Source organism: Sphingomonas sp. S-NIH.Pt3_0716, assembly GCF_003950715.1.
Taxonomy (GTDB): domain Bacteria; phylum Pseudomonadota; class Alphaproteobacteria; order Sphingomonadales; family Sphingomonadaceae; genus Sphingobium; species Sphingobium yanoikuyae_A.
Map to the genome: position 1 here is coordinate 112644 of NZ_QLJK01000003.1, position 115343 is coordinate 227986.

Genomic DNA, 115343 nt, shown 5'->3' on the forward strand with positions numbered 1-115343 from the left:
GCAGTGGCGGCCGCGAGCCGATCAGCCTGCCATCGGGCGAGACGCGCTGCTTCCTGGAGGATGGCGACGAGGTGACATTACGCGCCACCGCGTCCGCCCCCGGCCATGTGTCGATCGGCTTTGGCGAATGCCGCGCGATGATCGTGCCGGCGCGATGAGCGACCTTATCCTTCATGGCTATTGGCGGTCGAGCGCGAGCTATCGCGTGCGGATCGCCCTTGGCCTGAAGGGCATCGACTATACACAGGTCACCCATGATCTGCGCAGCGGCGCGCAGCGCGCGCCCGATTATCGGGCGCTGGCGCCGCAGGGGCTGGTGCCCGCGCTGGTCGATGGCGACAGCGTGCTGACGCAGAGCGGCGCGATCCTGGAATGGATCGAGGCGCGCTGGCCGCAGCCGCCCTTGCTGCCCGCCGATCCCGGCGATGCCGCGATCGTCCGTGCCATGGCCGGCATCATTGCCTGCGACATTCATCCACTCGGCAATCTGCGCGTGTTGCAGGCGCTGCGGCAGGATTTTGGTGCCAGCGAGGATCAGGTCCGCGCCTGGATCGCCCGCTGGACCGGCGAGGGGCTGGCCGCGCTCGAAACATTGGTCGCGCGCCATGGTGGCACCCATGCCTTCGGCGACGCGCCCAGCTTCGCCGACTGCCATATCGTGCCCCAACTCTACAATGCCCGGCGCTTCGGCGTCGACCTGACGCCCTTTCCGCGGCTGTGCGCCGTGGACGCGGCGGCATGCGCGCTCCCCGCCTTTGCCGCCGCGCACCCCGATCGCCAGCCCGACGCGGACGCATGAGCGACGCCGACACGCGCCTGTTCGCGACGCCGGCGGGCGTGCGCCTGTGCCCGATCGACCAGATTGCCGACGGCAAGGCACGCAATTTCGTGCTGCAGATGCGCGCCGGCCGCTTCCATGGCTTTGCCGTGCGGGATGGTGACCAGGTCAGCGGCTTTGTCGATCAATGCCCCCATGCCTGCCTGCCGTTGGCGCAGCAGCTGGACGATTATCTGACCCCGGATGGCAGCCATATAAGATGCAGCTGGCACGGGGCCCTGTTTCGCCGCGACGATGGCGTCTGCGTCGGTGGGCCATGCGTCGGCCAGCGCATCGCGCCCTGGCCGCTCAGCATCGCCGATGGCTGGATTGTCACCGCTGCCCAAAGCGACTAGGAACCGGCCCAGGGACGGCGCTTCGCATCGTCCCGACATGATCGCGCCGGTGCCCCCACGGGGGCTTAAAATGGGAAGGCGGTGCGGATGCCATGGCATCCAAGTCCGCAGCTGTCCCTGCAACTGTGAGCGGCGAGCGTGATGAACAGCGCCCTCCCCAGCCGGGAGGGCAGCCACTGGGCCGGACGCTAAATCTTGCGAGGCCTGGGAAGGCCGTTCCTCCCGCTATGACCCGCAAGCCAGGAGACCTGCCGGCGTTTAGGTCGCTCTTGCTTTGGTCCAGGGGATGGCCGGGGCACGGTGTTCCGTCTGAGCGACAGGTTGGCGGCTGGAGCCGCGCGGTCACGCATCTGCGGGCGAACAAGCGCCCGTCCGCGATGCCGGCCGGCCGTGCGTGCGCGCCCGGTTCGCTCCCGCCCCGGTTGCTCCGGCGCGCGAGTATTTGTCATGGCCAACACTGCATCTGCCAAGATTCCGACCACCGTCATCACCGGCTTCCTGGGCGCGGGCAAGACCACGCTGATCCGCCATCTGCTGGAAAATGCGAAGGGGCGCCGCCTCGCCCTCATCATCAACGAATTTGGCGATGTCGGCGTCGACGGCGAACTGGTGAAGGGCTGCAACGACGCCGCCTGCCCCGAAGAGGATATTGTCGAACTGGCCAATGGCTGCATCTGCTGCACCGTGGCCGACGATTTCCTGCCGACCATGACCGCGCTGCTCGACCGGCCGAGCCCGCCCGACCATATCATCATCGAAACCTCGGGGCTGGCCCTGCCCAAGCCGCTGGTCAAGGCGTTCCAGTGGCCCGACATCCGCACCCGCGCCACGGTGGACGGCGTCGTCGCGCTGATCGACGCCGATGCGGTCGCCGCCGGCCGTTTTGCCACGGACGAGGCCGCTCTGGCCGCAGCGCGCGCCGCCGACCCCAATCTGGACCATGACAGCCCGTTGGAGGAATTGTTCGAGGATCAGCTCGCCTGCGCCGACATGGTGGTGCTGAACAAGAGCGACCTGGTCGATGCCGACACGCTGGCCGCGGTCGAGGCGCAGGTCGATGCCGAAACGCGGCCCGGCGTGAAGATCGTCCGCGCTGCCCATGGTGCGGTCGATATCGGCGCGCTGCTGGGCATCGTCGCGGCGGCGGAGGATGATCTCGACGCCCGGCCCTCGCACCATGAGGCGGAGGGCGAGGATCATGACCATGATGATTTCGACAGCTTCGTCGTCGGCGGCGATGCCGTTGTCGATCCCGACACGCTGGTGGAGGCGCTGTCCGCGCTGATCGCCACCCATGACGTGCTGCGCGTCAAGGGCATGGTCGCGGTCGCGGGCAAGCCGATGCGCCTCGTCGTGCAGGCGGTCGGCCCGCGCATCCAGCATTTCTTCGACCGCCCCTGGCAGCCGCAGGAAGCGCGCCGCACCCAGTTGGTGGTGATCGGCCAGAAGGGGCTGGACCGCGCCGCTATCGAGGCCGACATCCAGGCCGTGCTCGGCTGATGCATCTCCTGTCCGCCACGCCGGGAACGATCAGCGACGGCGAGGAGGCGATCGACCTCGACCAGCCGCCCGGCGACATCGTCATCCTGACCGTGGCGGACAGCGACCTGGCCTGTTTCGCCGCCGCCGCCGCGCGCCTGCCCGATGATGCGCCGAGCGTGCGGCTGGCCAATCTGCTACAGCTCAAACATCCCTATTCGGTTGATCTCTATGTCGAGAAGGTGATCGCCAAGGCGCGCTTCGTCTGCGTCATCCTGCTCGGCGGCAAGAGCTACTGGCCCTATGGCGTGGACGAGATTGCGCAGGTCGCGCGCGAACGCGGCATCGCCTTCGCCGCGATCGCCGACGGGCGCGAGGGCGATCCCGCGCTGGATCTGGCTTCCACCGTGCCGGCGGCGATGCGCGAGCAGCTGCGCGACTATCTGCGCCAGGGCGGCACCGCCAATGCGCTCTCCTTCCTGCGCTGCGCCGCGCGGCTGACCGGCGCGGATGCGGGCGAGCCCGACCATCCGCTGCCGATCGCCGACGCAGGCCTGTACCTGCCCGGCCATGACCGGCCGGGCGTGGCCGAATTGCGCGCAACCTGGGTCGAGGGGCGGCCGGTGGCGCTGCTGATCTTCTATCGCGCGCTGGTGGTGGCCGGCACGCTGAGCGCGGTCGATGCGATGGTCGCGGCGCTTGGCGCGCGCGGCTTCAATGTCGCCGCCGTGCATGTCCGCGCGCTACGCGAGCCGTTCGTGCGCGACTGGCTCGGCGGGCTGCTGGCCGACATCGCGCCCGACATCATCGTCAATGCGACCAGCTTCGCCGCCTCCTCTTCGTCCGAGCCGCGCGTGCCGGGCATATTGGAACAGGCCGACTGCCCGATCCTGCAGACCGCCTTTGCCGGGGTCGAGGAAGGCAGCTGGCGCGGGTCCGCCCGTGGCCTTGGCCCGCGCGACCTGGCGATGAATGTCGCCCTGCCCGAAGTGGACGGGCGCCTGTTCACTCGCGCCGTCGCCTTCAAGGCGGCCGAGCGGTTCGACGCGCGGACCCAGTGCGGCATCGTCGTGCCGCGCGTGGCACCCGACCGGGTCGCCTTCGTCGCCGATTTGGCGCGCAACTGGGCAGCGCTGCGCCGCACGCCGCCTGCCGAGCGCCGGATCGCATTGGTGCTGGCCAATTATCCCAATCGCGACGGGCGGATCGGCAATGGCGTCGGCCTCGACACGCCGGCCAGCGCCGCCGCGATCCTGCGCCGGCTGGGCGAGGCCGGCTATGCAATCGGCGACGCCCCACGCGACGGCGCTGCGCTGATGCGGCTGATGACCGGCGGCGTCACCAATGACCGGGCGTCGATCGATCGGCTGGGCGAGGTCAGCCTGTCGCTCGATATCTATCGCGCTGCCTTGGCCGCTCTGCCCGACAGCGCGCGTGACGCCATGGTCGATCGCTGGGGGGCGCCGGAGGCCGATCCCTTCGTGCGGGACGGCGCCTTTCGCCTCGCCGTCCATCGTTTCGGCCATGTCGCGATCGCGGTGCAGCCGGCGCGCGGCTATAATATCGATCCCAAGAGCAGCTATCATGATCCCGCGCTGCCGCCGCCGCATGCCTATCTCGCCTTCCATGTCTGGCTGGAGCAGGATTTCGGCGCGCAGGCGCTGGTCCATGTCGGCAAGCATGGCAATCTGGAATGGCTGCCGGGCAAGGCGGTTTCGCTTTCGGCCGATTGCTTCCCCGAAATCTGCGCCGGGCCGGTGCCGCAACTCTATCCCTTCATCGTCAATGATCCGGGCGAGGGGACGCAGGCCAAGCGCCGCATCGGCGCGGTCATCCTCGACCATCTGACCCCGCCGTTGACCCGCGCGGAAAGCTATGGGCCGCTCAAGCAGCTCGAAGCGCTGGTGGACGAATATTATCTCGCCGCCGGCATGGACCCGCGCCGGCTCGACCGGCTGCGCCGCGATATCATCGACCTCGCCCGCAGCCAGGGGCTGGACAAGGATGCGGGCGCCGCCGGTGATGATGACGACGCGCTTGCCGCGATCGACAATTATCTGTGCGAGCTCAAGGAATTGCAGATCCGCGATGGGCTGCATGTCTTCACCGCCTCGCCGCAGGGGCGGCTGCGCCGCGATCTGCTGATCGCGCTGGCGCGCACGCCGCGCGGGCTCGATCATCCGGGGCAGGCGTCCTTGCTGCGCGCGCTGGCCGATGATCTGAGGCTCGGCTTCGATCCGCTCGATTGCGTGCTGGGGGCGCCGTGGCAGGGGGCGCGTCCGGCGGCATTGGCGGACTTATCCACAGATGCCTGGCGCACCCATGGCGACATGGTCGAGCGACTGGAACTGCTGGCGGCGGCGCTGGTCGATGGCGCGGCGTCGGTCGGCCCGGCCAGCGCCGCGGTACTGGCGGCGATCGCCGATGATCTGGCGCCCCGCGTCGATGCCTGTGGCCCGCGCGAGGCGGCGGCCCTGCTGGCCGGGCTCGACGGGCGCTTCGTGCTGCCAGGGCCATCGGGTGCGCCGACGCGCGGCCGGCCCGACGTGTTGCCGACCGGGCGCAATTTCTTCTCGGTCGATACCCGCGCCGTGCCGACGGCCGTCGCCTGGGACCTGGGCCAGCGATCGGCGCAATTGCTGGTCGACGATTATCTCCAGCGCGAAGGCGACTATCCCCGCGCCATCGCCTTGTCCGCCTGGGGCACGGCGAACATGCGCACCGGCGGCGACGATATTGCGCAGGCACTGGCGCTGATGGGCGTGCGGCCGCGCTGGGAATGGAGTTCGGGGCGGGTCGTCGGCTTCGAGATGATGACCCTGGCCGAGCTGGGCCGGCCGCGCGTCGACGTGACATTGCGCGTCTCCGGCTTCTTCCGCGACGCCTTTCCCGAACAGATCGACCTTATCGACAGCGCCGCCCGCGCGATGATGGCGCTCGATGAGCCGGACGAGGATAACCCCGCCGCCGCCCGGCATCGCGCCGAACAGGCGGCGCTGGTGGCGGACGGTGCCGATGCGGCGGAGGCCGCGCGCCGCGCCGGTGCCCGCGTGTTCGGATCGAAACCCGGCGCCTATGGCGCGGGACTGCAGGCGATGATCGACGAGAAGATCTGGCACAGCCGCGCCGATCTGGCGGACGTCTATCTCGACTGGGGCGGCTATGCCTATGGCGCAGGGGTGGAGGGCGACCGCGAACGCAGCCTGTTCGCCACCCGCCTGGCCCAGGCCGACGCGGTCGTCCAGAATCAGGATAATCGCGAGCATGACCTGCTCGACAGCGACGATTATTATCAGTTCGAGGGAGGCATCGCCGCCGCCATCGAACATCTGAAAGGTGCCAAGCCGCTCAGCTATCATAACGACCATAGCCGCCCGGAGCGGCCGGTGATCCGCACGCTGGAGGACGAGATCGGCCGCATCGTCCGCGCCCGCGTCACCAACCCCAAATGGATCGCCGGTGTCATGCGCCATGGCTATAAGGGTGCGTTCGAGATCGCCGCCTCGGTCGACTATCTCTTCGCCTTCGCCGCTACCACCCATGCGGTGCGCGACCATCATTTCGACGCCGTCCACGCCGCCTTCATCGAGGATGAGGCCGTGCGCGCCTTCATGGCCGATGCCAATCCCGCGGCCCTGCGCGAGACCGCTGCCCGGCTGAGCGAGGCGCTGGCGCGCGGCCTGTGGAAACCCAAGTCCAACAGCGCGGGCATGCTGCTCGCCCAGCTTGCAGGAGAGTGACGATGGTCGAACGCACCGACGAACAGCATGCGGAAAAGATGAAGAAGAAGCAGGCCGCCCATGACAAGATCATGGCGACCAAGACCCAGGAAAAGGGCCTGCTGATCGTCCATACCGGCAAGGGCAAGGGCAAGACCACGGCGGCGCTGGGCATGGTCGTCCGCATGATCGGCCATGGCCGCAAGGTCGGCGTGGTTCAGTTCGTCAAGGGCGCGATGACCACCGGCGAGAAGGCGGTGTTCGATGCTTTCCCCGAGCAGGTCGAGTTCAAGCCGATGGGCGAGGGCTTCACCTGGAACACCCAGGATCGCAGCCGCGACATCGCGCTGGCCCGCGAAGCGTGGGACGAGGTGAAGCGCATGGTCGCCGACCCCGACTATGCGATGGTGCTGGCCGATGAACTCAACATCGTGCTGCGCTACGACTATCTGCCGCTGGACGAGGTGCTGGCGGTGCTGACCGCCAAGGATGACATGAAGCATGTCGTCGTCACCGGCCGCAACGCGCCCGAGGCGCTGATCGAGGCGGCCGATCTGGTCACCGAGATGACCATGATCAAGCATCCCTTCCGCAGCGGGGTGAAGGCGCAGGCCGGCATCGAATATTGATGCAGGCCTTTAATCCCGATTTCTGTGCGACGCTGACCGACCTGCTGACCTGGCGCCGCGACGTGCGCCATTTCCGCACCGATCCGCTGGACGAGGCACTGGTGCTGGAGCTGCTGACGCTGGCGCAACTGGCGCCGTCGGTCGGCAACAGCCAGCCCTGGCGCTTCGTCCGGGTAAGGACGCCGGCGCTGCGCGCGACACTGGCCGATCATGTCGATGCCGAGCGGGAGCGGGCCACCAGCCAGATCACCGACGCGACCCGGCATGACGCCTATCGCGCGCTGAAGCTGCACGGGCTGGGCGAGGCGCCGGAGATCATCGCGGTCTTCTGCGATGATGCGACGCAGGCCGGCGCGGGGCTGGGCGCGGCGACCATGCCGCAGACCCGGCTCCATTCGGTGGTGCTGGCGATCCATACGCTGTGGCTGGCAGCGCGAGCACGCGGGCTGGCGCTCGGCTGGGTGTCGATCCTCGATCCGGCCTTTGTCGCGCGGACGCTGGCGGTGCCCGACGGCTGGACCTTCGCCGCCCTGCTATGCCTGGGCCATCCCGAAGCGGTCGCCGACACGCCCGAGCTGGACCGGCTGGGCTGGCAGGCCCGGCTCGATCCGCTGGCGCAGATCAGCGAGCGCTGACCATTTATTGCGGGGCGACCTCGAACATGTCCTCGATCCCCGGCTCCTCGGGCATGTCGTCGCGTTCGCTCGCCTGGCGCGCCCACATGGTGGCATAGAGGCCATCGGCGCGGACCAGATCGGCATGGCGGCCGCGCTCGACGATGCGGCCGGCGTCCAGCACGATGATCTCGTCGGCATCGACCACGGTCGACAGGCGATGGGCCACCACCAATGTCGTGCGCTTGCGGCTGATGTCGCGCAGCACGGTCTGGATTTCGGTCTCGGTGCGACTGTCGAGCGCGCTGGTCGCTTCGTCCAGCACCAGTAGCGGTGGGTCTTTCAGCAGGGTGCGGGCGATGGCGACGCGCTGTTTCTCGCCGCCCGACAGCTTGAGGCCACGCTCGCCGACGCGGGTGTCATAGCCCTGGGGCAGGCTCATGATGAAATCATGGATCGACGCCGCCCTGGCCGCCGCCTCGATCTCCTCCTGGCGCGCGCCCTCACGGCCATAGCCGATATTATAGCCGACCGTGTCGTTGAACAGGACCATGTCCTGCGGCACGATGCCGATCGCGGCGCGCAGCGATTGCTGCGTCACGGCGGCGATATCCTGCCCGTCGATCGACACGGTGCCGCCCTGGATATCGTAGAAGCGGAACAGGATGCGGGCGATGGTCGACTTGCCCGCGCCCGAGGGACCGACGATGGCGAGGGTCCTGCCCGCCGGCACCGCGAAGCTGACGCCATGGAGGATCTCGCGTTCGGGATCATAGCCGAAGCGGACGCTGTCGAAACGGACGCCGCCGCCCGCCACCTGCAGCGCCGGGGCACCAGGCACGTCGGCCACCTCCGTCTCCGTATCGATCAGCTTGTACATCGCCTCCATGTCGATCAGGCCCTGGCGGATGGTGCGATAGACCATGCCGAGCAGGTCGAGCGGGCGGAACAGCTGCGACAACAGCGTGTTCACCAGCACCACGTCGCCGGTGGAAAATTGCCCCCGGCTCCAGCCCCAGACGGTATAGGCCATCGCCCCGCCCATCATCAGGTTGGTGATCAGCGACTGGCCGATATTGAGCCAGGCGAGGCTGTTTTCCGACTTCACCGCCGCCTTGGCATAGCGGCGCATGGCGGTGCCGTAGCGCCGCGCCTCGCGCTCCTCCGCGCCGAAATATTTGACCGTCTCGAAATTCAGCAGGCTGTCGACGGCATGGGCGACGGCGCTGGTGTCCATGTCCACCATGTCGCGGCGCAACTGGTTGCGCCATTCGGTGACGAGCCGGGTGAACCAGATATAGAGGGCGACCATGGCCAGCGTCGCGGCGACCAGGCCGGGGCCGAACTTCACCAGGAAGATGGCGCAGACGGCGAGCAGCTCCAGCACCGTCGGCGCGATGTTGAACAGCAGGAAATAGAGCATCGTGTCGATGCTTTTCGTGCCGCGCTCGACGATCTTGGTGACGGCGCCGGTGCGCCGGTCGAGATGGAAGCGCAGCGACAGGCGGTGGAGATGGACGAAGACATCGTCGGCCAGGCGCCGGCCGGCTTCCTGCCCGACCTTCTCGAAAATGGCGTTGCGCAGATTGTCGAACAGCACGCCGCCAAAGCGCGCGCCAGCATAGGCGACGACCAGCGCCATGGCGAGGCCGGCGGCCGGCTCCAGCCCCGGCGCCATCCGGTCGATCGCGCCCTTATAGGCGAAGGGCATGGCGAGGGTGACGACCTTGGCCAGCGCGACCAGCGCCAGCGCCACCGCGACACGGCGGCGCAGCGCCGGCGCATCGGCCGGCCAGAGATAGGGGATGAAGCACCGCAGCGTGGCCCAGGCGGGCGGAAGGGGCGTGGAATCGGGCGTGGCTGGGGGCATTTGTCGCTATTTAGGGCATGACGGGCGGCAATCCAGTGGCGCGACCATCCGGCCGGCCACGCAAAAGCGTCCCTTGTTGGAGATGATCCGCTTAACTTCGCACATTTCCCGCACATTCTGACATTTTCTTGCGCCCCGCCGATCCTATCGAAAAGTCGGGAACCGGGTGGCAAGAATAGCAAAGCGGGCTGCTGTAGGACAGCATCTTGCCCCGATGCGGCGGCCATGGCAGGCTTCGCCTCCGTCATCCTTCCCCGACAAGGAGCACGGCATGGAACCCTTTAGTGTGGCGCTGGCCCCCGAAAGATTGTGGCAGGCGATCAATCCCCTGACCTGGACGCAGAGCGGCGGCCAGGTCGGCCTCATCAATATCGCGCTCGGCCAGACGGCACGCCCGGACATAGAGCGCACGGTACTGAACGAGGTCGGCAGCTATGGCCGGCAGATCGGCCGGATCGGCGATGCGCTCGAAGTGCTGATCCGCCATTTCGAGACCAGGGATCTGCCACAGGCGGAACGCGATGCGCTGACGATTTTGATGGGCCAACTGGCCGAGGTCCGCAAGGTTAAGGCGCGCGAACGGGACGGGTGATAGGGGTGGGAACAAGGCATAGCCCCTCCCTTCCAGGGAGGGGTTGGGGTGGGTTGCGAGCGTAGCGAGCTTCTGCCCTATCGATCGTAGACCGCCGCTGCGCGGCGCACCCACCCCCGGCCCCTCCCTGGAAGGGAGGGGAGTAGGGAACAGCCGCATCTGGTCGAAGCCTGCCAATCCCCACAGGCGTCATCCTGACGACAGTCAGGATCCATTCTGCACTGCGCCAGATAGGGATTGCTGAATGGATTCCGGATCAAAGTCTGGGATGACGACGAGGAGAAGGCAGCATTGGGCCGTCAGCCATCAATGACGGGATATAGTCGCTTCCGCTCATCCCCAGCAATGTCACGCCGGACGCGATCCGGTCGTGCGCGCGGACCCGCCCCCTGTTGGAGGTGACGCGTTTCCCGCGCGTGGCCGGCGCGTCTCGGGGGCAAAACCGGCGCAAAAGGCCCCGAAAGCCCGTTTACACTGTGAACTTCGGGAGAGGCGTCTTCTATCGGCCCTGGCGCAGGATTGCCGGCGCCTCCCGCCATGTGCCCGGCGCAATGTCGTCGATCGTCCAGTCGCCGATGCGCCAGCGGACCAGGCGCAGGGTCGGCAGGCCGACCGCCGCGGTCATGCGGCGGACCTGGCGATTGCGCCCTTCGCGAATGGTGAGGCGCAGCCAGCAATCGGGCACGCTCTTGCGAAAGCGCACCGGCGGGTCGCGCGGCCACAGCGCGGGATCGTCGATCCGCTCGACCTCCGCCGGCAGGGTCATGCCGTCCTTCAGCTGCACGCCGCGCCGCAGCGCCGCCAGCGGCGCATCGTCGGGGTCGCCCTCCACCTGGACCAGATAGGTTTTGGGCATCTTGAAGCGCGGGTCGGCGATGCGCGCCTGCAACCGGCCATCATCGGTCAGCAGCAGCAGCCCCTCGCTGTCGAGGTCGAGCCGACCGGCGGGATAGACGCCGGGCTGGTCGACATAGTCGGCCAGGGTCGGGCGCGGCGGGCCGGTGCGCTCGTCGCTGAACTGGCAGAGCACGCCATAGGGCTTGTTGAGGAGGATCAGTCGTCCCATGCGTCGTCCTCCTCTTCTTCAAACGCGATGCTGCCCTGATTGTGGAGCAGCACCAGCAGTGCGATCGCGGCGGCATCGCCCGCCAGCGCCGGATCAAGCTCCAGCGCGTCGTCCGCGCACAATTGCTGCGCCAGCGCCGCACAGGCGCCGGTGCAGTCATGTGACGCGCCATCGACGAACAGCATGATGGCGTCTTCCGCCCGGACGAAGGCGAAGCGGCTGGCCGGATTGCGGCGCAGGGGTGCACCTTCCGCCACCAGCGCCTGCATGGATGCGGCGTCGATCGCCTCCTCGGGCGCCCAGTCAATCTCGGGATATTTGCGGGTGCTGCTATATTCGCCGAACCAGCGGGCAAAGCCGGCCGGGTCGCCCAGTTGCTCCAGCACCATCGCCTGCAACCGGGCCAGCGCGGCCGGCGCGATCTCGCCGGGATTGGCCTGACGCGCCAAGGCGGGGTCGGCATAGCGATCATCCTCGCCCAGCCCTTCGAGCAGCCGGTCGGTCCAGCCCTCGATCAGTTCGCTGCGCGCCGGCGCACGGAAGCCGACCGAATAGGTCATGCAATCATCGCCCACCGCGACGCCATCATGGGCAATGCCGGGCGGGACATAGAGGATGTCGCCGGGCTCCAGCACCCATTCGTCGGTCGCGTCGAACGTGGCGAGCAGGCGCAGATCGGCATGGGGGCGCAGCGGGCTGCTATCGTCGCACACCTGGCCGATGCGCCAGCGGCGGCGGCCCGCGCCCTGGATCAGGAAGACGTCATATTGATCGAAATGCGGGCCGACGCCGCCGCCGTCGCTGGCATAGCTGACCATGACATCGTCGATCCGCCAGTCGGGGATGAAGCGGAACGGGGCGATCAGCGCCGCGACCTCGGGCACCTGATGATCGACCGCCTGCACCAGCAAGGTCCAGGGCCTGGCGCCGAGCGCGGCGAAGCGATCCTCCGCCAGCGGCCCCTGTTCCATTTTCCAGTCGCCGTCCGCCTGCACCACCAGCCGCGACTCGACGCCCTCCTCGCAGGCCAGGCCCGCCAGCTCCTCGGGCGCCAGTGGATTGCTCCATTGCGCCCAGGGATTGCGGATCAGCAGCGGCTTTTGCTGCCAATAGTCGCGCAGGAACAGGTCGATATCGAAATCATGCAATTGCATCGGGGTCTCGCCGGGAAGGGGCGGCGCGCGGGGCGCGCCTGCCATCGGCGCGAACCCTTGCCCCTGTGCCCTGTCAATGTCAAAGCGGATGGACCGGATCGGCAGGAGGGGCGGGCATGGCCAGGCTGTTGGGGGCGATAATGGCGGGCGGACGCGCGACCCGCTTCGGCAGCGACAAGGCGGCGGCGCTGCTCGACGGCCGGCGGCTGATCGACCATGCGATTGACGCGCTCTCTCCCCATGTCGCCGCGATCGCGATCTGCGGCCGGACCGAGGAAGCCTATCTCAGCCTGCCCGACCGGCCAGGGCCGGACATGGGGCCGCTTGGCGGCCTCAACGCCGCGCTGCATCATGCGCAGGCCCATGGCTTTGACGGCGTGCTGACCAGCGGCTGCGACATGCCCTTCTATCCGGCCGACCTGCCCGCGCTGCTGATCGGCGAGCGGGCCGCGATCCTCGATGGGCAGCAACTGCTCGGCTGGTGGCCGGCCGCGCTGGCGCCCGAACTGGACGCGCATCTGGCGGAGGATAATAACCGGTCGATCCGGGGCTGGCTGGCGCGGATTGGTGCGCGCACCGTGACGCTGCCGGGGCTGGTCCTGCCCAATATCAACCGGCCCGATGATCTGGCCGCGATCCGGCGCGATCGGGGGTAGCGCTCCCATTTTTTGCGGCGGGATGCGAAAACCACTTGTCCCCCCGCGCCATCCTGCCATTGTCCGGCGCGTCGGATGCGGGGAACGGGGATTCCCATGCACCGGACAGGGGCAAGGAGGGGTGCATGGATCTGGTCCATGTCGGCGTGGCGTTGGCGGTGCAGATGGTCGTCATTCTTGGCGCCTGTCGCCTGTCCGGCTGGCTGGTCGGCCGGTTCCTGCACCAGCCACGGGTGATCGGCGACATGATCGCGGGCATCCTGCTTGGTCCTTCTCTGCTTGGCTGGCTGGCGCCGCAGGCCCAGGCGCTGCTCTTCCCGATCGAGACCCGGCCGCTGCTGCAATTTGTCGCGCAGGCCGGCATCGGCCTCTACATGTTCCTGGTCGGCCTCGGCTTTCGCCGCGCGCATTTCCATCTTCAGGCGGGCAGCGCCGTTGCGGTTTCGCTGTGCGGCATCATCGTGCCCTTCCTGGGCGCGGTGGCGCTGACGCCCTGGCTGTCGGCCATGGGGCTGTTCGGGCCGACGGTCACGCCGTTCGAGGCGACCCTGTTCATCGGCGTCGCCATTTCCATCACCGCCTTTCCCGTGCTGGCGCGGATCATCCGCGAACGGGGGCTGGGTGACACGCCGCTGGCCGCGCTGGCGCTGTCGGCCGGGGCGATCGACGATGCGATCGCCTGGTCGATCCTGGCGATCCTGCTCGCCTGCATCGGCGCGGACGGAATGATCGCGGTCCGGGCGCTGGGCGGCGGCGGGCTGTTCGCGATCGTCATGCTGTTCCTGGGCAGCCGGCTGCTGGCGCCGCTGGCTCGCTGGGCAGAGCGGGAAGGGCGGGTCACGCCGGCCATGCTGCTGGTCGTGCTGCTGCTGTTCGGCGGTTGCGCCTGGGCGATGGACATGGCCGGGCTGCATGCCGTGTTCGGCGGCTTCCTGCTGGGGGTGGCGATGCCGCGCGGCATCCTGTCGCAGGGGCTGGCCCGCAGGCTGGAGCCGACGACCATCGGCCTGCTGGTGCCGATCTTCTTCACCGTTTCCGGCCTCAATACGCAGGTGACGATGGTCAGCAGCCTGTCGCTGGCGCTGGTTGCGCTGGCGATCCTGGCGGCATCGATCCTGGCCAAGGGGGGCGCCTGCTGGGCGGCGGCGCGGCTGACCGGGCAGGACAATGTCACCGCGCTCGCCGTCGGCGCACTGATGAATGCGCGCGGACTGATGGAATTGCTGGTCATCAATATCGGCCTGCAGCGCGGCATCATCGGGCCGGAACTGTTCGCGATGCTGGCGCTGATGACGATCGTGACGACGATGATGACGGTTCCGGCGATCGACCGGCTGGCGCGCCGGAAGGGGCTGGGCGGCCCGATTGCCGACGGGCCGGACGATGACCCCACCGCGCGCGCCGTCGCCACGCCCGGTGCTGCCTGACCGATGCGGCGCCCCACCCTGTTTTCCCTTTCGCTGGAATGACCGACATGCATGTAGATTTTCCGACGTCCGACCGGGTGGTGAAGCGGGTTGTCGTCGCCGGCGGCGGCACCGCGGGCTGGGTGACGGCGACCGCGCTGGTCCGCCATCTGGGGCCGCTGATCGACATCACGCTCGTCGAATCCGACGCGATCGGCACCATCGGCGTGGGCGAATCCACCGTGCCGACCTTCCGCGGCTTCCACCAACTGATGAAGATTCGCGAAGACCGCTTCATGGCCGAGGCGCAGGCGACGGTGAAGCTGGGCATCGAGTTCAAAAATTGGGGGCAGGTCGGCGACCGCTATATCCACCCGTTCGGCACGATCGGGCTGCAATGGAGCTGGATGGCCGATTTCCACCATTTCTGGTTGCATGCCAGGGCGCAGGGCTTTGGCGGCGAACTGGGCGAATATTGCCTGGAATGGGTGGCGGGCGAGGCCAATCGCATGTCGCTCAGCAGCTCGGTCGCGCCCAGCTATGCCTATCATATCGACGCGGCGCGCTATGCCCGCTTCCTGCGCAGCCTGGCCGAGCCGGCGGGGGTGAAGCGGGTCGAAGGCAAGATCCGCAATGTCGAACTGGCGCCCGAGAGCGGCCATATCGCGGCGTTGGTGCTGGAATCGGGCACGCGGATCGAGGGTGACCTGTTCATCGACTGCACCGGTTTTCGATCGCTGTTGCTGGGCGAGGCGCTGGGCGTCGGCTTCGAGGATTGGGGCCAGTGGATCCGCACCGACCGCGCGGTCGCGGTCCAGTCCACCTCCGACGGTCCGGCCCAGCCCTATACTTCGGCGATCGCGCATGAGGCGGGCTGGCGCTGGCGCATCCCGCTGCAGCATCGCGACGGCAACGGCTTCGTCTTCGCCAGCGATTTCATGTCCGACGATGAGGCGCATGCCCGGCTGCTGGCGGAAATCGAGGGGGAGCCGATCGTCGACCCGTGGCTGGTGCGGTTCAAGACCGGCACGCGGACCAAGGCGTGGCACAAGAACTGCGTTGGCCTGGGACTGGCCGGCGGCTTCATCGAGCCGCTCGAATCGACCAGCATCCACCTGATGATGGCGGCGGTGACGCGGCTGATCGAGGATTTCCCCTTCCACGGCTTCGACGACGCGCTGCTCGACCATTTCAACCGCAAGTCACGGCTGGAGTTCGAGAATATCCGCGACTTCATCATCCTTCACTATCATGTGACCCAGCGCGATGATTCCCCCTTCTGGGATCATTGCCGGACGATGGAGATACCCGACAGCCTGAAGGAAAGGCTGGCGCTGTGGCAGGAAAATGGCCGCGCCTATCAACTGGGGCATGAGCTGTTCCGCGTCGACAGCTGGTCATCGGTGCTGCTGGGACAGGGCATGCACCCGCGCGGCTATCATCATGTCGCGGCGATGATGCCCGAACCGCAGTTGCGCGAGGAGCTGGCGCGGATGCGCAAGGAGATTGCCGGGGTCGTCGCGGAGATGCCCAGCCATCGCGAATTCCTGCGCCGCTATTGTCCTGCAGAATTGGTCTAGTCAAAAAATGCGCATCGGTAGAATATTTTTTGCAATGCACAATAAAACATAAAAAACCATTATTTTCAGTCAAATATAAATCTGTAAATCAAACCCTTAGGGACTTTAACCGATCATAGCATCGTAATTGACAACGCTGGCCATTAAGCTAGCATGAACGTCCAATAAGGCTCGATGTGGGCGAGCTGTTATAAAAGGGAGGATTCTGAAATGGGTTTACCATATTCCAGATTCATGCGTTGCGCGTCTCTGATAGCGCTAACGTATAGCGTTACACCAACGGTGGCGCAGGCGCAGGATGCCGCCGTCCAGAATGCCGAAGCCGACATCATCGTCACCGGCGTGCGTGCCAGCCTTGATCGCGCGATCGACATCAAGCGCAATTCGAGCGGTGTGGTCGATGCCATTTCGGCCGAAGATATCGGCAAGTTCCCCGACACCAATCTGGCGGAATCGCTGCAGCGTATCACCGGCGTGTCGATCGACCGCGTCAATGGCGAAGGGTCGCAAGTCACGGTCCGCGGCTTTGGCGGCGGCTTCAACCTGGTGACGCTGAACGGGCGCGCGCTGCCATCGGCTAATGTCACCTCCGTCGGTGGCGACCAGAATGCCGACTATTCGTCGGGCACCAGCCGCTCCTTCGACTTCGGCAATCTGGCGTCGGAAGGCGTCAGCACGCTGGAAGTCTACAAGACCGGTCGCGCGGCGATCCCGTCGGGCGGCATCGGCGCGTCGATCAACGTCGTCACCCGCAAGCCGCTCGACGCGCGCGAGGCGGGCTTCAGCGGCACGATCGGCGTCAAGGCGCTCTATGACACCAGCGTTGAGAAGAGCCTGAGCGACCCGGCCAAGATCACGCCAGAAGCATCGGGCCTGCTGAGCTGGCGCGACGAGAATGAAGTGTTCGGCGTTTCGATCTTCGGCAGCTATCAGAAGCGCAATTTCTCGACCCGCGGCGCGACCGTCAACAACTGGAACATCCGCCGTTACAGCCAGTTCGCCGATCCGGCCAACGGCTTCGTCAACGCCAATACCCAGATCAGCAACGCGCCGACCGACCCCAACACCCTGGTGTCGGTGCCCAATGACAGCAGCTATTATTATTCGCAGGGTTCGCGCGAGCGCATCAACGGATCGGCGGTCATGCAATTCCGTCCGACCGAGACGCTGACCTTCACCGCCGACGCTTTGTTCGCCCAGAACAAGCAGCGGGAACAGCGTGCCAGCCAGGGCAACTGGTTCAACCGGCCCTTCGCCCAGGTGGAGTTTGACGGCAATCCGGTGGTCGCCACGACCAGCTATCTGCAGGAGAATATCGCCGGCGTGAAGGACGCGGCGTTTGAACAGGCCGAACGCGGCGTGCGCAACCGGCTGCAGGATTATGGCCTGAACGCCAAATGGGAGATCAACGACCGCGTCACCCTGTCGATCGACGGCCATACCGGCCTGGCGCAAAGCTCGCCGGACAATCCCAATGGCGTGAGTTCGACGCTGGTGGGCCTGGGCGCGCCGATCGTGGCATCGCAGTCGGCCGATTTCAGCGGCGTTATCCCGGTTCAGTCGATCATCATCAACGATGCCCTGCGCGGCAACGGTAATGGCGTGCTGGACCTGGGTGACCTGGGTTCGCAGATGGGCCGCACCGTGTCCTCGGCGCAGCGCCAGCGGCTCAACGAGATCCGCGCCGACCTGGGCTGGGAACTGGATGATGGCGGCAGCCGGTTCGACGTCGGCGCCAATTACCGCACGTCCAAGATGCGCCAGACCCGCACCCAGACGCAGCAGACGCTGGGTGACTGGGGCATTACTCATGTCGGCGATATCGCATCGGTCGCGCCGGGCGTGCTGCAGGAATATTGCCTGGTCTGCAAGTTCGACAATTTCGATGCCAAGGGCCAGGGGGCGACGCTGACCGCCTTCCAGGGCAGCGCCGTCGATCTCTACAACGCGCTGTCGCCTCATTATGCCTCGCTCGGCAACGCGGTCAAAGTCACCCAGCAGGAGGATAACCGGGTCAAGGAGGATATCTGGTCCGCCTATGGCCAGTTGACCTGGAAGGGTGAACTGGCGGGCCGTCCGGCATCGCTGGTGGTTGGTGCGCGCTATGAACGGACCAAGGTGCGGTCGACCTCACTGGTTGCCGTGCCGCAGACGATCAACTGGGTGTCGGACAATGACTTCACCCCGATCGTGTCGGACGAAGTTCAGCCGCTCTCAGATAGCAGCAATTACAATAACTTCCTGCCCGCGATGGACTTCCAGATCGAGCTGGCGAAGAATTTCATCGGACGCTTCTCGTTCAGCAAGACGATCGCCCGGCCCGATTATGGCAATCTGTTCGTGGCCACGTCGGTTGGCACGCCGCCGCGCCCGATCGCGCTCGGCGGCTTTGCCACTGGCTCGACCGGCAATGCCCGCCTGTCTCCGCTGATTTCCGACAATCTCGATCTGTCGTTCGAATGGTATTACAAGCCGTCGAGCTACATCTCGGCGGGCGTGTTCGAAAAGCGGGTGCAGAATTTCGTCGGCACCGGCCAGACGACACGCAACCTGTTCGGGCTGCGCGACGTCAGTTCGGGCGTGGAGGGATCGCGATCGGGCACGGCTTTGGCCGAACTCAGGCGGTTGAATGCGGACCCGAGCGACGTCAATCTATTCACGATGACGGCATTGCTGCAGCAGCAGGGCAGTATCGAGGCGGCGTCGCAGCAGTTCCAGGCGAACTATTCGAACGGTGCGCTCAGTCAGACGTTCATCGACGAAGTGGCAGGGGCGGTCGATCTGATCCCTGACGCCAATGACCCGCTCTACGATTTCGAGGTCACGCAGCCGATCAACAACCGGCAGGGCAAGATCTGGGGCTTCGAACTCGCGGCCCAGCATTTCTTCGGCAATACCGGTTTCGGTGTGTCGGCGGCCTATACGCTGGTCCGGGGTGACGTGGGCATCGATGTCGGCGCCGATCCGAGCGAGGACCAGTTCGCGCTGGTCGGCCTGTCGGATACCGCCAACGCCACGCTGATCTATGACAAGAACGGCCTGTCGGCGCGTCTCGCCTATAACTGGCGTGACAAGTTCCTGCAGTCGGCGAACCGTGGCGGCGGCGATCGCAACCCGGTGTTCGTGCGCCCGTTCGGCCAGCTCGATCTCAACATCAGCTGGGATGTGTCGGAACAGTTTGCCGTCTCGTTCGAGGCGATCAACCTGACCGAGAGCGACATCCGCACCTATGGCCGCGACAAGAGCAACCTGTGGTATGCGCAGGAACTGGACCGTCGCTTCCTGCTGGGTGGGCGCTTCCGCTTCTAAGGGGGTGAGCCGGGGCCGTCCTGCCGGGCGGCCCCGACTTTCACAATTGCGTCGTGCGGACTGCATCGAGGCGGGCCACGCAAAGGGCTTTTCCTGCGCCGCCGACGCCCTACTATGGCCGCCCGTTCATGCGGCACGCCGGATATTCCATGACCAGCACGATGATACTCGATCCCATCACCCATGCCGCGCTTCGGGTCGCACCGGGCAATGGCGCTGCCTTTGGGGATGCCGTCAACCAGACCCTGATCTTCCCGACCGAGATCGACGCGATCCAGCGGGAATATCCGATCCTGATCCAGCGCGATGGCCAGGGCGCCTGGCAGCTCACGGCGCTGCTGGGGTTCGATCGCGACGAAAATCTGTTTCTCGACGCCGGGGGCTGGACCGCACGCTATGTGCCCGCCGTCCATCGGCGCGGCCCTTTCCTGATCGGCATGCAGCAACGCGACGGCGAAGATCATCCGGTGATCCATGTCGACCTCGACGATCCGCGCGTCGGCGCGGCGGGCGAAGCGCTGTTCCTGCCCCATGGCGGCAATGCGCCCTATCTGGACCATGTCGCCGATGCGCTGCGCACCATCCATGAAGGCCATGGCCTGAGCGCGCCGATGTTCACCGCGTTCGAACAGGCCGGGCTGCTGGCGCCGATCGCACTGGACATCGCGATCGATGACGCGCAGCGCTATGACATTGCCGGTCGCTTCACCATCGATGCCGATCGGCTGGAGGCGCTGGATGGTCCGACGCTGCAGGCGCTGCATCAGGCGGGACTGTTGCAACTGGCCTATGCGATCCGTTCCTCGCTCGCCAATATCGAGGATCTGATCCTGCGCAAGCGGGCGCGGCAGGCGGCGTGACGCTGCGCCAGACCCGGCGGATTGCCGCCAGCGACCTGACGCCTGGCTGGCTCGACGATCTGATGGCGGCGCAGAGGCCGGTCGTGATCGGCGGACTGGTCGATGGCTGGCCGCTGGTCGCTGCCGGGCGGCGATCGGCGCAGGCGGCGATGGACCGACTGCTGGCCAATTATGGCGGCGCGCCGGTCACCGGCTATGTCGGGGCACAGGAGGCTGGGGGCCGCTTCTTCTACAATGATGAACTGACCGGCTTCAATTTCGATCGCGGACAGGCGCCGCTGCCCGATTATCTCGATAGGATCCGAGCGGATGCGCACGGCGAGGGCCCGGCCATCTATATCGGATCGACCGATGTCGACCGCTATTTCCCCGGCCTTCGCGCCGACCATGATCTGCCCGGCCTGTTCGGTGCGGCAGTGCCGACCGTCAGCCTGTGGATCGGCAATCGCACGGTCGCCGCGACCCATTATGACAGCTCGCACAACCTGGCCTGTTGCCTGGTCGGGCGGCGGCGCTTCACTTTGTTTCCGCCCGATCAGGTCGGCAATCTCTATCCCGGTCCGCTGTCGCCGACGCCCGGCGGCCAGGTGGTCAGCATGGTCGATCCGGCCGCGCCCGATCTGGCCCGTTATCCGCGCTTTGCGCAGGCATTGGCGGCCGGCGAGGTAGCCGAACTGGAGCCGGGCGACGCGCTCTTCTACCCGGCGCTCTGGTGGCATCAGGTCGAGGCGCGCGACGGCTTCAACATCATGATGAACTATTGGTGGGACGCCGTCCCCGACTTCATCGACACGCCGATGGCGACGCTGCTGCACGGGCTGCTCAGCATCCGCGAGCGGCCGGAGCCCGAGCGCATGGCCTGGCGCGCGCTGTTCGACCATTATCTGTTCGGACCGGCGCAGGACGCGCGCGACCATCTGCCCGACCATGCGCAGGGACCGTTGGCGCCGCTGACGCCGCTGGAGGCGCGACGCCTGCGGGCGATGGTGATGCAGCGCCTCAACCGCTGAAAGGGCGGCGCCAATCGAGCATTGCACGCGATTTATGATAACGCTATCAATTGCGCAAATCGCAAGGAGAGGATGATATGACGATCAAGCGCGGAATGTGCCTATACGCATGGCCGCTGGCTCTGGGACTGGCGCTCGCCGCCTGCCAGCAGGCACCGGAACAGAAGGTCGACCAGAAGACCGAGCAGCCGGCCGACAATGCCGCGAGCGGCAAGCGCGATGCGTCCGAATATCTGTCCCAGCCGCTGGTCAGCGACATCTACACCGCCGATCCGTCCGCCCATGTGTGGAACGGCAAGATCTATGTCTATCCCAGCCACGACATTGACGGGCCGACGCCCGAGGATGACCTGGGCAGCCATTTCGAAATGCGCGACTATCATGTCCTGTCGATGGACAAGATCGGCGGGCCGGTGACGGTCGGGCCGGTGGCGCTGGACGTGAAGGATGTGCCCTGGGCCGACAAGCAGATGTGGGCGCCCGACGCGGCCTACAAGAATGGCACCTATTATCTCTACTTCCCGGCCAAGGACAAGGAAGGCGCCTTCCGCATCGGCGTGGCGACCTCAAAGGATCCGATGGGGCCGTTCAAGGCCCAGCCGCAACCGATCAAGGGCAGCTATTCGATCGATCCGGCCGTCTTCACCGACGCCGACGGGCAGAGCTATATCTATTTCGGCGGCATCTGGGGCGGCCAGTTGCAGCGCAATATCGGCGGGAAATATGATCCGGACGGGTCGAAGACCGACCTGAAGCAGGATGACAAGCCGGCGATCGCGCCGCGCGTCGCCAGGCTGAACGGCGACATGCTGGAATTTGCCGAAACCCCGCGCGAGATCCAGATCCTGGACGACAAGGGCAAGCCGCTGCTGGGTGGCGACCATGATCGCCGCTTCTTCGAGGCGTCATGGATGCACAAGCATGATGGCAAATATTATTTCAGCTATTCGACCGGCGACACCCATTATCTGGTCTATGCCGTCGGCGATTCCCCTTATGGCCCCTTCACCTACAAGGGCCGCATCCTGGAGCCGGTCGAAGGCTGGACCACCCACCATTCGATCGTCGAATGGGGCGGCAAGTCCTGGCTCTTCTATGCCGATAGCCAGTTGTCGGGCCAGACTCGCCTGCGCAACGTCAAGGTGACGGAACTGCGCTACAATGCCGATGGCAGCATCCAGACGATCAATCCGCTGCTGCCCAAGAAGGGCGCGGCGCACTGAGGGCGAAGGGAAGCGCGGCGATCATGTCGCGCTTCCCCTTTCATGTCATGCGCCGGGCAGCGTGGTCCATTTGGCGTCGCCCGCCGCATTGGCGATGACGGTTTCGACAAAGCCCATGGTTTGCAGGCCATCCCCGACCGACGGGAACCAGGCTTCGCCGCCCCGGATGCGCGTGGCGAAGGCGCGGTAGAGATTGGCGAACGCCTCGATATAGCCTTCGGGATGCCCGCTGGGCGTGCGCAGCAGCGGCAGGGTCGAGGGTAGCAGGCCCGGTCCGGCCGCGCGCAGCACTTCGGCCGGCCGATCGAGCCAGCGCAGGGTCAGTGTATTGGGTTCCATCTGCGCCCATTCCAGCCCGCCATGTTCGCCATGGATGCGCAGCTTCAGCCCATTTTCGTCGCCGGCCGCGACCTGCGTCGCCTTGAGGATGCCGCGCGCGCCATTGTCGAGGCGCAGCAGCACATTGACGTCGTCGTCGAGCCGGCGCCCCTCGACATGGATGCTGAGGTCGGCGCAGATTTCGCTGACGCGCAGGCCCGACACATGTTCGGCCAGGTGAAAGGCATGGGTGCCGATGTCGCCCAGGCAGCCGCCCAGGCCCGCACGGGCGGGATCGGTGCGCCATTCGGCCTGCTTGTTGCCGTCGCGGTCGATCGCCTGGCTGAGCCAGCCTTGCGAATATTCGACCTGCACCAGCCTGATCTTGCCGAAATCACCGCGCGCGACGCGCGCCCGCGCCTCCTCCACGAGCGGATAGCCGCTATAGGTGAAGGCGAGGCCGAAATGCCGGCCGGAGCGTTCGGCGGCGGCGGCGATCTGGCGCGCTTCGGCCAGATCGAGCGCCATCGGCTTTTCGCAGAAGACATGAAAACCCGCGTCCAGCGCGGCAATCGCCATCGGCGCATGGAGATGATTGGGTGTCACGATCGACAGGGCATCGATCCGCTCATCCGCCGGCAGCGCCTGTTCGCCCGCCAGCAGCGCATCGAGCGAATCATAGGTGCGCGCCGGATCGATTCCCAGCGCCTCGCCCGAACGCCGGTTGCGATTCGGGTCGCCGCTGAAGGCGCCGGCCACCAGTCGCCAATCACCATCCAGTGCCGCCGCAGCGCGGTGGATCGCCCCGATAAAGGCGCCTTCGCCACCGCCGACCATGCCCAGACGCAACGCTTTTCCCGCCATCCTCTTCTCCTTCGTAATTAGTCGACAGACCGTTCATTCTGCCTCTTGATCTTCCGATCATATTGGAACAGTTTACCGGTAAATAACACCAATAGACAAGACGGAGAGTCGAGGGTGCAAAGGGTAATGGGCTTCGGCCTGGTAGCGCTCGCAACGGGCGCAGTGATGATCCCCGCCATGTCGAGCCAGGCGCAGACCGCACCAGCGGCGCCGCCGGCCTTCAACGCCTGCCGCGCCTGCCACAGCGTGCAGCCCGGCGGCAAGAGCGGCCTTGGCCCCAATCTGGTCGGCGTCGTCGGCCGCACCGCCGGCACCCTGGCCGGCTTCAACTATTCCCCTGCGCTCAAGGCGTCGAAGCTGAAATGGGACGAGAAGGCGCTGGACGAATATCTCGCCGCGCCGACCAAGAAGGTGCCCGGTAGCCGCATGCCCATATCCACGCCCGATCCGGCCAAGCGCGCCGCGATCATCACCTATCTCAAGAGCGTGAAATGACGGCGGCGAAGGGCGCGATGCGCGGCCCGGCCATCTTCCTGGCGCAGTTCATGGGCGATGCCGCCCCATTCGACAATCTGGACAATGCCGCGCGCTGGATGGCGCAGGCGGGCTACAAGGGCATTCAGGTGCCCAGCAATGATCCGCGCTGCATGGACCTCAAGCTGGCGGCGGAAAGCCAGGATTATTGCGACGATCTGATCGGCCGCTGCCGCGAGGCCGGGGGCGAGATTTCGGAACTGTCGACCCATTTGCAGGGCCAGTTGGTCGCGGTCCACCCGGCCTATGATGCCGCCTTCGACGCGTTCGCGCCGGCCGAACTGCGCGGCAAGCCGGCCGAGCGGCAGGCCTGGGCGGTCGAGCAGCTGAAGCTGGCGGCGGTGGCCAGCCGGCGACTGGGGCTGAAGGCGCATGCGACCTTCTCCGGCGCTCTGGCCTGGCCCTTCGTCTATCCCTGGCCGCAGCGGCCGGCGGGGCTGGTGGAAGAGGCGTTCGCCGAACTGGGGAAGCGCTGGCGCCCGATCCTGGACGCGTTCGACGAACAGGGGATCGACCTCTGCTACGAACTGCATCCGGGCGAGGATCTGCATGACGGCCTGACCTTCGAGCGCTTCCTGGATGCGGTCGGCGGCCACAAGCGCGCCAACATCCTCTATGATCCCAGCCATTTCGTGCTGCAGGCGATGGACTATCTGCAGTTCATCGACATCTATCATGACCGCATCAGGATGTTCCACGTCAAGGATGCGGAGTTCAATCCGACCGGTCGCGCGGGCGTTTATGGCGGCTATGCCGACTGGGTCGACCGGCCCGGTCGCTTCCGCTCGCTGGGCGACGGCCAGGTCGACTTCACCGGCATATTCTCGCGCCTGACCCAATATGGCTATGATGGCTGGGCGGTGCTGGAATGGGAATGCTGCCTGAAGCATCCCGAGGATGGCGCGCGCGAAGGCGCCCCCTTCATCGAGGCGCACATGATCCGCCGGCCCGAACGGGCCTTCGACGATTTCGCAGGGGGCGGCGATCCCGCCAACAACCGGCGCTGGCTGGGGCTCAACTGACGCCGCAACCGACGATCGACACATGTCCTGACCGGAAGGCCGGCGGGACCAAAGGGAGAGGAGCCGACATGACGGCGATTAACCGGCACAGACTTTTCTGGCTGAGCGTCCTGGCGCTGTTCACCGCCTCGATGAGCGCATCGCTCCGCGCAGCGGTAGCGAGCAGCCTGAAGGCGGAATGGATCGACCCGATCGCCCCGATCGCGGCCGGCGAGATGATCGGCGCGGCGCTGGGATCGGCCTTCCTGGGCTTTTCCATCACCGTCTTCGTCGTCAGCGCCTTTCTCGACACGATCGGCATCCGCCGCGTGCTGATCGGCTGCGGCATCGCCTTCCTGATCGGCACGACGCTGATCGTGGGTGCGGGCAGCATGGCGACCGGCATGACCGTCTATCACCTCGTATGGCTGGGCATGCTGCTGTCGGGCATCGGCTGGGGCTTTGCCGAAGCGTCGATCAATCCGCTGACCGCCCGCCTCTATCCCGAGGATACGACCCATCGCCTCAACGTGCTGCACGCCTGGTATCCCGGCGGGCTGATCGTCGGCGGCCTTGCGGGCGTGTTCCTCGCCTCGGCGCTTCCCTGGCAGGCGATCATGGCGCTGGCTTATATCCCCGCCATCGGCGTCGTATTGATCGCCTCCACCACCCGCTTCCCCGCGCCGCCCGCCACCGCCGGCAGCCGGGCGATGAAGGACATGATGCTGGAGGTGGTCCGCCGCCCCAGCTTCTTCATCTGGTTCGGTGCGATGTTCCTGACCGCCTCGTCCGAACTGGCGCCGGGCCAGTGGCTCGACGTCGCGCTCAGCAACCGGGTCGGCATGCGCGGCATTTTGCTGCTGGTCTATGTCAGCGCGCTGATGTTCGTGTTCCGCCATTTTGCCGGCCGGATCGCCGGCCGCCTGTCCAACCCCGGCCTGCTCTGGGTGTCCAGCCTGCTCGCCGCGATCGGCCTGTTCATGCTGTCGCAGGCGCAGTCGCCCGCCTCCGCCATCCTCGCCTCCACCGTCTGGGGCCTGGGCGTATGCGCGATGTGGCCGACGATGCTGGCGTCGGTGGCCGAACGTTATCCGCGCGGTGACGCCTGGGCGCTGGGGCTTGTCGGCTCGGCCGGCGCGCTTGCCAGCTTCTTCGTGCTGCCGCGGCTGGGCGAGATGTTCGACCAGGCCAAGGTGGAACTGGCCGGTGGGCCGGAAGCCTTCACCCGCCTGACCGGACCGGCGCTGCGCGCGGTGGAGGATGCGGCGGCGTCGCAATCCTTCGCCCGCCTCGCCTTCGTGCCGCTGATCCTGCTGGTCGTGTTCGGGCTGATCTGGCTGTCCGACCGGCGCGCCGGTCGCCGGGCGGAGGCCGTGGCATGAAGCTGTCGCGCAGAAACCTGATCGCCGCCGGCGTCGCCGCAGCCGCCAGCCCCGCCATCGCCGCTGCGGCCGGCAAGGGATCCTCCAATGCCGCCCGCTTCTCGCTCGGCTACGCCCCGCATGAAGGCAGCTTTGCCAGCCGGGGCGGATTGCTGGAGCAGATCGCCTATGCCGCCGACCAGGGCTTTCGCGCCTGGGAGGATAATGAAGCGCGCAAGCGTCCGGTCGAGCAGCAGGAAGCCATGGCCAGGGCGCTGGCACAGCGCGGCATGACCATGGGCGTGTTCGTCGCCAGCATGCCCAAATGGGCGGAGTTCCGCCCGCTGCTGGGCAGCAATGACGATGCCGAGCGCGAAGCCTTCCTGGCCGATGTCCGCACATCGGTGGAGGTCGCCAAGCGGCTGAACGCGAAACATGCGACCGTCGTCACCGGCTTCATGGACCGCAAGGTGCCGGTCGATATCCAGACCGGCCGGATCATCGATTGCATGCGCCGCGCCGGCGACATCGTCGCGCCGCACGGCCTGACGCTGGTGATGGAGCCGCTCAATACGCGGACCAACCATCCCGGTGTCTATATGCAGTCGATCGCCCAGGGCTATGCGGTGGCGCGCGGCGCCAACAGTCCGGGCGTCAAGATATTGGCGGACCTCTATCATGAGCAGATCCAGTCCGGGAACCTGATCCCGACGCTGGAGGCCTGCTGGGCGGAGGTCGGCTATATCCAGTTCGGCGACAATCCCGGCCGCAAGGAACCGGGCACCGGCGAGATCAACTACGCCAATATCGTCCGCTGGCTGCGGGGCCGCAATTATGGCGGCGTGATCGGCATGGAACATGGCAATTCGCTGGCCGGACGCGAGGGCGAGGACCGGCTGGTAGCCGCCTATCGCGCCATCGACCAAATATAGGATGAGAGGAGGACGAGGATGAAAATCATCCCGACTGGCTTTGCAGGGACGAGTATCGCGCTGGCCACGGCTCTGCTGGTGGGCACAGCGGCGCAGGCGCAAGACAAGCCTGGCAAGCTGGGTTTCAAGGATACGCCGATCCTGCCCGGTGGCAACTGGCACGTCCATGATCCCGATCGCCCCGCCCCCACCGTCGTCACCCCGGCGGCACAGGCCGGCGGTGCACAGGCCGGCGGCGCACCGTCCGACGCAACCATCCTCTTCGACGGCAAGTCGCTTGACGCATGGCGCGGCGAGCGCGGTCCCTGGACGCTGGAAAAGGGGATCATGACCATCCCGCCGCGTAGCCAGAGCGGCGGCGAGAACAACCTGATATCGAAGCAGGAATTTGGCGACGTCCAGCTGCATCTGGAATTTCGTTCGCCCAATCCGCCGACCAAAAGCTCGCAGGATCGCGGCAATAGCGGCATCTGGTTCATGCAGCGCTACGAGGTCCAGATTCTCGACGGTTATCAGAACCCGACCTATGCCGACGGCACGGTCGGTTCGGTCTATGCCTGGAAGCCGCCGCTGGTGAACCCGTCGCGCCAGCCAGGCGAATGGCAAAGCTATGACATCATCTTCGAACGGCCGCGCTTCGCCGCCGACGGCAGCCTAGTCCGCCCGGCCTATGTCACCGCGCTGCTGAACGGCGTGCTGGTGCAAAATCATCAGGCGATGCTGGGCACCACCAAATGGCGGTCGATCGCCCAATATCAGGCCCATGGGGACAAGGCGCCGATCCAGTTGCAGGATCATGACAGCCCCGTGTCGTTCCGCAACATCTGGGTCCGGCCGCTGCCGGACGAGGCCATCGCACAGGATCTGAAGGGAGCAGGACAATGATGGACCGCAGACATGCGCTGGCGGGCATGGTCGCCATGTTCGGCGCCGGGCTGTTCGCGCCGCTGGCGCGCGCCGCCGGGGTGATGCCGGCCGCTGGCGTGATCGACCAGGGCGCGCCCAGCCTGCAACTGTTCACGCCCGATCAGCGGGCGCTGATGACCGCGCTGTGCGAACGCATATTGCCGGCGACCGACACGCCCGGCGCGATCGAGGCCGGCGTCCCCGCCTATATCGAGAAATTGCTGGCCGACTGGTCGGTGGCGGAGGATCGCGACCCGATCATCGCTGGTCTTGCCGAAATCGATGCGCGCAGCTGGCAGGATTACAAGATCCCCGCGACCAAGGCATCGGCGGCGCAGCACGACGCGCTGCTGACCCTGGCGATGAACGACCAGATCCCCAAGGGCGAGGAGTTTTTCGAGGCGTTCCGGCAGATGGTGATCGTGGGCTATTACACGTCCGAGATCGGGATCACCCAGGAACGCGAATATCTGCCGGTGCCGGGCGAATATAACGGCGCCTTCCCCTATTCCCAGGTCAACAAGGTCTATTCCGCATGAACCTCAACCGTCGTTCCATGATGCTGGGCGCCGGCGGCCTGGCCGCCCTCGCCGCCTCCCCCTTCGCCGCGCAGGCCGCCAAGGCCTCCGGCAAGATCGCCAGCGTCGGCCTGCAGCTCTACACCGTGCGCGAACTGTTCGCCGCCGATCCGGTCGCCACCTTGGAGAAGGTCGCCAAGGTCGGCTATCGCGAGGTCGAATTTGGCGGTGGCGGCTATGACGCCATGGACCACAAGCTGCTCCGCAGCACGATGGACCGGCTGGGCCTCACCTGTCCGTCGCTGCACATCGGCTATGATGCGCTGCTCGACAAGTTCGACGCCAGCGTGGCGATGGCCAAAACACTGGGCGCGGGCACCGTCGTCCTGCCCTATATGGTCGACAAATATCGCAATGCGGAAGCTTGGAAGGCTGCGCTGGTCAACATCAACCGCTTCGGTGCGCAGCTCAAGGCCGCGGGCCTGGGCTTTGCCTATCATAATCATGATTTCGAATTCACCACCAAGCCGGACGGCGTCAGCCTGTTCGACCAGTTGGTCAAGGCGTGCGACCCCGACCTCGTGAAGATCGAACTGGATCTCTACTGGGCGATCTATGCCGGGCAGGATCCGCAGACGCTGATCCGCAGCCTGGCCGGTCGCATCTATTCCTATCATGTGAAGGATATGCGCGCGGACCGCAGCATGACCTCGGTCGGCAGCGGCACGGTCGATTTCGCCGCGATCTTCAAGCTCAACGCCATCGCCGGCGTCCAGCATTTCTATGTCGAGAATGACCAGGCGCCCGCGCCCTATATTCCCGACATCACCAAGAGCTTCCAGACGCTGCGCGCGCTGCGCTTCTGACCACTGGCCTGCCTCAAGACAGAAAACTCCAGGAGAGGACATCATGGCTTCGACAGACAGGTACGATGCGATCGTCATCGGTTCGGGCATCAGCGGCGGTTGGGCTGCCAAGGAATTGACGGAAAAGGGGCTGCGGGTGCTGATGCTCGACCGCGGCCATATGGTCGAACATGGCGAGGATTATACCTATGACGGCAAGCCCGCCTATGAGGTGCCCGCCCGCAACATCATGCCCGACCCGCTCAAGCAGAGCGATTATTTCATCGCCCAGCATGGCTATGTCGCGCCCAGCAACCAGGCCTTCTATAATAATGACCGGCTGAACCCCTATGATTATGGCGCGGGCAGCAAATTCTACTGGATCCGCCCCGCGGCGGTCGGTGGCAAATCGCTGATCTGGGGCCGCTGGAGCTTCCGCTGGAGCCCGGCCGATTTCGAGGCGAACAAGCGCGAGGGCATCGGCGGCGACTGGCCGATCCGCTATGAGGATCTGGTCCCCTGGTACAGCTATGTCGAAAAATATATCGGCGTATCGGGATCGCGCGAGAATCTGGCCTATCTGCCCGACAGCGAGTTCCAGCCGCCGATGCCGATGAACATCGCGGAAAAATGGATGAAGCAGCGGCTGGAAACGCAATTCCCCGGCCGCAAGATGATCAATGCCCGCCTGTCCAACATGACCGAGGACAAGCCGGAACAGAACCGCACCAAATGCCAGCTGCGCAACCAGTGCGGCAATGGCTGTTCCTTCGGCGCCTATTTCTCGACCCAGGCGGTCACGCTGCCGGCTGCGCGGGCGACCGGGCGGCTGACCTTGCGGTCCGACGCGGTCGTCACCAACCTCGATTATGATCCGGCGACCAAGAAGGTCAGCGGCGTGCGCTTCGTCGATGCCAAGACCGGACAGGCCGAAACCGTGACCGCGCGGCTTGTGTTCCTGTGCGCGTCGGCACTGGCCTCGACCCAGATCCTGATGAACTCGCGCCCGGCGGGCAGCGGCAAGAGCCATTTCGACAGCAGCGGGACGCTGGGCCGCTATGTCATGGACCATATCTTCCGCGTCGGCGTGAAGGGCGACATCCCCGGCATGGAGGAGTTCATCGAATATGGCCGCCGCCCCGGCGCCATCTATGTCCCGCGCTTCCGCAACAATGGCGACAGCGAAGATGTCGGCTTCAAGCGCGGCTATGGCTATCAGGGCGGCGCCTATCGCGAGCCGTCCAAGCCGGTCGGCTTCGGCGCGTCGATGAAGCAGGGCATGCGCAAATATGGCGGCTGGAAATTCCAGATGGGCGCCTTTGGCGAATGCCTGCCCTATGAGGATAATTATGTCGCGCTGAGCCCCGACAAGACCGACCGGTTCGGCATGCCGCTGATGCAGTTCAACGTCACCTTCCGCGACAATGAGATGCGGATGATGGCGGACGCGCGCGAACAGGGCGAAAAGATGCTGCGTGCGGCGGGTCTGACTAACGTCACCAGTTCGGTCCGCGAACATGTGCCGGGCGACGCCATCCACGAAATGGGCGGCGCACGCATGGGGGCCGATCCGCGCGCATCGGTGCTCAACCAGTGGAGCCAGGCGCATGATGCCAGTAATCTGTTCGTCACCGACGGCGCGCAGATGGCGTCCATCTCCTGCGTCAATCCGTCGCTGACCTTCATGGCGCTGACCGCCCGCGCGGTCGACCATGCGGTCAAGGAAATGAAGGCAGGCCGGGTCTGACAGGGGCGGCCCACTCCCGACGCTGTGCTGCGCCGCAAAGCCGGCTATCAGGGGCCATGAGGATGAGCTTCTGATGGCCCGGCGGCGGGAAAATGGCGTGACGATCCGCGCCGTGGCGGAACGGGCTGGCGTGTCGGCGATGACGGTATCCAACGTCATCAACGGCGCCGGCCGCGCCAGCGCGACCACGGTCGCGACGGTGCAGGCGGCGATCGCGGAACTGGGCTATGTGCCCAATCTGGCCGCCCGTCGCCTGGCCAAGGCGCGGGCGACGACGGTGGGCCTCATCTACAGCAACCGGCGCACGCCCTTTCTCGATGCCGTTCTGGTCGGATCGCTGCGGGCGACCAATGCCAATGGGCTGCAACTGATCCTGCGCGACGGCGATGGCGTGACGCTGGACGAGGCCGAACGCATCGCTCAGGAACTGGTGCGCAGCGGCGCCGACGCACTGCTGCTGATCCCGCCCTTTGCCGAACAGTTGAGCGGATCGGCGATATTGCCGGCGCTCGGCGTGCCCTTTGCCGCGATCGCCACCGGCACGCCGCTGTCGGGCATATCGACGGTGCGGATCGACAATCAGGCGGCGATGGAGGCGCTGACCCGGCGCGTCGTCGCCGATGGCCATCGCCGCATCGCCTATGTCGCCGGTCCCGATCATTACAGCGTGGTCGCGGCCCGGCTCGACGGCTTCTACGCCGCCCTCCAGGATGCCGGCCTGCGCGTGGACGATAGCCTGATCGTCGAGCACAGCGCGTTCGACCATGCGTCCGGCATGGCGGCGGCGCAGGCGCTGCTCGCCCGGCCCGACCGGCCGACCGCGATCCTGTGCAGCAGCGACGATCTGGCGGCGGGCGTCATCGCCCAGGCCGGACAGATGGGGCTGACCCTGCCCCATGATCTGAGCGTCACCGGGTTCGACGACACCATCCTCGCCTCGCGCGTCTGGCCGCCGCTGACCGTGATCCGCCAGCCGGTCGAGGACATGGCCTTTCGCGCCACCCAATGCCTGATCGGCGCGCTCGGCAAGGGCGGGATGCGCGTCAGCGACGAGATATTCGACCATCAACTGGTGCAGCGCGCGTCGATCGCGCCGGCCAGCACTTAGAGCTTCACCGGGTGGCGCGGATCGCCGCCCCTTCAGCGACAGGGGACAGAGCATCATGGAAACGAGCAGAAGGGAATTGGCGGCGATGATGGCATTGGGCGGCGCAGGCATGGCCCTGTCCTCGACACAGGCCTCCGCACAGGCTGCGACCCCGGTTCAGGCGAAGCTGGTCCATCATGTCTTCTTCTGGCTGAAGCGGCCGGGCAACCAGGCCGATCGCGACCAGTTGATCGCCGGCCTGCGCACGCTGCGCGCCATCCCCGTGATCCGCGACCTGCAGATCGGCGTGCCCGCCAGCACCGAAAAGCGCGACGTGGTCGATTCCTCCTTCGACGTGTCGGAACTGATGGTCTTCGACAATGCGGTCGACCAGAAAGTCTATCAGGACCACGAAATCCACCAGGCCTTCGTCAAATCCTGCGAGCATCTGTGGCAGAAGGTCGTGGTCTACGACATGCAGGTCGTGCCGGATCGCTGAGCCGGGCATCGCAAGACGACCCGATCGGCCCTAGGGTCGATCATCAGCCTGAACGAGAGAAGATCATGATTCTGCCGGATATTCTTGCCCCCACCTATGTCCAGATGCTGGGCGCTTTGTCGGCCTGGCTGGCCAAGGCCGGGAAACAGGATGGCACGGCGCAAACATTGCCGGGCGCGCGGCTGGCGCCGGACATGTTCCCGCTGTCGACCCAGATCCGCTTCGCCTGCGTCCAGGCGCAGGAGGGCATGTACCGGCTGCGCGGCGAAGCCTTCCCGCCGCTGGTCGGGCAGTTGCTCGATGAAGGCCGCAACGCGGGCGAGCATCCCGGATCGATCGCCGACGCGCAGGCGAGAATAGCCGAGACGATTGCGATCGTGGAAAGCCTTGCCGCGGATGCGCCGCCCATCGATCCGGCTGCGCCGATCGCCCATGCACTGCCGCAGGGCATGATCTTCGACCTCACCGCCGGTCAATTCGTCCGCGACTGGGCGTTGCCGCAATTCTACTTCCACATCATGACCGCCTACGCGATCCTGCGGGCACAGGGCGTGGACTTGGGCAAGGTCGATTATGTGGCCCACATGTTCCCCTATTTGCGGCCCGGCACCCTGCCTGCGCAATGAGGTGAAATAGCGGCGGCGGCGCATGCTGTGGTTCATGGCGATGGAGCCGCGTCGTGGCCCGTTTTTGGCATTGCCGTTCATCACCGGCCCGGCGCCGATCCTATGTCTCGGCCGACAGGGCATGGATCGGCAGCAGGGCCGCGCCGAAGGTGATCGGCGATCCATGCAGGTTCGATATTCTGACCGGCGGGCGGCGACGATGGACCGTGGTGACGAGGTCCGCCTGATGCAGGCGATCGGCCAGCCCCTGCAGGATGGTCGATGGCAAGGTGCCGGCCAGCACGATCGCCCCTGGATCGAGCCAGGCGAAGGCGGTGTTGCTGACCATCTGCAATTGCTCGGCCGCCCGGTCCAGCCAGATGTCGATCGTCGGTGCCTGGTCGGCAGCATGGAAATCAATGTCCGCGACCGAGGATAGGTCGCAACCATTGCTGCGCAGCATCGCCAGCAGATCCAGCGGGCTGGGACGCGGCAGATGCCCTGGAAACAGGCAGCCAATCTCGCCCGCGACGCCATATTGACCGCGCATCAGGCGCCCGTCGACAATGACGCCGGCGCCAATGCCGAAGCCCAGCAGCAGCACGACGATCGTGCCGAAATCGCGCAGCAGGCCACCCAGATAATATTCGGCGATCGCTGCGGCATTGGCGTCATTCTCGATCCACAGCGGCCAGCCCATTTCGGCGGACAATATGTCGCGCAGCGGCGCATCCCGCCAGTTGGGCAGGACGTCGACGACGCTCCACCGATCGCCGGCCGGCGACAGGGATGGTCCCGGCACCGCGACGCCCAGACCCAGCATGCGGCGTCCCAGCAGGCCGTGCCGGTCCACCAGTTCATGCGTCATGCGCCGCACCTTGCGTGCAAAACCCTGGGGATCGATCGGCGCAACGGCCTCATGATGGGTGGCGATGGTGGCGCCGGTGAAATCGACCAGGGCGATGTCGATGAAGCCCTTGTGCGCCGTCGCGCCGACCGCATAGCCGCCATGGCCGGCCAGCCGCAGGGGAATGGCCGGGCGCCCGCGGCCCTGTGCTTCCGCGCCCGGCACTTCCTCCACCAGATTGAGCCCGATCAGGTCGCGCGACAGGCGGGTGAGGGCGGTCCCGCTGATCTCCAGCGCGGATGCCAGCGCGGAACGGGACAGTGGCCCGGACTTGCGCAGCATCTGCAGGATGCGCCGCTGGTCCTTGTCCAGAGTGGGAAATAGCATGATCGATCCCGCTATCGGTGAAAAGCGACGACCGGTTATGGCGATTTATTTATTTTCACAACAATAATTAAAAATGTCATATCGCACGGCCAGAGGCGCCCCGACCAATTCAGAGGGGACGCATCATGCTCAAGACTTTCCTTGCCTCCGGCACGGCGCTTGCCGCGCTTTGCACCATCACCACGCCCGCCCTGGCGCAGGCCGCCACCGACGCCGCGCCCGCCGCCGAAGCGGCCGCCGACGCCGGCAACGGCCCCAACGACATCATCGTCACCGGCTCCACCCGCGCCCAGCGCCGCTTCGACGTATCCTATGCGATCAACACCATCTCGGCCGAGGATGTGGAGAAGATCGCGCCTGTCAATTTCGCCGACCTGATCGGCCAGCTGCCCGGCTTCCAGACCGAAATCACCGGCGGCGAAGTGCAGAATATCTACCGCATCCGCGGCCTGCCCAACGACGGCGGCTTCGTCAGCTTCCAGCAGGACGGCCTGCCGCTGTTCCATGAGAATGACGGCGTCTTCTTCCGCGGCGATGCGATCCTGAAACAGGATCTGATGACCGACCATGTCGAGGTCGTGCGCGGCGGCCCGGCCCCGGTCTATGCCAGCTATTCGGGCGCAATCATCAACGCCATCACCGTGACCGGCAGCGACGAAGCGCGCGGCAAGGCACAGGTCACGCTCGGCGACACCGGCCTCTATCGCCTGGACGCCTATCAGGCCGGCCCGCTCGGCAACGACACCTATTATGCGATCGGCGGCTTCATCCGCTATCATGACGGCTATCGCGACAATGGCTTCGCCAATGACAAGGGCGGCCAGCTGCGCGCCAATATCAAGCATGATTTCGACAATGGCTCGATCAAGCTGAACCTCAACTATGTGAACGACCACAACGTCTTCTATCTGCCGATCCCGATCTCCGACCCGCGCGATCCCAGCGTCTCGCTCGACAAATATATCGACTATTTCGATGGCACGATGAATTCGCCGGCGCTGCGCCATGTGAACCTCAAATATCGCGACGGCACCGGCCAGATCCAGAGCCGCACCGGCGACCTGTCGGATGGCCGCCATATGCAGATGGTCAATTTCGGCGCCCAATATGATGGCGATTTCGACGGCTGGCTGGTCTCGGCCAAGGCCGGCTATACCCAGGGCAAGCTCGATTTCAGCGCCTTCTACTCGACCACCAACCCGGCTGACGGCAACGCCTTTGCCGCCGGCTATCTGGCCCGCGCCACGACGGCTTTCGGCGCGGTCGACCATTTCGGCTATACGCTGGCCGGCACCAACACCGTCTATGATCCCTATGCGGCGTCGGGCCTGGTGATGCAGGGCCAGTATCGCGACATCCACTCGAAATTCTATTCGGCCCAGGCCAATCTGTCGGTCGCCAAGAAGTTCGAGACCGGCCTTGGCACCCATGACCTCAAGCTCGGCCTCTATGGCAGCTTCTATGGCGAGGACAGCCGCACCCTCTATCAGAATTACCTGATCGAGGTGGCGGGCAAGCCGCGCACGCTGGACCTGGTCGCCTATAATGCCGCCGGCGCGGAAATCGGCCGCGTCACCGACAATGGCGTGCTCAACTATGCCGCCACCCTCAATCAGGGCGACAGCGACGCCAAGATGTTCGCCGTCTTCGCCAACGACACCTGGGAAATCGTGCCGGGCCTGCGCATCGACGCCGGCATCCGTCACGAACGCTACAGCTACAAGGGCTGGGCCGCGCTGACCGAGGCGGCCAATCTGGGCGACGCCAGCACCCTGGCGGACGACAGCACCCGCGCCTTCACCGGCGTGATCCTGAACCAGAAACTGAAGCCCAACGTCACCAACTGGACGGTCGGCGCCAATTACGACTTCTCCAGCCATGTCGGCATCTATGGCCGCGCCTCGCACCTCGAAACACCGCCCAACGTCCAGACGGTGATGAGCATCAACCCGACGATCATCACGACCAAGGCCGACCAGTTCGAGGCCGGGCTGAAGCTCGCCTTCGGCCGCTCCTATCTCTACGTCACCGGCTTCTACACCAATTTCGATCCCTTGAACGCCAGCTTCCTGGCCTATGATCCGACCACGGGCCGCAACGATGTCAACGTGCCCTTCATCGGCGAAGCCCAGGTGAAGGGCGTCGAATTCGACGGCAAGCTGGCGCTGACCAACTGGTTCTCGCTCAACGGCGCGCTCACTATCAGCGATCCCAAATACAAGAATTTCGAAAGTTCGACCGGCGCCGATCCGGAACAGGCCGAAGGCAACCAGATCGTCCGCCAGCCCAAGGTCTACGGCAATATCCGCCCCAGCTTCGACTTCCAGACGGGCGACACCGACGTGTCGGTCTATGGGCGCTACACCTATATGGGCAAGCGCTATGTCGACCTCTACAACAACACTGCGCTGCCGGCCTATGGCACGATCGGCGCCGGCATCACGGCGCGCCATGGCAGCTGGCAGGCTCAGATCGTGGGCGACAATCTGTTCAACGCCCATGGCCTGACCGAAGGCAATACCCGCACCGACTCGCTGAGCGGGCAGGGCAGTGCCGAGGCGATCTATGGCCGCCCGATCTTCGGCCGCAACTTCCGCCTCGTCATCAGCAAGTCCTGGTGATGGCCCGCCGCCTCGGCCGCGTTGCGGCGTCGTTGATGACGATGGCGGTGGTGGCGATCACGCCCGCCCCGGCTCTGGCCGGGGCGGCGCGCGACGCCGTGACGGAGGCGCTGTCCCGGCGCCTCTTTCCCGTGCTGGATGCCCTTGGACACGATCCGGCCGCCCTTGCCGCCTTCCGCGCCCGGCCGGACATGGATGCGCTGCTCCATGCCCGCGAAGATCGCCGCACGGCATGTGCCGGCGATGTCGATTGCGTAGCACAGGCCCATATCTGGACCCCGACCGAAATTGCCCTGATGGTGCAGGCTGCGCTATCGCTGCGTGACGTGCCGGTCGCGGACGATGGTGCCGGTGCGCAGATCCGCCGCGAGGTGGAGGGGATCAACGCCATCCTGCGCAGCTATGCGCTGGGGCAGGTGCCGGCCTATCCCGATATCGACGGCGCCGGCACGATCGACCCGCGCGAGCGCCAGGCCCGGCTGCGCGCCGCCGCCTGGATCGCGCAGACGCCGCGCAAGGGATCGGCCCAGGCGCTGGATTCCAGCATCGACTATGCCCTTGCGCTGCTCGACGTCAGCGACCGCACCGACGCGATCGGCTTCGAACCGCTGACCGGCGGCCTCAACGCCCCGGCCATGGCGCGGGCCAAAAATATCGACTGGAAACGCTATCGCTACAGCGCGCTGATCGTCACCGGCGTCGGCGCGGAAGTCGACGGCATGCCGCTGAGCCCCTTCGGCAAATATCATCTGCGTCTTGCCGCCAACCGCTTTGCCGATGGCGACGCACCCTTCCTCATCCTGACCGGCGGCCGTGCCCATCCGCGCGCGACCCGCTTTGCCGAGGCGCAAGAGATGCGCCAGGCGTTGATCGAGCGCTATGGCGTGCCGGCCGATGCCATCATCATCGAACCCTATGCCCGGCACACCACCACCAATTTGCGCAACGCCACCCGCCTGCTGATGGCGATGGCCGCGCCGCTGGACAAGGATACGCTGATCGTCTGCAATCCGGGGCAGAGCGCAATGATCGAAAATCCGCTGTTCGCGCAGCGCAACGACAAGGAACTGGGCTATCAGCCCGGTGCCATCGGCGCGCGCCTGACCCCCACCGAATTGCTGTTTCGCCCGTCGCGGCTGTCCGCGCGGGTCGATCCGCGCGATCCGCTCGACCCCTGAAGGGAGGCATGATGACACGTAAACTGACCTTGGCCCTGGCGCTCGGTGCGCTGGCGTTCAGCCCCGGCGCCGCCATGGCCTGGGGCGGCACCGCCCATGAAGTGATCGATCGCGCCGCGCTCGATGCCATCCCGCAGGACGGTCCCGTCTTCCTCAAGGCCTATACCGACTATATCGCCGCCTCCGCCTCGCTGCCCGACAGCTGGCGCGGGGATTCGGAGAATTTCTCCAAGATGGAGGAAGACCCCAATCATGGCTGGTTCCGCGAGCAGTTCCGCTTCGTGAAGCCGATCCCGCGCTCGCGCTACGAATTCATCCTGGCGCTCTACAAGCGCTATGAGACGATCAAGGACAGCGATCCGGCAACCGCCGCACGCACCAATGTCCGCTGGACCGGCACTTTGCCCTATGCGGCGATCGAGGCTTACGACCGGCTCGTCGTCTGCATGCGCCATGTCCGCAAGGCGCAGGCCGAAGGGGGCGACATATCCGTCCCGGCCCAGCATTGCGCCTTCCAGACGATCCGCCTTGGCCATTATATCGGCGACGGCGCCCAGCCGCTGCACGACTCGATCCATTCGGACGGCTGGCGCGGCGACAATCCCAGCGGCTACACCCGCGATCGCAGTATCCATGGCCGCTTCGAAAGCCAGTTCGTCGATGGCATGAAGCTGACCGTGGCGGATATCGCGCCGCGCATCGGCGCGCCCGGTCATCGCGACGGCGACATGTTCGACGCGATCCTTGCCTTCCTGGATCAGGCCGGCGATCGGATGGAATATGTCTATCAGCTGGAAAAGCGGGACGGCTTTGCCGATTTCGCCGACAAGGATGTGCGCGCCCTCGTCTATGAACGGACCGCTGCCGGCGCTGCCATGCTGCGCGACATGCTCTGCCGCGCCTGGGCGGAAAGCGCCAGCCCGCCGGCCAGGGTCGTGCCCGCGCCGCTCGATTTCTCCAACCCGCGCTTCAATCCGGAAACCGGATCGGCGTCCGACTGATCGCGTGCTTCCCGCCGTGCCAGTGCTGCGAGCAGCCGGGCATGGCGGGCATGGCCAAGGTCGAAGCGCCGCATCAGCAGGATCGCGCAAAGGCTGCCAAGGACAGGAACGCCCAGTCCCAGGCCGAGCATGCCGGCCTGGACTGCCGCAGTCTGTGCCTGCCCCGGCACATAGCCCAGCAGGCCAAGTGTCCAGCCGGTCAGACTTGAGAAGGCGGCACCGCTTGCCTTGACTACGACGAGGTAGAAGGCGAACAGGCCTGTCTCGAAGCGCCTGCCATGGCGCCATTCCACCACATCGACGGCATCGGCCAGCAGCCCCCATGGCAGCATGAACATGCTGGCGAGGCCGACGCCGATCACCGCCCCACAGATGGCCAGGGCAGGTGGCCAGGACAGGCAGGCGGCGAAACCCGCCAGCCCGATGATGCTGACTCCATGACCCATGGCGAGCAGGGCGCTCTTGCTGAAACGTCTGGTCATCGCGGTCCACAGGATCACGCCGGCGAATTGGCCGATCGTCACGGCCAGCAGCAAGGTCGCGACAAGATCGGGGCGGCGGACGACATAGCTGCCGATATAGAGCAGGGAGCGTCCGAATGCCGGTGCGGCAAATCCGGTGAGCAGGGCCAGAAGAGCCAGTGCCACGACCATCGGGTCGCGAAACGGGATGTCGATGCCGTCCTGCCTTGCGCTTTGCCGGGCGGTGCGGGCGGCACCACCGCTTGTATCGCCGCCGCAGGTCCATGCGCACAGGATCATCGTCAGGGCAAAGACGGCGCCCGTCGCCGCGCCGGTGAGCGCCAGCCGATCGAAGGACCGGGTATTGCCCGCATCTTGCACCAGCGGCGTCAACAAGGTCGCGACAATCAGCGCGCTCGCCGTACTGAACAGCAGTCGATAGCCCGAAACACGGCCCCGCGCGCTGCTGTCGCTGGTCACCTGCGCCATCAGCGCATTGTGCGGCACGTCGATGATGGCATAGGCGCCCCGAAATATCAGCAAGGCCATGGCCAGCATCCATAGCTGCCGGGCGCCAAGCAAGGGCATGGCATAGAGCAGGGCGAAGGCGATCGCGCAGGGCGTTGCTGCCACCGCCACCATCCAGCGATAGCCCTTGCCGACATGTCGCAGGCGGATCGTCAGCCGCGCCGCCAGCAGATCGAAGATCAGGTCGCCGCACAGCGCGGCGAGCATCAGCCATCCCGCCGTTGTCGCGCCAAGGTTCAGCACGTCGCTCAGCAGGAACAATATCGTCAGATCCGCACCGCTGAAAACCAGTGCCTTGCCGAAATTGCCGGAGGCATAGGCCAGCATGCGGCCATCGTCCCGTGTCCAGATCACCTCGATCGCCCCTGATGGTCGTGACCGCACGGGGAATTGCGGAATGCGTCGCGCCTAGAAGCGCATTCTTTCATTTGTGCGACAAAGGCGTTGGGAATGGGGCCGGTGACTTATCGCCATTGGCAGCCCTGGACCACGCGACAGCACGGGTCACAGGCGGATCAGGGCCGCGTGGCCGCAGAAGGAAAGCGCATGTGACAACGCGGCCTTGCTGCCCCCGAAGGGTGATTATCGCATCGATTTCTAGGAAAACTGGAGCGGGCGAAGGGATTCGAACCCTCGACCCCAACCTTGGCAAAGTTGCACATAGGCTTTTCAGTGCTTTTCCAACCTACGCCATTATACTACTAACTAGTTGATTTTCATGTTGTTTATTCCGCTCCACTACGCTAGACAACCTCAAGAAGATGACATTTTTGTCGTTAGATGTTGTAGCCCGGTTGTAGCCCGAGACGACCGGATTGAGGCAGGCGATGAAAGCTTCCGAGGTCAAGCTTACCAGGACCGTCATTAACGCCGCCGAGCCTCGCGAGCGACGCTATTCCCTGTGGGATAGTGAACTGAAGGGCTTCGGCGTCCGGATCGGCGCCGGAGGCGTGAAGACCTTCGTCGCCAAATATCTGGCGGAAGGCGGCGGCCGGCGAGCGCCACAGCGCTTCTATTCGATTGGCCGCGTTGGCGCGCTGACGGTTGAGCAGGCTCGACGGCGCGCAAAGGAAATCATCGGCGCCGCCGCAAACGGTCAGGATCCAGCGCTCGATCGCAATGGGAAGCGTCAGGAACGAACCGTGACCGAACTGATCGATCTATACGAGAAAGAGGGCTGCTACATTCAGCGCGGCAAACGTCAGGGCGAGCCTATGAAGCCTCTGACCAAGAAATATACGATGGCGCGCCTGCGCCATCATGTCGTGCCCCTGCTTGGCAGGAAGCGGATTACGGAAATCAGCGCGGCGGAGATCGAGCGTTTCTTCCGGGATGTAGAGAACGGCAAGACCGTGAAAAATGAGAAGACCGGACCTAGAACCCGGATCATCGTAAAGGGGGGAAGCGGAGCGGCGCGCAAAGTCTTCCGGGACTTTTCGGCCGTTCTGAGCTTTGCCAAGCGCTTCGGCATTATCGACAGCAACCCATGCGAAAAGGCGGTGGTCAAGAAGACCGATAACGCCCGGACTCGCTTCCTGAGCCTTGATGAACTGCGTCGGTTCGGTTCCGCCTGCGACGCCCTCGAGAAGGAAGGCGTCAACCCCAAGGCGCTCAACATCGCCCGACTGTGGGCACTCACCGGCTGCCGGCGACAGGAGATCGTCGAGCTGAAATGGAACGAGGTCGATTTCGACAGCGGCCTCATCACGCTTGATGATACCAAGACCGGCCGTTCAACGCGACCTTTGCCGCTTGCCGCTATGGCGCTGCTGCGGAGCATCGAACGCGTCGATGGCACGGACTATATCTTCCCGGCCGACACCGGCGGCAGCTTTTTCCAAGGCACCAAGTCCATCTGGCAGAAGATCATCAAGCGTGCCGACCTGCCAGGGGTCACGCCACACACGCTACGCCACACTGTCGGCGCAATCGCGACCTCGAATGGCGAGGCGCTTGCCCTCACAGGCGCGATCCTGGGCCACGCCAATCTGCGCTCGACGATGATCTATGCCCATGTTGACCGCGATCCATCCGTCAAAGCAGCCAATCGTGTGTCGGACCGCATTTCGTCCGCGTTGACGGGCAAGGAAACACAACAGAAGCAGCCGAATACTCAACCCGAACAATCGGCCAACGGCTTATTGCCTGAGGATGAATGGGAGATGCTGTTGGATTTGGTTGAGGTCGTGCCAGAGACGCCGGGACGCCTAAGCGCAAAGGACAATGGCGCTCTTATGCGTCTTTCGCGCCATGGCTTTGCCGAGAAGGCTCAGGATATGGGGGATGAACTGGCCTGGTGGAGGATAACAGCTCTGGGGCAGGCCGTCCTGCAACGGGCCGGAATGCGGCAGGATGCAGCTGACTGTTGATGATCCGAGGGGGCCGGGAGCCAGGCCGATGCCCTTATACGCTCAATAAACGGTCAAAGCCATCGCCACCATCAGAAGGGCAATGACTAAAATTACAATGTTGAAAAGGATCACAAGCATTAGGCATGATCCCGTATGATTGTCATTTTTCCATGCGGCATAGATTACCAGAAGATCGCACATAACGAACCACTTCACCCCCCCCATGGGTACGATAGAAGTCAGTAAGATAATTACGGAAACAGGTAGCACCTTAACGATTCTATCAAGAAGCCGCCCAGCCTTTGGCTCTACCATCACCTCTCCTTTAAAATGCCTTCCATTAACTCAAAATTTCGATTTTCACATGAGCCTCAGATTGATACGTATTGCATACTTACGAATATGTCGCGACCAATGAACAAGGCCTCATTTGATGCTGACGCAAGATAGCAATGACGTTCTTCTCAATCCCGTCGCATCGACGATCATCGGTCTCCTTGAAATTTTGGGCGTCTCCTTTTCTCGATTCGCCATCAGGGCGCACCTTTCATCACACGCAAGCTATCCACACCTCACATTAGCTGACGTGATGGACACCTTGGAATTTTTGGGGATCGAATGCTTGGCGTTCGAGACTGCTCCCGATCTTATAGATCGAGTGCCTTTGCCTGCGGTTATACCGCTCTGTGATAGAGCGCTCCAAGATAATGTCCTTTTCGTACTGGCTACCTCTGCGGATCCTGAAACGGTCGGTATTGTTCACCCCCTGCTTGGAGACATCAAATTGAGTCGCTCGAGGTTCGAATCTGAGTGGAGTGGCATTGGCCTGTTTGCTCAGGCATCTCCGGGACAGATCATCTCTCCCCCAAGCACATTGGCGCTCGAAGCCGAAGCTGCGCAAGCCTACCGTGCAAGCATGAGGCTCGTCGAGAATGTCGTATCTATGGAAGATTGTGCGGCCATCATCGCTTATTGCGAGGATATGAAACTCTTCGACAAAAGTGAGATCTTGATCGATAGTCAGAGTGCTGTCGACCGGGTGGCTCTCGATCAAAGCCGGACAAGCTCGTCGGCACTATTACAATGTGACGGTAGAGGATTCATCGCAAAGCTTCGTAAGGTCGTGGCACATATTCTCGGCGTGCCCGATTCGGACCTCGAGTCCCTTCAGTGCGCCCGCTATCTTCCTGATCAGGAGTTTAGACCTCACTTCGATGCCGGACCGAACGCCCCGAGGACTGCGACAGCCATCGTGTATCTTAATGACGACTTTGAAGGCGGCTCTACTTTGTTCCCGGAATTGAAGTATGAGGTACGCCCCAAAAGAGGGAGCTGCCTCGTTTTCCGCAACCTGGATGATCAAGGCCGCCGACTTCCTCAATCCCTGCATGCCGGATTGCCTGTGCGCACCGGTATTAAATATGTATGCAATGTTTGGGTGCGTGCTGATGCGAGTAGTTGACACCATCTTAGCCCAAGATGTCGCCTCGAAGCGCATTTACGGAAGCTTGCATTGGGCCGGACTCTCAGTGCTCGCGCTCATGGCCCTCGTCCAAATCTTCCCACCTAATTATGGATCGGGACCAGCCATTTTTACAGGAACATTTTCCATCGGAGTGGCAGGGGCAGCGTGGTTGTCGCTGGGGCCAGCAAAGACCCCATTATGTACCGGTGTTTTGCTAGCCGGATTGCTGCTCGGGTTCTACATTTTCGCAGGCTCCATTTACGTATGGCCGCTGCACTTGCTTCTCCCCCTTATCGCTACGCATCTCTTGGTTCGAAAAGCTGTCGGGAATAAAGTGCCAGAATATCTGAGCCGCGGAACATACGGATGGCCCGGCTTTGCATTGACCCTCGCCAGTGCCTTGGTTGTGGCCATCACTCTTTTGGCATGGCTGCATTTTACGCAGCCCGACCTCTCAGATGCACGAGCAATGCTGCCTCGCTCGCCAAGCACGCTCCTCTTATCTGGAATAGGCTTCTCGATAGTGAATGCCATTCTTGAAGAGACTGTATGGCGCGGAGTGCTATTGCATTGGCTAAAGCAAAGGTTCACACCTACCTTAGCAGTCGGACTTCAAGCCGTATCCTTCGGTGCCGCACATTGGAACGGCTTCCCCAACGGATTGGCAGGCTCGCTCCTTGCGTCAATTTTCGGAATTGGCCTTGGTTTGGCGGCTTTGCGTTGCCGTGGCCTTGCTGCGGTTACTGCGACGCACGCACTCGTGGATGCAGTCTTATTCACTATCTTGGCCAGCAGCACGTTCTAGGTCACGCACAGGAGGGGTTATAGCATTGCCGACAGCAGCCTTGCTCTCGTTAGATGGACATCTCGATGAAGCCACCGCGCTTCAGCTTCTCACGCAACTGAAGGTCCTACCAAGTGAGGTTGAGGATCTAGCAGCGGCGGTACTCAGAATACGCATAGGAGGCGGTTCTTTGGGGGCGGCTCAAGCGGTCGCAGAAGGGCTGGACACGCTACGTACAGAATTAGGCATCCCTATAGTCGGGTTGGTTATCGAAACAGCACTATCGGCAGGCTTCTTTGCCGCCCTGGCATGCGACCACGTTGTGGCCAGCCCAGCGGCAAGCCTCGGTGGCTGTGGCGCAATTGTGCGCCGACTATCGATTGACCGACTGCTAGCTCGGATCGGGGTTTCATACCAGCCGATCACAAGTGGCTTGCTCAAGGATAACTTATTTCCGCTTAACGCCCTTGAGGCGCAGCAAGAGGAGGATCTCAAAGGCCTAGTTTCCGATCATCTCGCACAATTTATGTCCTTCGTACGAATTCGCCGAGCCGTTGATACTGCCGTGCTAGATCAAATTTCCGAAGGACAGATATTTTCGGGCATCAAAGCCTTAGACTTGGGTTTGATAGATGAGAACGGCGCGATGTTTGCGGCGCTGACCGCCGCAGGAAGGTTGAGTTCTGTAGATACGCTGCGCGTTCAAGCTGTTTCCAGCGACAGCTCCAACTCAGCAGAATCTAGCCTCATTGAAGGCATAACTAGTTTTCTTACCCGATGAGAGCTTCTTCACCCAAACCGCATTGACATTCAGTTTTTATCTACTCATCATGACCCAGACAATTTTAAATTGTCGATTCTCAAATCTATGGAGAAATGACTATGTTTGAGAATAAGAAGGCAGATAACTTGAAGCAGGAAAAGCGTGTTCGCATCATTGATGGCGAGCAGATTACGGTCGCTTCACGCAAATCGCTTTCCGCGGTCCAGTCGTCGATCACGTGCAATGGTGGACTACCGCGCCCGAAGTAACAAACGGGTAAATAGCGCACACCCTATAAAATCGGCCGGGCGTGCTGGAAAGCGGGCTCGGTCGAGCCACCACTGGGGTAAGCGGTGTATGATTTCTGAGCGTCGCAAGCTCATTCCGACTTGGGTCGTGTTCACGGTAAAATTACCTCCGAGTATCCGTACCATTCCAGCAAGAGTGGTTGGAGCGTGGCGACTCTTGATAGGGGTAACCGTTTACGATCGCAATCAAGTACTAGAAATTATGGCGAACGCATTGCGTTTGCCCCTGCCAAAAACTATACTCACATTATTAAATGCAGAGATTAACACAGCTAGAGCTCATATTGAGTTCGCTGAATTTGAAGCCATTCCCAAACATGAATTAGTATCGTGGGTAGCTAATCATACCTTAATCGAGAACATCGAGGCGCTGGAAGAAAGCTTGGAACAACGCAAATCGACGCTCATCTTGTCGACGTCGTTCGCATCCCATTACTATGGCTTAGTCTCCCCTAGCACCTCTCCTCGTATTCACAAAATAGCGCCAAAGATTGTCGTTCTACAACCCAGCATTGCGTTGGAACCATTAAATGCGATTGGCTTCTACGATCGCCTAGAAACGGCAGGCGCTGTTCCGATCGAGACAATTCCTGCCGACTCGCCCTATTCCATGATTAAAGCAATCAAATCCATGAAACGCGGTGGACTTGGTGTGGCTCGATTTGACTCGCTGCCGACTGAAACAGGCAATTTCCTGCTAACTGAAATGTTCGGCATGGAAGTGGCATTTCCAGCCAGCCTCCTTCGTATGGCGCAGTTGTCCGATGCCGCCATTCTACCGCTATTTATATTTCGCCGAGGCGGCAAGTTTGTAACCAGGTTCGGTTCGCCTGTGCTTCTCACTCCAGACGCTACAACCGAACATTTAACGCTAGCCGCTAATTCGTTGAGCAAACAGGTTGAAGAGGAAATACGTAAGCGCCCAAATGAATATACTGCCTGGCATGGCTTCTACGAAAAAGTACGAATAGCGCGTGAGATTCGAAAACTGCTCGTCAACGACAAAAAAATTTCTTAGCGACCATTGGCAAAAGATAACAAGGGCAAGCATGTTCAAGAATTCTCGCGATTTCCTTGCGATCATATTGGGGAATTTTATCGCAAGACCTATTTGGCTTCTCCTCGCCGGTGCCATGCTTTTGATTAGCGCTGTAACGCTCACTATTCTTCCTATCCTGGCTAGTGGCGTAATCGAGCAATGGACATCCAAAAAGTCTGTAACTTTAACTCCTTTTGATCCTTCACTGATCGGATTACTAGCAGTTTTTATTTCATGGCTAATAAGCTCATCAATCAATAGTTTTATTCAAGAGGAGAGCAACCAGCGAACTGTCTTGCGTGCACAACTAGAGTTATGCCGACGCTGGTTACAAAAGGCTCCCTCTGCGGACGAAGCTAGCTACGGCATAGTGACGCGGATTACCTCGGATGCCCAGACCTTCGAAAAGGCTCTTGCTGCAATCACTCATCACGCCCCCTTAGCCATACTTCAACTCGTTGGGGCACTGGCGTGCATGATGCTTGTAGCACCCATACTAGGGCTGGTTTTCGTGCTCTGTCTGATCGCCATTGCTGGCGGCCTGTCGCTAGCCGAAAGTCGACTTGTTGCAATGTCGCACCGCGTCATCAAAGCTACGGAAGCTACGATGTCGAGTTCGATAGAGGTACTCACCCATAATAGACTTATTCGACGATTCTCGCAGGAAGAGGCCGAGTGCGATCGAATTCAAGAGTCTCAAAAAATCCTGCTAAATCTTCTAAATAAACGTCGAATAAGCCAGATCATTGCGAGAGCACTAATATTTGTAGCACTGGCCTTGTCCATCGGCTTAATCACGTTAATCGGAATCGCACGCATCAATTCCGGTAATGCGATCCTAGGCGACCTCGTTGCATTCGTAGGACTCGCGTTAATTGTGGGGACATCCGTAACTTCGCTTACCGACAGCCTCGCCGCGATTGCAGCAGGAGTAGAGCCACTTCGTAGATTAACAGAGCAGTTTGAATCTCCATCGTTACCTAAGAGGCGAGTAGAGCTTCTCCCGAATCAAAGTCCTACATTAAGGATTGCTGGCCTCCAATTCTCCTACAGCAGCAATGATGAAGATTTCCTACTGCATATCGACCACCTCGAAATCCGCCCCGGTACCACGGTTGCATTTGTAGGCGCCAGCGGCTGCGGCAAAAGCACATTGCTGAGATTGATCGCAGGCGAAGAAATTGCTCCAAAAGGATGTTTGTATCTAGACGGATATGATTTGAATGAACTCGATCGAGCTACTCTCCGAACAAAAGTAGCTTACTTCGATCCAGCTGCGCCTATCTTGGCAAGGTCAGTTCGCGATAACATTTCTTTCGGTCGAAATAAATCTCAATCAGCATTTGACGATGCGGTCACTACTGCTTTGGCAGAAGATTTATTAACCAAGGGAGGCGACGGGCGTGAGTTCCCCAGAGGGTTGTCGAGCGGGCAAAGGCAACGGATCGCTCTTGCGCGTTCGTTGATGACCCAAGCTCCACTGCTTCTCCTCGACGAGGCAACCTCGGCCATCGATTCTCGGCAAGAGCGAGACATCATTGAATCAATCTCCAAGCACTACCCCGGCACAACTACCATCATCGTATCACACCGACTTTCAGCAATACGGCATGCGGATCAAATTTTCGTATTCAGTGGCGGCCACATTGTAGAATCCGGAACACACGAGCAATTGCTGCGAAATCGCAGCGCTTACACCGCGCTATTTTTTGATCAACTCTCCAGTGACCGACAATGAACCGGAATGCTCTGTAAATGGGTAAGCGGTTTTCTCAGAGTTCGATCGAGAAGATCTTCGGGACATGGAAGCGATGCTACGGCCTCAGGCGAATGCGATGGCGAGGTCTCGCCAAGGCCGTCGCGCAAGTCCACCTAACCGCCATCGCCTATAACCTCAAACGCACAATGCCCAAGCATTAAGGCTGCCCCGAATCCTACCAAAGTTCCGCCAGTCTAGGAAGATGCCATCACAAAGTAGAAAAACGGACGCCTCTAAAAACCACTGGCGCATGAGGCGCTGAGCTGATTCAATCCGCGTGGTAACGGCGGGAGGCAGCGATGGCGCAACCGGGTTTCTTTGATGTTGATGAGCGGCTTGCGGCGTTGTCGGCAGCGGGAGATCCGCTGGTACGGCTGAGCAAGGTGGTGGACTTCGAGTTGTTCCGGGATGTCCTCGACAAGGCGTTGAACCGGTCGGATCGGAGCCAGGGCGGACGGCCCCCTTACGACGCCGTGCTGATGTTCAAGGTGTTGGTGCTGCAGGCGCTGTACAGCCTGTCGGACGACGCGGTGGAGTTCCAGGTCCGCGACCGGCTATCGTTCATGCGCTTTTTGGGGCTGGGGCTCGGTGACAAGGTTCCGGATGCCAAAACGGTCTGGCTGTTCCGCGAGCAGCTCGTGCAGGCGAAGGCGATAGATCCTCTGTTCGCCCGCTTCGATGAAGCGCTGCATGCTGCGGGCTATCTGGCGACGGGAGGACAGATCATCGACGCGACGGTGGTTGCAGCGCCGCGCCAGAAACTCAATGATGACGAGAAGGCGACCATCAGGGGCGGCGGTACGCCGCCGGACTGGTCGAAGGCGAAGCGCCGCCAGAAGGACACCGACGCGCGCTGGACGATCAAGCGTGGCCGCCGCAAGCGTAGCGAGACGAACGAGATGAAGGCGGCTGGCGTCGAGATTGCGGTGCCGATCTTCGGTTACAAGAACCATGCCGGCATTGATCGCCGCTTCGGCTTCATCCGACGATGGTGCGCGACCAGCGCCGCCGCGCACGACAGCCGGCCGTTCGAGGGCCTGCTTGATCCGAAGAACACCGGTGCTCGGGTATGGGCAGACACGGCGTATCGATCGAAGCGTAACGAGGCGGCGATGCGCAAGCGTCGCCTCATCTCACAGGTTCATTTCCGCAAGCCCAAGCGCAAGCCGTTGCCGTCGCACCATGCTCGCGCCAATGCGGCGAGATCACCAGTGCGCTCGGCGATCGAACACGTGTTCGCCGGACAAAAGCACCGGATGAAGCTGTTCGTCCGCACCATCGGCATCGCGCGCGCCACAACGAAGATCGGTATGGCCAACCTGGCCTACAACTTCCAGCGCCTCGCCTGGCTCGACGCCCGAACTGCGCCTGCATGAGGAAATTCAGGGCCGATCACACCGCAAGATCGGCCCACTTCCGATCGAAATCGTCTCGAACAACTCGGTAACTGCGAAACTGGCGCTCAACGTTTCCTACACGCCGCATCAGAACCCGGTTCTTCGAGCTATCCAAACGATTCAGTTCCAGCGGACTGCGCGCACCCGCGCACCGGCCCTAGCTGGACGCCTCGAAAAACGCTGGCCTTTGGGGGGTAGATTTGATTCACTTCGCCGACGCTGTGGCGGAGGCAGAAATGGCAGGACAGCCGGGTTTCTTTGATCTTTCGGACCGATATGAGGCGCTGAGCGCGGCAGGCGATCCGCTGGAGCGGTTGTCGGCGGTGGTGGACTTCGAGCTATTCCGGGGACCGCTGGTGGCCGCGCTGCGCCGTGGTCCTCGTAACAAGGGCGGACGGCCGCCGTTCGATCCGGTGCTGATGTTCAAAATCTTGGTTCTACAGGCGTTGTATTCGCTGTCCGACGAGGCGACCGAGTTTCAGATCAAGGACCGGCTATCGTTTCAGCGTTTCCTGGGCGTGGGGCTGGAAGGCACCGTGCCCGATGCCACCACGGTCTGGCTGTTCCGCGAACGGCTTGTGACGGCCAAGGCGATCGACCGGCTGTTCGCGCGCTTCGATGTCGCGCTCAAGGACCAGGGATACCTGGCCATGGGCGGTCAGATCATTGATGCCACCGTTGTACCCGCACCCAAGCAGCGCAACACCCAGGAGGAGAAGACAGCGATCAAGGAAGGCCGTATCCCCAAGGAATGGACGCCTGCCAAGGTCCGGCAGAAAGACCGCGATGCGCGCTGGTCGATCAAATATAGCAAGGCCAAGGTCCAGGAAGGCGCCGATCCCAGGGCGGCAAAGCCGGTCGATCTGGCCATTCCGATGTTCGGCTATAAAAATCATATCGGCATCGATCGGGCTCACGGTCTGATCCGTACCTGGGATGTGAGCGCCGCCAATGCTCATGACGGGGCGCGACTGCCCGATCTGATCAGCAAGGATAACACTGCATCGGGCGTTTGGGCCGATACCGCCTATCGATCGAAGAAGAACGAGGCGTTCCTCGCCAAGGGCATGTTCACCAGCAACATCCACCAGAAGCGCCTACCCAGACGGCCGTTGCCTGAACGGATAGCCAGAGCCAATGCAAGGCGCTCAAAGGTCCGCGCCGCCGTTGAGCATGTTTTTGCCGGGCAGAAACACCGCATGGGCCTTGTCGTCCGCACCATCGGCATCGCTCGCGCCACTATCAAGATCGGCATGGCCAACCTGGTCTATAATTTCCAGCGCCTCGCATGGCTCGAAGGCCGAGCTGCGCCTGCATGACACGAAAACTGGAATCAGCGATCGGCTCCGTCCAGAAAATCAGCGGATCGGTGCAGCGGAATCGGCACTACCCGCCCGCTGCCGCCTCCTCCTGCGCCCAGTTGGACATAATCCGACGGTTCTTCGAGGTGTCCAGCTTCGTCATTTTCTTCGATATGGTATGGTTTATATCGTAACCGCCCGATTGTTACCGCGAAGGTTGTGCCTTGAAGCGGGCGGCGAGTTCGGGATCATCGACGAAGTCATCGAGGAACTGGTGCCAGGAGGTGGTCGTAAGACGGGCCTCGCTGAGCATGTCAGTGAGTTCTTCGATGCCGTGATCGGTTAGCGCGGTGATGGCCTCGTCGGGGCCGATGTAGACGCTGATGATGTTTCCGTAGGTCAGATTGTCATCATTTGAGATGATGGCTTTCAGCAATTCCGCGTCCTCGTCGAGGATCCTGGCGACATAGTCGAGGGTGAGGACGTGCGTGACCGCGGCCATCAGGCGGCCAGTGCTCGAAGGAGAGTCAGCGGCGCCCAGTTCCAAGGTAACAATTCGTCGATCCTGTTGATCTTGTGATCATGGATGCGATTGAGCAGGTCGGTGATATAGGCCTGAGGATCGAGTCCATTCATTTTGGCGCTTTCGATGAGTGTCATGGCGCGAGCGAGGGTTTCGGCGCCGGCCTCGGAGCCGGCGAACAGCCAGTTTTTCTTGCCGAGACATATGGGCCTGACGGCGCGTTCGGCGGCATTGTTGTCGATGGCGACGCGGTCATCGTCGAGAAACAGGCTGAACGCGTGCCAGCGGCCGAGGGCATAGCGAAAGGCCTTGGCGAGATCGCTTTTGCCCGGGATTCGGGTGAGCTGCGTCTCAGCCCAGGCATGCAGGGCCTCGAGCCTGGGTTTGCTCAGCTCCTGACGCACGTCCCGACGGATATCGGCAGACTTACCGGCGATCTCGCGCTCGATGTCATAGAGCTGCCCGATACGCTCAAGCGCCTCGTGTGCTATTTCGGATTTCTGGGACGTCCAGATGTCGTGAAAATCGCGTCGCCAATGGGCAAAGCAGGCTGCTTCCCGGAAACGTGGATTCCCATCCGCGTCAGGTTCGTAGAGCTTCGCATAGCCTTTGTAGGCGTCGGCCTGGAGAATGCCGTTTGCGTTGCAAAGTTGGTCCTGGACGTGCTGCGCATTCCAGTTGGGCGCATAGCGATAGACGACCCCGGGCGGCGCGGCACCGGCCCAGGGGCGCTGATCACAGACATATGCCCAGATCCGGCCTTGCTTGACGCCTTTGCCGATACCTTTGGCACGCCGTTCTGGTGCCAGCACGCGGATGGGCGTGTCGTCGGCGTGCAGGATGTCGCTGTCCAGGACCGATGCCTCGATCTGGTCGATCACGGGCTGCAGGATCCGCATCGAGTGGCCGCACCAGTCGGTGAGCGTGCTGCGCGGAATATCGGCGCCCATGCGCGCGAAAATCTCGTTTTGCCGGTACAACGGCAAATGGTCGTCGAACTTGGAGACCAGCACGTAGGCGAGGAGGCTTGCGCCGGCCATGCTGCCGGGGATCGGGCGGCTGGGGGCCGGCACCTGCACCATCTTCTCGCAGCAGCGACAGGACTTCTTCGGGCGAGCGACCTCGATGACCTTGAGCTTTGCCGTGATCATCTCGATGATCTCACTCACGTCTTCACCCACGAAGCGCAGCTCGCCCCCGCAATCCGGACAGGTGCTGCCGGGATCGAGTTCGTGGCGTTCGCGCGGCGTGTCCGGCGAGACACGCGGGCGACGGGACGGACGCGACCCGGAGCCGCCCTCGGCGGGAGCAACCGCATCGGGATCATCCCGTTCGCTTGCCACGAGACCCTGTTGGGCGACGGAAACGAGAACGTCTTCGAGCGCGAGTTCGAGTTGCTCGATCTCGCGCTGGATCTTCTCGGAGGACTTGCCGAAGGCCTGCTTCTTGAGCTTGGCGATCTGCAAACGAAGAGCCTGGACGACCAGGTCATGGGCGCGCAGCGTCATCGTTAGCTTCGCGTTCTAGTCCTGCAACTCGGCGATCATCGCCTTGAGGAGTGCCGGATCTTCGGGAAGATGGGATGCCGCGTTGAGCATGGCCTTAGGTACGGGAAAACGGCCAAAAAGTACAGAAAAACAGACGCTTTCGCAGAGGTAAGTTATCCGGCCCGGGCCGGCGGCGCGCCCCAGTCCGGGCGCCTCCAGTCGATCCCTTCCCACAACATCGCGAGCTGGGCCGATGTCAGGCGCGCCGTCCCGTCAGTCGCCCCGGGCCAAGGGAAACGGCCGCGCTCCAGAATCTTGTAATAGAGGCAAAATCCCTGACCATCCCAATAAAGCAGCTTCAGCCTGTCACCGCGCCGTCCCCGAAAGGCGAATACGGCACCGCTGGTTGCCTGCTGCCGCAACACGGACTGGGCAAGCATGGCGAGACCCGAAATCCCTTTGCGCATGTCAGTGACGCCGCAGGCGAGATATACCCTTACTCCGGTTCCCGGTCCGATCATGCAGCTTCCACCGACCGGATGAGGCGGGTCAGGGTCGCGGCTTCGATGCCACTATCGAAACGAAGGCGCCGTCCTTGCCCCAGACATAACTCGACAATGGCGGGCGAGACCGTCTGCTCCTCGAGGGCGAGTTGCGCGTTCAGCATAGGAGCGCCGATGTCGAACGGCAAAAAGGTTGGCCCAACCGGCGCCGGCAGCAATCCTCGCTCCTTGAACTCTCGGCGCCAATTATAAATCTGGCTTCGCGACACATCGTAGCGCCGCGCAACACGCGCCAGCGTCTCACCGTTCACCCCCACTGCCGCGAGAATCTCCAACTTCTCCGCGTCCGTCCATCGACGACGCCGTTCCCGGCCCAATATCTCCACCGCCGTCCCTCGCTCTCGATAAGGACGTCCATATCGACGTCCTTGTCGACGTCTCTTACCCGCTCAACTCACATCTTGGCAGGCGGCCTCAGCCGTTCGGTTACTTTATATCAAAGATGAGCCCTCTCATAATAGCTCAAGGAAAGAGGTGCGGCTCCATGCGCCATTCCCGGCGCGGAGCAAATATCTTGAGCCGATCGCCCGATAGTCTTGCGCGTTTATGACCGAATGTCATGCTGTGCAAACCAGGCGCAAGTACCTTCACCGTGTGCAGGCCCCGTTCGCGCGCCGGCGTGTAGCTCTGGTCGACGACGATGACGTCCTTAGCGTGCGCGAGCGTAGCAGATGCGTATTCGTCGAATAGTTCGTGAGCGTCGCGCTCGCAGACCCGAGCAGGGGCGATCGTGTGCCCGCTGCGTCTAAACGCTTTCGAGTTCAACGCCCAGGGCGAGTTGCCTTGGGCGGCGTGGTTTTGCATCGTCAAAACGGTTTCGGGGGCCATCAGCAGTGCTTCAGCCTGCTGACGCCGCTTTGCTCGTTCCTCCACGTCGTATACGCCAAGCATGGCGACGCCCTCCTGGAGCGCGGCGGCGCAGGCCTTGGCGGGGTCCGGATGGGCCGCAGCCGTTTGGCTGATCCACGGCAGATAACGTCCAGTCGTGTCGCGGATTTCCGCTGCCACGGCGTGGCCCGGTAGGCCACAGCCGATGTCGAGGAGCGAGACCTCCACGCCCTCGCCGGAAAGGCGGGCAATGACACCGCGCGCCCAGTCGTTGAGCACATTTAGCGAAATCTTGTCGACCAATCGGGACGAGTGCCAGCTCGTCAGGAAGGCGTCACGCTCGATCACCTCGAGCAACCCGTAGAGCGCAGCTTCGCCCACACTGCCGCCGCCAGCGCACCCGTTCGATATCTCGTAGACGAAGCGTCCGCCGAGCGGGTTGCTGACCCCGAAGTAGACGAGTTGGAGAGGAACCAAGACAGGCGCGCCCTTGCGTACCGACCACCCCCACACCCATTGGTAATGGGCAGCCTCATCGTAGGGCCGCCAATTGGCGAGGTCAGGATCTTCGTCGTTTAGGATGAAGTCGCGCGGATCGACCGCATCGTCGCCCAAGTCAATCCAACTAGCCTCGACTAGTTCGACCCCGCGCCAAGGACGGAGTGCGCCCCAGCGCTCGACCGCTTCGGCGACGGCCGTTACGCGGTCTGCCGTAGGCAAGCCGCTGCGGCCATGGCCGTATTCGACATCCTGCGGACCGGCGAACGGCTTGAGACGCGCGCTCGCTCCCGACATGGGGCTGTCGTTGCGGAACTCGGTAATGCCGCGCACGAGGCCGATGTGACTGTCAACGAGACCCGTGATCGCATGCTTTAACTCTCCCCCAGACAATCTCCTCATCCCGCCATGCGCGTCGTCACCCCGCGCCAACATGCCCCTCGCGTGCTTCCGGTCCATCGCTTTGACTTCATGCCTGTCGCATCCAGGGTGCCGATTGAGCGTGTGCTCGCGCGCCTGACCCGTCAACCAGTCGATTCGCCGCGGCCGTGCGCCAGGGGTAGCCGCCAAAGCCGCCTTGTGCGCGTTAATGAGGGACCTTAGGTGTCTGGCTGGCGGATCGCCCCAGCCGCAGCTGAGCTCATTACCGCGCCACGCCTTAAGGCACTCTAGGCAAGCTCCATTCGGTAGCAGCCATGTTTCCGCCCCGTGGTTCCATTCGACAATGCTCATAACGCGTCCCGTGCCGTGCTGACGTGGCCAGTCGGCGCGCCCCCTATTTGCGCGGTGCTCAGCGCATTGCCGATGGCGGTCGCAATGGCCTCGCCCCTGTCCACACCGCTACCGTTACCTCTGATTTTGCCAAGCGTAGCGGTCGCCATCCATTTCTTGTCACGTTGGATCACCTGGACGCTGGGTGCACCTCCCGTGTATAATTCAGAGACCCGCCACAGTACTGCTGCCTTGCTGCTGAGATCATCTGCCACGACGTTTTGCGCTTCGCAGTCTCCTTGCTTTTCAGTTTCGTCTTCCTGTCGATAATTGATACCGTCCTTGGCACTCAGTCCCGCGAGCGCGACCGCCAACGCCCGCTCGTCAGCTTCTTGCGGGGTTAGCCCCCATTCGATGAACATTTGGTCAGGCGCGTCACCGTTTCCCTTCAACTTGATTGCCCGATGCGCCAAGGGAAAGGCAGGCTCAACGTCCACAGCCGCCGCAAACGGGCTGGCCTCGTTCAGCCATTCGGCAGTGTCGGCCAACAAGTCCGACCGTTCGACGGTCGCTATGCCAAGTGCGTTGTCCGGCTCTAGGTTGAACTCATTTGTCAAGCCTCTGTCATCCACCAATATAATTTTCCCGGCAACTATATGGGGGGCGATGACTGACAGCAGTACGTAGCGAACGATCGTCGCCAAAACTATGTTACGCTGCCAGAGATCATGGCGACATTTGCCTTTGACCTCAGCTTGCGACAAGGGGATGTGCGGCCCGGGCCATGCGGCTTCAAATCCTGGGGGCGCCGCACCGATGACCGTCCCCGCACTCGTTTCGACGGCAACCACGGCCAATCGTTCAGTCGTACAAATCTCGATCCTATCGGCGGGCGCCCTATTGGCTACATGCCCCCCCGCTTCCTCCACCTGTCGTGCGATGTTGTCGACCTCCCATGCATCGGGTCCGCTTACGGAAATTCCGATCTCCAACCATGTATGGAGCCGTTCCTCCCAGTCGCCGCCAATCGTCAAAGCCAGCATGCCAGTATCAGATTCGACCACTTCAGACGCTACCAAACCGCGCGGAGCTTCTACCAGCATCCCCTTGTCGGTCATATGTGACAGGATCGCAGCCATTAGCGGCTGCGCTTTTGCTGGAAGGCCGGCCTCTAGCTCCGGCACCGTGCGGCGTCCGTCGATCTCGCCTACGAGTTTGTCGGCTATAGCGGCGACCTTGGGACTGGGGAGCAAGAGACCGTCGTCGCCATGCGTGACGAGGAGGCCGCGCTCGGTTACGCGCCATCTCACATTGGGCTTGACCTTTGGTCGCTCCATCGCGTCTTCCTAGTTCTTAAGGTTCACCCCAAAAGTTGTTAAGTAATACCAGCATGTTGTGATTCACGCCGTCCTGCGAGAGATGGAGCGATCAATGGATGGACTGGTATTACTTAACAACTTTCGAGGCGGGCTCTCATAGTGTTGCACGCACGGTAGTGAATTCTACCCCGAGTTCGGTCATCGTCCTTTTGCCTTTGTCATCAGACGGAACGTCGAACGGTTGCGGTAACGCCTCAACAAACCTTACATCCCCCGACGTTCCAGCGATTTCCTTGCGCATCGCCAGGACCATAGCAGGGCTGCGGCGGTCGACCGGCATCGGCTTTTGGCGTCGTTTCGTCCCGCCACCTCCAGCCCGCTCGTCGGGCGCGGTCACATAAATCCATCTCGGCATGTCCTCGTCGTCCATCCAGTCGTTGAACGCGCGGTGGTATCCAACGTCGTCCATGTCGCAGCCGGGCGTCCGGCTATAAGGCGCGATCAACTGCCGGCGACAAACGGTTATCCTGCCGACGTCGACGCGTGGACATCGTTTAACGCCGTCTGCGTTCTCCCGAACAAGCGCGGTGAATGGTGCCCATGTCTCGACCACGCTTTCTGAATTGGCCCCAAGCATGCGCGCGACGAGGTGAAGCTGCGGCATGGCGCCGGTCGCCAGGATCGAGGTAAACGTCAACGTTGTATCGCGGCCGTCCGCTCCGGTGAACACAAGGTCGCCAAATTCTGGCCGATGTCGCAGGCCGTATGCCCCGATGCTTTCGGCGCTGCTCTCTGGGGTGTCGATCGGGGGTATAAAGACCTTGCGCGGAAGGATGTCAGGCCGGTCTGCGGCGTTGAAGCCAAACCAGCCGAGAATCTCCACTACCCCGCCTTCTTCTGATATCATGTCAAGATATTCTCGGATCGGTGCAATCGCCCATGAGTCTGCGTCTAGAAACCGCGAAAAGCTGCTGGCCCAGCCAGCGTGGCAACGGTTGAGCGCGTAGCGCATTTCCCCGTCCTCGTTGTACTCCTGCATGAAGCACATCTGGGAGACTGCGCGCGGTCTCGTCCGCTTGTTGATGAACATTTGCGCCCATTCGGTCGTGAGGCGAACGCATTCGTTGCCGCCCTCATTCAAGCGGGCGGAGATTCGGGCGATCTTCGCTTGGTGTTGGACATCCTCCGCTTTCGTGATTGGTGTCGAGAAGTTGGTCGCCCAGTCCTGCAATAAGCCTAAGCAACTTTCCAGGAAGGGCATTGCCGGCGCTTTCGCTCCCTCCCCGTGCATCTCAACGAAAAATGCCGCGATTTGCGCGCGGGCCCTTTCGATATGCCCGGGCTGGTCCAGCGCCTGCGCAAACCCTACGGCGGTAGCGAGTTCCTCGACGAACCCCGGCTCCGTTTCTAAGGTGAAAGCCCGCCCCTTTGAGTAGGTATCTTGGAAAATGGTGGGTCGCACATCCTGCGGTTTGATCTCAGTGCTTGCCACCCTGGCCAATTCGGCCATTTGGATTGCTATCCCCCCCGCATCACCTATGTCAGCCGCCTCTATCACCTTACCAAGGCTGGAGGCGAATTCTTCCTTAAGGCTGGCGTGGAGTGCTTCAGCCATCCAGCGGGCGGCATCGAGCGGGCGTTGTCCGTAAATGGCTCCACAAACGATCAACTGGCTTGCGATCGCAGACCGCGCCAGGTTTTCAATTTTCTTGCAGTCTTGGCTCGGAAGCATCTGACAGAGGACCGACACCAGTGTACTTTTTGTCATCTGGTCAATCTTCGCCATGGCCGCGACGACCACCTTAAGGGCCCCCGATGTACTCGTCGACTCGGTCATTTTGACGTGCCGCACGCGCGATAACGGGGGGCTATTCTCGATTTTGCGCCATCTCAACAGCCCCTGATCCAAAGTCAGGCTTTGATTTAGCCTTAATGGCGCCTCGTCGCCTAGCTTGTCGAAATCGGATGCCAGCGATTCGATGACGTGTCCGATCGGGCCGTAATTCGGTTGATTCCGTATCGTTCTCTCGGGCGGGGTGTCTGCTGATCCATCACTGGGCCACCCCCCGATCTCTACCTCTCCATAAACGCCGAATGGGCTTGTCTTGAGTGAGATGCGCGCGACCTGCCTGACCGCGCCAATATTGGCGTTGGCGAGGTCTTTGGTCTTCATGCCACCGGGGTTGCGTCTCGCCTTGTCTATTCGGGCGGCAAGTTCGGGGTTGCTGTTGCGCATCGCAGCGACAAGTTCAGGGCGACCGAGCGTTTCGACTGCCTTTGCGCTAATTTCCTGGAGCTCGTGCCGGTAGGCCGTCTGGTATTCGTTCCTAGCCGTGATCGCCTCGCCAATGGCGTAAAGGGCGCGCCGTACGAAACTCACCGCGTCACGTCCTAACCCGTCGAGCACGTTGTCGATATCTTTGTCGCGCGGCTGCTTGCCATTATGCAGGGCGCGTTTGACGGCAAGAGCGGCGTTTGCCGCATTGCGCGATCTTGCATGCAAGTGAGGAAGTGCTCCCTCTAGAGCCTCTACGGCCGGCCGCACCGCACGGGCCATGTGCGTCTCTGCCGCCGCGAGGGCCGTAAGCGCGGCGTGCGTCGCATTACTTGTGACTAATGTCTCCACTGGAAGCCCGGCCAAGCGCTTCACGACGATTGGGCATACGTAAATCGTCTCTTCGTCGCCTGGCACACAGTGCTCCTGATTGTCGGGGTTTCCGCCGGCTGCCACTACATCTTACTGGCATTGTCCCGAATGCGCCTGGAAGTTTCCGGCATGTGCCGCCGGAGGACTCGGTCGATCATGTGGCACGCCAGAAGTTTGGCAGCGACCGTCATGCCGGATGTCAGTTGCATATCGTATAAATCGTTAACCATGTGTCGATAGATGACCCGCCTGGGCGCGCTGGCAATCTGACGCCAGCGGTCTTGGCTCACGGGAATGGGCGGCTCGTCCTCGGCGTCCTTGCGCCCCCAGCTCGACACGAGTTCCTCGTTCGCATGCCAAAAGGCAACGTGGGCATCGTATTGCGCTTGCAATGCGTGCACCCAGTCGCGCGCACTCTCGCCCACCGAACCGTTGTCGCGGAATTCCGCAGAATCGAGACGCGACAGCAGCCGGAGTTCGACCTCGTCGAGGATGGCCGCGTTCGCCTCGCTGGCAAAAATGTGGCGGTAGTTGTCTGCGTGAGCCAGGACCGACATCGCCCAAAGGTTGATGCCGTCGGCCCATTCGATCCTGTCGAGCCCCATGATGTGTAATGCGAATTCGGCGACGGCGTCACCATGGTCATGCGCCCAAATCCGACGCAAGCGGTACTGGACGTCCAGCGTTTTTGATCTGAAAATGTCGCGTATGTGTCCAAGCTTCTCGCTGCTCCGCGGCCTCGGAGGGGTGAAATCCCCGCGTTCGACAACGCCATTCGGCCTCAGGGGAGACGAGTCGGGCGTGAGTCGGCCACGCCCGATTTGAATCCTCTCGTATTCAACTTGCGTTGTATCTTCGCCTCCGCCATGCGCGTCGAGATGGTCCTGGAGCGCTTGTGCTATACACTCAATAGCCTCGTCTCGATGCTCGCCATCTACCGCGACCCTAATGTGCCTTCCACCGACCCAATCGGGTTGGTAGGCAACCGCGGCGCCATACCCCTTAGCGGTTATGGCTTCCACCGATGGCGCCAAAGCTTCCAACACCAGAGGCGTCATGCTCGCGCTGTGACAGTTGGCTCGCAGTACGTATTTCATTACTTGCGCATCCAACCATTAGCCTGAAGCCACGCACGCCCTGCCATGGATGGTCGCTAGAAGAACACTAACTTTATGCGCCGAGCCGGCTGTGTCGCCTTACGCCCTCCTGAACTCAGGTCAGGTCAACACACACACAGCTACAGCTACAAGTCCACGCCATGGTGGACGCGCCGTCGGGTGACGTGCCGGTTGTGTCGGAGGCATTAAGTATCTCGATATCCTCAATATCGATCGATTCAAGCTCGAGGTCGCTCAGGTCAATGCGGTCCACCATCTGTGTCCTCCCTTTACAATCGTGATAATTTAAAATCCTTTACCGAGCATATGTCAAGCACGCTTATCCGCTCGTCGTGATTACACGTCACGGATTTCTTAATTGTCGTTTGTCCGTTCGCACAGGTCTGCACACACCATCAGCGACATCTTTCTTCCTTCCACGACCGGCGCGCGGGACTTCCGCTTCGCGACCAGCATCAGGGCTCCCGTCGGAGTTAGAGACTGCATGGAACCAAGCCGCGCCGTTTTTAGGCCGTTCTTTCCCGCTTCTCCGTTTAAGCACGACGCGCATCAGCGCTAGCTCATCCGAAAACTGCAACCATGTCGCGGAATCCGCATGACTGCCCTTGCTTTCATGGACGGTGCCGAAACTGCAGATTACCGATTAACATTGGCGTTGATGAGGTACTCACCAACGTTGATTTCACGACTTCCCTTTCGAGGTTGCCAGCCCTTCCGCCATAGCAATTTCGATGTTCGGCCAAAGGCCAAGCCTGTTGTTCAACATGTGAATTTGCGAATGCGTCATCGACGCTATGGCCGCCCTTACGGCGTAATTGCCCTCTGCCCTCTCCCCGCTCATCGGCGAGACCATTGCTCCGCGACGTGCAATGTCGTCCAGACTACTGCGCGCCTCACGCAGAGCAGCAATCCACTTCCCCGATAGCGTTTTGGGCAGTTCGCGGTCGGCTCGCGATACCCTTTTCAGGTAGGATGCCTCGAGGTCGAAGCCGACCGTCGTGGGCGTCTCAATGTTGTCCGGCCAGGTTTCCCTCCAAGATTCTGCGTATTCGGACATGAATTGCCGTGGATCCACGTCCAATCCCAAGAGTCCCGCAAGGGTGTCGAGCGTGAGCCGCATCGCCGCGCCAATCCTTTCGCCTGAGCTGTGCTCTGTCCTTCGCACTACCTCTAACGCAATACTGCTTGATATCGAAAATAGGTTCTCATGCACGGTCAATGCTTCGTCCCCGCCGTAGCGGATTGTCTCGGGTTGGTAGGCCACGTCGATGGCCTGCCCCGGGGCGTAGACATCGCCCCGCCGAGTCGGAAAAGTCATGACTCGCGCCCATTGGTCCGGCTCTCTGCCGAGCGCGAGTTTCGTGCAGACGTCAGTCATGTGTCGCTTTAGTGAGGACCAAGCGTCATGATCACCCGCCGCCGCCCGCACTCTCAGGTGAGGCCCTCCCTCCGTGTATCGTATAAAGAACCATGGCCAGGAACCCTCGACCTTTTGGTTGGCCATCCACGATCCGACCTCGAGGGCGACCACATCGAGATCCCGCTCCGCAGCCACGAAGAGATGCAAGGAGTGCCAGGCGCGCTTCGGGTCGTTCATGCCAGTCGATATCTCAAACGCCCGGCACGGGGTCCGATCTGAATCTGCAGTAGCGGGCGTCTATCCAGCGTGAGGGTCGCGCCAACAATGAGGTCCGGCAGCGCCCGATAGCCTCTCGCGTACCAGTCGTGTCGGGCGGCATTGAGACCCACGGCTTGCAGGATCTCGCCAGCGACCATGTGCGCGTCGACGTAGGAATTGACGTCTCCGTCCGACGCAAACCCGTGTCTTGCGTGGATGGTAAGCACTGCGGCATTTCCGCTCAGCGCGGTGTTCGCCGCAGCCGCCTCTCGCCGCCTGAGTGGCGTATAGTTAAGGCCGTCGCCCCCCGTGGCCCATCTAGAAATGACGCCCCGATCGTCCAACATGATGGCATCGCACCCTATCTCGTACGGACCGCCCTCATATTCCGCAATCGAGCGAAGGATATCGGCTACGACATCCTGGGAGGTCTTCTCGTAACGGCCTGTGGCGATACGGCCGTTCGATGTCCTCTCCCTGGTCCACTTGAACGGTTCCTGGATAATCACGCGTCCGGCCGCCGCAACCCGGTCTGTCGTTCTTGCACCGTGGCGAACCATCTCATCGATCATCGCGTCGAGTTCGGGTGCCACCGGCCTCGCCGTCCACTCCTTGGCGACTTCGATTTCATACCTGACGCCATCGTTCTTTGGTTGTGCGTCCATCGAAAGCGTTAAAATGATCGTACGCAATATTCGGTCGCAGGGCGACCCGGTCCATGTGCCACCTGTTCGACTGGCGGTTAAGCCGAGCGTGCGAGCGAGCGTCTCGATCTGGGCGCGCATTGCCCCCGCCTCAATCAACAACAAGCACAGACCGAATTCTCCGTAGGTGTATAGCATTTCGCTAACACGGGTCTCAACGTGAAACGTAACGTCCCTCGCGCCCTTCGACTCGTCAACGGGAATGTCGGTCTCGACCAATCTCCTGTTGTAGAGGTCTACCTCGTGCATCGATCGACCATGCCCCAGGTCGCATTCGACAAGCAGCTTGACTTCGTGCTTGTTGCCTCCGCTGGGCAAAGGCCTATGCACACTCGTCTGCAGATCGTACCCGACCTCCAGCCAAATGGGGAGGACCACGTGCCGCACGATCTCAGCGACTTTCTCGTAGCAAGTCAGCCCTTGCCCCCCATGGTCAAGGTCGGCTGTCGCAGTGGTTGGCGGCAAGTCGTGGACGCGTGCAGTCCGAAACGGAGCGGACGACTTTCTGGTATCTTCGGCGCTTTGTACCATGTGCTCGGCCCCGGGAACATTGCCCCACATGACCCCGATATTCTCGGAGCGCCTTTCGGAGGTTAAGACCGCGAAGTTTCGAACGGCGTCCCCCGTTCTTGCCGCCCGCTCGCCTTCAGACAGAGTAATCATTTGCAGCCGCGCTGCCAGTAATGTCAGTGAATTCCGCAAAGCTCTGTCCATGTCTCGTGCTTGCGCTGTCACGACCTCCCCTCGTGCTGTGGTCGTGGCCATGGCTATCTCACCATGATCCAAGACGACCGCGATGGGCACCTCCCCCCAGTACATGGCGATGAGCCTTGCCAGCGACCTAACATCTTCGCTCCAGTCGTCGTCAAAATCGATTTGTCCTGAAGGAATGTCGACACAGTTGATTGCTGCGTAATTTTCCTCCGCATGCTCCTCGGGTGTACCTTTCGTCTGGACCGGGTAGGTCCTGGCGGCCGCCCTGTCTGCGGTATACCCTACCGCCTCGCGCGCGATTGCAGGGGTATCGTGTTTCTGCTGACGACCTCCCGAAGCGGGCCGCTCGCGTCTTTCGTGAGGAATTATAAGACCCTCATTCGTGATCGTGGTGATGAGTGTTGTGGGTGTGGAGTCTTGACCGAGGAGCACCGCTTTGAGCGTCTCGAGCGATGCGATGGCGATCGCCAGATCGGACGCGAGGGGAGTTATGGTTGCGTCTGGGCATGGAACGGGGCTTTCGACTTGGCCTGCGCCGCGCGTGACAGTCGCGCCGTCGGCACCAAAGGCGACGCCGATCGTCCATTCCGGGTGTTCGAAGGATACGCCTGAATTGATGTGGATGGAAAGTCCTTCGGAGATCTCAGCCGTATTCCGGCGGGCAACGTGCACCCGTCTCGCGCCCTGCGCCTCCAGAACCTCGCAGACCCTCTCGGTCATCGCTTTCGGCCCCTCGACGCGAATGTCGGTCGTAGACCAGCCTATGAGTCGGTCCTCCCAGCCTTCGCCATATTCTTGCGAAAGGCGGGCCACTTCTGGAGGGATGCCCTCGGGGATTTCCCGCTCCGGCCCCTCCACCACCATCCCCTTACGCTCTAGCGCGGAAATAATTTGATCGCCGAGCGCCATGAGCGAGGCGGGTAGCGCCTTGATCACCTCTGCCCTCGTATTCGTCCCGTCGAGCGCCGCAAGCAGTTGCGCGATCAATGGCGCAACCCTCGCATCGCGCAGCTGCATGACGTCCCGCTCTCGGAACACGCGCACGATGTTGCCGTCGATCTCGTATCCGACACCGCCTTTGAGTAAAGGGCGGATGGCAGCGCAGAATTCGGTACGTCCTCCTTTGGTCCGACGCGCGGCTTCATCGTCATCGCTGAGCGTAGCTACCGTCATCCGGCTAGGACCTCCTCTGCATCTGTCAGGCAAGCCTCTTGGACAAAAGGGCGGAGCTTCGGCACAAGCCATTTTTACAATCTTGCACAGCGTTCGACGGCGCCTTCCAAAGCAAAAGCCTAAGTGTTGCAGCCCCCGGCGAGCCCACTGATTACCGTGATACCCCTCGACACTCGCCGTGGCACGCAGCTACTTATCGAGAGGGAGTTTGGCACCATGAGTGCGATCATTACCACAATTGCTCATCTGTATTAGTGCGTAGCTATCGCCGCCAATGTCACTGTTCTGGCCCTTTACGTCACGGCCGTCAATTGAGGTGATTCCGCTTTCTTTTGCAGTTTGGTGGCTAACTTAAGCTAGATGCCGTAATGGGCCGGCGTCTCAAGCAGATGCGCACTGTTTGCCTGCGTTAGCCTCGGAAGAAAGTCCGCCGCCGTTTGCCACACCGATTGACATTTCGAAACCAAGTGATTTATCAGAGCAATACACCAAATTAGATTGTCGTCACCCCGTGCATAGCTTATCGGAAATGGCTTAGCCATTTAGCATATTTCCGACGGATGAGCATATGTCGAGGGCTGATTTGAGGGGCTGGATTAGATGAATTTCCGAAATATTTCGGCATGGGCAATACGCAACCCAGTAGCCCCTCTCGTTCTGTTCGCAGCCTTGATGCTGGCTGGGGTAGTCAGCTTCATGCGGATGGACGTCAACAATATGCCGGATATCAGCTTCCCATTTGTCACAGTTGTCGTGTCTCAACCAGGCGCGGCGCCTACAGAGTTGGAAACGCAAATCACCCAACGCGTCGAGGCTGCCATCCGTGGAGTAAGTGGCGTCGACGAACTGACATCTATCGTTATGGAAGGTCAGTCGATTACGAATGTCCAGTTCGTCATTGGTACACCGGTAGATCGCGCCGTCAACGACGTGAAAAGCGCGATTGACCAGATTCGCAGTGATCTCCCTGATGGCATCCTCGAACCTCAGGTAAGTCGCGTCGATGTAGATGGCGGCCCGATCGCCTATTTCAGCGCCGAAGCGACCGATATGACGCTGGAGGAACTATCCTGGTATGTCGACAATACGGTTGCCAAGCGGCTGCTATCGATCAGCGGCATGGCAGCAGTCAAACGCGGCGGCGGCGTCAGCCGTGAAATCCGCGTCATCCTGGATCCCGCCAAGCTGCAAGCCTATGGCATCACCGCCGCGCAGGTGAATGCCCAACTGAGCCAGATGAACCTGAACGCCGCAGGCGGGCGCACCGAAATTGCCGGCGCCGAACAGTCGATCCGCGTACTGGGCAACGCCCGCAACGCGCGCGATCTGGGCGCAACGCAGATCGCCATTTCCGGCGCCCGTACGGTCAAGCTGTCCGACCTGGCGGACGTGCGCGACATGTATGCCGAACAGCGCAGCCTGGCCCTGATGAACGGGCGGCAGGTGACCAGCTTCAGCATGGAAAAGGCCAAGGGATCATCCGACGTCACCGTCTATGACGAAGCGATGAAGGTGCTGGACAAGCTGAAGCAGGAAAATCCCAAGGTCCAGTTCAAGCAGCTCTATACCAGCGTCGATTACACCAAGGGCCAGTATCACAGCGCCATGTCGGCAATGATCGAAGGCGCGGTGCTGGCGGTCGTCATCGTCTTCCTGTTCCTGCGCGACTGGCGCGCGACCTTGATTTCCGCACTGGCCATTCCGCTGTCTGCGATCCCGTCCTTCTGGTTCATGGACATGCTGGGCTTCACGCTCAACGGCATCTCCCTGCTAGCGCTCAGCCTGGTGGCGGGCGTGCTGGTCGACGACGCGATCGTGGAGATCGAGAATATCGTGCGCCACATGCGCATGGGCAAATCCGCCTATCAGGCATCGATCGACGCGGCGGACGAGATCGGCCTCGCCGTGCTAGCTACCACCATGGCGATCGTCGCTGTGTTCCTGCCCGTGGCGCTGATGCCGGGCCTTTCGGGCCAGCTGTTCATCCAATTCGGCATGACCGTGGTCGTATCGGTACTCATGAGTTTGGCCGTGGCGCGCCTGATCACGCCGATGATCGCCGCCTATTTCCTGAAGGCCCATGGTGAGGAAAGCCATGGCGAAGGCTGGTTGATGGACCGCTATATGAGCGTGCTGCACTGGTCGCTGGACGACCGCAAGGCCAAGGCGCGCCGGGCGCGCGGCGGCCTGCGCAACCGGGTCCTGGCGTTGTTCGTCGATCATCGCGTCTGGACGCTGGGCTTCGGTTTCCTGGCCTTTGGCGCCACGCTAGTCGCATTCGGCACATTGCCCATGACTTTCCAGCCGAGCACCAACACCGATTTCAGCCAGGTGAAGATCGAAACCGTGCCGGGCAGCACGCTGGACCAGACGACCGCGATCACCCGCAAGGTCGCCGACATGCTGGCGCAGGACAAGGATGTGGTGGAAGCGGCCTTTGCCGATATCGAGCCGACCAGCGCCGACATCTTCCTGACGCTCAAGAAGACGCGGCCGGTCAGTTCGGTCGATTGGGAACGCCAGATCGCGCCCAAATTCCAGACCATCGCCGACGCGCGGGTCAATTTCCAGTCGCAGTCGGGCGGCGGCTTCGGTCGCGACATCATCCTGATGTTCGGGTCCGACGACCCGGAACTGCTGGAAAAGACCGCCAACCAGTTGGTCCGCGAGATGCAGGGCGTAGCCGAACTGCGCGCGCCGCGCGTACAAGGCGACATGCAGCGGCCGGAAATCATCATCAAGCCGCGGCTGGACCTGGCCGCCAGCATGGGCGTGACGACGGCGGCGCTCAGCCAGTCGATCCGCATCGCGACAATCGGCGACATCGACCAGAATGTCGCCAAATTCTCCCTGTCGGACCGCCAAATCCCGATCCGCGTGGCGCTGGCGGAGGAAAGCCGCAAGGATATCGCGACCATTGAGAACATGCCTGTTCCAACTGTAAACGGCGGATCAGTGCCACTCAAAGTCGTGGCTGACATTGGCTTTGGTGCAGGACCCACGCAAATTCGGCGATACAATCAAATTCGTCGTGTCGTGGTTGGAGCAGACTTGTCCCCTGGACTTGTTACTAGCCAGGCGATGACGAAGATAAATGCTCTGCCGATCATGAAAGCGATCAACTCGGGCAAAATACAGGGGGTTCAAAAACTCGAAGTTGGCGATAGCAAGTTTCAGGCTGAAATGTTGCAGAATTTCGTAATAGCTGTTTTTTCGGGAATTATGCTCGTGCTGGCCGTCTTGGTACTTCTTTACAAACGTATTATGCCACCGTTTGTAAACTTAGGCTCTTTGATGTTGGCACCACTTGGCGGCGCCCTAGCTCTTCATATAGCTGGACAACCATTGTCTTTGCCAGTTTTCATCGGACTTCTCATGCTTCTCGGGATCGTCGCCAAGAATTCTATTTTGGTTATCGACTTCGCTCTCGAAGAAATGGAAAAGGGCGTTCCAAAGTTTCAGGCGATCATTGACGCCGGACATAAAAGAGCTCAGCCAATTGTGATGACAACGGTTGCGATGGTTGCAGGCATGGTGCCGACTGCCTTGTCGTTATCGGGCGATGGCGCATGGCGAGCCCCGATGGGTATCACAGTTATCGGCGGCCTGGTCCTTTCGACAGCCCTGACTTTGATCATTGTACCTGCCTCTTTCAGCTTAGCCGTCGGCCTCGAAGGACGGATTGGATCACGTCTACGAAACGGCCTGCTTACTCATCATACGCCACACGATGCTCCCACGCATCCTGCAGAATAAGCTCCCATTATGTGTTCGCGCTCATGACCGAGCCAGCTCGCCGCCCGCCGTTTATTAAAGATTGCAACACTTCTCGCAGTGCTCAAAAAACACTGGCCACCTGTTAACGGTAGCCCAGTGCCTAATGAACGCAATGACGTGGCGTGCTTAGCTAGTGAGTATAGCGACTTAATTAAGTCAATTCATAGCTACAACCTGAGTGTTGGTATCATTGCTCGTAAAGTTTTCTGACCCTATCAAGGAAAGCAATGGCATCATGTGACGCCTGAATTTTCCAATCCATTTGCTAATTAAATGCTAATTTCAAATAATATAAGAAAAGTTCATAAAGTCATACAGGGCAAAAATTAAACCATAATGATTTCAAAAAGGCGATCAACAAGTGGATAAAAGAATTATAAAAAACTTGGCAATATTTCTATTTCTTTGCGGCTTGGCCCTAATGGCCATAGCTTATAGAAGAACCCAGTCATGCTGCCCCGAATTAGATGATATTCTTGTTGACACCATCGAAAGTATCACGAAGTAACGCTAATAATTCCGTTAAAATAATAGTTTATATTATATTACAAATATAGTTGCCCAATTCAAAACCATCCAATGCGATCATAAGTCCTTGCGATATGGCGGGTGTATAACTGCGATACGATGAAGCGCCACGCGGTGGCCGAGGCGAGGGTTTGCTCGAAGTTCTTGGCAAGCCGCTAGGCACCACGCGTATTGGGGCCGGAGTCTGGGTCACACCGACGCTGCGCCGGGATGATGTCGAGCCGTTCGGAACGGTCCTCACCAATCTTGTGCAGCGTCCCGCCACAGACGCACTCCAAGCTATTCGGTTCGATCACGGTCTCGAAGCGTGGCAGATGGGCTGGCAGCAATGCGCGCTCAGCATCCGCAGGGCGACGACGGGGTGCCCTGAGCCCGTATCGCTCCGCCTCTTGGGCCGTCTTGTCGTGGAGGTCGTCAGCCTCGCCGAGGGCGACATCCTGGTATTCCAGCCCCAATGCCAGTTGATCGACCGGGAGCTTTTCCGAATGCTTGCCAAAGGTCGAGCGGTTGATCAACTTGAGGATATGCTCGAGCCGCGCCGCGCGAGCGCGCTCGGCCAGGACCATCGCCTTGAGCTGCTCCACATCGTTGGGAAGCTTGTCATATCCAGCCTCCAGGCCAACCGCTACGATGCAGGCATCCGGCTCGGCGAGCGTCTGGAGAAGGAAATGATCGCGGTGCCGGTAGGACCTTCGCGTCGCGGTGGTGACTGCTCCGGACTATCTGAGCGACCATCCTGCGCCGATGGAGCCCACCAACCTCACAGGTCATCGCTGCATCGCCTACCATGACGCGAGCGGCGACCTGCCTTCTTGGTCGTTCGAGCGCGACGGCCATGCGGTGACGGTCGCGCTAGGGCGGGGCCGGTGTTCAACGACGCCGACCTGCTGGTCGCCGCCGCCGTCGAAGGGTTCCGCATCCTCTACATCCTGGAGGATGTGATAGCGGCGCCGATCGCCGATGGCCGTCCCACCCGCCTGCTGGAGCCGTGGTGCGAGCTCTTCGCCGGCTACCACCTCTATTACCCCGACAGACAGGGCACGACCGCCTTCGAACTGTTCAAGGATGCGCTTCGAGCAAGCAAATTTGGGTAAAGGACCTATTCGCCGCGCCCGGGCACGGCTTGAACCAGCTCTCATCTATGGACGGCGATGAGAACGAACGTGACGGAAGACGCCGTCTTATTGATCTGATGCCCCGGCACTCCAAGGCGAGGCACTCATCGCGGCCGTCCGCTATGAAACCTTCGATTATAGTGTACTATCAACGAAAGCATTGGCGACACCGCCGCCTGATGCTGTTATGAATTATGGAATATAGCAGCGGCTGTTTTGCTATGAAAGTGGCAAAAGCGACATCATGCGCCCAACGAAGAGGCACTTCTACACTTATTCGGCGCTGCGCGATCCCTATGGAGGCCGTAACACGATGGCGCACGACGGAGTGGTTCATCGTTCCTCATGCTGGTCATATTGGCGAGGAATATGGAATTGCGCTGATCTTCGAACGCGCCTGAGATTCCGCAGAACAAGGTAGCCTCCACAGGAAACAGGGGAATATCATGATGAAGCCGCCTTAGCCTCGCTTCCCTTCACGGGAGGATTGCTTCAAACATATTTGTACCAGCGCGTATTGGGGGACAGAGGAGTACTGGGCCTCCCATACCCTTTGGGACGATCTGCGTGGAAAGCGGGTTGGGTGCGCTCCGGCGATCGAATGATCGACGTTATGCGATTGATGCTGATTGAAGAACTCGTGTCCCGGATCTCTGAAGCCAAGACCCGCGAGCAATTATACGCAACGATGCGCTTCGCGACACCGCGCCTGGGCTTCGACCATTTCGCTCTGGCCTATGAGAGTACACCCACAAGATCGGAAGGCATGGCGTTTCTGGTGCATGATTATCCCGATGAATGGGCCAACATTTACGTTGGGTTCGATCTTGGCGGAGCTGATCCCATCCGCCGCGCATGCGGGCGGTCGATGACTGGTTTCGAATGGCGCCACCTCGACAGATATGTCCCCATCACGCGCGGAGACAGGCAAATGCTTGCGGTCGGACGCGAGCATGGAATCGCAGATGGCTACACCGTGCCACGACATCTCCCTGGCGAGGCCAGCGGGTCATGCTCCTTCGTAACCCGGACGGTTTCCGCATATCCCAAAGCCATGCTGCATGTGGCCGAAGTGGTCGGGGCCTTCGCGCTCGCGCGTGCGCGATGCCTGGCCGGCCTCCTTTGTCCAAGCGGACAGCGACCGGCATTGAGCGAACGTCAGCGCGAATGCGTCCTCTGGTCGGCGCGGGGAAAGACCGCTGGTGAGATTGCGACTATCCTCGGGATCAGTGAGGAAACCGTGGTGCAACACCTCAAGCTGGCGCGCGAGCGGTACGACGTCCATAGTCGGCAATCCCTCATCCTGTGTGCGTTGTTCGATGGCCTCATAAGCTTCGCGGACATTTTCCACTGGTGGCGCCAGGACTAGCTGGACATCCAACAAATACGGGACAGCGCATAGCGACAAGCGACCTTGGCCGGCCTGCCGGCAAGTCTCGCCGGCCGGCACAACGCGTCCACGCATCCCCCCTTCTTGGTATGTCGCGAAGGGCAATAACGTGATTTGAACGACAGCGGTTCATCACTCTGTCGAAGGATGCTGTCATGCATGATGTTCTGGATCGAACGCCGTCGGCGTTTGAGAGCGCCGCCTTGCGCTCCATGTTCGCGGCCCGCAAGGAGGTATTCATTGACTTGCTGAAGTGGGACTTGCCCGTTCTGGCCGGGGCCTTCGAACTCGATGAGTTTGATGACGAGCATGCAGAGTACCTCATACTGCTCGATGGGGATGGCCGGCACCGCGCATCGGCGCGACTCCTGCGAACCGATCGCCCACATATTCTGGGCCACCTCTACCCCCATCTTTGCGACGGCCCGGTGCCCGCAGGCCCGACCACGATGGAGATCACACGCTTCTGCCTGGATCGGAACCAGCGTGCCAGCGAACGGCGATCGGCACGCAATCAGCTCGTAAGCGCCCTTGCTCTTCATGCCCTTCGGCATGGGATCACCGATTACACGGGGGTCGCGGAAATTGGCTGGTTGGCGCAGATCCTGAAGTTCGGATGGCGTTGCGCTCCGCTTGGAGGGGTTTCCCCCGACAAGAGCGGAATGCTCGCCGCGCTACAGATCAGAATCGATGACGAGACGCTAGCGGGCCTGAAAGCCGCCGGAACCTATGAGCCGCTCACCCTGACTGTCGCTGGGCATGGGGGAAATCCGGCATGATCGGCAAACAGAAGAACGAGGCGGAGCGCTGGATGAAAGAGCTTCTCGACCGAGGCTACTGCATCATTCCTGATGCACTCCCCACCGAGACGATCATGGCGCTGAACAGCGATCTCGATGAGACCTTCCACGCAACGCCATTCGGCAAGGGGCGCTTTTACGGCAATCGAACCAAGCGTTTCGGCAGCTTGCTCAGGCGTTCACGGCACGCGCCCGCGCTCGTCCTTCAGCCAACCATCATGGCGATGGCGGAAGCGATATTGGGAGCGGCCTGCGAGCGTATCCAGCTCAATGTCGCCCAGGCAATCGAGATTCATCCAGGCGAAGTCCGGCAGCTCCCGCATCGTGACCAGGACATGTGGGCGGGCGCCAAGGGAGGTCATGAATATCTCATCAACGTGATCTGGCCGCTGACACCGTTTCGCGAGGAAAACGGCGCAACGCAAATCTATCCGAACAGCCACGGAGCGGCCGGAATCGAGAGGGCTGATCCGGGCGATCCCATTGTGGCCGAATGCGAACCGGGCTCGGCAATCTGCTTCCTGGGTTCGACGGCGCATGGCGCGGGCGCCAACCTCACCTCCTCCACAAGACGGGCCATAGTCATCGGATACAGTCTGGGCTGGCTCAAACCCTATGAGAATCTCTGGCTGGCTTATCCCCCCAACGTCGCCCGTGCCTTTCCGCCCGAACTCGCGTCGCTCGCCGGATATGCGCAGCATCGGCCGAATCTCGGCAACTATGAAGGCCAATGTCCATCGATCCTGCTGGGCGACAATGTCCCCGACCATATCGGCGCGATCGATGCGCTGCGGCCCGATCAGGACGCGATGCTGGAAGAATATGCTACGACTGGACGGCTGCCAGCATGAGCCCGGCCCATGTCCTCGAACCGACCTATGCCACGCTCAAAAGGCGCCTGAAGAGCGGTTTCTGGCCACCGGGAACGCGCCTCGAATCCGCACGGCTTGCAATCGAGTTGGGTGTCAGCATCACCCCCGTTCGGGATAGCCTCAACCGCCTGAGCGGAGAGCGCATGGTTGCCTTCACGCCGGGTGTCGGCTTTCTTGTCCTGCGTTTTAGCGAAGCCGAGATTGCGGATATGTTCGATCTCAGCCGCCTTCTGGTACAATGGGTGATCGGAATACCGTGGAGCGCTGCTTCACCGCAGTACCAAAGACAGTTTGATGGCCTGGATCATGCGGAGCGAACCGCCGCGCTATTCCTGTCCATAACGGAACGCACCCGCAACAGCGAGTTGATCGCGCTGGCCATGAATCTCAATGACCGGCTCCACATTCTCCGCGCGCTTGAACCGCATATCATCGGGTCCTCCACGGAGGAGTTGGCAGACCTGATCCAGTCGGTTGGAAAGGCATCGATAACGTCGGGGCTTCGTGACCGCCTGACCCGTTACCATGTGGTGCGAAAGCAGCATGCGAGCGATTTCACCCGCATGCTCAACGATCCGTCACGATATGAAGAGCGCGGATAATAGTGGATATCCAAAGGGATGTTGCTAGGTTGTTCCCATGCGGACCGGTCTTGACCACCTTCCCGCGCAAAAACAGCGCGAACTGAATCATGTCGTTCAGTTGATCTTCGAAGAATTCGAGGATGCAATGGCGCTGGCCAAGCATCAGTGGAAGAAGCGCGGACGGATCGAGAAGATCGTTCTCTATGGGAGCTATGCCCGCGGCGGCTGGGTTGATGAGCCCCACACGGCCAAGGGCTACAAGTCCGATTTCGATCTGCTCATCATCGTCAACGACAAGCGGCTGATCGGGCGGGTCGACTACTGGCTGAAGCTGGAGGACCGGCTGAACCGCGAGTTGGCGATCACCGGGACGCTCAAAACCCCGGTCAACTTCATCGTCCACACGCTTCAAGAGGTGAATGACGGTCTCGCGCACGGCCGCTATTTCTTCATGGATGTCCGCCGCGACGGCATCGCGCTCTACGAATTCGCCGACACCGAACTGCATGAACCCAAGCCGAAGACGCCGCAACAGGCGCTGACCATGGCTCGGGAATATTATGGAGAGTGGTTTCCGGCAGCGCAGAAGCGCTTCGAAGGTGCGAAATTCTATATGGAGAAAGGATACAATAAGGACGCAGCGTTCGATCTTCATCAGGCGACCGAGCGCCTATACCACGGCATCCTGCTGGTCGTGACCTTCTACACGCCCCATGTCCATAATATCGGCTTTCTCCGCACCCAGGCCGAGCGGCTGGATCGTCGCCTGATCGACATCTGGCCCCAGGACCGCCGCTTCGAGCAAGTGGCCTGGCAGAAGCTCAAGGAAGCCTATGTGAAGTCGCGCTATTCCAAACATTACCAGATCAGCGACGAGCAGTTGGCATGGCTCGCGGCCCGGGTGGAGGCGCTGGGCGCCGTCGTCCACACCATCTGCACCGAACGCCTCGCCACCCTCGAACAGGAGGCCGTGCGGGAGGGATCGTGACCCGCATGGGCCGGGCCGGAACCGGCCCGGTCGCCGCGTGACGCGGCGATAGAGCCCGACGGCCGAAGGCCGGCCCGCCAGTCCCCTTTTCTTCCCTGCTATTTGCCGCGGAATTTTCTGAAGCGCTCCTTTGCGTCTGCTTCCTGTACAGCCATATCCGCGTTCGTGCATTCGTCCCCGCGCGCGGAACCGTCGCGACAACTGGCGACCAGCTCGCGGGCCTCATCCAGATGCGCTGCGAAATATTGTGTGCTGCGCGGTTCCGCTTTGCCGCAGGCAGCCAGCGATGACACCAGCATCAGCGCACCGGTGAGCGATAGATTTCTCATAGCGTCACTCCAATATTGCAGAGCTGGACTGCTCCTTGATTAAGAATTCCATAGACTTGGCCGGCATTGCAACCATCTTTCCTGCTTTCCCGGCTTCCTCTTGCCTTCCCGAAATGTTCCGGCCATGTTCGGACTGCGAGCCTCCTGGCCATGGTTCGCATTCAGAGAAGGCCAGGCATCAAGAACGCCCGTCCATAAGGGACAGGCGGCCGTACCGGGCAAAGACATCCGCAAGGACAGTCTGACGGCGGCACAGCGCTGGAAAATGTGACAGGCCGGATCATTCGGCCTTCGCGTGCTGCTGCCCGAAAGTCGACATGTCCACTTCTTACCCCCCTTTCATCGACGGACGACCGCCACGGTCGGTGTCGTCGGGTTGCCATAACAGCCCCGTAACGCCGTTCGGGCCGCCGGAGCCGGGCGAGCTTTCGCCGGCCGCGAGTCTGGAAGAGACGTTCCGAACCGAACGGGATCGCCTGCTGCGCTATCTCGGCAAGCGAGCAGGACATGAAGCGGCCCCCGATCTGGTCCAGGAAGTTTTCGCGCGCGCCGCTAGCAGCCAGCAGGCTTCACGGCTCGGCAATCCGGCCGCCTTCGTGAAACGCATCGCCCGCAATCTCCTGATCGACCGGGCGCGCCGCCGCGCGGCGAATGACGTGATCTTTTTTCCCCTGGATGAGCAACGTGACATGGCAACGCCCCCCAACCAGAGCTGGAGCATCGAGGCGGCGGACCTGTTGCGGCTCTATGAAGAAGCAGTCGACGGCCTGCCGGAAAAGACGCGGCGCGTGTTTCTGATGCACCGCGTCGAGGAACTGAGCTATCGACAGATCCATGACCATCTGGGGATCAGCATCGCGACCGTGGAATATCATATGATGAAGGCGTTGGCGCATATCGCCCGATCGGTGGATGCCGCACGATGAACGACAATGAGCGGCAGGCAGCCGGGCGCCGGGAGCAGATCGAGGAAAAGGCGATCGAATGGTTCGTGAAGATGCGCGGCGAAGACGTCGCCAGCCTTCGCAGCGCCTTCGAGGACTGGCTTGGCCAAACGTCCGAACATCAGCGCGCCTATGAATGGGCAGAGAATCATTTCGGGCAAGCAGAACGGCTGAAGGACTCCAGGCGCCTTAACCAATGGGGCTTATCCAGACCCAGGACATGGCTGGTGGCGAGCGCGGCGGTCGCGGCCGCGATTGCGCTTGTCGTCGTGCTGAGGCCCGCGGATGAGACCAAGCCCCCCGCCCCCGAACCGCATACCGCTCAGACGGATAATCCGCTGAAGACCGAGCCTGGCGAAATTCGGACCTACAGCCTGTCGGACGGGTCGAAGGTCACACTCGATGCCGACAGCCGCGTCGAGGTCGCCATGAACGAAGCGGAAAGGCGGCTTCGGCTGCGTCAGGGCAAGGCGCGCTTCGCGGTCGCCGCCGATCCGCGTCCGTTTGTGGTCGAAGCGGGGTCCGGCGCGGTCGAGGCGAGGCAGGCAGTGTTTGATGTCAGCTATGGCGATCGCGAGCAGGTGATGGTGCATCTGGTGTCGGGCCAGGCGGATATTCGTGCCATGGCGCAACCGGCCGTCTATACCGTGGTGGCCCGTCCGCTCCTTGCCGGGCAGCCTGTGCGTTATCCGGTCGAGACGTTCCGCCCGGAACCGGTGACCGATACCGGCACGGATCGCCGCGACTGGCCGGAAGGCTGGGTCGAATATCGCTCGGTGCCACTCGGCACGCTGATAGCGGACGCCAATCGCTATGCCGACCGGCCAATCATCATTGATGATGCCGGGACCGGCGATCTTCGCGCGTCGGGCCGATTCAGGCTCACCGATACCGAAACATTCGTGTCACGGATTGCCGAAGTGTTCGACCTCAAGGTTTCCCACAAGGCGGACGGCATTCACCTGCGGAGACGATAATTATTTCGCGGGGCGGCTAAGGTCGCCCCCTTCCCCGCGTCAACAGCCCCCCATGAGCGAGCCAATCGGGTTCGCCGTCCAGAACATCAGGGGCCATTATGACGGGGAAGCACGTTCGTTCGATTGCGATATTGTTGGCTGGCGCTGCCTGTGCGGCCGTACCGGCCGCATTGGCGCAGGATCGCGAGGCCCGGCAGTTCGACATGCCGGCACAGGATCTGGGCGACGCGCTTCGCATCGTTACCGCTGAGGCCGGATGGGAACTCTATGCATCCGCCGAGGATGTGAACGGCGTCATCGCTTCGCGCCTGCGGGGCAGATTGACCGCCCGCCAGGCGATCGAGCGCCTTCTCGCCGGCACCAATCTGCGCGCGCGCTTCACGAAGGGAGCGGTGATCATCCGGGGGCGATCGGTCGTGGCCGTAGCCAATGAAGATGGTGGCGAGGCAATCGTCGTAACGGGAACCCACATCCGGCGAAGCACGCCAACTACCCCGGTGATCCGCGCGTCGCGGGAGGCGATCGAGAAAAGCGGCCGCTCCAATCTTGGCGAATATATTCGTGATCTGCCGCAAAACTTTGGCGGTGGACAGAACCCGGGCATCGCGGGCGGCGGTGCTCAGGGCGGGAACGAGAATGTCGGCTCGACTTCTGCCTTGAATCTGCGCGGGCTTGGCCCCGACGCGACACTCACTCTCATCAATGGACATCGCGTCGCATATGATGGGGCCATTCAGGGCGTCGACATCTCGGCGATTCCGCTTGCCGCTCTCGATCGTATCGAAATCGTCGCAGATGGCTCTTCGGCGCTTTATGGGGCGGACGCCGTCGGTGGCGTAGCCAATGTTCTTCTGCGCAAGGACTATGAGGGACTATGGACGTCCGCGCGCGTAGCAGGAACCACTGACGGCGGTAACTTTCAGCAGGGATACAACCTCGTTTCAGGCGGCAAATGGCAGGACGGCGGCTTCATGGTCGCAGGCAACTATAACAGGTCGAGTACATTAAATGCGCGCGACCGCTCCTACACGCAAACCATAGACGGATCGACGAGCCTCATCCCGGCTCAGCAACAGATCAGCGGCGTGGTGAGCGGACATCAGCAATTATCTTCAGTGCTGACGTTCGAACTCGATGGCCAATATAGCCGCCGCACCAGCGACATGTCCTTTCCATCGACGCTGACATCGGACGCCCGGACCAACGGCACGCTCTTTCATATGGCCGTTGCGAGTTGGTCGATCACGCCGACCATGAAGCTCGATCTTCCCGGTGACTGGCGCATGGAACTTTCCGGAACCGTTGGGCGCAGCCGAACCGCCATCGCCTCACAAGCCTACACCGCCGGCACGCACGCGTCGACGACAGGTGGCTTCTACGACAATCGCATAAGAGCCGTTGAGGTACGAAGCGATGGAGCGCTGTTGACCTTGCCGGGCGGGAAACTCGGGCTAGCGGTTGGCGCTGGTTATCGCGCCTTCTCGCTTAGTGCCAGATCGACCATCACTGCGGCAGGTGCCACAACGAACCTCCTCAATATCGATCATCAGGAAGATGTCGCATTTGCCTATGGCGAATTGTCATTACCGATCTTTGACCAGGAGAATCGCATCTCTTTTGCCGATTTCCTTCAGATATCAGCTGCATTGCGTTATGAACGCTATGCAGGCCTCGCAAATGTGGCGTCACCAAAACTGGGGCTGATCTATCGGCCCATATCAGCGGTCACGATCAAAGGCGGCTGGGGCAAGTCCTTTAAAGCGCCGACCTTCTACCAACGCTATAAGGTCTATCAGGCTATCCTCATGCCCGCAGCGGTGCTGGGCGGCACCGGCGCCATCGCAAGCAGTCCGGTTCTCTACCTTGCTGGCGGGAATCCGGACCTGAAACCTGAGCGCTCTTCCAACTGGAATATTTCCATTGCCTATGAGCCGCCCTCGATCCCGGCGCTGAAACTGGAGGCGAATTATTTCGACATCCGCTATCGCAATCGCGTCGCAAACCCCATCACTTCGGTCTTAGGTCTCTTCAACAATCCCATCTACAGCACTCTGATCGAATTGAATCCGAGTGCCGCAACCCTCGATGCGCTGATTGCTCCAGCCGTGGGCGCTTTCGGTCTGCAAAATATCACGGGAAAACCATATGACCCGACAGCGGTCTATGCTGTAGTGGATGCCCGCTCGCAGAACACCGCCTACCAATCGATCGCAGGTGTGGATCTTTCCGCGCAGTATCGCTTCGATCTGCCGTCCGGAGACCGGATGCTACTGAATGCAGCAGGCAGTTACCTTGACAGCAAGCGCCGACTGATTGCCGGACAACCCACCACCCCCACCGCTGGCGTTATTTTCATGCCGCCGCATTGGCGCGCCCGAGGAGGCCTGTCCTGGGATAGCGATGATGCGTCATTATCTGTCTTCGTCAATTATATCGGTGGCGTCGAAGACAGGCGAGCCGAGCCGTTCGTCCATGTGGGGTCATTCACCTCAGTTGATTTTGCGGCCCACATCATTCTTCCCGAAACCCGGGGACTCATGAGCGGTGTGGAGTTCACGATCGCCGCAACCAATCTATTCAATGAGAAGCCGGCCACAATCCGCCAATCGGCCGCCATCGATCCGACCTATGACTCGACAAATTATTCTGCCGTCGGACGGACCCTGTCCTTTACGATCGCCAAGCGGTGGTGAGTATGCGCGCCATTCTCATAGGTCTCGCGGCAGCGGGAATCGCCGTGCCTGCCGTTTCAGCACAAACCACCGACAGGTGTAAGACACTCGACTGGCACCATGCACAACAAGCCTTGGGCGCACGCGCTCTGACTGCGCGTGATTTGGTAGGCCTGCGTGACATCGGCCCTGTCGGGGAAGACAACCCCGCATCGCATGTCATGTCGATATCCCCGGACAGGAGGTGGGTCGCCTTCCAACTTCGTCAGGCCGACCCGGACGCCAACGATTATTGTATTGGAATGGCGGTTCTCGCACTCGATGGCAGCCAAGAAGCACGGTTCGTCGATGTTGGCGGAGATTTGATACTGGCGCCCGATGGCGTGGAGACGGAGCCTGCAACTGCCATTGGTATACCCGCAACTATTACGCCACGATGGTCGCCGGATAACCGCTGGTTTGCATTCCTCAAGCGCGTCGATGGAGTTACTCGGGTCTGGCGCGCGGATCTGGAAGGACGGCGGAGCCTGCCCATCAGTCCGGAAGGGGTAAATGTTTCGGATTTCCGCATCGTCGATGCCCGGCGCGTGATTATCAAGGTTTCTTCCTTGCCCGAGGCGGTTGATGACGAAAGCCGAACCGGATTTCACTATGATGAACGGTTCGTGCCGATGCGCTCGAGTATCCCGATCCTCGCCAGGAACGAAGCCCGATACTGGGCTGTCAATATTGTGACCGGCGTTCAGCAGCACGCCTCGGGCGCTGACATCTCCCTTTTCCGCTCGCAGCCGATCCCGATCACAACATCGAAACGGCAATGCATGCTCTCGCGATCGCCGAAGGCCGAAGGCATTTTTGCAGCTACAAAGCTTGAGATGACTTGCGGGCATGAGCGTGTCGTTTGCGACAAATCGACATGTGAGAAGAGTTACGGCCCGCTTTGGACAGCCGGAAGTAAAGTCCGCTTCATGCGGCGCGAAGGCTGGGCACAGATGACGACCGCCGTCTATGAGTGGTCCCCTGAGACAGGCCGCGTTCAGCGCCTCTATGCGACAAATGCAATGCTTGCCGACTGTCAGCCCCGCAGTCCGGGCGAAATCCTCTGCTTACGAGAAATGTCGCTCCGTCCGCGACATCTCATCGCGTTGCAACTGCCGAGCGGACGAATTCGGGAAATCGCAGACCCCAACCCCGAATTTGCTCACCTGACGGTGGGAACGGTGGAACGAATGAGGCTGACCAGCAACATCGGCATCCCGGCGTTCGCCGACGTCGTGCTTCCCGTCAACTATCGCCTTGGCCAGCATTATCCGTTGATTGTCGTTCAATATCAATCGCGCGGATTCTTGCGGGGCGGTATCGGTGACGAGTTTCCAATTCAGCTGTTTGCGAACAATGGTTTTGTCGTCTTGAGCGTCCAACGGCCGCAACCGGCTGGAAGTTTGGGCACGCCGAAGGATGCTATCGACCTCGACCGCCTGAATCTCATCGACTTCGCTGATCGGCGCAACGTTCTTTCCGTCATCGAGCAGGGCGTGGATGCACTAGTCGCGCGAGGAGTCGTTAATCCCGGCCAGGTCGGGGTCACTGGCCTGAGCGACGGCTCATCGACAGTGCAGTTTGCAGCCCTCAATAGTAGCCGGTTCACGGCCGGAATTGCCAGCGGTTGCTGTTGGGAACCCGGCCAGACAGCTTGGCTTGGTCCGGCCTTTAGCACTCGCCTCGCAGCGATTGGCTGGCCCGATATATCTGTCGATGCGCCGTCATTCTGGAAGCGGATGTCGCTGACAAGGAATGCAAAAGACGTCCGCTTTCCCTTGCTTTTCAGCGCAACAGATGACGAATTCCGGATTGCTGTCGCAAGCTTTACCGCACTGCGGGAAGCAGGAAAGCCTACGGATCTCTTCGTCTTTCCGGGCGAATTCCACATTAAATGGCAGCCTGCGCACCGTCTCGCGGCCTATGAGCGCAGTCTCGACTGGTTCATGTTTTGGTTCTTTGGGGAAATGCCTTCCGATCCTCGCCGTCACGCCGAGGCGCAGCGCTGGTCAATGATGTCGAAAGCCCATTTGGGCGGGGACGATTGAGAGCCAATGGTTCGCCCATGCCTCGGTATCAAGGAACTGCAGGATACGCGTATAATCACGCCCTCGCATCAACTGCGCCTCGGTAAGCGCCGGCTCCAGCATGGTGCGACATATTATGCCCTCGCGGGCCAAATGGCCGTCGAGCAGCCTTTCACGAATTGCCGGGAGCTGCGCGCGCAGCAGCTTGAGGGCAAATCCATCCGGGCCACCTTTGAGACGGCGATCGAGGATAGTCGCTGGAAGATCCCTGGCAAAGGCCTTGCGTGCCCTGGCGCGATCGACGCCCCCTTCACAGGCGACCCAGGTGGGCGTCGCCAGCGTCATTTCGATGATAGGCTGTGACATGAGCGGATGCAGCGAGGCGAATTTCCAACGTCGGTCATGGCATTCAACATATGCGTGCGCCCGAACGATTGTAGCGACATGGGCATGTTTGCCCGGAAGACAGCCGGAAGGCGCTCGCAGCCATGGATGCTCAAAAGACCGACCGGCAAGTTCCACCGCCAAAGCGGTATCGAGGAACCGCAGGTCGACGGGCCAATCATATTTTGGTCCGGCTCGTTTAGGGACCCGCATAGCGGCGCGAAGCACCGCCCAACGCCCGGCGCCGGTGAGCCGGGAGATATCCCCCAATGTTCGCAGGCTGCCGTTGAACGGGCCGGTCGCCAGTAAATGATCAACAAATGGTCGTGCGGACCGCGTCAGGTTGAAGACATTGTCGCCGCCAACACCGGACATGAATGCATTCGCGCCAGTTACACGAATGGTGTCGGTCACAACGGCATCATAAGCTTGAAGCTGAGCCATGCCTCCAGGCCTAGGCAAATGCGAGAGGCTCGGCCGGTCGATATTCACGGCGTCAAATGCATATTGCCCTGCGATCAGTTGTATGCCCAGTGCCTCGCAAAGGGCTGCCGCGTAGCGCAATTCGTCACCGCGAAGGTCTGCCGTGGAGATTGTCAGTCCGGTAACAGAGGCGCCGTTATCCAGACTGCAAGCAAGGATTGACGAATCCAGTCCTCCCGAAACGCCCGCCATCACGGATCCGTACCGGGCTTGCCAAGCGCGAACACAGTCTATCGTTATCGCTCGCAGTGCGTCGCTTCCTTGATCGCGGGCATCGGCAAAATCCCATGGCGACCATAGCAGCCGGGGCGGGCCCATCGAGTCTTTCAGCGGAACCGCAGTAGCTGGAAGAATCTGTTCAACGCCAACCAGCGCAGTATTCGGCGTTGGGAAACCGTTCGTGTAGTAAAACCACGCAACCTCCGGCCATGAAATTCGCGGAGCATAAAGCCCTACCTCCACGAGCAGTGGCAGGTCCGACGTCAAATAGTAACCTTCCGGGCAATCAATACGATATGCGGGCAAGATACCCGACGGATCGCGAAAGAATTCCAGGCCGAAAACAGACGATCGAAGCGCGACATATCCTCCCCAATATGCCCGCACGAGCGTGTCCAAATCTACGGCGTGAGGGGCAACCCGCCCTGCAAAGATCGGTTTGGATCGGGTGTGCTTTTCGAATAGGTCGCCAACGATGATTCCGCCTTCATCCGCAAATTTCGCCCAGCGATCGGGATGGTTGAGATACACCCAGCATCGGCATCCCCCTTCGACGCGCTGAAAGCCGGCATTGACCATCTTGGCATCCAAATCGACGGGATAGGTCTGGCCATCCCGCGGCACGGCGATGAGATATCGCAGGCCCATCAGATGATGGCATGGATTGGCGTGAACAGGCTCACGCGCTCGAGGCTGTCACTGGTGACACGGGGTCCCGACTGCACCCAACAGTGGGCCGCGAAAGGGTCGATTTTAACTCCGATCACAAGAGAGGCGTTGTGACCTCGCTTTAAGGCCATGCGGCGGAACGCCAAAGAACGCGGGAGGCATTGGTCCACTTCACCGTAGAGCGTTGCAATTTGCTCGAACGCGCCCCTTAGCCGGCCCCAATCCTCATCATTCGCGGTGGTTCGTTCGGCTGGTCGTTGAGCAGCCTCATCGGCGAGCAAGTTTCGGAATGCCTGCCGACGCAAACGACGTCTCGCCTGTGCCTGTGCCAGAAACGCGCCGATTGACCAAAACCGACAGGGTAATGGCGATACCTCGCTTGTTGGCGCAGCCAATCCGCTCAACGCGCGAATTGCAGGCGGTCCAGGCTCAATAACACCCAGGGCGGAAAGTCGCTCTATATCGGAACGGCGGACATTCTCGTCTCTACCAATCAGGGCTGCAAAGGGCTCACAAAGGTCAACCGGCAAGGTCGAATATCGACGCGTATCGATATCGAGAAAGATCGGACGTCCTTCGCACGAGCAATAGGACAGTTCGGAGCGGACTCGGTAAGCCATGACATATGCGAGGCGTACGCGGCCGACGGCCACGCACGCCCATTCGCAGTCAATCGTCAGAAATGCCGACGGGACGCTGCAGCGAGGTCGCGCTGTCGAGCACGATGCCATCGGGCCCTTTGGTCTCGACGATCACATCACCGAGATCGATGAGTTCTTCACTCGAATGATTATACTGTGTCATGCTGACTTCCTTCCTTTTTCGCGACTCCTGGTAGCCGCGCTGGAAGTCTATGCAGGGTGAAAGTGCAGCGATATTTTATAATCTGATTATAATCGCTGTGGTTGGCCGATAGACAAACGACCGAGCGGTGAGTAACGCGCGTTGGGAGCGAGCACCGGCACCTTTAGCGTGAGCCTGGACATGCGCGCCGGAACCCGGTCGTTTGTCCCGCACAGCAGCGGACCGCCATTCTTTCGCAACTGCAGCAAGATAACAAGTGCAATCGCCTCCAGTTTTGCTCCATCAGCGGCGGCGCCCCCCTCGCGACCGCACAAATCCCCGGTCGCTTGCAATGAACCGCTCCAGCATCGGCACGATCAACCGCTCGGGAGGAAGCGGATCGCTGAGGCCGGTCTCCTTGCCATGCGCTTTCGCATAATCGGACAGGTCGCGATAAAGGCTGCCGGGCAATTCGACGGTGAGTTTTACCGGCTTTTCCTCGATGATCGGTCCCAGACGCAGCTTGCTCATGGCCGTCCTCCTTGCATCGGTTCAAGGACGAGATCGCGCGATACGACGATCCGAACCACATGGCCCGGCCGAACTGTCAGAGTCGGCGGGACCTTGATCTGGCGCTGCACCACCTGACGGCCTGTCTGGTTGATCGTGTCCTGGGTGCCATAGCGCAGCGCCCGGACAAGATCGTCGTCATTGTCGGCGGCGAGCTGCGTCCCGACACCGAGCAGCGTGGAGATGAGCGCGGCTTTAAGCATATTGCCCCAGTGATAGTTCACGCCATCGCGAAGGCCTGCCATGCCGGACGCATCTGCGCCCGGCTGGCGATCGAGCAGGATCGAGCGTCCGCCCGGCAGGATGAGCCGGTCCCAGGCAAGCAGTACCCGGCTCTGGCCGGCGGAGACCTCGCTGTCATATTCTCCGATCAGCCGCGAGCCCTGCGGAATGAGCAATATGCGCCCTGTCGGGCTGTCATAGACATTCTGCGTCACCTGCGCGGTGATCTGACCCGGTAGATCGGACTGGATACCGGTGATGAGCGCGGCCGGAATGATACTGCCCGCCTGCAGGATGTTCGGCGAGACCGGCGCCACGATGCGCGCATTGCTGACCGTCGTGCGATCGGCCGCCACGGTCATGAATCCACGTTTGCCATCGGCGGTCGCCGCCGGCCCCGCGACAATGTCCGGCCGCGGCGCCGCCAGTACCGGCTGAGCAGGCACTGCGTCGGCGCTTCCACTATTCGTCGCCTCGCCAAGAAACAGCCGGCTGGTGCGGGCTGTATCCCGCTCCTGCACGATGCGTTGGCGTGCCTGTTCCCGTGCGGCGATCCGTGGATCGGTGGCCTGCCCCGCTTGCTGCCCCATGGGCGGCACCGGCACGGACCGGCCGTTTTGCTGTGCGGAGAGGATCGGACGGCCCAGGTCGCCGGGCATAGGCTGGCCGAGTTGCGGCACCTTGTCATAGCTGTCCGGCGCGGCAGTCACTTTGTCGGCCTTGTTACGGCTTTCCGTCTCGATAAGGTTCGGGGCTGCGGAATGCTGTGTGGGCGCAAGCGCATAGATCAGCGCCCCCCCGATGCTGAGGCAGGCGACCGCACCGATCGATGCCAGCGCCTTGCGCGAAAGACGCATGACCGATGGCGGATCACCGCGAAGCCTGAACGCGCGGGGATCATGGACCTGCGACGCGGCGATATCGGATGCTGGCGCGGCTTCCTGACCGGCGGCCGTTACGCGATCCGGCGCCTCCGTATCATCGGCAGTCACCGCGGCGGCCTTTTCAGGCCCTTGCGTTCCGGAGCTGTTCATGACCGGCCCTTCCGGCGACGATCCTCGCGCTCGATGCTGACCCTCGCCATGCGCCGGCCGGATGCGAGCCGCAGCTCGGCGCGGGAGAAAAGCCGGTCGACGATCATGTAGCGGCCGGCGACACGATAGTTTACCAACTCCGTGTCGCCCGTGTCACCCGTCACGAACAGCGGCGGCATGTCGGTCCGCGCCACCCCTTCAGCAAACTCGATATAGATCTGGCGGCCATCATCGAACACGCGCACCGGTCGCCAGTCGGGACGATCTCCGCCGATCCGATAGCGAAAATCGAGCGAAGCGACATCGATGCCGGAGGCGAGCGGCATGTCGCGCGCCCGTTCCGCCTGCGCGGCGCGCAGCGCGATGAGCTGGTCGTGCGGATAGGTCCAGGAGACCGAGGCCATCCAGGTCGAGGGTGTTGCGCGCAGCTCGACATGATAGGTGCGCCGGTCGGTGTTGATGATCAGGTTCGTGGATATGTCGGGCCGGGTGGGCTTCACGAGGATATGCACGCGCGCCGTCGGACCGGCCCCGCTCACCGTGTCTCCGATGATCCAGCGCACGGTGTCACCGGCTGCAACCGGCCCGGAGCCAACAAGCTGCTCGCCTTCCTGAAGCGTGATGTCGGTCACCTGGCCGGGCGCTGTATAAACCTGATAGAGCGCGCCGCTTTCCCAAGGATATTGCTGGATCGCGTTGAGGAAGCCGTCACGAACGGGCTGCACGCGGGCGGCGTCATTGGCCGCCCCGACGCGGCGACGCGGATCGGCTGGCTCGGGCGGTAATGCGCTGTCCCGGACCAGCTTTAACTGACCGGGAAGTGGCAGACGTCGCGGAATCTCCACGATCTGGACGGCAGGCTCTGGTTCGGCGGCGGGCGTCGCGGCGACCTCGGGGGGCGCCTGGTTTGCAGGCGGCATCGCCGAGCTGGTCGCGCACGCGCCGAGTGACGCAGTGGAGATAAGCAAGGCCGGCACGACCTTGCGAAGCGGACTATGTCTCATTGGGCCAGTTCCTTCGACCAGTTGAGGGCATTGACGAACACGCCCAGCGGATTCTTGCGCAGGGCGTCGGGCGTGCGCGGCGTCTGCACGGTGACGGTCAGAATGGCCGACCAGCGGGATGTCTCGGCCAGCGCGCCGTCCTGATAGCGGCGTTCGGTCCAGGACAGGCGGAAGCTGTCATTCGACGCCCGGATCACGCTCGACACATCGACCGCGATCTGCACCTTCCCGACCTGCGCGAACGGATCGTTGTTCCGCGCATAGTCATTGAGGGCGAGCGCGCCCTTGTCGGTGGTGAAGTCGTAGGCGCGTAGCCAGTTCTCGCGCAGCACGATGGGATCGGCCGGGATCAAGCGTACATTCTCGATGAACCGCGCAAGGTGGAAAGCGATCTGCGGATCGGTCGGGCGATACTCGGCTTCGGCAGGCGCGACGGCCCGGGCCTCGCCCAGCTTGTCGACCTCGACCACCCAGGGGGTGATGTGTCCTCGCGCCGACTGCCAGACGAGACCGGCCGACAGGCCGCCCGAAAGAGCAAGCGCACCCAGACAAGCGAGCCGCCAGTTCTTCGCGGCCACGCGCGCCGAGCCGATGCGATCGTCCCAGACCTGGGCCGCGCGCTGATAGGGAGTTACGGGCTCGGGCGATTGCCCATAGTGGATGGAGGGGCGTCGAAACATGGCTCGTCCTTTTCTGATGTCAGCTCTTGTCGGAGACGTCGGGGCCGCTGCCACCGCCGTGGCTGTCGCCGCCCTTGAGCGTGTGGGTCGCCATGGTCGCGCCCTGGGTCATGGCCTGGCGATGCTTCATGGCCTTGGCCCAGGCCGGCGGCCCATCGGCCGCCGGAGCGGTGGGACCGCCGGATTGGGCTGACGTAGCGGGAGTCGCTGTCGCCGGACCTTGCGGCGCCACACCGAAGCCGGAGCGCGCGCCGCTGCGGAAATTCGACTGGAACGCCTGCCCTGCCTTTTCTGCCATCTTGCGCAACGGCGAAGCCGCGGCCTTGCCGGCGCCGCTCAGTGTGGTTTGCCCGACAGCAGCCATGCCGCCCGCGACGGCGCTGGCGCCGCTCTTGCCCAGCGCGCCCATGCTGTAGGCGGCGGCTGCGCTGCCACCGGCATGCATACCGGCATTGGCAGCGCCAGCGGCCATCCTGCCGCCTGTGGCAACGGAGGAACCGACCGCGCCGGCTGCCAGCTTTGCGCCCGCGGCGCCGCCGGCCAGCGAGGCCCCGGCAAGCAGTGCTGTTCCGGCTACGCCGCCTGCGCCAAGCTGGGGACCGCCGGAGACGATGCCGTTGGCGATACCGGGACCGAAGATGCCGAGACCGAGCAGGGTCAGCGCCGCGAGCGCGATCGCCATGACTTGTTCGATATCGGGTTCGGCGCCAACACCGGCATTGATGAACTGGGTAAAGAGCGTCGTGCCAATGCCGGTGATGACCGCAAGGACGAGCACCTTGATACCCGATGAGATCACATGCCCCAGCACCTTCTCGGCCATGAAGGCGGTGCGATTGAAGAAAGCGAAGGGAAGCAGAACGAAGCCGGCCAGCGTCACCAGCTTGAACTCGATGATGGTGACGAACACCTGGATGGCGAGGACGAAGAAAGCCAGCACCACGATCAACCAAGCGACCAGCAAGATCACGATCTGCGGGAAATTGGTGAACAGGCCGACCGGCCCGACCAGATCCTCGGTTGCATCGAGGAGCGGCGCCCCAGCGTCGAGACCGGTAGCCGCGACCGTGCCGGGCTTCATGAAATCGGCGAGCGCCATGCCGCCGCCCGACGCCTTGAGACCGAGCCCGGCAAAGCTGTCGAACAATATGGTCGCCAGCGAGGAGAAGTTGCCGATGATATAGGCGAAAGTGCCGATATAGAGGGTCTTCTTCACCAGACGGGCAAGCACATCCTCGTCGGCGCCCCAGGCCGAGAACAGGGCAGCAATGGTCACGTCGATGACGATCAGCGTCGATGAGAGGAAGGCGACTTCACCGCCCAGCAGCCCGAAGCCGCTGTCGATATAGCCGGTGAAGACGCCCAGGAATGTGTCAATGACCCCCGTATCCTTCACAGCCGTTCCTCCTGGCGATAGAAGCGGCGGCGCCGTTCCTCCCATGCCGCCTCACAGCCGCCGTCAGGCATCGTCAGCGTGCGGCAGCGGCGTAGATCATGGGCCAGCGGATCAGCGTCGCTCTCGCCCACCGGGACGGTGACCGGCTCGAATCGGCGCTCTTCGCGCATCGTCATCGCGACGGTGAGCGTCATGAGCAGGCCGCCCAGCGCGCCGGCCGCCGCGATCTTCGCCGTGCGGCTCATGTCAGTTCTTGCCCCGGAAGCGGCGGAACCGTTCGCGGCCTTCGGCCTCGATCGCGGCGGCGCGGGCGGCATCGAGCGCCTGCGCCCGCCCCTGTGCCGCAAGCGCGGCGGTGAGATCGGCGAGTTGCTGCGACTGAAGCGCGAGAAGCTGATTGCCGGCCTGGGCCGCCTGAAGTGCGCCGCTCGCCGACTGGCTGGCGCCGACCAGCGTGTCGACGGAGGTGCGCGTGCCGCCTAGATTGCCGACCACGCCCGCCTGGACGCGCAGCGCATCTTCCAGTGCGCCGACGCTATCCTCCCAGCGGGCATTGGCATTGGCGACCATCTGGGCGTGGTCACCAGTAAGAGCGCGCCCCTTGTATCGGCCCTCGAACGCACCCTGAATGCTCTGCACATCATAGGCGATGCGCTGGGCCTCGCTCAGCAATTGGCGGGTCTGATCGACTTGGCTCTGAAGGGTAGAAAGCGTCGAGACCGGCAGACTGGCGAGGTTCTTCGCTTCGTTGATGAGGCTGGTGGCCTGGTTCTGGATTTGCGTGATCTGATTGTTGATCTGTTGCAGCGCGCGGGAGGCCTGAAGCACGTTCGAGGCATAGTTGGTGGGATCATAGACGATCCCGCCGAACTGTGCGTGCGCCGGCGCCGCGATCATCGTGCCGGCGGCCAGGCCGGTCGCGAGCGCCGCCGCCACCATGAAGCGGCGGAGGAAAGAGGTCTTCATGCTGGGGACTCCTCGGAATCGAGCGGGAGCAGCGGCTCGTCGCTCGAATAGGTTGCTGTCAGCGGATCAGGTTCGGGCAGCAGGTCGGCGGCCCAGTGGAGCCCGCGGTCTCGCAGCCAATGGGCGGCGAACGCCTGTATCCCACGCTCGGCGATCAGTTCATTGATGCGGAGCTGATCGGCCTTGGACGATGCGGCGGTGAAAGCGAGCGCAACTTCGCCAAGGCCCAGTTCGAACAGCCGGTTGCCGCGCCGCGACTGGCAATAATAGTCACGCTTGGGGGTTGCCCGGCTCAGGATAGCGATCTGCTGATCGTTAAGCCCGAAGCGCGCGTAGATGGCGGCGATCTGCGGCTCGGCGGCGCGTTCATTCGGCAGGAAGATGCGCGTCGGGCAGCTTTCGATGATGGCCGGCGCGATCGGGGACGTCTCGATGTCGGCCAGGCTCTGGGTCGCGAAGATGACGCTGGCATTCTTCTTGCGCAGCGTCTTGAGCCATTCGCGCAATTGCGCGGCAAAGGCGGGACTGTCGAGCACCAGCCAGCCCTCGTCGATGATGATGAGGGTCGGCCGCCCGTCCAGCCGCCCCTCGATCCGATGAAACAGATAGGCAAGAACGGGTGCAGCTGAGGCAGCGCCCACCAGCCCCTCCGTCTCGAATGCCTGTACGGACGCCGCGCCCAGATGCTCGGTTTCGGCGTCGAGCAGCCGACCCCACGGTCCGCCGACGCAATAGGGGGCGAGCGCCTGCTTCAGCTCCTGGCTTTGCAGCAACACGGCGAGACCGGTCAGCGTCCGTTCGGCGGGCGGCGCAGAAGCCAGCGAGCCGAGCGCCGTCCACAGATGCTCCTTGGCGGTCGGGTCGATCGCAACGCCCTCGCCGCCAAGGATGGCCGCGAGCCATTCGGCGGCCCAGGCCCGTTCCCCGGCATCGTCGATCCGCGCCAGTGGCTGCAGGGCGACGCCATTACCGCCATCCCGGTCATGCAGCGCGCCGCCCAGATCCTGCCATTCACCGCCCATGCCGAGCGCAGCGGCGCGGATCGAACCGCCGAAATCGAAGGCGAAGATCTGATTGTCGCGATAGCGCCGGAATTGCATCGCCATTATGCCAAGCAGCACGGATTTGCCGGCACCGGTCGGCCCGACGATCAGCGTATGACCGACATCGCCGACATGAAGGGTAAGGCGGAACGGGGTCGAGCCTTCGGTCTTGCCGTACAGCAAGGGGGCGTCACCGAAATGCTCGTCCCGTTCCGCCCCCGCCCACACCGCTGACAGGGGGATCAGGTGGGCGAGATTGAGCGTGGAAACGGGGGGCTGGCGGACATTGGCGTAAACATGGCCGGGCAAGGAACCGAGCCAGGCCTCGATCGCGTTCATGCCCTCGACCGTGCAGGTGAAGTCGCGGCCCTGGATGACCTTCTCGACCAGCCGCAGCTTCTCGGCCGCCAGCGCCGGGTCGCGGTCCCAGACGGTGACCGTCGCGGTCACATAGGCGACGCCCGAATGATCGGCGCCTAGTTCCTGCAATGCCAGGTCGGCATCCGCCGCCTTGTTGGACGCGTCGGTATCGGTCAACACCGAGGCTTCGTTGGTCATCACCTCCTTGAGGATCGCGGCGACCGACTTCCTCTTGGCGAACCATTGCCGCCGTATGCGGGTCAGCAGCTTCGTCGCGTCCGTCTTGTCGAGCATGATCGCTCGGGTCGACCAGCGATAGGGGAAGGCTAGCCGGTTCAGTTCATCGAGCAGGCCCGGAAAGGTCGCGGTCGGAAAACCGGTAATGGTGAGCGTGCGCAGATGATGGTCGCCCAGCTTCGGCTCGAGCCCGCCGGTCAGGCCTTCATCCGTGAGCAGCGCATCGAGATAGCAGGGCGTCTCGGGCACGCGCACGCGCTGCCGCTTGGTCGATACGCAGCTATGCAGATAAGTGAGTGTCTCGCCGTCATCGAGCCAGCGCGCCTCGGGCATGAAACCTTCGACCAGATGCAGCACGCGATTGGTGCGGTCGATGAACGTTCCGAGCAGTTCGTGGGGATCGACGCCTTTTCCCGAACGGCCTTCATAGAGCCAGGTCTCGGCGCGCGCGGCCTCTTCGGCGGGTGGCATCCAGAGCAGGGTCAGATAGTAACCGCTCTCGAAATGGCTGCCTTCCTCGCGGAACTGTTCGCGCCGTTCCATATCGACCAGCGCGGAAACGGGATCGGGAAAGTCGGAGTTTGGATAATCCTGCGCGGGCACGCGTTGGGCTTCGACGAACACGGCCCAGCCGGAGCCCAAACGTCGCAGCGCATTGTTCAGGCGCGCGGCCACCGACACCAGTTCGGATGCCGTGGCGCTATCGAGATCGGGGCCGCGAAAGCGTGCCGAACGCTGAAAGGATCCATCCTTGTTCAGCACCACGCCGGGTCCGACGAGCGCAACCCAGGACAAGAAGTCGGCGAGGCACGACGCGCGGCTGCGATATTCGGCAAGGTTCATCATGGCCGCATCCAGACCGGATATTTGAGGTGACGGCGGGCGACATCGACGAACTGGGGATCTCGCCGGGCGGCCCAGACCGCCAGCACATGGCCGAGCGCCCAGAGCAGCAGCCCAACGAGCCAGAGGCGCAAGCCGAGGCCGACGGCGCCGGCGAGCGTGCCGTTGACGATGGCGAGACTGCGCGGCGCGCCGCCCAGCAGGATGGGTTCGCTCAGCGCCCGGTGGACCGACGCGTAGAAGCCGGGGATGTCGTCCGACGCGTTCATCAGACCAGTGCCCCGCCGCCGAAGCTGAAGAAGGTCAGGAAGAAGGAGCTGGCCGCGAAGGCGATCGAGAGGCCGAACACGATCTGGATCAGCCGCCGGAACCCGCCCGACGTATCACCGAAGGCAAGGCTGAGGCCGGTCACGATGATGACGATCACCGCGATGATCTTGGCCACCGGACCTTCGATCGATTCGAGGATCGACTGAAGAGGTGCTTCCCAGGGCATGGACGAGCCGCCGGCATGGGCCGGAACGGCGGTCATCAGCGTGACGAACGTGGCGGAGGCGAGCAAGGCGACGCGATGCGTGCCACGCCGAAGGGCAGGGCTCATGGGATTTCTCCTTGGGGAATAGAGGGAGTGACGAGGCGATAGTCGCCAGACACGGGGTCGAGCCCGTCGACCCGCGCAAGTTCGGCGAGCCGGCGGCCGTGACCATCGCGAACCAGGACGGCGACGAGGTTGATGGTCTCGGCGATGAGCGCACGCGGTACGGTCACCACCGCTTCCTGGATGAGCTGCTCCATGCGGCGGAGCGTGCCCAGCGCGCTACCGGCGTGGATAGTACCGACACCACCGGGATGGCCGGTGCCCCAGGCCTTGAGGAGATCGAGCGCTTCGGCGCCCCGCACCTCACCTATCGGGATACGGTCTGGACGCAGCCGCAGCGAGGAGCGGACGAGATCGGAGAGCGAGGCGACACCGTCCTTGGTGCGCATCGCGACGAGATTGGGCGCGGCGCATTGCAACTCGCGCGTATCCTCGATCAGCACCACCCGATCGCCCGACTGCGCCACCTCGGCGAGCAACGCGTTGGTGAGCGTGGTCTTGCCGGTCCCCGTGCCGCCGGCGACGAGGATGTTCAGTCGAGACGCAACGCCGGCGCGCAGTATCTCGGCTTCGCCGGGCGACATGATCCCGGCCGTCACATAGTCCGCCAGCGTGAAGACCGCGACGGCGGGCTTCCGGATGGCAAAGGCCGGTGCGGTCACGACTGGCGGCAGCAATCCTTCGAAGCGTTCGCCGGTCTCGGGCAGTTCGGCGGAGACGCGCGGCGAGCCGGCATGGACTTCAGCACCGACATGATGGGCGACAAGGCGGATGATCCGTTCCGCGTCGGCGGGGGCCAGGCGCCGTCCGGTATCGGCAAGGCCGGTGCCCAGCCGGTCCACCCACAGGCAACCATCCGGATTGAGCATGACTTCGACCACAAGGGGGTCGGTCAGCCAGTGGCCCACCATTGGGCCGATGGCGGTGCGCAGCATCCGGGCGCCCCGCGATCTTGCTTCCGTATCGGCCCAACTGGATGCCATGATGATCCCCGTTTCTCAGCGCGGAGCAGATGTGTCCGCGCGACGGGGATGATTAAGAGACGCAGAAAAGGTAGGGATTCAACAGGGATTTACGGTCGTAGCAGGCTGGCGAAGGAATACAGGAAGTAGCGTAGCAACAGATCTGGCCGTGGCCCCGAAATGTCGGATCGGCTGCTGCCGTTGTAGCCGACTCGAGGGACTATCTTCTTCAATGGTAGCTATCCGTTCCTTGGCCTTTTCTGGGTGGATATCCCGCAGTATCTCAGTTTGAATTTCCGCTCCCGACCGCTAACGACGAATTCATGCCGCGCTGGGACAGTTCACCCGCGCGAACCTGACGGCCACGGCGATGCTGGTGCCGGTGGCGGTCGCGGCGACCATGGCCGGGGTCTGGCTGGTCCGCCGCGTCGATGCCGCGCGTTTCTACACGCTCATCTATGTGCTGATGGTGCTGCTGGGGATCAAGCTGATGGCCGACGCGGCGATGGCCTGAATCCAATGGCCTCCATGCCCATTCCGACTTTGGCGCTTGAACGACAGGTTACATCGAAGGCCGACCTACCGGATATCACCTGTTTGTCGGGCATCATTGTGGGTTAGATGGTGGGATTAGCGTCGTGATTTTCTCCGTAACAGTGTTTGAGCGCGCCTAATGCCGTCTGGCAGCCGAGTAGCCGTGATCTGTCCAGCATAGGCGGCGCCGTCATTCCAGCGTACACCCGTCGGTATGTCTGGAACTATTCCGCCGACTTCGTTGCTCCCATCTTGTCGAAAACGAGCGCAGTTTGGCAATTCGAGCTTTGCTCCGCTGTGGGGAAGCGTGATCGCATCGTTGCCATCGAGGTGGCCACAGCCAGCACCACCGGTTCGCGTCCCCATCACGACTGCCGCACTGTTATCTTGCATCAGTGCTGCAAATTGTTCAGCCGCTGACCAAGTCTGGTCATCGACCAGAACAATTGACGGTCCTTTCCAAACGCTATCGCGATAGGGGAATTGTGCTGGGCTAAAGATTTCGGGTCCCCATTTCCTGCCATCAAGTCGTCCTGCTGGCAATTCGGGAAGAAGTCCGCTGGCGAACCCAGCGGAGGCGAGGAGTGGGCATGAAGCACACGGCTTTACCTGATTGGCGATTGCATCAGCGCGCTTGGCCAAATCCAGCAATATTGTCTGATCCTCTGGGCGTCCTATCTCAGCTTCCCGACGTAACTTCTGCGCAAGCCCACTCCAGCGCTTCACCCAGTTATTGTTACGTATGACCCGAATTTGCGCCGACCTTAGCGGCACAGGGGAGACGATGCGTGCCGCCGCTTCGGTCCATTCCGTCCCGCCCCCATTGCGGGTCAAATCTATCAGCAGCACTTGGGCACCTGCCGCTTGAAGCACCTCAACGGTTTTCATTAAATCGCGCGTCATCAACGCATACGCTTCGGTGAGCACACGATCGTCGCAGGCATCGTCGCACGGCTTGTTGAAAGCGGTTCGTGTGCTTATCACCGCCCGTCTGCATAAGGTCGGATAGCCTTGCGGAGAAAATACTCCTAGGCGAACGACACCGACCTTATGGTTACCGACTTGGACCGTTCCTGCGGCAAACGAGCCACCGCTATCAATAGGCCGGTAGCCAGGCAGTGATGCTGCGGTTCCAACCGTAACCTGTTCGGCATCATATCCTTTGGCAGCACAAAAGGTCTCTATTGTATCTGGTTGTGCAGCCGATGCCACTCCAGAGTTTGTTCGATTTCCTGCTAATGCGGCTTTCGGCCAATGCAGTACGACGTGCCCGTCATTGAAGCGTTCGATCAGGCTATCGAGCGCGCGCCTGGCATCCCCATCGCTGTTCCCTTCTCGGATTGCATCCGCTGCACGGTTGAACCATCGATCGAGCGAAACCTCCCGCTGTCCCGTCAGCCAATCACGATTTGGGTAGCTGTGGTCGATAGCCATCCGAAGCTGATCGAGGTCCGCTATCCAAGGCGCGGGATTCCAAATGGGCGCGGCGGCAAGTGAAAGAAAGGCGACGATCGAGAGGCAGGCGGCCCTAAAACCACAGTTCATTCGACCGTTACCTCTCGTGATTGCAGCAACGAGACTTGCTTACACCTAATCGAAAATCAACGCCAATCGCGGCTATGTCCGGCAATCACATGACGAGCGGTATGACGAAAAGGCCTGATTATCGTGATCCGATTGGACAATGCTTAATTTACGACGCGACGGTATGTTGCGGGTAAAAGCATCGTTGGGACGCCTATCGGCCGTGGTGTTTGTCCAAATCATGGGAAACGCGCCGAAGCGTAACCCATTGCCATCTATCCAAGCAGAATCGAAAAGAGTGGTTCCTTTCGTAGGAAATGAAAAAGGATTGCATCGCCGCCCTGCGACTGATTTTGGTACATTGATTCGCCATCCGTCCAAGCCACAGCCATGGTCATCACCGAGATTATATTGGGCCACAACATCCGGTGCTTGTGGCGTAAAATCAATCTGATGGACAGTATGGATGATAGAAGCAGGGCCATTATCTGACTGCTGGATCGTGGCAGTACCGCGATAATTCACCTTTAGCACAAGTGCCTTGCACTCGCTTGTCGCAAACATCTTAGTTTCGGCTTCTATTTGACCATCAGCAAGATTTACGCGAGTGATAATGCCGTGCCTGCCATCTTTTCCTATTGGCTGGCATTCTGAAATCCAATTACCCATCAAGCTGTTAAGCTGGCGCTGTGGTGGAGATGCCGTAGTTCCAACTGCAAACGCGAAACCCGCTAAGGCGAATATCATCTGATGATTCTCCATTAATAGAACATCATGCAAGAATACGTAGCTACGCTACGGTTTTAGTCAATCCTGCTGTTCCATGGATCGGATTGCCTCCGTCAGCGCGCGTGCCAACTCATTAACCGCACCCGCTGACATACGCGCGAGGACCGCATTGACAGCTTCAACCCGATTAGCGGAAATGCTTTCGTATAAGACACGCCCCGAAGCCGTGAGCACAAGCTGTCGCTGACGTCGATCCCGCAATTCTATTCGGCGTTCAACGGCACCGAGCCTTTCCAGTCCGCCGACAATTCGGCTCATCGTTGGATGCGCGACTCTCTCGACCCGCGCCAATTCAACTACGGAGACGGGACCACGTTCATAGAGGACCGCAAGCGCCGAATATTGGGCACTTCCAAGCCCTTGCTTCCCATGAGCGGAACGAGCCAGCCTAAGTAGGCGAGTGGCGAGTAATTGAAGCCGTATGGCGGCGTCTTGGCGTTCAGAAATCATAATCCGATACTGGAAGACTGAGTGATTCTAATCAATCCGAGCGCTACGGGGGGAAACCGCGCCGCAATCACATGAATCTCAGGCAGTCGCCACGCGGTTCCGCTGAAAATCCGCGCACGCAGGAGTTGCGCGGTCCTGTGATCCCGTGGAATGTCCAAAATTCCTGTCGGATTGAGAAAGTGTCCGACAACGCCAGTCGCAGGGTTTTCCGTCAGGGGGCGTCGGCGCGGATCTCGCATCTGGGCGCGACCGCCAGCATGGACCGACGCATTTCATGCCATAGCCGCCGCCCTCAAGCCTCGCGGTATATCTGGCCCGTTCTATCCGCCGCCCCTTTCTGTACTCTCTGGCCTTTGCCAGCAGATACGATGTGCGATAACGTGAGGGGATGGACCGCCCGCCGCCCTCTAATGACGACGATGGATGCCTTGAAGGTAACGACACCATGCGACGCGTGGCGGCTGCAAAATACCTCCTGAAGCTCATGAGGGACCCCGAGGCCCGACAGCGCGAGATAGATCGCCTAGGTTTCGATCCGGTCGAGACGGCTGCAGAGATGATGCGCGAGAAGCTGGGTTTCGACCCGGATGACTACGAAGGACAGGACGAGCCCGCAAACGACGCTTGAGAGTCAGGAGCCATCTCGCCAGAGAGAACCGTTCGCTCAACGCTGACCACATTTCAGGTGTTTCGCGACGCTTGCTCGTCCATGTACCATGCGAATGGCAGGTTCCTCCGAAAACAGACGCTTTCGGGTTCTGCCCGGAACGATGGGTTTTGTCCCAATCTCCGCCTTGGGTGGATACCGCAGATTCCCAAATTCAAACTGAGACATCACCAGATCTCGTAACATCCTGCGCCACTTCCGTTCGGAAACGCGGACCCAGCTCCATCCGTCTGTTCAGCATATCGACGAAGCGCTCCCATCGCTCACGGCCCTGTGCCCGTGCTGCCTTGGACACATTGTCGGGAAGCGCAGGCGTCGCATTGAGCCAGTTGCGCACGAACAGCGCCAGCGTCTCGTTCGACAGTTCGACATTCCATTCGAGCCGCCCGAGATCACGGGTCAGACGGTCGAGCCGCCGCGCCAGCGCCGCTTCCAGCCGCTCGGCCACATCTGGCGACAGGAAGGATTCCAGTGCCGCCTCGATAATGGCGGCCTGCGTGGTCCGGCGCGCGGATGCGTGGTCGGCGAGCCGGCGTGCGATATCCGCCGGCAGGCGGATGCTGCGCTTGACGTGACCGGCGCTCACAGCACGATCCCATCGTCAGGATCGAGCGACGCATTGCGGGCGTTGCGTTTCATGAGGCGTTCGGCCTGCCGCCTGGCGCGTGCGGCCTCGTCGTCCTGCATATCCTCGTCGGGTGCATCGTCAGGCGCCTGATCCTTCGCCGGGGGAATGATTTCCTCATGCTCGCCCAGCTCCGGCTCGCGACGAATGCCGGCGTTGGCCGGATCGCCGCTGGTATCGGCCCGATCTTCTCCCGCCGGACGCTGTTCGCCAACGCCATCAGGGCCGCCATTGTCGGCACGCGCCTTGTCGACGGCCCGATCCGTGACCGGCGTGGGCGGTGGGTCGACCGGCTCGAGGTTCGACCAGTCGTCCTTGGAACGGCGCTTCGGGTCGAGCGGCTGCACCTTTGGCGGCGGCAGCAGCCGCGCGGTGAAGCGCGGGTCGGTGAAGTAGCGGGCCTTGTCCGCCCGAATCGGCGGGATGCCAGCGGCCATGACGATTTCCTCGTCTTCCGATAATTGCATGATCTCGCCCGGCGTAAGCAGCGGCCGCGCGGTCTCGGTGCGCGAGACCATGAGGTGTCCGAGCCAGGGCGACAGCCGGTGCCCGGCATAATTCTTCATCGCGCGCATCTCGGTGGCCGTGCCGAGCGCGTCGGAGATGCGCTTGGCGGTGCGCTCGTCATTGGTCGCGAACGCCACGCGCACATGACAATTGTCGAGGATCGCGTTGTTCTGCCCATAGGCCTTCTCGATCTGGTTGAGGCTCTGGGCGATAAGAAAGCCCTTGATCCCGTAACCCGCCATGAAGGCAAGCGCGCTTTCGAAGAAGTCGAGCCGCCCCAATGCCGGAAACTCGTCGAGCATGAGCAGCAGGCGATGCGGACGGCCCTTGGGGTTCAATTCCTCAGTCAGCCGTCGGCCAACCTGGTTGAGGATCAGACGGATGAGCGGCTTGGTGCGGCTGATGTCGGAGGGCGGCACAACCAGATAGAGCGAGACCGGCAGCGGCCCATCCACCAGATCGGCGATGCGCCAGTCACAGGCGCGCGTCACCTTCGCGACGATCGGATCGCGGTAGAGCCCGAGGAAGGACATAGCAGTGGAAAGCACACCCGATCGCTCATTTTCCGACTTGTTGAGCAGTTCGCGCGCGGCCGACGCCACTACCGGATGAACGCCGGCCTCGCCCAGATGCGGCGTGGTCATCATCGCGCGCAGCGTGGTCTCGATCGGGCGACGCGGGTCAGAGAGGAAGGCGGCGACGCCGGCCAGTGTCTTGTCTTCTTCGGCGTAGAGGACATGGAGGATCGCGCCGACCAGCAGCGCATGGCTGGTCTTTTCCCAGTGGTTGCGCTTCTCCAGGCTACCTTCGGGGTCGACCAGCACGTCAGCGACATTCTGCACGTCGCGCACTTCCCATTCGCCTTTACGTACTTCGAGCAGCGGGTTGTAGGCAGCGCTCGTCGGATTGGTGGGATCGAACAGCAGGACACGGCCATGGCGGGCGCGAAAGCCGGAGGTGAGCTGCCAGTTCTCTCCCTTGATGTCATGGACGATGCAGCTTCCCGGCCAGGTGAGTAGCGAGGGGATGACGAGACCGACGCCCTTGCCCGAGCGGGTCGGCGCGAAGCACAGCACATGCTCAGGCCCGTCGTGGCGCAGATAGCGGTCGGTGAAGAGGCCGAGGATCAGCCCATCGTCGCCGAGCATCTTCACCCGCTTCACTTCACGCTCGCTGGCCCAACGCGCCGAGCCATAGGTTTCCGCCTTTTTGGCCTCGCGCGCCCGCCATACCGACATCGCGATCGCGATCACGATGCCGGCCATTGCGCCCGACACCGCGATGAGCGCGCCGGTCTCGAAGATCCTGGGCGCATATGCATCGAACGCGAACCACCACCAGAAGAAAGCTGGCGGCGGGTAGATTGGCCATGGCCCAAGCCAGAACCATGGCGCACCCAGTTCGGGCTGATAAGCCAGCGCATGCGCGGTCCATTGGGTCGCCGCCCAGATGCCAGCGAGCGTAACGCCGAACACGGCGATGACCTGACCCCAGAGGATACGGGTCGCGTTCATGAGAAGATGCTCCTGAGTGTGAGGATGTGGAAGGTCACAGGCCCAGCCCCCGACCACGGCCGAGCGACCAGTCGACGGTGCCGCCGGGGTTCATGGTGCCGCTGATATGTTTGCCCAGATGCTGGTCGAGCGCCGGTCGCCAGGGGACGAGCTGGAACCCCAACCCGTCATCGATCATCGCGAACCGGCCCGAGGCGAGCGTCACGCGCTCGCGATAGACCCCGCTCACATAGTCGCCGACCGCCGATGGCCGATGAGCAAGGCCGGTGCGCCGGGCGATGGCCTCGATCTCCTGATCAACGTCACTCGCCCTCAGCGTGGCGATCAGGTCGTGCGCGAACAGGAAGCCGACGCCGCGCCGCTGCGCGAGCCCCATGCCTTCGAGATGGCGCGAGCGCGCATCCATCGCATCGCGGATTTCGGCGCCGAACCTGCTGCCCAGCGCCAGCGGCTCGCGGGCGATGAGCTGGCGATCGAGCCAGGTCGCGCCAGGCGCCTTCACCTGCTCGGCCAATGTCAGGTCGCTGCGCGTGGCGAGCGACAGGCGGCTATTGCCCCTGGCGTCCTGCCAGCTTCGCGTCTCGACGATGGCGCCGGGTTTCGCGTCGCCGGTCATCTCCATATCGTCGAAGCGCAGATGATGGGTGCGGCCGTCGGCGCCCTCGATCACGGCATAAGCGGTGCCAGTCAGTTCATCATGCAGTCCGCGTTCGACGAGGCGGCCGATGATGGGATCGGCGGGGGCATCGCCATGCAAGGCGAAACTGCCGGGGTCGATCGCATGGCCGCCATCGCGCATCGCGCGGTGCATGGTCTTGATGATGTCGCCGCGGATGGAGAGATCGCGCAGCGTCTGTTCAGCATCAGGCCGGATCGACCAGACCGCCGGCCCTTGCGCGTAGGCCAGCCCCAACCGCTCCAGTTTTATGGCGCGCCCGACCAGCAGCCGGCGCATCTCGGGATCGTCCGAGCCATCAGGGCGAAGATCGACCATGCCGCTGACGCCATCGGCCATCCGTTGCAGCCGCCGATCAAGGCTGGTCCAGCGATCGGCCTCCACCTCCCGTTCAAGCGCGATGCGGATTTCCTGCTCGGTGCGCAGGCCCAGTTCCGCGGTGACCCGCTCCTCGGCGCGGGTGCGCATGCCTTCGCGGATATAGTCACGATCGATGACGAGATCAGCGCCACGCTCATCGATGCCGCGCACGAGGACATGGATATGGGGATTGTCGGTATTCCAGTGATCGACCGCCACCCAGTCGAGCCGGGTGCCGAGGTCGCGCGCCATGTCATCCATCAGCTCGCGGGTGAAGGCGCGCAGACCGGTCATCCGCCCGGCATCCTCGGGCGAGACGATGAAGCGGAAATGATGCCGATCGTCCTCGCACCTCTCGGCGAAGGCATCGCCATCCACCTGATCCGAGCGCGCGTCGAACAGGCTGGCGTCGCGCCCGTCGCGCGTCACCCCGTCACGTTTGAGATAGGCGATATGGCGGGCGAGCGGCGCGGAGCGGAACTTCGATCCCTTGTGCCGCACGACACGGGCCTTGATGACGACGCGCCTGGCATTGGCGGGCGCCCCCGCCCTCAATCGCGCGATACGGCCACGCCCATGATGCCCGGTGCCCTTGCCGCGCGAATCTCCCCTGCGGCTATAGCCCGCCTTCGCCGCCGCCCGACGGACCTGCGCCGCGAGGCTCTGGACCTTGCGCCCGGAGCCCTTGCCCGCGTCGCGGCTCCTTCCCGGCCGCACCTCGAAATCATCGTCGCCGGTGGCCATCACAGCGCTGAAATCCGCGCTGCCACCCGCCAACATGCTGATGTCGCGCGACAATCGGAAAGCCGCGCCACCGGGCCTATACCGGTGCCACCTAAAAATCCTCCTGACTTACAACCACATAAGGCCCCACAGGTGGCGGCCCTTTTATCTCGCCATCCACTTTCCCCTTCGATTTCAATGTGTTGACTTCTTCTCCGGCGCAGTAAATCCCGCGCCTGAAAACGCCAGCAGACGCCATGACCGCTCATGGCTCGCTCCGACCGGAAAGCGGGATGAAGAGGCCGTGCGGAGCAGGCGATGAGGGACGCGGCGCGGTAGCCGAAGGCGGCGAAGCTGGCGCGGTGACTGTGCCGCCAGGCTGCGCGACGGGCGCGGGATCGACGACAGTTTCGCTGCCGTCCGATGCGCCAGCGCCGCGCACCACGAACAGTGCAGCATCACGCCAGGATGGCGCAGCGGGCGGGCGCGGGACCGCAGGCAGAGCGACGGGCGAAGCGATGCCGGATGTGCCGAGGATCGGCGCGATCTTTGCGACATAGGCGATCGTCTCGGCGGGCAAGGGACGGCCACGCCGGCGCCAGTCGTCCACCCGCCCAGGTCCAGCATTATAGGCAGCAAAGGCGGTGGGCAGATCGCCATAGCGATCGACCATCTCGCGCAGATAAGCCGCGCCACCATGGATATTGGCGCGCACATCCCATGGAGTGTCGCCAAGCCCATAGCGCGCGGTCAGCATGGCCCATGTGGCAGGCATGATCTGCATGAGGCCAATGGCGCCGGCACGCGAGATTGCCGCTGGATCGCCATTACTCTCGACGCGCATCACCGCCCAGATCCACGTCTCGGGGATACCGAATCGTTGCGCCGCTTCGGTCACATGCGCCGCATAGGGATGTGCGGGCGCTGGCGCGTTCGCCGCAGCGGCGGGCATGACCGCGAGCACAGCAATGGCCGGGAAGAGGAAGGGTAACGAGCCGGTCAGGGCCGATGCGCCTGCGAGGCGAACGGCACCGGACCGGCAGCGCGATGCGAAGCGGGCGCGCACGAGTCACTCCGCCCTGGAGCGCCGCAGGCGCGGCGACCAGAGCAGGACATGCGCCTCCTCGTCGCGGTTGGAGTGCAGCAGATTGGCGCGGATCGGACGGGCGAAGCCGGGACAATCGAGCTGGAGCGTGATGAAGGCGCCGGTCTTGCCTTCATGGTTCCAGCCCGATCCAACCTCTTGGCCGATGCCGCCCGCGGCATCCGCGTCGGAGAGATGGACGCGCCAGTCCGGCGCGCGTTCATGCCCCGCAAAACCTGTGGGCACGAGCCGCAGCGCGACATCGAGCGTCAGTGTGTGAAGGCGGCCGGCGAAGCCGTCGCCTTCCGGACGGAAGTACCCTATTTGCATGGAACATCTCCTTGGTGGGTGATGGTTTGGGCCTCACGTGCAGGCGCCGAACGCCAGCGCAACGGCGCGTCGGGCGCGCTGCGGGTGAGGATCGGCGTCGCGCGGCCAATCAGGCCCGACGCCGGGACCGGCCCGAAATAGCGGCCGTCGAAACTGTCGAGCGCGGGGTTCAGCAGGAAGAGTTGATCTGCCCGAAGCACCCGGCAGCCGCGCCAGACCGGCAAGGGTCGGCCATGGCTATCGGTCAGCCGAGCGACGGCGACCGTGCGCCCGTCGATCGTCACCGCCGAATCGCGGCGGCAGATCGTAGCGCCCGGACGGGCCGCCACATGCTTGAGCAGCGGCACGCCGATGGGCAGATAGTGGCGCTCGCTCATGAACCGCGCCAGCGCGGGCGATGGCCGGTAGGCGACCATATCGCCGACCGCAGGCGTGTCGCCCGGATGCAGCCGATAGAGACCTATCGGCGCGCTCGCACTGGCGTTCCAGAGCAGGCGTGGCTGCGGGGAGAGCCACGCCACCGCCGCGAACAGGGCGATGAACAGCTCCGCGATGACGATCGTCACCAGCACATAGCCGAGGCGGGTCATTGGCCGAGCGCCTTGCGCCGCAGCCAGGCCCGATGCCGCTCGGGCGTATAGGCCCGCACCGGTTCGCCGGCGCTCAGACGGTTATGCGTGTGGCGCCAATGGTCGGGCGCGACCTCACACGGGTCGAGGCCCGCCACTTCGATCGCGTCGATCAGTTGGAGCACCCGCTGGACCTTCGGCCAGCCCTGGATCGAGAGCAGCAATTCGCCACCGGGCCGCACGAAGGGAGCGGTCGTATAGGGTTCGCCGGTACGAACTGCGCGCAATATGTCGATGCGCGAATGGATCGTGCCATAGTCATTGGCCGACCAGCGCACGAACGCGATCATGGCATCGGGCCGGAAGCTGACGATGCGCGTCTTGCGGCTGACGATCCGCTCGGCCGCGATCCGGCCGAAGCGGATCCAATGCTCGAGCCGCTTCTCGATCCAGATCAGTTCGATCTCGGTGCGGCAGCTACGGAGCGGCGGGACCGCGCCCGTGGGCGCGCGCTCGCCGGGCGGCGAATGGGTCATTTCTGGTCTCCAGGAAGAGGAAAGGATGCGGCCGGCACGCCGCCGAGCGGCAGCGTGGCGGCGATGCGGTCGTTGGCGCGGGCAGCCATGTCCGCGTCGATCACGCAGCCGAGATAGCGCCGGCCGGTCGCGCGGCAGGCTTCGCCGGCGGCGCCGGAACCGGCGAACCAGTCGCCGACCAGCCCGCCGGGCGGACAGCTTGTGCGGATCAGGATTTCGAGAAGACCGACCGGCTTCTCGGTCGGATGGATGGCGCGGCCGTGGCAGTTGCGCGCATAGATGACGGAGCGCATCAGGCGCGGCCCACCATCCTCGCTCACATAGTGACCCGCCTCGATGTGACCGGTATGCGGCGGACGGCGCTTGCGCCGGACCGTGCGCGCGGTCGCGTCCAGCGTCTTCTGGACATCATTGTAGATGCCGCCCCACGCGGCATCGTCGCGAATGAACTGCGCGGCCAGTTCATGAACGCGCTTGAAGCGATCGGCATGAAAGGCGCTGCCGTTCTGCTTCTCCCAGACCACTTCCTGCACAATGCGAAGTCCGGCGGCGGCAAATTCCTGCGCCACGCCGATGAAGCTGCGCAACGATCCGAACAGCCAGAGCGAACCCGACGGCGCGAGCGCATCGCGGGCAAGCGCGAGCCAGCCCTCGACGCGGCGGTCCCAGACGAGCGACGTGTCGCCATAGGGCGGGTCGGCCAGGATCATGTCGAAAGGCGCATGCGCGGGCATGAGCAGGCGGCAATCGCCGGTCAGGACCGTCATGACGCGGCCTTCCGCGCGGAGGGCCGTCGTGCCGATCGGCGCGACGGGAGCGCAGCGACGCAGCTGCCGAAATCCACAGCCCCGCGCCGGGTTAGGAAGAATATGAAATATTCTTCTCTATTAGGACGGTTAGAAGGACCCCGGTTTGGCGCGGATTTCTGCGGGTTTCGGGCGCTTCGCGGTTCCCGAAAGGACGACTCTCCGGTTCCCGAAAGGACGACTCCGGCGGTTCCTGATAGGACGACTCCCATGGCCGTTATCCACAGACCGGGAGCTTGAGACGGCGCATGGCGGCGTCGATCGGATCGGCAGGCACGGGCGCGAAGCCGAGCCGCTCCTTGCCGAAGCCATGCTCGATCCGCAGCGTATAGCCGGGCAAGGGCTGGCGCTTCACGATGCCGCGCAGTTCAAACGCGAAGCGTTTCAGCGGCGAGAGCGCGCCGGACTTCAGGTGCAGATGCTCGAAGTCGAAGCTCCAGCCTCCGGCCTGGCGGCCGCCATGCTTGCGCACGATGCGGTAGAGCCAGCGCTCCAGTCCGCCGGTCAGATCGAAATAGGCGCGGTCGATCGTCAGGATGAGCGCGCGATCGAGCACGCCGGCATAGAACCAGTCGGGCAGGATCAGCTCGATCCCGAGCGGGCGGCCCTGCGCATCGAGCCGCTCCTGCCATTCGTTGATCCAGGAGAAGCGATGACGGCGGCGCTGGTGCTGCTGACGGATCGAGGTCGCGACGGTCGTCGACTGGAGCCGGTCGAGCGCGGCCTTGAGGCGATCATAATTGTCGCGGCCGGTTCCGCGCCGGATATAAGTCAGAATTTCGTGCGGGGTCGTCGCCATCAGCCGGGAGGTCGGCCGCCCGGCATCGCGCGCTTCGACGAGCTGGCTCGCCGCCCAGATCAATATGTCGGCGTCCCAGATGGTCGCCATGCCATGCTCGGGCACGGCCTCGACCGAGATCCAGGTCTCGCCCATGCGGAAGTCGATCGGCGCGGAGCGGCGCGACTTGGCGAGGCTGAAGAAAGGCCAGGCCATGAGATCCTGCGCGTCGCGCGGCGCGGGATCGACCGCGACCGAACGGAAGAGGTCGAGCTGCTGCCGCTCGGGGCAGGCGATTGCCGATGGTGACAGGCGACGGCGCATCGTCTCAGCGTGCCGGCTGGCTATCGAAGCGCTTGGCGGGAAGGCAGACGCCGGTGCCGGGATCGGAGGTCGAACGGCGGCGGCCAAGTTCGGCCCAGGCGTCGAGCGCCTCGATCGAATAAACGACGCGCCCACCCAGCTTGTGGAAATTGGGGCCGGTGCCGTAGCAGCGATGCTTCTCGAGCGTGCGCGGCGAAAGGCCGAGCCGCGCGGCGGCGTCGGGGGTCTTGAGAAATTGCGGCGAATGCGGTGCGGGTTGATCCATGTTCTTCCTCCATCGAAGCCCGGACCGCGCACGGCGGCGATCGACCGGACTGGAGGAAAGTGGCGGAGCAGGACCGGCGGGAGGGAGCGGCTGTTTTACGCGCCGTCTTTTTGTCTCACCGCAGGCGGCGGGTTCAGCCCCGCAGCAGGGCGCGGTAGCCGCCGTTCATGAGCCCCATCGCTTCGTCGATGAGACGCTGGGTCCGCCGGCGCTCGGATGAGGATTTCCACTCATTGCCACGGCCGATCCTCATGTGGGGATAGACATGGCGGCATGCGATCTCGTGGGTCGTGATCGTGGAACGCTCACGGTCGAGGACGGCATCGAGTATGTCGAGCAGCATGGACAGACGCCGGCGCTGAAAAGGTGTGGGCGCAAAGCCCGGCGGCAGGCGCATGGGCGCGGCGCCCGCCAGTCTGCGGTGGAAGCGCTGGACGGCGCTATGGCGCAGGTCGATCGCGTCGTCCCGGACGAGCACGTAGGCGAGTGCGCTGCCCTTGAGCGGGTCGCGGACCCAGAGGCGATGCGGGCCGTCGATATCGCCGAGAATGAGATGACGGCCGGTCGAAAGCGTGCGGTCGGCCAGGATGATCGGCCAGGTGTCGATATCGAACGGCGCTGCGTCGGCTATCCCCGGCGGCGCCGTATCGAGGATGACGGTCGTGGGTGACAGCGCCGCCAGCCAGAGCGCGGGCTCGGCCGCGGCGAAGGCGGACGGCGCGCATGGGAAAGCTCAACCCCCATCGCCGGGCCATCACCTCCTGCTCCTGCACCGAACCCTCCCGCATACACCCGACCTTTTCCCAGTCCGCGCGATAGAGAGGATTGCGCCGCAGAAACTCCTGTGCAAATCCCGCCCGGTCGAGAAGGCGCCGGTCGCCGTCGCTTCCCTGTCCGCCGGGCATGGCTGCTCCCCTTCAGATTTGGGAGCGCAGGCTGCGGGCTATCGGATTTGCGGGCTATTCCAACATGGTGGGAGGCGGCTCCCCAGAAATGGGGATATCCGCCGGCTCGTGGAGGAGCCGGCGGATCGGTCGCGATCAGTCGCGGGTCTGCCGCGACGGGCGGTTCCAGACCAGGTCATATTCACCATCCTCGCCCGCGAAGAGTTGCGCGAAGACGGGAGCGGTGAAGCTGGGATCGTCGAGCTTGACCGAGAGATAGGGACGATCGTCGCTGGTCCGCTTGCTCCAGGCGGCCCCGACCTCGGCTTCGCCGATATGGACCCGATGGCTGGGCGCATTGCCGCTGGCGTTCTCGTCCGCGACGATGCGAACCGATTTGGCCTGAAGGGCGAGGGTCACGATCTGGCCCCGCAGTTCGCCTGAAACCTTCTTGAAGCTGCCGATCTTTGCCATTGTGCTGTTCCTTTCACTTCGAGCCGCGCCGATCGCGGCCTCGATGCGCCAGACCAGCCGGCAGGCGACCGGCGCCGCAGCCTCAAGGCCCGCAGCGTGAGCGGAGGACGGCGCGGGACGGAGTTTCTTGGTGCGCGAGGAACGGCGGAACGCCGTGGGGAAGAAAGTCCGGCACCGCGCCGTTGCGGCAAGCCGGGCGAGCGTCAGCATCCTGACGGCCATGTGCGCATTGAGACGAGGCCGTGATGGTGGCGGCGGTGACAGGGACGGCTTTGGCTGCTCCGGCCTTCCAGGGTTCAGGCAATTGCAGGGCCGGTTTCTCGCGATGTTCAGGTCCGTAACGCACCGTCCCGGCAATGGACCGGGAAACCAGCCCGGCTGCCGGCTTTCGGTGTCGTCGGCCGGCTGGGCAATCGATCGCGTTCGGGCGCTTCCATCGGCAAGCCGCCGACTTCGCGATGCTCCATCCATAGCCCCTACGTGAAGGCCGTTCCCAATTATGCGATCTGAAACCGGTATGCGCGGCCCGATTATCGTGCGGTCCGCACCGGCGTCGTCGTCTGTGAAACTGCCCCCGGAGCCTCGGCACCCGTGAGCCGCGACCATGCGGCGAGTGCAATGACGATGGCGCCGGTCCAGCTCAGCACCGAGAGCAGCGTGCCCGGATCGAACGCAAGCCGCATGATCCCCTGAATGGCGTGATAGCCCGCAATGCCGGTCGGGATCGCGAACATCAGCGCAAGGGCCGGTCGAAGGATGGGCGCGCGAATGAACGCGAACAGGAATTGGCCGATCAACAGGATCGCAATCCCCGCAGCAAGACCACCGAAAATCGCGGCGAAATAGCCGTGGTCATGATCGCGCATCCAGAAGGCGATGCTGATGCCGGCACCGACCGGCAGCGCATGGACGGCGAGATTGAACAGCAGCCAGATCATGTAGAGGCCGGCGAACAGGCCGAGTATGAGAAAGATGGTCATGAGATGCGTCCTTTCGAATGACGAATGATCGTCGGACGCGCTCTCCGCCACCTCCACAGCGCTATGATGCGGCGCCAGAATAACGCGGAGGATATGCGAACGAAACGGGAAATCGTCTCGCTCATGACGTGAAGGCGTGTCCGCCCATCAGGATGGAAACGGGTCATATTCGCGCACCAGGTTCGCCGGGTTGCCGTCGAACTCGTCCCAGGGCATCACAGCGTAATCGCCAGTGTCGGTCCGCACGAGGACGATGACCGTCATCAGCGTCTTCGCGAGGTTCCAGGCGAGTGACTGGGCGGTCTTGAGCGGCATGGCGTGAACTCCTGTCTTGAAGGAGCGGAGACCATCCCCGCTCGACAGGTGCCCCGGCGGCCGGGGGCTGGCCGCAATCACCGCGCCGGGGGTTCACCCCAAGCGGCTGCACGCGAAGCGTAGCGGACCCTTTACGGGTTGATTGAAGGAGGCCGGACTTCGGCCAAGGGATCAGCGCCTATCGAGAGCGGGGATGGTCTTCGTACCGGGCAGGTCATCCTGTTGCCGCTGCCGCACGGTCGCTCGACTGGAACCTCTCCCTCACCGACGCGCCGTCCCCAAACCGGTGACCGACTGCGCCTGATCGGCATGCAAGAGAGAAGATGACCGCGACGTGGCCGCTGCCTAGATATGGCCGGGCCGTCAGGGACAATCATGATTCGAGCCTGGCGGGACAGTTTAGGAAGTGGAGATATTCGTGAACAATAATGATCTGGCCGAAGCGCTGGCCACCGGGAGCGGGATCACCAAGGCTGACGCCCGCAAATATGTCGACGGCGTCTTCGCCGCGATTGCCGAGGCGGCCGCAAAGGGAGAAGAGATTTCGTTGAACGGCTTCGGCAAATTCAAGGTGAAAGACAGCCCCGCGCGCGAAGGGCGCAATCCGGCCAATGGCGAAACCATCCAGATCGCCGCGTCAAAGAAGCTGACCTTCGCGCCTGCCAAGGCGGTGAAGGACAAGCTGAACGGCTGAGGATGGCAAAGCCGGGACAGGCGCGGACCTGTCCCGGCAAGCGTGATATCAGCGGATTGCCCAGTCTGCGCGTTCGGCAAGCGATGGCCGCGACGGCTGCGCCGCTTCATGCGCCATATCGGCGATGTCGCGCTCGGCGAGATTTTCGAGCGCGTAACCTTGCCGCTCGGCAGGCGCGATGAGCGCGCCGAGGCTGGAATATTCGTCAAAGCGTATGCCCAGCCAGAGGCCGGGTTCGTCGCGTTCCTCGTCTTCGAACGCCTGTAGGAAGTAGGTCCGCATCGGAGGGTCGTATCCGATCACGGCATTGTCGTCGGTTCTCGTCGCGGACCGGACGGTGACGGGATGACGGCTCATGGGCGCATCCTTTCCTGTCTGGAGACCAAACGAAGCGGCCCCGCCCGGAGGCGGGGCCGGTGCCGGATCAGGCCGGCGGGTTCCAGATGATGACCTTCTTCATCGGGTCATCGCCCGGCGCGTTGGCGACATTGCCGTAGATGGTCCCGAACTCCGGGGCGGACAGCGACACCGAGACATATTCGGCGCCCGTGGCCTGCGAGTAGCGGTTCCAGCCGGCGCCCAGCTCGAAGCCGTTCTTGCGGCTGATGATCCGGAAGTCGGGCTCGCTCTCCTTCGCCTTGCGGGCGTTGGGGATGATCGCGATCGGCGCGGTGACGTTGAGCGTTGCCAGCGTGCCTTCGAGGCTGCCGTCGTTCTTCACGGTAAGGTTAGCGATAGTGGCCATGATCAAAACTCCTTCGGTTGCTCGGGGACCGTCCCCGATGGCGCCCAAAGGAGAGACCGGTTTGCCGACGTCACTGGAGTGCAAGCGGAAGGGAACCCCCTTGCGGGGTTGACGGCACAAGGCATGCCGAGGATCGTATTCAGGCGACAAATGAGGGGCCGGTCTCCATCAGCCGGAGAGGACCGCTCATCCTGGCCACCGTCATCCGATGAAGAATGATGTCTGTCGGCGTTCTGCGCACCTCTCCCGACCGTTCTCGCCCGCTTGAAGTAAATCCCCGAGCCAGCATCCAAACGATTGGACGCCGGCGTCAGTACCAGACGATGCATTTTCGCCGGTCCGGGCTCGACAGACCGGCGGCGCCACCAATCCGGAACGATCAGTTCTTCGGTTCGCCCGTCGGGCTACGATGATGTCCAACGAGGAAGATTGGCGCCTGTCTTCCGACATTGGCGGTTGACCCGCCACGGCATGACCGCGATGACGGAGCGATCCCGCCAACATCAGGACAGCGCCTTGGAAACCATCACGATCATCCTGCTCCTGCTTCTTGCCGTGATCGTGAGCGGCATCGTTTCCAGGGTCGTCCCCCTGCCATTGCCGCGCCCCTTGTTCCAGATCGCGCTGGGCGCGGGGATCGGCCTCGTCGCCGACTGGCGCGTCGAGCTCGATCCCGAGATCTTCTTCCTGCTCTTCCTGCCGCCGCTCCTGTTCCTCGACGGCTGGCGTATCCCGCGCGAGGAACTGTTCAAGGACGGCAAGACCGTCATCGAACTGGCGCTGGGCCTCGTGGTCGTCACCGTGGTCGGCATGGGCTTCTTCATCAACTGGATGATCCCCTCCATGCCGCTTGCCGTCGCCTTCGCGCTGGCGGCGGTCATCTCGCCCACCGATCCGATCGCGGTGTCCGCCATCGCGCAGCGCGTGCCGATCCCCAAGCGGATGATGCACATCCTCGAAGGGGAATCGCTGCTCAACGATGCGTCGGGCCTCGTCTGCCTGCGCTTCGCCATCGCCGCCGCGCTGACCGGCGCCTTCTCGATCCAGAACGCCGCGCTCAACTTCCTGTGGGTGGCGCTGGGCGGCATCGCCGTGGGCGTCGGCGTCACCTGGGCGGTGGCGAAGGCGAAAGCGGTCGTGTCGCGCCATTATGGCGAGGATGGCGGGGCGCAGGTGCTTATCAGCCTGCTGATCCCCTTCGGCTCCTATCTGGTGGCCGAGCATCTCCATTGCTCGGGCATTCTCGCGGCGGTCGCGGCCGGCCTCACCATGGGCTTCGTGGAGACGACGGGCGAGATCGCGGCCGCCACGCGCATCCGCCGAACGGGCATCTGGGACACGATCCAGTTCGCCGCCAACGGCATCATCTTCGTGCTGCTGGGCGAGCAATTGCCTGCCATCCTGTCCAGCGCCGCCGACACGGTGCGGCTGACCGGCCATCGCGATCCCTGGTGGCTGGCGATCTATGTGCTGGCGATCAACGCGGGCCTCGCCGCGCTGCGCTTCGGATGGGTGTGGCTCTCGTTCCGCCTGACGCTGTTTCGCGCCGGGGACTGGCGGCAGACGCCGAACTGGCGCGTGGTCGCCGCCATGTCCTTCGCGGGCGTGCGCGGCGCGATCACGCTGGCGGGCGTGCTGACATTGCCGCTCGCCATGAGCGATGGATCGCCCTTCCCGGCGCGCAACCTCGCCATCTTCCTCGCCATGGGCGTCATCATCGTCTCGCTGGTCGCCGCGAGCCTCGGCCTTCCCCTCCTCCTGCGGAAGCTGACCCTCCCGAGCGAGCCGTCCCATGTCGCCGAAGAGGACGCCGCCCGCATCGTCGCGGCGCAGGCGGCCATCGCCGAGATCGAGCGCGCCGAACATGCCATGGCGCAAGGACAGGACGATGCGGACATCTATGTCTCAGCGGCGGCCAGGCTCATGGATGCCTATCGCGCCCGCATCGAGAGCCGCGAGGGCGATGCCGACGCCAAACGCTCGCGCCGCAAGCTTGAGCGCATCGAGCGCGACCTGCGCCTGGCCGCGCTGAAGGCCGAACGCACCGCCATCTTCCGCATGGTGCGGCGGCGCGAACTGGGCAGCGAGACTGCGCGCAAGCTGGTGCGCGAGCTCGACCTGCTCGAGGCACGCTATGCCGGTTGAGCGAGGAGGCAGTGATCGCCTGTGATGTCATGATGATTGATGCATGGCATATCTATGGAGTTGAGCCAAAAAACATAATATGGTTCTCAACGCTATAATGGTGACGCAATGGAGTCGATCTTGACGATACAGGTCAACATCACGCCCAATGGCCGGATGAGTCTGCCCGCCGATCTGCGTAAGCGGCTTGGATTGAGCGATGGCGGCGCCGTGTTTCTGGAAGAGACAGCAGATGGCGTCGTACTGCGCACAGCGGCGCAGGCGGTTGCGCACGCGCGTGCCATTGCAAAGCGCTACACGGAAAGCCGGAAGGGGGAAGCATCCACCGATGCCTTCATCGCCCAGCGCCGAACGGAAAGCGGTGAATGAGCGATCTTGTTCTCGATGCGTCCGCCCTGATTGCCATGCTCAATGAAGAACCCGGCGGCGCCAGGGTTGCCGACGTCATCGCTTCCTCCCGGATCAGCACGGTCAATTACGCCGAAGTCGTCAGCCATTATGTCCGGCTCGACATGCCCGAGCGCGAGATAGACGCCATGCTCGATCCTCTACCAATGACCATCGTCCCGGCCGACAAGGCGCTGGCTCAGCTTGCGGGCCGACTCCGGGCGGTGACGGCTGACGCAGGATTATCGCTAGGCGACCGTTTTTGCCTCGCGCTCGCCATCCGCGATGGTTTGCCGGCCTGGACCGCCGACAAGGTCTGGCGGACAATTGCCGACGTTGCGAAAGCAGAGGTCGTGGTGATCCGCTGAGACGTCAAGCGCGGCGTCAGCCGCTGCGCTTGCGGAAGTCCCAGATGCGGATGCCCATCTTCCGAGCCTTGTCGGCCAGATTGTCCTGGATCCCGGTGCCAGGGAACACGATCACGCCCTTGGGGCAGGCTTCGAGCATGGCGTC

The 115343-nt window shown here is 62.6% G+C and carries 106 protein-coding genes, 6 pseudogenes and 1 riboswitch (2 of these 113 cut by a window edge); of the genes and pseudogenes, 55 read left to right on the top strand and 57 right to left on the bottom strand.

The window, feature by feature from the left end:
- From fahA to bluB, 7 genes are all read left to right on the top strand, one after another.
- Positions 1-158: the final stretch of a fumarylacetoacetase gene (gene fahA, locus BRX37_RS03250; RefSeq protein ID WP_125985492.1), read on the top strand. Its footprint begins 1135 nt before the window's first position; 158 of the gene's 1293 nt are visible here — the last part of the coding sequence; the start codon falls outside the window, past its left edge; the stop codon is at positions 156-158.
- Positions 155-799 (top strand): maleylacetoacetate isomerase, encoded by a 645-nt coding sequence (maiA, locus tag BRX37_RS03255; protein ID WP_125985493.1) that lies wholly within the window; start codon positions 155-157, stop codon positions 797-799. Before fahA ends, maiA begins: the two co-directional genes overlap by 4 nt.
- On the top strand, positions 796-1173 hold the full coding sequence (locus BRX37_RS03260; RefSeq protein WP_125985494.1) for a Rieske (2Fe-2S) protein: 378 nt from the start codon (positions 796-798) through the stop codon (positions 1171-1173). Before maiA ends, BRX37_RS03260 begins: the two co-directional genes overlap by 4 nt.
- Before the next feature lie 30 nt (positions 1174-1203).
- Positions 1204-1443, top strand: a riboswitch (cobalamin riboswitch).
- Between the two features lie 177 nt (positions 1444-1620).
- A complete protein-coding gene (gene cobW / locus BRX37_RS03265) occupies positions 1621-2673 on the top strand; it encodes a cobalamin biosynthesis protein CobW (RefSeq protein ID WP_037519491.1) in 1053 nt (350 codons plus the stop codon).
- Positions 2673-6392: a cobaltochelatase subunit CobN gene (cobN, locus tag BRX37_RS03270; protein WP_125985495.1), complete on the top strand. Its 3720-nt coding sequence runs from the start codon at positions 2673-2675 to the stop codon at positions 6390-6392. The genes cobW and cobN overlap by 1 nt, the downstream gene beginning before the upstream one ends.
- Before the next feature lie 2 nt (positions 6393-6394).
- Complete coding sequence (gene cobO, locus BRX37_RS03275; RefSeq protein WP_125985496.1) at positions 6395-7000, top strand: cob(I)yrinic acid a,c-diamide adenosyltransferase; 606 nt, start codon at positions 6395-6397, stop codon at positions 6998-7000.
- Positions 7000-7635 (top strand): 5,6-dimethylbenzimidazole synthase, encoded by a 636-nt coding sequence (bluB, locus tag BRX37_RS03280; RefSeq protein WP_125985497.1) that lies wholly within the window; start codon positions 7000-7002, stop codon positions 7633-7635. The genes cobO and bluB overlap by 1 nt, the downstream gene beginning before the upstream one ends.
- Positions 7636-7639: 4 nt before the next feature.
- Here the strand turns inward: bluB and BRX37_RS03285 are convergent, their stop codons facing one another.
- The gene (locus tag BRX37_RS03285) at positions 7640-9484 is read right to left on the bottom strand and encodes an ABCB family ABC transporter ATP-binding protein/permease (protein ID WP_125985498.1); all 1845 of its coding nucleotides are present in this window, start codon (positions 9482-9484) and stop codon (positions 7640-7642) included.
- A 271-nt stretch (positions 9485-9755) separates the two neighbouring features.
- On the opposite strand from BRX37_RS03285, the gene BRX37_RS03290 reads away from it, so the two are divergent.
- Positions 9756-10076: a hypothetical protein gene (locus BRX37_RS03290; protein ID WP_125985499.1), complete on the top strand. Its 321-nt coding sequence runs from the start codon at positions 9756-9758 to the stop codon at positions 10074-10076.
- A gap of 499 nt (positions 10077-10575) precedes the next feature.
- On the opposite strand, the gene BRX37_RS03295 is transcribed toward BRX37_RS03290, so the two are convergent.
- Complete coding sequence (locus BRX37_RS03295; RefSeq protein ID WP_010336407.1) at positions 10576-11142, bottom strand: pseudouridine synthase; 567 nt, start codon at positions 11140-11142, stop codon at positions 10576-10578.
- Positions 11130-12341, bottom strand: a complete 1212-nt coding sequence (locus BRX37_RS03300; protein ID WP_125985500.1) for a cupin domain-containing protein — start codon at positions 12339-12341, stop codon at positions 11130-11132. The genes BRX37_RS03295 and BRX37_RS03300 overlap by 13 nt, the downstream gene beginning before the upstream one ends.
- Positions 12342-12412: 71 nt before the next feature.
- On the opposite strand from BRX37_RS03300, the gene mobA reads away from it, so the two are divergent.
- The 7 genes from mobA to BRX37_RS03335 all read left to right on the top strand — a co-directional run bounded on the left by mobA (position 12413) and on the right by BRX37_RS03335 (position 22340).
- Positions 12413-12952: a molybdenum cofactor guanylyltransferase gene (mobA, locus tag BRX37_RS03305; RefSeq protein WP_125985501.1), complete on the top strand. Its 540-nt coding sequence runs from the start codon at positions 12413-12415 to the stop codon at positions 12950-12952.
- A gap of 125 nt (positions 12953-13077) precedes the next feature.
- Complete coding sequence (locus BRX37_RS03310; protein WP_125985502.1) at positions 13078-14379, top strand: cation:proton antiporter; 1302 nt, start codon at positions 13078-13080, stop codon at positions 14377-14379.
- 47 nt (positions 14380-14426) lie between these two features.
- Entirely contained in the window at positions 14427-15938 is a 1512-nt protein-coding gene (locus BRX37_RS03315; RefSeq protein WP_125985503.1) for a tryptophan halogenase family protein, read from the top strand.
- Positions 15939-16220: 282 nt separating this feature from the next.
- Positions 16221-19247, top strand: a complete 3027-nt coding sequence (locus tag BRX37_RS03320) for a TonB-dependent receptor (protein WP_125985504.1) — start codon at positions 16221-16223, stop codon at positions 19245-19247.
- A 149-nt stretch (positions 19248-19396) separates the two neighbouring features.
- Positions 19397-20107: a SapC family protein gene (locus BRX37_RS03325; protein WP_125985505.1), complete on the top strand. Its 711-nt coding sequence runs from the start codon at positions 19397-19399 to the stop codon at positions 20105-20107.
- Positions 20104-21117, top strand: coding sequence for a cupin-like domain-containing protein (locus BRX37_RS03330; RefSeq protein ID WP_125985506.1), 1014 nt, complete (start codon positions 20104-20106; stop codon positions 21115-21117). The genes BRX37_RS03325 and BRX37_RS03330 overlap by 4 nt, the downstream gene beginning before the upstream one ends.
- 77 nt (positions 21118-21194) lie before the next feature.
- The gene (locus tag BRX37_RS03335; protein WP_125985507.1) at positions 21195-22340 is read left to right on the top strand and encodes a glycoside hydrolase family 43 protein; all 1146 of its coding nucleotides are present in this window, start codon (positions 21195-21197) and stop codon (positions 22338-22340) included.
- A gap of 45 nt (positions 22341-22385) precedes the next feature.
- Here BRX37_RS03335 and BRX37_RS03340 read toward each other — a convergent pair whose 3' ends face one another.
- A complete protein-coding gene (locus tag BRX37_RS03340; protein ID WP_125985508.1) occupies positions 22386-23522 on the bottom strand; it encodes a Gfo/Idh/MocA family protein in 1137 nt (378 codons plus the stop codon).
- Between the two features lie 126 nt (positions 23523-23648).
- Between BRX37_RS03340 and BRX37_RS03345 the strand changes: the two genes are divergently transcribed.
- The 11 genes from BRX37_RS03345 (at position 23649) to BRX37_RS03395 (ending at position 33578) form a co-directional block, all read left to right on the top strand.
- Positions 23649-24017, top strand: a complete 369-nt coding sequence (locus BRX37_RS03345) for a c-type cytochrome (RefSeq protein WP_026109143.1) — start codon at positions 23649-23651, stop codon at positions 24015-24017.
- Positions 24014-25078: a sugar phosphate isomerase/epimerase family protein gene (locus BRX37_RS03350; protein ID WP_125985509.1), complete on the top strand. Its 1065-nt coding sequence runs from the start codon at positions 24014-24016 to the stop codon at positions 25076-25078. Before BRX37_RS03345 ends, BRX37_RS03350 begins: the two co-directional genes overlap by 4 nt.
- Before the next feature lie 68 nt (positions 25079-25146).
- On the top strand, positions 25147-26439 hold the full coding sequence (locus BRX37_RS03355) for an MFS transporter (protein WP_004209522.1): 1293 nt from the start codon (positions 25147-25149) through the stop codon (positions 26437-26439).
- Positions 26436-27350 carry a hydroxypyruvate isomerase family protein gene (locus BRX37_RS03360; RefSeq protein ID WP_125985510.1) on the top strand — a complete coding sequence of 305 codons (915 nt, stop codon included), beginning with the start codon at positions 26436-26438 and terminating at the stop codon, positions 27348-27350. Before BRX37_RS03355 ends, BRX37_RS03360 begins: the two co-directional genes overlap by 4 nt.
- A gap of 18 nt (positions 27351-27368) precedes the next feature.
- Positions 27369-28235: a 3-keto-disaccharide hydrolase gene (locus tag BRX37_RS03365; protein WP_125985511.1), complete on the top strand. Its 867-nt coding sequence runs from the start codon at positions 27369-27371 to the stop codon at positions 28233-28235.
- Positions 28232-28795 (top strand): gluconate 2-dehydrogenase subunit 3 family protein, encoded by a 564-nt coding sequence (locus tag BRX37_RS03370; RefSeq protein ID WP_004209525.1) that lies wholly within the window; start codon positions 28232-28234, stop codon positions 28793-28795. Before BRX37_RS03365 ends, BRX37_RS03370 begins: the two co-directional genes overlap by 4 nt.
- Entirely contained in the window at positions 28792-29640 is an 849-nt protein-coding gene (locus tag BRX37_RS03375) for a sugar phosphate isomerase/epimerase family protein (RefSeq protein ID WP_125985512.1), read from the top strand. The genes BRX37_RS03370 and BRX37_RS03375 overlap by 4 nt, the downstream gene beginning before the upstream one ends.
- A gap of 43 nt (positions 29641-29683) precedes the next feature.
- Positions 29684-31366, top strand: coding sequence for a GMC oxidoreductase (locus BRX37_RS03380; protein WP_004209527.1), 1683 nt, complete (start codon positions 29684-29686; stop codon positions 31364-31366).
- A gap of 73 nt (positions 31367-31439) precedes the next feature.
- The gene (locus tag BRX37_RS03385) at positions 31440-32474 is read left to right on the top strand and encodes a LacI family DNA-binding transcriptional regulator (protein ID WP_125985513.1); all 1035 of its coding nucleotides are present in this window, start codon (positions 31440-31442) and stop codon (positions 32472-32474) included.
- Between the two features lie 55 nt (positions 32475-32529).
- Positions 32530-32952 carry a Dabb family protein gene (locus BRX37_RS03390; RefSeq protein WP_234415681.1) on the top strand — a complete coding sequence of 141 codons (423 nt, stop codon included), beginning with the start codon at positions 32530-32532 and terminating at the stop codon, positions 32950-32952.
- A 65-nt stretch (positions 32953-33017) separates the two neighbouring features.
- Positions 33018-33578, top strand: a complete 561-nt coding sequence (locus BRX37_RS03395; RefSeq protein WP_125985514.1) for a DUF1993 domain-containing protein — start codon at positions 33018-33020, stop codon at positions 33576-33578.
- 100 nt (positions 33579-33678) lie between these two features.
- On the opposite strand, the gene BRX37_RS03400 is transcribed toward BRX37_RS03395, so the two are convergent.
- Positions 33679-34791 carry an ROK family transcriptional regulator gene (locus BRX37_RS03400; protein WP_125985515.1) on the bottom strand — a complete coding sequence of 371 codons (1113 nt, stop codon included), beginning with the start codon at positions 34789-34791 and terminating at the stop codon, positions 33679-33681.
- Between the two features lie 125 nt (positions 34792-34916).
- Between BRX37_RS03400 and BRX37_RS03405 the strand changes: the two genes are divergently transcribed.
- From BRX37_RS03405 to BRX37_RS27215, 3 genes are read left to right on the top strand one after another with little or no spacing between them, the layout of a single operon-like run.
- Positions 34917-37412 carry a TonB-dependent receptor gene (locus tag BRX37_RS03405; RefSeq protein WP_125985516.1) on the top strand — a complete coding sequence of 832 codons (2496 nt, stop codon included), beginning with the start codon at positions 34917-34919 and terminating at the stop codon, positions 37410-37412.
- On the top strand, positions 37412-38590 hold the full coding sequence (locus tag BRX37_RS03410) for a YdcF family protein (protein WP_125985517.1): 1179 nt from the start codon (positions 37412-37414) through the stop codon (positions 38588-38590). Before BRX37_RS03405 ends, BRX37_RS03410 begins: the two co-directional genes overlap by 1 nt.
- A gap of 8 nt (positions 38591-38598) precedes the next feature.
- Positions 38599-39591, top strand: a complete 993-nt coding sequence (locus BRX37_RS27215) for a nuclease (protein ID WP_318276589.1) — start codon at positions 38599-38601, stop codon at positions 39589-39591.
- Positions 39592-39659: 68 nt separating this feature from the next.
- Here the strand turns inward: BRX37_RS27215 and BRX37_RS03415 are convergent.
- Positions 39660-40907, bottom strand: a pseudogene (locus tag BRX37_RS03415) (MFS transporter); the annotation flags it as partial.
- A 500-nt stretch (positions 40908-41407) separates the two neighbouring features.
- Here BRX37_RS03415 and BRX37_RS03420 point away from each other — a divergent pair.
- Entirely contained in the window at positions 41408-42949 is a 1542-nt protein-coding gene (locus BRX37_RS03420) for a tyrosine-type recombinase/integrase (protein WP_125985518.1), read from the top strand.
- A gap of 42 nt (positions 42950-42991) precedes the next feature.
- On the opposite strand, the gene BRX37_RS03425 is transcribed toward BRX37_RS03420, so the two are convergent.
- Entirely contained in the window at positions 42992-43246 is a 255-nt protein-coding gene (locus tag BRX37_RS03425) for a hypothetical protein (RefSeq protein ID WP_125985519.1), read from the bottom strand.
- A 118-nt stretch (positions 43247-43364) separates the two neighbouring features.
- Between BRX37_RS03425 and BRX37_RS03430 the strand changes: the two genes are divergently transcribed.
- The 8 genes from BRX37_RS03430 to BRX37_RS03465 all read left to right on the top strand — a co-directional run bounded on the left by BRX37_RS03430 (position 43365) and on the right by BRX37_RS03465 (position 51765).
- The gene (locus tag BRX37_RS03430; protein WP_125985520.1) at positions 43365-44393 is read left to right on the top strand and encodes a 2OG-Fe(II) oxygenase; all 1029 of its coding nucleotides are present in this window, start codon (positions 43365-43367) and stop codon (positions 44391-44393) included.
- Positions 44380-45201: a CPBP family intramembrane glutamic endopeptidase gene (locus BRX37_RS03435; RefSeq protein ID WP_318276593.1), complete on the top strand. Its 822-nt coding sequence runs from the start codon at positions 44380-44382 to the stop codon at positions 45199-45201. The genes BRX37_RS03430 and BRX37_RS03435 overlap by 14 nt, the downstream gene beginning before the upstream one ends.
- 25 nt (positions 45202-45226) lie before the next feature.
- Positions 45227-45961 carry a S49 family peptidase gene (locus BRX37_RS03440; protein ID WP_164522388.1) on the top strand — a complete coding sequence of 245 codons (735 nt, stop codon included), beginning with the start codon at positions 45227-45229 and terminating at the stop codon, positions 45959-45961.
- 339 nt (positions 45962-46300) lie between these two features.
- Positions 46301-47269, top strand: coding sequence for an LpxL/LpxP family acyltransferase (locus BRX37_RS03445; protein WP_164522389.1), 969 nt, complete (start codon positions 46301-46303; stop codon positions 47267-47269).
- Positions 47270-47300: 31 nt separating this feature from the next.
- Complete coding sequence (locus BRX37_RS03450) at positions 47301-49028, top strand: ABC transporter ATP-binding protein (protein WP_125985524.1); 1728 nt, start codon at positions 47301-47303, stop codon at positions 49026-49028.
- Between the two features lie 17 nt (positions 49029-49045).
- Positions 49046-49210, top strand: a complete 165-nt coding sequence (locus tag BRX37_RS27560) for a transposase (RefSeq protein ID WP_206434100.1) — start codon at positions 49046-49048, stop codon at positions 49208-49210.
- Positions 49211-49348: 138 nt separating this feature from the next.
- Positions 49349-50425: a transposase gene (locus BRX37_RS03460; RefSeq protein WP_125985525.1), complete on the top strand. Its 1077-nt coding sequence runs from the start codon at positions 49349-49351 to the stop codon at positions 50423-50425.
- Positions 50426-50682: 257 nt separating this feature from the next.
- The gene (locus BRX37_RS03465) at positions 50683-51765 is read left to right on the top strand and encodes an IS5 family transposase (protein ID WP_125985526.1); all 1083 of its coding nucleotides are present in this window, start codon (positions 50683-50685) and stop codon (positions 51763-51765) included.
- Positions 51766-51952: 187 nt separating this feature from the next.
- On the opposite strand, the gene BRX37_RS03470 is transcribed toward BRX37_RS03465, so the two are convergent.
- The 11 genes and pseudogenes from BRX37_RS03470 to BRX37_RS03515 form a co-directional block, all read right to left on the bottom strand.
- Entirely contained in the window at positions 51953-52249 is a 297-nt protein-coding gene (locus tag BRX37_RS03470) for a hypothetical protein (RefSeq protein WP_125985527.1), read from the bottom strand.
- Positions 52249-53868 (bottom strand): annotated as a pseudogene (tnpC, locus tag BRX37_RS03475) (IS66 family transposase). The gene BRX37_RS03470 and the pseudogene tnpC overlap by 1 nt, the downstream one beginning before the upstream one ends.
- A 62-nt stretch (positions 53869-53930) precedes the next feature.
- Entirely contained in the window at positions 53931-54278 is a 348-nt protein-coding gene (gene tnpB, locus BRX37_RS03480) for an IS66 family insertion sequence element accessory protein TnpB (protein WP_125985528.1), read from the bottom strand.
- Positions 54275-54646: an IS66-like element accessory protein TnpA gene (gene tnpA / locus BRX37_RS26590; RefSeq protein ID WP_318276590.1), complete on the bottom strand. Its 372-nt coding sequence runs from the start codon at positions 54644-54646 to the stop codon at positions 54275-54277. The genes tnpB and tnpA overlap by 4 nt, the downstream gene beginning before the upstream one ends.
- 136 nt (positions 54647-54782) lie before the next feature.
- Complete coding sequence (locus tag BRX37_RS03490; protein WP_206434101.1) at positions 54783-56105, bottom strand: YcaO-like family protein; 1323 nt, start codon at positions 56103-56105, stop codon at positions 54783-54785.
- A gap of 269 nt (positions 56106-56374) precedes the next feature.
- Positions 56375-57694: a hypothetical protein gene (locus tag BRX37_RS03495; RefSeq protein WP_125985530.1), complete on the bottom strand. Its 1320-nt coding sequence runs from the start codon at positions 57692-57694 to the stop codon at positions 56375-56377.
- A 136-nt stretch (positions 57695-57830) separates the two neighbouring features.
- A complete protein-coding gene (locus tag BRX37_RS03500) occupies positions 57831-60326 on the bottom strand; it encodes a lantibiotic dehydratase (RefSeq protein WP_164522392.1) in 2496 nt (831 codons plus the stop codon).
- Between the two features lie 80 nt (positions 60327-60406).
- Positions 60407-60988 carry a hypothetical protein gene (locus tag BRX37_RS26595; RefSeq protein ID WP_164522393.1) on the bottom strand — a complete coding sequence of 194 codons (582 nt, stop codon included), beginning with the start codon at positions 60986-60988 and terminating at the stop codon, positions 60407-60409.
- 547 nt (positions 60989-61535) lie between these two features.
- On the bottom strand, positions 61536-61697 hold the full coding sequence (locus tag BRX37_RS26600; protein WP_164522394.1) for a thiopeptide-type bacteriocin: 162 nt from the start codon (positions 61695-61697) through the stop codon (positions 61536-61538).
- 426 nt (positions 61698-62123) lie between these two features.
- Positions 62124-63038: a lantibiotic dehydratase C-terminal domain-containing protein gene (locus BRX37_RS03510; RefSeq protein ID WP_125985533.1), complete on the bottom strand. Its 915-nt coding sequence runs from the start codon at positions 63036-63038 to the stop codon at positions 62124-62126.
- Complete coding sequence (locus tag BRX37_RS03515; protein ID WP_125985534.1) at positions 63035-65650, bottom strand: nitroreductase family protein; 2616 nt, start codon at positions 65648-65650, stop codon at positions 63035-63037. Before BRX37_RS03515 ends, BRX37_RS03510 begins: the two co-directional genes overlap by 4 nt.
- 600 nt (positions 65651-66250) lie before the next feature.
- Here BRX37_RS03515 and BRX37_RS03520 point away from each other — a divergent pair.
- On the top strand, positions 66251-69406 hold the full coding sequence (locus BRX37_RS03520; RefSeq protein ID WP_125985535.1) for an efflux RND transporter permease subunit: 3156 nt from the start codon (positions 66251-66253) through the stop codon (positions 69404-69406).
- Positions 69407-69993: 587 nt separating this feature from the next.
- Here BRX37_RS03520 and BRX37_RS03525 read toward each other — a convergent pair.
- A pseudogene (locus BRX37_RS03525) lies at positions 69994-70110 on the bottom strand (IS5/IS1182 family transposase); the annotation flags it as partial.
- On the bottom strand, positions 70111-70539 hold the full coding sequence (locus BRX37_RS03530) for an IS66 family transposase (RefSeq protein ID WP_206434102.1): 429 nt from the start codon (positions 70537-70539) through the stop codon (positions 70111-70113). It lies immediately after the preceding pseudogene.
- A 282-nt stretch (positions 70540-70821) separates the two neighbouring features.
- On the opposite strand from BRX37_RS03530, the gene BRX37_RS27035 reads away from it, so the two are divergent.
- From BRX37_RS27035 to BRX37_RS03560, 6 genes are all read left to right on the top strand, one after another.
- Positions 70822-71049 carry a type 2 periplasmic-binding domain-containing protein gene (locus BRX37_RS27035; protein ID WP_206434103.1) on the top strand — a complete coding sequence of 76 codons (228 nt, stop codon included), beginning with the start codon at positions 70822-70824 and terminating at the stop codon, positions 71047-71049.
- Positions 71050-71671: 622 nt separating this feature from the next.
- Positions 71672-72439, top strand: coding sequence for a LuxR family transcriptional regulator (locus tag BRX37_RS03540; protein ID WP_125985536.1), 768 nt, complete (start codon positions 71672-71674; stop codon positions 72437-72439).
- Positions 72440-72615: 176 nt separating this feature from the next.
- On the top strand, positions 72616-73239 hold the full coding sequence (locus BRX37_RS03545) for an acyl-homoserine-lactone synthase (protein ID WP_125985537.1): 624 nt from the start codon (positions 72616-72618) through the stop codon (positions 73237-73239).
- Positions 73236-74111: a phytanoyl-CoA dioxygenase family protein gene (locus BRX37_RS03550; RefSeq protein ID WP_125985538.1), complete on the top strand. Its 876-nt coding sequence runs from the start codon at positions 73236-73238 to the stop codon at positions 74109-74111. The genes BRX37_RS03545 and BRX37_RS03550 overlap by 4 nt, the downstream gene beginning before the upstream one ends.
- Entirely contained in the window at positions 74108-74734 is a 627-nt protein-coding gene (locus tag BRX37_RS03555) for a GntR family transcriptional regulator (protein ID WP_164522396.1), read from the top strand. Before BRX37_RS03550 ends, BRX37_RS03555 begins: the two co-directional genes overlap by 4 nt.
- A 37-nt stretch (positions 74735-74771) precedes the next feature.
- The gene (locus BRX37_RS03560) at positions 74772-75704 is read left to right on the top strand and encodes a nucleotidyltransferase and HEPN domain-containing protein (protein WP_125985540.1); all 933 of its coding nucleotides are present in this window, start codon (positions 74772-74774) and stop codon (positions 75702-75704) included.
- 98 nt (positions 75705-75802) lie between these two features.
- On the opposite strand, the gene BRX37_RS03565 is transcribed toward BRX37_RS03560, so the two are convergent.
- Positions 75803-76033: an EexN family lipoprotein gene (locus tag BRX37_RS03565; RefSeq protein ID WP_164522397.1), complete on the bottom strand. Its 231-nt coding sequence runs from the start codon at positions 76031-76033 to the stop codon at positions 75803-75805.
- A gap of 317 nt (positions 76034-76350) precedes the next feature.
- On the opposite strand from BRX37_RS03565, the gene BRX37_RS03570 reads away from it, so the two are divergent.
- From BRX37_RS03570 to BRX37_RS03585, 4 genes are all read left to right on the top strand, one after another.
- A complete protein-coding gene (locus BRX37_RS03570; RefSeq protein WP_206434104.1) occupies positions 76351-76959 on the top strand; it encodes an RNA polymerase sigma factor in 609 nt (202 codons plus the stop codon).
- Positions 76956-77954, top strand: coding sequence for a FecR family protein (locus tag BRX37_RS03575; RefSeq protein WP_125985541.1), 999 nt, complete (start codon positions 76956-76958; stop codon positions 77952-77954). Before BRX37_RS03570 ends, BRX37_RS03575 begins: the two co-directional genes overlap by 4 nt.
- Positions 77955-78052: 98 nt before the next feature.
- On the top strand, positions 78053-80647 hold the full coding sequence (locus BRX37_RS03580) for a TonB-dependent receptor (RefSeq protein WP_125985542.1): 2595 nt from the start codon (positions 78053-78055) through the stop codon (positions 80645-80647).
- Positions 80648-80649: 2 nt separating this feature from the next.
- On the top strand, positions 80650-82713 hold the full coding sequence (locus BRX37_RS03585; protein ID WP_125985543.1) for an Atxe2 family lasso peptide isopeptidase: 2064 nt from the start codon (positions 80650-80652) through the stop codon (positions 82711-82713).
- Here BRX37_RS03585 and BRX37_RS03590 read toward each other — a convergent pair.
- The 14 genes from BRX37_RS03590 to trbB form a co-directional block, all read right to left on the bottom strand.
- Positions 82675-84426: an asparagine synthase-related protein gene (locus BRX37_RS03590; protein ID WP_125985544.1), complete on the bottom strand. Its 1752-nt coding sequence runs from the start codon at positions 84424-84426 to the stop codon at positions 82675-82677. The genes BRX37_RS03585 and BRX37_RS03590 overlap by 39 nt on opposite strands.
- Positions 84426-85067, bottom strand: coding sequence for a lasso peptide biosynthesis B2 protein (locus BRX37_RS03595; protein WP_164522398.1), 642 nt, complete (start codon positions 85065-85067; stop codon positions 84426-84428). Before BRX37_RS03595 ends, BRX37_RS03590 begins: the two co-directional genes overlap by 1 nt.
- 49 nt (positions 85068-85116) lie before the next feature.
- A complete protein-coding gene (locus tag BRX37_RS03600; RefSeq protein ID WP_125985546.1) occupies positions 85117-85251 on the bottom strand; it encodes a benenodin family lasso peptide in 135 nt (44 codons plus the stop codon).
- 282 nt (positions 85252-85533) lie between these two features.
- Positions 85534-85761: a DUF2274 domain-containing protein gene (locus tag BRX37_RS03605; protein WP_125985547.1), complete on the bottom strand. Its 228-nt coding sequence runs from the start codon at positions 85759-85761 to the stop codon at positions 85534-85536.
- Positions 85758-87056 carry a TraB/TrbI/VirB10 family type IV secretion system protein gene (locus BRX37_RS03610; protein WP_125985548.1) on the bottom strand — a complete coding sequence of 433 codons (1299 nt, stop codon included), beginning with the start codon at positions 87054-87056 and terminating at the stop codon, positions 85758-85760. Before BRX37_RS03610 ends, BRX37_RS03605 begins: the two co-directional genes overlap by 4 nt.
- The gene (trbG, locus tag BRX37_RS03615; protein WP_125985549.1) at positions 87053-88060 is read right to left on the bottom strand and encodes a P-type conjugative transfer protein TrbG; all 1008 of its coding nucleotides are present in this window, start codon (positions 88058-88060) and stop codon (positions 87053-87055) included. The genes BRX37_RS03610 and trbG overlap by 4 nt, the downstream gene beginning before the upstream one ends.
- On the bottom strand, positions 88057-88740 hold the full coding sequence (gene trbF, locus BRX37_RS03620) for a conjugal transfer protein TrbF (protein WP_125985550.1): 684 nt from the start codon (positions 88738-88740) through the stop codon (positions 88057-88059). The genes trbG and trbF overlap by 4 nt, the downstream gene beginning before the upstream one ends.
- A 19-nt stretch (positions 88741-88759) precedes the next feature.
- Complete coding sequence (trbL, locus tag BRX37_RS03625; protein ID WP_125985551.1) at positions 88760-90136, bottom strand: P-type conjugative transfer protein TrbL; 1377 nt, start codon at positions 90134-90136, stop codon at positions 88760-88762.
- The gene (trbK-alt, locus tag BRX37_RS03630) at positions 90133-90381 is read right to left on the bottom strand and encodes a putative entry exclusion protein TrbK-alt (RefSeq protein ID WP_125985552.1); all 249 of its coding nucleotides are present in this window, start codon (positions 90379-90381) and stop codon (positions 90133-90135) included. Before trbK-alt ends, trbL begins: the two co-directional genes overlap by 4 nt.
- Before the next feature lies 1 nt (position 90382).
- Entirely contained in the window at positions 90383-91102 is a 720-nt protein-coding gene (gene trbJ, locus BRX37_RS03635) for a P-type conjugative transfer protein TrbJ (RefSeq protein ID WP_125985553.1), read from the bottom strand.
- Positions 91099-93588, bottom strand: coding sequence for a conjugal transfer protein TrbE (trbE, locus tag BRX37_RS03640; RefSeq protein WP_125985554.1), 2490 nt, complete (start codon positions 93586-93588; stop codon positions 91099-91101). The genes trbJ and trbE overlap by 4 nt, the downstream gene beginning before the upstream one ends.
- Positions 93585-93854 (bottom strand): VirB3 family type IV secretion system protein, encoded by a 270-nt coding sequence (locus tag BRX37_RS03645; protein ID WP_125985555.1) that lies wholly within the window; start codon positions 93852-93854, stop codon positions 93585-93587. The genes trbE and BRX37_RS03645 overlap by 4 nt, the downstream gene beginning before the upstream one ends.
- On the bottom strand, positions 93854-94186 hold the full coding sequence (locus BRX37_RS03650) for a TrbC/VirB2 family type IV secretion system protein (protein WP_125985556.1): 333 nt from the start codon (positions 94184-94186) through the stop codon (positions 93854-93856). Before BRX37_RS03650 ends, BRX37_RS03645 begins: the two co-directional genes overlap by 1 nt.
- Complete coding sequence (trbB, locus tag BRX37_RS03655) at positions 94183-95118, bottom strand: P-type conjugative transfer ATPase TrbB (RefSeq protein WP_206434110.1); 936 nt, start codon at positions 95116-95118, stop codon at positions 94183-94185. The genes BRX37_RS03650 and trbB overlap by 4 nt, the downstream gene beginning before the upstream one ends.
- Positions 95119-95467: 349 nt before the next feature.
- On the opposite strand from trbB, the pseudogene BRX37_RS03660 reads away from it, so the two are divergent.
- A pseudogene (locus tag BRX37_RS03660) lies at positions 95468-95659 on the top strand (sulfite exporter TauE/SafE family protein); the annotation flags it as partial.
- A 116-nt stretch (positions 95660-95775) separates the two neighbouring features.
- On the opposite strand, the gene BRX37_RS03665 reads toward BRX37_RS03660, so the two are convergent.
- The 3 genes from BRX37_RS03665 to BRX37_RS27565 form a co-directional block, all read right to left on the bottom strand.
- A complete protein-coding gene (locus BRX37_RS03665) occupies positions 95776-97113 on the bottom strand; it encodes a S41 family peptidase (protein WP_164522399.1) in 1338 nt (445 codons plus the stop codon).
- Between the two features lie 183 nt (positions 97114-97296).
- Positions 97297-97965, bottom strand: a complete 669-nt coding sequence (locus BRX37_RS03670) for a hypothetical protein (RefSeq protein WP_164522400.1) — start codon at positions 97963-97965, stop codon at positions 97297-97299.
- A 45-nt stretch (positions 97966-98010) separates the two neighbouring features.
- Positions 98011-98442, bottom strand: a complete 432-nt coding sequence (locus BRX37_RS27565; protein ID WP_125985560.1) for a MarR family winged helix-turn-helix transcriptional regulator — start codon at positions 98440-98442, stop codon at positions 98011-98013.
- A 388-nt stretch (positions 98443-98830) separates the two neighbouring features.
- On the opposite strand from BRX37_RS27565, the gene BRX37_RS03680 reads away from it, so the two are divergent.
- Complete coding sequence (locus BRX37_RS03680; RefSeq protein WP_125985561.1) at positions 98831-99070, top strand: hypothetical protein; 240 nt, start codon at positions 98831-98833, stop codon at positions 99068-99070.
- 193 nt (positions 99071-99263) lie between these two features.
- Here BRX37_RS03680 and BRX37_RS03685 read toward each other — a convergent pair whose 3' ends face one another.
- The 16 genes and pseudogenes from BRX37_RS03685 to BRX37_RS26605 all read right to left on the bottom strand — a co-directional run bounded on the left by BRX37_RS03685 (position 99264) and on the right by BRX37_RS26605 (position 110859).
- A complete protein-coding gene (locus tag BRX37_RS03685; RefSeq protein WP_125985562.1) occupies positions 99264-99695 on the bottom strand; it encodes a CopG family transcriptional regulator in 432 nt (143 codons plus the stop codon).
- A complete protein-coding gene (locus BRX37_RS03690) occupies positions 99692-101755 on the bottom strand; it encodes a conjugal transfer protein TraG (protein ID WP_125985563.1) in 2064 nt (687 codons plus the stop codon). Before BRX37_RS03690 ends, BRX37_RS03685 begins: the two co-directional genes overlap by 4 nt.
- A 34-nt stretch (positions 101756-101789) precedes the next feature.
- Positions 101790-103535, bottom strand: a complete 1746-nt coding sequence (locus BRX37_RS03695; protein ID WP_125985564.1) for a relaxase/mobilization nuclease domain-containing protein — start codon at positions 103533-103535, stop codon at positions 101790-101792.
- Positions 103536-103779: 244 nt separating this feature from the next.
- On the bottom strand, positions 103780-104580 hold the full coding sequence (locus BRX37_RS03700) for a lytic transglycosylase domain-containing protein (RefSeq protein ID WP_486056094.1): 801 nt from the start codon (positions 104578-104580) through the stop codon (positions 103780-103782).
- Positions 104581-104583: 3 nt separating this feature from the next.
- Positions 104584-104928 carry a DUF736 domain-containing protein gene (locus BRX37_RS03705; RefSeq protein WP_125985565.1) on the bottom strand — a complete coding sequence of 115 codons (345 nt, stop codon included), beginning with the start codon at positions 104926-104928 and terminating at the stop codon, positions 104584-104586.
- Positions 104919-105518 (bottom strand): S26 family signal peptidase, encoded by a 600-nt coding sequence (locus BRX37_RS03710; RefSeq protein WP_125985566.1) that lies wholly within the window; start codon positions 105516-105518, stop codon positions 104919-104921. Before BRX37_RS03710 ends, BRX37_RS03705 begins: the two co-directional genes overlap by 10 nt.
- Positions 105515-106033, bottom strand: coding sequence for a DUF2840 domain-containing protein (locus BRX37_RS03715; RefSeq protein ID WP_125985567.1), 519 nt, complete (start codon positions 106031-106033; stop codon positions 105515-105517). Before BRX37_RS03715 ends, BRX37_RS03710 begins: the two co-directional genes overlap by 4 nt.
- Positions 106030-106800 (bottom strand): DNA-methyltransferase, encoded by a 771-nt coding sequence (locus BRX37_RS03720; protein WP_125985568.1) that lies wholly within the window; start codon positions 106798-106800, stop codon positions 106030-106032. The genes BRX37_RS03715 and BRX37_RS03720 overlap by 4 nt, the downstream gene beginning before the upstream one ends.
- Before the next feature lie 256 nt (positions 106801-107056).
- Positions 107057-107941, bottom strand: a complete 885-nt coding sequence (locus tag BRX37_RS03730) for a replication initiator protein A (protein WP_125985570.1) — start codon at positions 107939-107941, stop codon at positions 107057-107059.
- A 4-nt stretch (positions 107942-107945) separates the two neighbouring features.
- A complete protein-coding gene (locus BRX37_RS03735; RefSeq protein ID WP_125985571.1) occupies positions 107946-108206 on the bottom strand; it encodes a helix-turn-helix transcriptional regulator in 261 nt (86 codons plus the stop codon).
- A gap of 133 nt (positions 108207-108339) precedes the next feature.
- Positions 108340-108684, bottom strand: a complete 345-nt coding sequence (locus BRX37_RS27040; protein WP_206434105.1) for a DUF2285 domain-containing protein — start codon at positions 108682-108684, stop codon at positions 108340-108342.
- 63 nt (positions 108685-108747) lie between these two features.
- Positions 108748-108888: pseudogene (locus BRX37_RS27570) on the bottom strand (hypothetical protein); the annotation flags it as partial.
- Positions 108889-108991: 103 nt separating this feature from the next.
- Positions 108992-109111, bottom strand: a pseudogene (locus tag BRX37_RS27575) (transcriptional regulator domain-containing protein); the annotation flags it as partial.
- Between the two features lie 135 nt (positions 109112-109246).
- Positions 109247-109564 carry a DUF736 domain-containing protein gene (locus tag BRX37_RS03750; protein WP_125985604.1) on the bottom strand — a complete coding sequence of 106 codons (318 nt, stop codon included), beginning with the start codon at positions 109562-109564 and terminating at the stop codon, positions 109247-109249.
- 530 nt (positions 109565-110094) lie between these two features.
- Positions 110095-110544: a hypothetical protein gene (locus BRX37_RS03755; protein ID WP_125985573.1), complete on the bottom strand. Its 450-nt coding sequence runs from the start codon at positions 110542-110544 to the stop codon at positions 110095-110097.
- A 147-nt stretch (positions 110545-110691) separates the two neighbouring features.
- Positions 110692-110859, bottom strand: coding sequence for a hypothetical protein (locus BRX37_RS26605; RefSeq protein ID WP_164522401.1), 168 nt, complete (start codon positions 110857-110859; stop codon positions 110692-110694).
- 418 nt (positions 110860-111277) lie between these two features.
- Here BRX37_RS26605 and BRX37_RS03760 point away from each other — a divergent pair, with 418 nt between their 5' ends.
- Positions 111278-111553: an HU family DNA-binding protein gene (locus BRX37_RS03760; RefSeq protein WP_125985574.1), complete on the top strand. Its 276-nt coding sequence runs from the start codon at positions 111278-111280 to the stop codon at positions 111551-111553.
- A 48-nt stretch (positions 111554-111601) separates the two neighbouring features.
- On the opposite strand, the gene BRX37_RS03765 is transcribed toward BRX37_RS03760, so the two are convergent.
- Together BRX37_RS03765 and BRX37_RS03770 are read right to left on the bottom strand one after the other, a co-directional pair.
- Entirely contained in the window at positions 111602-111910 is a 309-nt protein-coding gene (locus BRX37_RS03765) for a hypothetical protein (protein ID WP_125985575.1), read from the bottom strand.
- Positions 111911-111977: 67 nt separating this feature from the next.
- Positions 111978-112298 carry a DUF736 domain-containing protein gene (locus BRX37_RS03770; RefSeq protein ID WP_017502046.1) on the bottom strand — a complete coding sequence of 107 codons (321 nt, stop codon included), beginning with the start codon at positions 112296-112298 and terminating at the stop codon, positions 111978-111980.
- Positions 112299-112814: 516 nt separating this feature from the next.
- Between BRX37_RS03770 and BRX37_RS03775 the strand changes: the two genes are divergently transcribed.
- From BRX37_RS03775 to BRX37_RS03785, 3 genes are all read left to right on the top strand, one after another.
- Complete coding sequence (locus BRX37_RS03775; RefSeq protein ID WP_125985576.1) at positions 112815-114443, top strand: Na+/H+ antiporter; 1629 nt, start codon at positions 112815-112817, stop codon at positions 114441-114443.
- A 120-nt stretch (positions 114444-114563) separates the two neighbouring features.
- Positions 114564-114812: an AbrB/MazE/SpoVT family DNA-binding domain-containing protein gene (locus tag BRX37_RS03780; protein WP_125985577.1), complete on the top strand. Its 249-nt coding sequence runs from the start codon at positions 114564-114566 to the stop codon at positions 114810-114812.
- Positions 114809-115198, top strand: coding sequence for a type II toxin-antitoxin system VapC family toxin (locus BRX37_RS03785; protein ID WP_125985578.1), 390 nt, complete (start codon positions 114809-114811; stop codon positions 115196-115198). Before BRX37_RS03780 ends, BRX37_RS03785 begins: the two co-directional genes overlap by 4 nt.
- A gap of 16 nt (positions 115199-115214) precedes the next feature.
- Here the strand turns inward: BRX37_RS03785 and BRX37_RS03790 are convergent, their stop codons facing one another.
- Positions 115215-115343, bottom strand: partial view of a DUF2493 domain-containing protein gene (locus BRX37_RS03790; protein ID WP_125985579.1) — the end only. 798 nt of this gene lie beyond the right edge of the window; the window shows 129 of its 927 coding nt (coding positions 799-927); the start codon falls outside the window, past its right edge — the gene reads right to left on this strand; the stop codon is at positions 115215-115217.

Bases quoted from the DNA above. Each gene is read 5' to 3' on its own strand.
- maiA (WP_125985493.1), top strand. From the start codon at position 155: ATGAGCGACCTTATCCTTCATGGCTATTGGCGGTCGAGCGCGAGCTAT.
- BRX37_RS03260 (WP_125985494.1), top strand. From the start codon at position 796: ATGAGCGACGCCGACACGCGCCTGTTCGCGACGCCGGCGGGCGTGCGC.
- cobW (WP_037519491.1), top strand. From the start codon at position 1,621: ATGGCCAACACTGCATCTGCCAAGATTCCGACCACCGTCATCACCGGC.
- cobN (WP_125985495.1), top strand. From the start codon at position 2,673: ATGCATCTCCTGTCCGCCACGCCGGGAACGATCAGCGACGGCGAGGAG.
- cobO (WP_125985496.1), top strand. From the start codon at position 6,395: ATGGTCGAACGCACCGACGAACAGCATGCGGAAAAGATGAAGAAGAAG.
- bluB (WP_125985497.1), top strand. From the start codon at position 7,000: ATGCAGGCCTTTAATCCCGATTTCTGTGCGACGCTGACCGACCTGCTG.
- BRX37_RS03285 (WP_125985498.1), bottom strand. From the start codon at position 9,484: ATGCCCCCAGCCACGCCCGATTCCACGCCCCTTCCGCCCGCCTGGGCC.
- BRX37_RS03290 (WP_125985499.1), top strand. From the start codon at position 9,756: ATGGAACCCTTTAGTGTGGCGCTGGCCCCCGAAAGATTGTGGCAGGCG.
- BRX37_RS03295 (WP_010336407.1), bottom strand. From the start codon at position 11,142: ATGGGACGACTGATCCTCCTCAACAAGCCCTATGGCGTGCTCTGCCAG.
- BRX37_RS03300 (WP_125985500.1), bottom strand. From the start codon at position 12,341: ATGGCAGGCGCGCCCCGCGCGCCGCCCCTTCCCGGCGAGACCCCGATG.
- mobA (WP_125985501.1), top strand. From the start codon at position 12,413: ATGGCCAGGCTGTTGGGGGCGATAATGGCGGGCGGACGCGCGACCCGC.
- BRX37_RS03310 (WP_125985502.1), top strand. From the start codon at position 13,078: ATGGATCTGGTCCATGTCGGCGTGGCGTTGGCGGTGCAGATGGTCGTC.
- BRX37_RS03315 (WP_125985503.1), top strand. From the start codon at position 14,427: ATGCATGTAGATTTTCCGACGTCCGACCGGGTGGTGAAGCGGGTTGTC.
- BRX37_RS03325 (WP_125985505.1), top strand. From the start codon at position 19,397: ATGACCAGCACGATGATACTCGATCCCATCACCCATGCCGCGCTTCGG.
- BRX37_RS03335 (WP_125985507.1), top strand. From the start codon at position 21,195: ATGACGATCAAGCGCGGAATGTGCCTATACGCATGGCCGCTGGCTCTG.
- BRX37_RS03340 (WP_125985508.1), bottom strand. From the start codon at position 23,522: ATGGCGGGAAAAGCGTTGCGTCTGGGCATGGTCGGCGGTGGCGAAGGC.
- BRX37_RS03345 (WP_026109143.1), top strand. From the start codon at position 23,649: ATGGGCTTCGGCCTGGTAGCGCTCGCAACGGGCGCAGTGATGATCCCC.
- BRX37_RS03350 (WP_125985509.1), top strand. From the start codon at position 24,014: ATGACGGCGGCGAAGGGCGCGATGCGCGGCCCGGCCATCTTCCTGGCG.
- BRX37_RS03355 (WP_004209522.1), top strand. From the start codon at position 25,147: ATGACGGCGATTAACCGGCACAGACTTTTCTGGCTGAGCGTCCTGGCG.
- BRX37_RS03360 (WP_125985510.1), top strand. From the start codon at position 26,436: ATGAAGCTGTCGCGCAGAAACCTGATCGCCGCCGGCGTCGCCGCAGCC.
- BRX37_RS03365 (WP_125985511.1), top strand. From the start codon at position 27,369: ATGAAAATCATCCCGACTGGCTTTGCAGGGACGAGTATCGCGCTGGCC.
- BRX37_RS03370 (WP_004209525.1), top strand. From the start codon at position 28,232: ATGATGGACCGCAGACATGCGCTGGCGGGCATGGTCGCCATGTTCGGC.
- BRX37_RS03375 (WP_125985512.1), top strand. From the start codon at position 28,792: ATGAACCTCAACCGTCGTTCCATGATGCTGGGCGCCGGCGGCCTGGCC.
- BRX37_RS03380 (WP_004209527.1), top strand. From the start codon at position 29,684: ATGGCTTCGACAGACAGGTACGATGCGATCGTCATCGGTTCGGGCATC.
- BRX37_RS03385 (WP_125985513.1), top strand. From the start codon at position 31,440: ATGGCCCGGCGGCGGGAAAATGGCGTGACGATCCGCGCCGTGGCGGAA.
- BRX37_RS03390 (WP_234415681.1), top strand. From the start codon at position 32,530: ATGGAAACGAGCAGAAGGGAATTGGCGGCGATGATGGCATTGGGCGGC.
- BRX37_RS03395 (WP_125985514.1), top strand. From the start codon at position 33,018: ATGATTCTGCCGGATATTCTTGCCCCCACCTATGTCCAGATGCTGGGC.
- BRX37_RS03400 (WP_125985515.1), bottom strand. From the start codon at position 34,791: ATGCTATTTCCCACTCTGGACAAGGACCAGCGGCGCATCCTGCAGATG.
- BRX37_RS03405 (WP_125985516.1), top strand. From the start codon at position 34,917: ATGCTCAAGACTTTCCTTGCCTCCGGCACGGCGCTTGCCGCGCTTTGC.
- BRX37_RS03410 (WP_125985517.1), top strand. From the start codon at position 37,412: ATGGCCCGCCGCCTCGGCCGCGTTGCGGCGTCGTTGATGACGATGGCG.
- BRX37_RS27215 (WP_318276589.1), top strand. From the start codon at position 38,599: ATGATGACACGTAAACTGACCTTGGCCCTGGCGCTCGGTGCGCTGGCG.
- BRX37_RS03420 (WP_125985518.1), top strand. From the start codon at position 41,408: ATGAAAGCTTCCGAGGTCAAGCTTACCAGGACCGTCATTAACGCCGCC.
- BRX37_RS03425 (WP_125985519.1), bottom strand. From the start codon at position 43,246: ATGGTAGAGCCAAAGGCTGGGCGGCTTCTTGATAGAATCGTTAAGGTG.
- BRX37_RS03430 (WP_125985520.1), top strand. From the start codon at position 43,365: ATGCTGACGCAAGATAGCAATGACGTTCTTCTCAATCCCGTCGCATCG.
- BRX37_RS03435 (WP_318276593.1), top strand. From the start codon at position 44,380: ATGCGAGTAGTTGACACCATCTTAGCCCAAGATGTCGCCTCGAAGCGC.
- BRX37_RS03445 (WP_164522389.1), top strand. From the start codon at position 46,301: ATGATTTCTGAGCGTCGCAAGCTCATTCCGACTTGGGTCGTGTTCACG.
- BRX37_RS03450 (WP_125985524.1), top strand. From the start codon at position 47,301: ATGTTCAAGAATTCTCGCGATTTCCTTGCGATCATATTGGGGAATTTT.
- BRX37_RS27560 (WP_206434100.1), top strand. From the start codon at position 49,046: ATGGGTAAGCGGTTTTCTCAGAGTTCGATCGAGAAGATCTTCGGGACA.
- BRX37_RS03460 (WP_125985525.1), top strand. From the start codon at position 49,349: ATGGCGCAACCGGGTTTCTTTGATGTTGATGAGCGGCTTGCGGCGTTG.
- BRX37_RS03465 (WP_125985526.1), top strand. From the start codon at position 50,683: ATGGCAGGACAGCCGGGTTTCTTTGATCTTTCGGACCGATATGAGGCG.
- BRX37_RS03470 (WP_125985527.1), bottom strand. From the start codon at position 52,249: ATGGCCGCGGTCACGCACGTCCTCACCCTCGACTATGTCGCCAGGATC.
- tnpB (WP_125985528.1), bottom strand. From the start codon at position 54,278: ATGATCGGACCGGGAACCGGAGTAAGGGTATATCTCGCCTGCGGCGTC.
- BRX37_RS03490 (WP_206434101.1), bottom strand. From the start codon at position 56,105: ATGGACCGGAAGCACGCGAGGGGCATGTTGGCGCGGGGTGACGACGCG.
- BRX37_RS03495 (WP_125985530.1), bottom strand. From the start codon at position 57,694: ATGGAGCGACCAAAGGTCAAGCCCAATGTGAGATGGCGCGTAACCGAG.
- BRX37_RS26600 (WP_164522394.1), bottom strand. From the start codon at position 61,697: ATGGTGGACCGCATTGACCTGAGCGACCTCGAGCTTGAATCGATCGAT.
- BRX37_RS03510 (WP_125985533.1), bottom strand. From the start codon at position 63,038: ATGAACGACCCGAAGCGCGCCTGGCACTCCTTGCATCTCTTCGTGGCT.
- BRX37_RS03515 (WP_125985534.1), bottom strand. From the start codon at position 65,650: ATGACGGTAGCTACGCTCAGCGATGACGATGAAGCCGCGCGTCGGACC.
- BRX37_RS03520 (WP_125985535.1), top strand. From the start codon at position 66,251: ATGAATTTCCGAAATATTTCGGCATGGGCAATACGCAACCCAGTAGCC.
- BRX37_RS03540 (WP_125985536.1), top strand. From the start codon at position 71,672: ATGATCGACGTTATGCGATTGATGCTGATTGAAGAACTCGTGTCCCGG.
- BRX37_RS03545 (WP_125985537.1), top strand. From the start codon at position 72,616: ATGCATGATGTTCTGGATCGAACGCCGTCGGCGTTTGAGAGCGCCGCC.
- BRX37_RS03550 (WP_125985538.1), top strand. From the start codon at position 73,236: ATGATCGGCAAACAGAAGAACGAGGCGGAGCGCTGGATGAAAGAGCTT.
- BRX37_RS03555 (WP_164522396.1), top strand. From the start codon at position 74,108: ATGAGCCCGGCCCATGTCCTCGAACCGACCTATGCCACGCTCAAAAGG.
- BRX37_RS03560 (WP_125985540.1), top strand. From the start codon at position 74,772: ATGCGGACCGGTCTTGACCACCTTCCCGCGCAAAAACAGCGCGAACTG.
- BRX37_RS03565 (WP_164522397.1), bottom strand. From the start codon at position 76,033: ATGAGAAATCTATCGCTCACCGGTGCGCTGATGCTGGTGTCATCGCTG.
- BRX37_RS03570 (WP_206434104.1), top strand. From the start codon at position 76,351: ATGTCCACTTCTTACCCCCCTTTCATCGACGGACGACCGCCACGGTCG.
- BRX37_RS03575 (WP_125985541.1), top strand. From the start codon at position 76,956: ATGAACGACAATGAGCGGCAGGCAGCCGGGCGCCGGGAGCAGATCGAG.
- BRX37_RS03580 (WP_125985542.1), top strand. From the start codon at position 78,053: ATGACGGGGAAGCACGTTCGTTCGATTGCGATATTGTTGGCTGGCGCT.
- BRX37_RS03585 (WP_125985543.1), top strand. From the start codon at position 80,650: ATGCGCGCCATTCTCATAGGTCTCGCGGCAGCGGGAATCGCCGTGCCT.
- BRX37_RS03590 (WP_125985544.1), bottom strand. From the start codon at position 84,426: ATGGGCCTGCGATATCTCATCGCCGTGCCGCGGGATGGCCAGACCTAT.
- BRX37_RS03595 (WP_164522398.1), bottom strand. From the start codon at position 85,067: ATGGCTTACCGAGTCCGCTCCGAACTGTCCTATTGCTCGTGCGAAGGA.
- BRX37_RS03600 (WP_125985546.1), bottom strand. From the start codon at position 85,251: ATGACACAGTATAATCATTCGAGTGAAGAACTCATCGATCTCGGTGAT.
- BRX37_RS03605 (WP_125985547.1), bottom strand. From the start codon at position 85,761: ATGAGCAAGCTGCGTCTGGGACCGATCATCGAGGAAAAGCCGGTAAAA.
- BRX37_RS03610 (WP_125985548.1), bottom strand. From the start codon at position 87,056: ATGAACAGCTCCGGAACGCAAGGGCCTGAAAAGGCCGCCGCGGTGACT.
- trbG (WP_125985549.1), bottom strand. From the start codon at position 88,060: ATGAGACATAGTCCGCTTCGCAAGGTCGTGCCGGCCTTGCTTATCTCC.
- trbF (WP_125985550.1), bottom strand. From the start codon at position 88,740: ATGTTTCGACGCCCCTCCATCCACTATGGGCAATCGCCCGAGCCCGTA.
- trbK-alt (WP_125985552.1), bottom strand. From the start codon at position 90,381: ATGAGCCGCACGGCGAAGATCGCGGCGGCCGGCGCGCTGGGCGGCCTG.
- trbJ (WP_125985553.1), bottom strand. From the start codon at position 91,102: ATGAAGACCTCTTTCCTCCGCCGCTTCATGGTGGCGGCGGCGCTCGCG.
- trbE (WP_125985554.1), bottom strand. From the start codon at position 93,588: ATGATGAACCTTGCCGAATATCGCAGCCGCGCGTCGTGCCTCGCCGAC.
- BRX37_RS03645 (WP_125985555.1), bottom strand. From the start codon at position 93,854: ATGAACGCGTCGGACGACATCCCCGGCTTCTACGCGTCGGTCCACCGG.
- BRX37_RS03650 (WP_125985556.1), bottom strand. From the start codon at position 94,186: ATGAGCCCTGCCCTTCGGCGTGGCACGCATCGCGTCGCCTTGCTCGCC.
- trbB (WP_206434110.1), bottom strand. From the start codon at position 95,118: ATGCTGCGCACCGCCATCGGCCCAATGGTGGGCCACTGGCTGACCGAC.
- BRX37_RS03665 (WP_164522399.1), bottom strand. From the start codon at position 97,113: ATGGCTATCGACCACAGCTACCCAAATCGTGATTGGCTGACGGGACAG.
- BRX37_RS03670 (WP_164522400.1), bottom strand. From the start codon at position 97,965: ATGGAGAATCATCAGATGATATTCGCCTTAGCGGGTTTCGCGTTTGCA.
- BRX37_RS27565 (WP_125985560.1), bottom strand. From the start codon at position 98,442: ATGATTTCTGAACGCCAAGACGCCGCCATACGGCTTCAATTACTCGCC.
- BRX37_RS03680 (WP_125985561.1), top strand. From the start codon at position 98,831: ATGGACCGCCCGCCGCCCTCTAATGACGACGATGGATGCCTTGAAGGT.
- BRX37_RS03690 (WP_125985563.1), bottom strand. From the start codon at position 101,755: ATGAACGCGACCCGTATCCTCTGGGGTCAGGTCATCGCCGTGTTCGGC.
- BRX37_RS03695 (WP_125985564.1), bottom strand. From the start codon at position 103,535: ATGGCCACCGGCGACGATGATTTCGAGGTGCGGCCGGGAAGGAGCCGC.
- BRX37_RS03705 (WP_125985565.1), bottom strand. From the start codon at position 104,928: ATGCAAATAGGGTACTTCCGTCCGGAAGGCGACGGCTTCGCCGGCCGC.
- BRX37_RS03710 (WP_125985566.1), bottom strand. From the start codon at position 105,518: ATGACCCGCCTCGGCTATGTGCTGGTGACGATCGTCATCGCGGAGCTG.
- BRX37_RS03715 (WP_125985567.1), bottom strand. From the start codon at position 106,033: ATGACCCATTCGCCGCCCGGCGAGCGCGCGCCCACGGGCGCGGTCCCG.
- BRX37_RS03720 (WP_125985568.1), bottom strand. From the start codon at position 106,800: ATGACGGTCCTGACCGGCGATTGCCGCCTGCTCATGCCCGCGCATGCG.
- BRX37_RS03730 (WP_125985570.1), bottom strand. From the start codon at position 107,941: ATGCGCCGTCGCCTGTCACCATCGGCAATCGCCTGCCCCGAGCGGCAG.
- BRX37_RS03735 (WP_125985571.1), bottom strand. From the start codon at position 108,206: ATGGATCAACCCGCACCGCATTCGCCGCAATTTCTCAAGACCCCCGAC.
- BRX37_RS03750 (WP_125985604.1), bottom strand. From the start codon at position 109,564: ATGGCAAAGATCGGCAGCTTCAAGAAGGTTTCAGGCGAACTGCGGGGC.
- BRX37_RS03755 (WP_125985573.1), bottom strand. From the start codon at position 110,544: ATGACCATCTTTCTCATACTCGGCCTGTTCGCCGGCCTCTACATGATC.
- BRX37_RS26605 (WP_164522401.1), bottom strand. From the start codon at position 110,859: ATGCCGCTCAAGACCGCCCAGTCACTCGCCTGGAACCTCGCGAAGACG.
- BRX37_RS03765 (WP_125985575.1), bottom strand. From the start codon at position 111,910: ATGAGCCGTCATCCCGTCACCGTCCGGTCCGCGACGAGAACCGACGAC.
- BRX37_RS03770 (WP_017502046.1), bottom strand. From the start codon at position 112,298: ATGGCCACTATCGCTAACCTTACCGTGAAGAACGACGGCAGCCTCGAA.
- BRX37_RS03785 (WP_125985578.1), top strand. From the start codon at position 114,809: ATGAGCGATCTTGTTCTCGATGCGTCCGCCCTGATTGCCATGCTCAAT.